Origin of the sequence: Desulfosporosinus fructosivorans, from assembly GCF_004766045.1 — a bacterium.
Lineage (GTDB): Bacteria > Bacillota > Desulfitobacteriia > Desulfitobacteriales > Desulfitobacteriaceae > Desulfosporosinus > Desulfosporosinus fructosivorans.
In genome coordinates this window covers 1-115343 of the sequence record NZ_SPQQ01000003.1, presented here as the reverse complement: position 1 = coordinate 115343, position 115343 = coordinate 1, and the positions used below count along the sequence as shown (strand labels likewise).

At 43.3% G+C, this 115343-nt stretch carries 108 protein-coding genes, 2 rRNA genes, 1 pseudogene and 3 riboswitches (1 of these 114 running past the window's edge); of the genes and pseudogenes, 24 read left to right on the top strand and 87 right to left on the bottom strand.

Going from position 1 to position 115343, the window contains the following annotated elements; all coding sequences use genetic code 11:
• Positions 1-342, top strand: partial view of an MFS transporter gene (locus tag E4K67_RS08645; RefSeq protein WP_135546866.1) — the end only. 975 nt of this gene lie to the left of the window's left edge; only the last 342 of its 1317 coding nucleotides appear in the window; its start codon lies beyond the left edge, outside the window; it ends in the stop codon at positions 340-342.
• Positions 343-433: 91 nt separating this feature from the next.
• A complete protein-coding gene (locus E4K67_RS08640) occupies positions 434-940 on the top strand; it encodes a hypothetical protein (RefSeq protein WP_135546029.1) in 507 nt (168 codons plus the stop codon).
• Positions 941-1063: 123 nt separating this feature from the next.
• On the opposite strand, the gene E4K67_RS08635 is transcribed toward E4K67_RS08640, so the two are convergent.
• From E4K67_RS08635 to E4K67_RS08625, 3 genes are all read right to left on the bottom strand, one after another.
• A complete protein-coding gene (locus E4K67_RS08635) occupies positions 1064-1492 on the bottom strand; it encodes a universal stress protein (RefSeq protein ID WP_135546028.1) in 429 nt (142 codons plus the stop codon).
• Between the two features lie 117 nt (positions 1493-1609).
• A complete protein-coding gene (locus E4K67_RS08630) occupies positions 1610-2038 on the bottom strand; it encodes a universal stress protein (RefSeq protein WP_135546027.1) in 429 nt (142 codons plus the stop codon).
• A 213-nt stretch (positions 2039-2251) separates the two neighbouring features.
• On the bottom strand, positions 2252-2680 hold the full coding sequence (locus E4K67_RS08625; protein ID WP_135546026.1) for a universal stress protein: 429 nt from the start codon (positions 2678-2680) through the stop codon (positions 2252-2254).
• Between the two features lie 234 nt (positions 2681-2914).
• Here E4K67_RS08625 and E4K67_RS08620 point away from each other — a divergent pair, with 234 nt between their 5' ends.
• Complete coding sequence (locus E4K67_RS08620) at positions 2915-3427, top strand: ferritin (RefSeq protein WP_135546025.1); 513 nt, start codon at positions 2915-2917, stop codon at positions 3425-3427.
• Positions 3428-3566: 139 nt separating this feature from the next.
• Here E4K67_RS08620 and E4K67_RS08615 read toward each other — a convergent pair whose 3' ends face one another.
• Entirely contained in the window at positions 3567-4085 is a 519-nt protein-coding gene (locus tag E4K67_RS08615) for a DUF2179 domain-containing protein (RefSeq protein WP_135546024.1), read from the bottom strand.
• 118 nt (positions 4086-4203) lie between these two features.
• Complete coding sequence (locus tag E4K67_RS08610; protein WP_135546023.1) at positions 4204-5277, bottom strand: radical SAM/SPASM domain-containing protein; 1074 nt, start codon at positions 5275-5277, stop codon at positions 4204-4206.
• A 495-nt stretch (positions 5278-5772) separates the two neighbouring features.
• Here E4K67_RS08610 and E4K67_RS08605 point away from each other — a divergent pair, with 495 nt between their 5' ends.
• Genes E4K67_RS08605 through E4K67_RS08595 form a run of 3 tightly spaced genes read left to right on the top strand, consistent with a single transcriptional unit; the run spans position 5773 to position 7150 of the window.
• Entirely contained in the window at positions 5773-6402 is a 630-nt protein-coding gene (locus tag E4K67_RS08605) for a YeeE/YedE thiosulfate transporter family protein (RefSeq protein WP_135546022.1), read from the top strand.
• Between the two features lie 11 nt (positions 6403-6413).
• Positions 6414-6644: a sulfurtransferase TusA family protein gene (locus E4K67_RS08600; protein WP_135546864.1), complete on the top strand. Its 231-nt coding sequence runs from the start codon at positions 6414-6416 to the stop codon at positions 6642-6644.
• A 14-nt stretch (positions 6645-6658) separates the two neighbouring features.
• Positions 6659-7150, top strand: coding sequence for a YeeE/YedE thiosulfate transporter family protein (locus tag E4K67_RS08595; RefSeq protein ID WP_135546021.1), 492 nt, complete (start codon positions 6659-6661; stop codon positions 7148-7150).
• Between the two features lie 122 nt (positions 7151-7272).
• Here the strand turns inward: E4K67_RS08595 and E4K67_RS08590 are convergent, their stop codons facing one another.
• The 10 genes from E4K67_RS08590 to E4K67_RS08545 form a co-directional block, all read right to left on the bottom strand.
• A complete protein-coding gene (locus E4K67_RS08590) occupies positions 7273-8172 on the bottom strand; it encodes a selenium metabolism-associated LysR family transcriptional regulator (RefSeq protein WP_135546020.1) in 900 nt (299 codons plus the stop codon).
• Between the two features lie 145 nt (positions 8173-8317).
• The gene (locus E4K67_RS08585) at positions 8318-9781 is read right to left on the bottom strand and encodes a hypothetical protein (protein ID WP_135546019.1); all 1464 of its coding nucleotides are present in this window, start codon (positions 9779-9781) and stop codon (positions 8318-8320) included.
• Between the two features lie 14 nt (positions 9782-9795).
• On the bottom strand, positions 9796-10191 hold the full coding sequence (locus tag E4K67_RS08580) for a hypothetical protein (protein WP_135546018.1): 396 nt from the start codon (positions 10189-10191) through the stop codon (positions 9796-9798).
• Between the two features lie 73 nt (positions 10192-10264).
• Positions 10265-10888 (bottom strand): cytochrome b N-terminal domain-containing protein, encoded by a 624-nt coding sequence (locus tag E4K67_RS08575; RefSeq protein WP_135546017.1) that lies wholly within the window; start codon positions 10886-10888, stop codon positions 10265-10267.
• A 119-nt stretch (positions 10889-11007) separates the two neighbouring features.
• Positions 11008-11436: a Rieske (2Fe-2S) protein gene (locus E4K67_RS08570; RefSeq protein WP_135546016.1), complete on the bottom strand. Its 429-nt coding sequence runs from the start codon at positions 11434-11436 to the stop codon at positions 11008-11010.
• Positions 11437-11761: 325 nt separating this feature from the next.
• The gene (nrfD, locus tag E4K67_RS08565; protein ID WP_135546015.1) at positions 11762-12679 is read right to left on the bottom strand and encodes an NrfD/PsrC family molybdoenzyme membrane anchor subunit; all 918 of its coding nucleotides are present in this window, start codon (positions 12677-12679) and stop codon (positions 11762-11764) included.
• Position 12680: 1 nt separating this feature from the next.
• A complete protein-coding gene (locus E4K67_RS08560; RefSeq protein ID WP_135546014.1) occupies positions 12681-13244 on the bottom strand; it encodes a 4Fe-4S dicluster domain-containing protein in 564 nt (187 codons plus the stop codon).
• Positions 13237-13806, bottom strand: coding sequence for a TorD/DmsD family molecular chaperone (locus E4K67_RS08555; protein WP_243454394.1), 570 nt, complete (start codon positions 13804-13806; stop codon positions 13237-13239). The genes E4K67_RS08560 and E4K67_RS08555 overlap by 8 nt, the downstream gene beginning before the upstream one ends.
• A gap of 11 nt (positions 13807-13817) precedes the next feature.
• Positions 13818-16064, bottom strand: a complete 2247-nt coding sequence (gene phsA / locus E4K67_RS08550) for a thiosulfate reductase PhsA (protein WP_135546013.1) — start codon at positions 16062-16064, stop codon at positions 13818-13820.
• 60 nt (positions 16065-16124) lie between these two features.
• Positions 16125-16727 (bottom strand): rhodanese-like domain-containing protein, encoded by a 603-nt coding sequence (locus tag E4K67_RS08545; RefSeq protein ID WP_135546012.1) that lies wholly within the window; start codon positions 16725-16727, stop codon positions 16125-16127.
• 383 nt (positions 16728-17110) lie between these two features.
• On the opposite strand from E4K67_RS08545, the gene E4K67_RS08540 reads away from it, so the two are divergent.
• Positions 17111-18103, top strand: a complete 993-nt coding sequence (locus E4K67_RS08540) for a rhodanese-like domain-containing protein (RefSeq protein ID WP_135546011.1) — start codon at positions 17111-17113, stop codon at positions 18101-18103.
• 445 nt (positions 18104-18548) lie between these two features.
• Positions 18549-19706: a TDT family transporter gene (locus E4K67_RS08535; RefSeq protein ID WP_135546010.1), complete on the top strand. Its 1158-nt coding sequence runs from the start codon at positions 18549-18551 to the stop codon at positions 19704-19706.
• Positions 19707-19786: 80 nt separating this feature from the next.
• Here the strand turns inward: E4K67_RS08535 and E4K67_RS08530 are convergent, their stop codons facing one another.
• From E4K67_RS08530 to E4K67_RS08505, 5 genes are all read right to left on the bottom strand, one after another.
• Positions 19787-20689, bottom strand: coding sequence for a LysR family transcriptional regulator (locus tag E4K67_RS08530; protein WP_135546009.1), 903 nt, complete (start codon positions 20687-20689; stop codon positions 19787-19789).
• Between the two features lie 399 nt (positions 20690-21088).
• Positions 21089-21463 carry a fluoride efflux transporter CrcB gene (gene crcB, locus E4K67_RS08520; RefSeq protein WP_135546008.1) on the bottom strand — a complete coding sequence of 125 codons (375 nt, stop codon included), beginning with the start codon at positions 21461-21463 and terminating at the stop codon, positions 21089-21091.
• Between the two features lie 285 nt (positions 21464-21748).
• Positions 21749-22171 (bottom strand): ArsR/SmtB family transcription factor, encoded by a 423-nt coding sequence (locus E4K67_RS08515; protein WP_135546007.1) that lies wholly within the window; start codon positions 22169-22171, stop codon positions 21749-21751.
• A 122-nt stretch (positions 22172-22293) separates the two neighbouring features.
• Complete coding sequence (locus E4K67_RS08510; protein WP_135546006.1) at positions 22294-24507, bottom strand: heavy metal translocating P-type ATPase; 2214 nt, start codon at positions 24505-24507, stop codon at positions 22294-22296.
• 256 nt (positions 24508-24763) lie between these two features.
• On the bottom strand, positions 24764-25675 hold the full coding sequence (locus tag E4K67_RS08505) for a LysR family transcriptional regulator (protein ID WP_135546005.1): 912 nt from the start codon (positions 25673-25675) through the stop codon (positions 24764-24766).
• 301 nt (positions 25676-25976) lie between these two features.
• A riboswitch (SAM riboswitch) is annotated at positions 25977-26083 on the top strand.
• An 87-nt stretch (positions 26084-26170) separates the two neighbouring features.
• Between E4K67_RS08505 and E4K67_RS08500 the strand changes: the two genes are divergently transcribed.
• Complete coding sequence (locus E4K67_RS08500) at positions 26171-27460, top strand: homocysteine synthase (RefSeq protein WP_135546004.1); 1290 nt, start codon at positions 26171-26173, stop codon at positions 27458-27460.
• Between the two features lie 139 nt (positions 27461-27599).
• Positions 27600-28523 (top strand): homoserine O-acetyltransferase MetA, encoded by a 924-nt coding sequence (gene metA, locus E4K67_RS08495; RefSeq protein ID WP_135546003.1) that lies wholly within the window; start codon positions 27600-27602, stop codon positions 28521-28523.
• 197 nt (positions 28524-28720) lie between these two features.
• On the opposite strand, the gene E4K67_RS08490 is transcribed toward metA, so the two are convergent.
• The 3 genes from E4K67_RS08490 to dhaS form a co-directional block, all read right to left on the bottom strand.
• Positions 28721-30391, bottom strand: coding sequence for a formate--tetrahydrofolate ligase (locus tag E4K67_RS08490; protein ID WP_135546002.1), 1671 nt, complete (start codon positions 30389-30391; stop codon positions 28721-28723).
• Between the two features lie 404 nt (positions 30392-30795).
• Positions 30796-32379 carry an oleate hydratase gene (locus E4K67_RS08480; RefSeq protein WP_199242496.1) on the bottom strand — a complete coding sequence of 528 codons (1584 nt, stop codon included), beginning with the start codon at positions 32377-32379 and terminating at the stop codon, positions 30796-30798.
• A gap of 250 nt (positions 32380-32629) precedes the next feature.
• Positions 32630-33196 carry a dihydroxyacetone kinase transcriptional activator DhaS gene (dhaS, locus tag E4K67_RS08475; RefSeq protein ID WP_135546001.1) on the bottom strand — a complete coding sequence of 189 codons (567 nt, stop codon included), beginning with the start codon at positions 33194-33196 and terminating at the stop codon, positions 32630-32632.
• 353 nt (positions 33197-33549) lie between these two features.
• On the opposite strand from dhaS, the gene E4K67_RS08470 reads away from it, so the two are divergent.
• The 4 genes from E4K67_RS08470 (at position 33550) to mglC (ending at position 38432) form a co-directional block, all read left to right on the top strand.
• Positions 33550-34542, top strand: a complete 993-nt coding sequence (locus E4K67_RS08470) for an ROK family glucokinase (protein ID WP_135546000.1) — start codon at positions 33550-33552, stop codon at positions 34540-34542.
• Between the two features lie 122 nt (positions 34543-34664).
• On the top strand, positions 34665-35705 hold the full coding sequence (locus E4K67_RS08465; protein ID WP_135545999.1) for a galactose ABC transporter substrate-binding protein: 1041 nt from the start codon (positions 34665-34667) through the stop codon (positions 35703-35705).
• Positions 35706-35870: 165 nt separating this feature from the next.
• The gene (locus E4K67_RS08460; protein ID WP_135545998.1) at positions 35871-37388 is read left to right on the top strand and encodes a sugar ABC transporter ATP-binding protein; all 1518 of its coding nucleotides are present in this window, start codon (positions 35871-35873) and stop codon (positions 37386-37388) included.
• Positions 37389-37403: 15 nt separating this feature from the next.
• Positions 37404-38432, top strand: a complete 1029-nt coding sequence (gene mglC, locus E4K67_RS08455) for a galactose/methyl galactoside ABC transporter permease MglC (RefSeq protein WP_135545997.1) — start codon at positions 37404-37406, stop codon at positions 38430-38432.
• A 187-nt stretch (positions 38433-38619) separates the two neighbouring features.
• On the opposite strand, the gene E4K67_RS08450 is transcribed toward mglC, so the two are convergent.
• The 5 genes from E4K67_RS08450 to cooS all read right to left on the bottom strand — a co-directional run bounded on the left by E4K67_RS08450 (position 38620) and on the right by cooS (position 45492).
• Positions 38620-39852 (bottom strand): ROK family transcriptional regulator, encoded by a 1233-nt coding sequence (locus E4K67_RS08450; protein WP_243454424.1) that lies wholly within the window; start codon positions 39850-39852, stop codon positions 38620-38622.
• Positions 39853-39901: 49 nt separating this feature from the next.
• A complete protein-coding gene (locus E4K67_RS08445) occupies positions 39902-41005 on the bottom strand; it encodes a M24 family metallopeptidase (RefSeq protein ID WP_135545995.1) in 1104 nt (367 codons plus the stop codon).
• Positions 41006-41049: 44 nt separating this feature from the next.
• Positions 41050-42231, bottom strand: a complete 1182-nt coding sequence (locus tag E4K67_RS08440; protein ID WP_135545994.1) for a galactokinase — start codon at positions 42229-42231, stop codon at positions 41050-41052.
• The gene (galT, locus tag E4K67_RS08435; RefSeq protein WP_135545993.1) at positions 42219-43214 is read right to left on the bottom strand and encodes a galactose-1-phosphate uridylyltransferase; all 996 of its coding nucleotides are present in this window, start codon (positions 43212-43214) and stop codon (positions 42219-42221) included. The genes E4K67_RS08440 and galT overlap by 13 nt, the downstream gene beginning before the upstream one ends.
• Positions 43215-43578: 364 nt before the next feature.
• The gene (gene cooS, locus E4K67_RS08430; RefSeq protein WP_135545992.1) at positions 43579-45492 is read right to left on the bottom strand and encodes an anaerobic carbon-monoxide dehydrogenase catalytic subunit; all 1914 of its coding nucleotides are present in this window, start codon (positions 45490-45492) and stop codon (positions 43579-43581) included.
• A gap of 168 nt (positions 45493-45660) precedes the next feature.
• Here cooS and E4K67_RS08425 point away from each other — a divergent pair, with 168 nt between their 5' ends.
• The 3 genes from E4K67_RS08425 (at position 45661) to E4K67_RS08415 (ending at position 48219) form a co-directional block, all read left to right on the top strand.
• On the top strand, positions 45661-46029 hold the full coding sequence (locus E4K67_RS08425) for a YggT family protein (RefSeq protein WP_135546858.1): 369 nt from the start codon (positions 45661-45663) through the stop codon (positions 46027-46029).
• Between the two features lie 294 nt (positions 46030-46323).
• Entirely contained in the window at positions 46324-46800 is a 477-nt protein-coding gene (locus tag E4K67_RS08420; RefSeq protein WP_243454392.1) for a MarR family winged helix-turn-helix transcriptional regulator, read from the top strand.
• A gap of 12 nt (positions 46801-46812) precedes the next feature.
• Positions 46813-48219, top strand: a complete 1407-nt coding sequence (locus E4K67_RS08415) for an MFS transporter (protein ID WP_135545990.1) — start codon at positions 46813-46815, stop codon at positions 48217-48219.
• Between the two features lie 88 nt (positions 48220-48307).
• Here the strand turns inward: E4K67_RS08415 and pdxR are convergent, their stop codons facing one another.
• A complete protein-coding gene (gene pdxR, locus E4K67_RS08410; RefSeq protein ID WP_135545989.1) occupies positions 48308-49699 on the bottom strand; it encodes a MocR-like pyridoxine biosynthesis transcription factor PdxR in 1392 nt (463 codons plus the stop codon).
• Positions 49700-49945: 246 nt separating this feature from the next.
• Here pdxR and E4K67_RS08405 point away from each other — a divergent pair, with 246 nt between their 5' ends.
• The 3 genes from E4K67_RS08405 to E4K67_RS08395 all read left to right on the top strand — a co-directional run bounded on the left by E4K67_RS08405 (position 49946) and on the right by E4K67_RS08395 (position 52988).
• The gene (locus tag E4K67_RS08405; RefSeq protein ID WP_135545988.1) at positions 49946-50899 is read left to right on the top strand and encodes a DMT family transporter; all 954 of its coding nucleotides are present in this window, start codon (positions 49946-49948) and stop codon (positions 50897-50899) included.
• 143 nt (positions 50900-51042) lie between these two features.
• Positions 51043-52317, top strand: a complete 1275-nt coding sequence (locus E4K67_RS08400) for a PocR ligand-binding domain-containing protein (RefSeq protein ID WP_135545987.1) — start codon at positions 51043-51045, stop codon at positions 52315-52317.
• Positions 52318-52328: 11 nt separating this feature from the next.
• Positions 52329-52988 (top strand): corrinoid protein, encoded by a 660-nt coding sequence (locus E4K67_RS08395; protein WP_135545986.1) that lies wholly within the window; start codon positions 52329-52331, stop codon positions 52986-52988.
• Between the two features lie 298 nt (positions 52989-53286).
• Here E4K67_RS08395 and E4K67_RS08390 read toward each other — a convergent pair whose 3' ends face one another.
• From E4K67_RS08390 to E4K67_RS08275, 24 genes are all read right to left on the bottom strand, one after another.
• Positions 53287-53988, bottom strand: a complete 702-nt coding sequence (locus E4K67_RS08390; protein ID WP_338031851.1) for a DUF1638 domain-containing protein — start codon at positions 53986-53988, stop codon at positions 53287-53289.
• A gap of 43 nt (positions 53989-54031) precedes the next feature.
• Positions 54032-54730, bottom strand: a complete 699-nt coding sequence (locus E4K67_RS08385) for a DUF1638 domain-containing protein (protein ID WP_158408440.1) — start codon at positions 54728-54730, stop codon at positions 54032-54034.
• A gap of 121 nt (positions 54731-54851) precedes the next feature.
• Positions 54852-56357: a glycine betaine uptake BCCT transporter gene (locus E4K67_RS08380; protein ID WP_135545983.1), complete on the bottom strand. Its 1506-nt coding sequence runs from the start codon at positions 56355-56357 to the stop codon at positions 54852-54854.
• A 203-nt stretch (positions 56358-56560) separates the two neighbouring features.
• A complete protein-coding gene (gene mtgC, locus E4K67_RS08375; RefSeq protein ID WP_135545982.1) occupies positions 56561-57208 on the bottom strand; it encodes a glycine betaine-specific corrinoid protein MtgC in 648 nt (215 codons plus the stop codon).
• 51 nt (positions 57209-57259) lie between these two features.
• Positions 57260-58678 carry a glycine betaine--corrinoid protein methyltransferase gene (gene mtgB, locus E4K67_RS08370; protein ID WP_135545981.1) on the bottom strand — a complete coding sequence of 473 codons (1419 nt, stop codon included), beginning with the start codon at positions 58676-58678 and terminating at the stop codon, positions 57260-57262.
• A 176-nt stretch (positions 58679-58854) separates the two neighbouring features.
• Complete coding sequence (gene mtgA, locus E4K67_RS08365; protein WP_135545980.1) at positions 58855-59775, bottom strand: [methyl-Co(III) glycine betaine-specific corrinoid protein]--tetrahydrofolate methyltransferase MtgA; 921 nt, start codon at positions 59773-59775, stop codon at positions 58855-58857.
• 315 nt (positions 59776-60090) lie between these two features.
• A complete protein-coding gene (locus tag E4K67_RS08360) occupies positions 60091-60747 on the bottom strand; it encodes a vitamin B12 dependent-methionine synthase activation domain-containing protein (protein ID WP_135545979.1) in 657 nt (218 codons plus the stop codon).
• Positions 60748-60920: 173 nt separating this feature from the next.
• A complete protein-coding gene (locus E4K67_RS08355; protein WP_135545978.1) occupies positions 60921-62387 on the bottom strand; it encodes a trimethylamine methyltransferase family protein in 1467 nt (488 codons plus the stop codon).
• Positions 62388-62417: 30 nt separating this feature from the next.
• The gene (locus tag E4K67_RS08350) at positions 62418-63050 is read right to left on the bottom strand and encodes a cobalamin B12-binding domain-containing protein (RefSeq protein ID WP_135545977.1); all 633 of its coding nucleotides are present in this window, start codon (positions 63048-63050) and stop codon (positions 62418-62420) included.
• Positions 63051-63094: 44 nt separating this feature from the next.
• Complete coding sequence (locus E4K67_RS08345) at positions 63095-64561, bottom strand: trimethylamine methyltransferase family protein (protein WP_243454391.1); 1467 nt, start codon at positions 64559-64561, stop codon at positions 63095-63097.
• A 31-nt stretch (positions 64562-64592) separates the two neighbouring features.
• On the bottom strand, positions 64593-65225 hold the full coding sequence (locus tag E4K67_RS08340; protein WP_135545976.1) for a cobalamin B12-binding domain-containing protein: 633 nt from the start codon (positions 65223-65225) through the stop codon (positions 64593-64595).
• Between the two features lie 63 nt (positions 65226-65288).
• Entirely contained in the window at positions 65289-66083 is a 795-nt protein-coding gene (locus E4K67_RS08335; RefSeq protein WP_135545975.1) for a methyltetrahydrofolate cobalamin methyltransferase, read from the bottom strand.
• 89 nt (positions 66084-66172) lie between these two features.
• Complete coding sequence (locus E4K67_RS08330; protein ID WP_135545974.1) at positions 66173-67483, bottom strand: glycine/betaine/sarcosine/D-proline family reductase selenoprotein B; 1311 nt, start codon at positions 67481-67483, stop codon at positions 66173-66175.
• Between the two features lie 25 nt (positions 67484-67508).
• Positions 67509-68795, bottom strand: coding sequence for a glycine/sarcosine/betaine reductase component B subunit (locus E4K67_RS08325; protein WP_135545973.1), 1287 nt, complete (start codon positions 68793-68795; stop codon positions 67509-67511).
• Positions 68796-68824: 29 nt separating this feature from the next.
• Positions 68825-69193, bottom strand: coding sequence for a GrdX family protein (locus tag E4K67_RS08320; protein WP_135545972.1), 369 nt, complete (start codon positions 69191-69193; stop codon positions 68825-68827).
• A complete protein-coding gene (gene grdD / locus E4K67_RS08315; protein ID WP_135545971.1) occupies positions 69193-70359 on the bottom strand; it encodes a glycine/sarcosine/betaine reductase complex component C subunit alpha in 1167 nt (388 codons plus the stop codon). Before grdD ends, E4K67_RS08320 begins: the two co-directional genes overlap by 1 nt.
• 37 nt (positions 70360-70396) lie before the next feature.
• Positions 70397-71938, bottom strand: coding sequence for a glycine/sarcosine/betaine reductase complex component C subunit beta (gene grdC / locus E4K67_RS08310; protein WP_135545970.1), 1542 nt, complete (start codon positions 71936-71938; stop codon positions 70397-70399).
• Between the two features lie 82 nt (positions 71939-72020).
• A complete protein-coding gene (grdA, locus tag E4K67_RS08305) occupies positions 72021-72464 on the bottom strand; it encodes a glycine/sarcosine/betaine reductase complex selenoprotein A (protein WP_135545969.1) in 444 nt (147 codons plus the stop codon).
• A 44-nt stretch (positions 72465-72508) separates the two neighbouring features.
• Entirely contained in the window at positions 72509-72823 is a 315-nt protein-coding gene (locus E4K67_RS08300; RefSeq protein ID WP_135545968.1) for a thioredoxin family protein, read from the bottom strand.
• A 76-nt stretch (positions 72824-72899) separates the two neighbouring features.
• The gene (gene trxB, locus E4K67_RS08295; RefSeq protein WP_135545967.1) at positions 72900-73850 is read right to left on the bottom strand and encodes a thioredoxin-disulfide reductase; all 951 of its coding nucleotides are present in this window, start codon (positions 73848-73850) and stop codon (positions 72900-72902) included.
• Between the two features lie 700 nt (positions 73851-74550).
• Entirely contained in the window at positions 74551-76122 is a 1572-nt protein-coding gene (locus E4K67_RS08290; RefSeq protein WP_135545966.1) for a glycine betaine uptake BCCT transporter, read from the bottom strand.
• Between the two features lie 281 nt (positions 76123-76403).
• A complete protein-coding gene (locus E4K67_RS08285; RefSeq protein ID WP_135545965.1) occupies positions 76404-78410 on the bottom strand; it encodes a hydantoinase/oxoprolinase family protein in 2007 nt (668 codons plus the stop codon).
• A gap of 429 nt (positions 78411-78839) precedes the next feature.
• Complete coding sequence (locus tag E4K67_RS08280; protein WP_135545964.1) at positions 78840-80651, bottom strand: sigma-54 interaction domain-containing protein; 1812 nt, start codon at positions 80649-80651, stop codon at positions 78840-78842.
• A gap of 496 nt (positions 80652-81147) precedes the next feature.
• Positions 81148-81708 carry a cache domain-containing protein gene (locus E4K67_RS08275; RefSeq protein WP_135545963.1) on the bottom strand — a complete coding sequence of 187 codons (561 nt, stop codon included), beginning with the start codon at positions 81706-81708 and terminating at the stop codon, positions 81148-81150.
• Between the two features lie 249 nt (positions 81709-81957).
• Between E4K67_RS08275 and E4K67_RS08270 the strand changes: the two genes are divergently transcribed.
• On the top strand, positions 81958-82794 hold the full coding sequence (locus tag E4K67_RS08270; protein ID WP_135546854.1) for a CsxC family protein: 837 nt from the start codon (positions 81958-81960) through the stop codon (positions 82792-82794).
• A 189-nt stretch (positions 82795-82983) separates the two neighbouring features.
• Here E4K67_RS08270 and E4K67_RS08265 read toward each other — a convergent pair.
• The 13 genes and pseudogenes from E4K67_RS08265 to E4K67_RS08215 all read right to left on the bottom strand — a co-directional run.
• Positions 82984-83124, bottom strand: a pseudogene (locus E4K67_RS08265) (TOBE domain-containing protein); the annotation flags it as partial.
• A gap of 24 nt (positions 83125-83148) precedes the next feature.
• Positions 83149-83682, bottom strand: a complete 534-nt coding sequence (locus E4K67_RS08260) for a pyridoxamine 5'-phosphate oxidase family protein (RefSeq protein WP_135545961.1) — start codon at positions 83680-83682, stop codon at positions 83149-83151.
• Positions 83682-84395, bottom strand: a complete 714-nt coding sequence (locus E4K67_RS08255) for a type 1 glutamine amidotransferase (RefSeq protein ID WP_135546852.1) — start codon at positions 84393-84395, stop codon at positions 83682-83684. The genes E4K67_RS08260 and E4K67_RS08255 overlap by 1 nt, the downstream gene beginning before the upstream one ends.
• A 150-nt stretch (positions 84396-84545) precedes the next feature.
• Positions 84546-85091: a gamma-glutamylcyclotransferase family protein gene (locus E4K67_RS08250; protein WP_135545960.1), complete on the bottom strand. Its 546-nt coding sequence runs from the start codon at positions 85089-85091 to the stop codon at positions 84546-84548.
• A 127-nt stretch (positions 85092-85218) separates the two neighbouring features.
• Positions 85219-86613: a Fe-only nitrogenase subunit beta gene (gene anfK / locus E4K67_RS08245; protein ID WP_135545959.1), complete on the bottom strand. Its 1395-nt coding sequence runs from the start codon at positions 86611-86613 to the stop codon at positions 85219-85221.
• A gap of 62 nt (positions 86614-86675) precedes the next feature.
• Positions 86676-87026: a Fe-only nitrogenase subunit delta gene (anfG, locus tag E4K67_RS08240; protein WP_135546850.1), complete on the bottom strand. Its 351-nt coding sequence runs from the start codon at positions 87024-87026 to the stop codon at positions 86676-86678.
• Positions 87027-87065: 39 nt separating this feature from the next.
• The gene (gene anfD, locus E4K67_RS08235; RefSeq protein WP_135545958.1) at positions 87066-88652 is read right to left on the bottom strand and encodes a nitrogenase iron-iron protein, alpha chain; all 1587 of its coding nucleotides are present in this window, start codon (positions 88650-88652) and stop codon (positions 87066-87068) included.
• Between the two features lie 41 nt (positions 88653-88693).
• Entirely contained in the window at positions 88694-89101 is a 408-nt protein-coding gene (locus tag E4K67_RS08230; protein ID WP_135545957.1) for a P-II family nitrogen regulator, read from the bottom strand.
• A gap of 13 nt (positions 89102-89114) precedes the next feature.
• Positions 89115-89441, bottom strand: coding sequence for a P-II family nitrogen regulator (locus E4K67_RS08225; protein WP_135545956.1), 327 nt, complete (start codon positions 89439-89441; stop codon positions 89115-89117).
• A gap of 114 nt (positions 89442-89555) precedes the next feature.
• Complete coding sequence (nifH, locus tag E4K67_RS08220) at positions 89556-90383, bottom strand: nitrogenase iron protein (protein WP_135545955.1); 828 nt, start codon at positions 90381-90383, stop codon at positions 89556-89558.
• A 92-nt stretch (positions 90384-90475) separates the two neighbouring features.
• The gene (locus E4K67_RS31060; RefSeq protein ID WP_274594839.1) at positions 90476-90607 is read right to left on the bottom strand and encodes a hypothetical protein; all 132 of its coding nucleotides are present in this window, start codon (positions 90605-90607) and stop codon (positions 90476-90478) included.
• A 171-nt stretch (positions 90608-90778) separates the two neighbouring features.
• Positions 90779-90916 carry a hypothetical protein gene (locus E4K67_RS29690; protein ID WP_158408439.1) on the bottom strand — a complete coding sequence of 46 codons (138 nt, stop codon included), beginning with the start codon at positions 90914-90916 and terminating at the stop codon, positions 90779-90781.
• Positions 90917-91081: 165 nt separating this feature from the next.
• Positions 91082-91555 carry a HutP family protein gene (locus tag E4K67_RS08215; protein WP_135545954.1) on the bottom strand — a complete coding sequence of 158 codons (474 nt, stop codon included), beginning with the start codon at positions 91553-91555 and terminating at the stop codon, positions 91082-91084.
• Between the two features lie 254 nt (positions 91556-91809).
• On the opposite strand from E4K67_RS08215, the gene E4K67_RS08210 reads away from it, so the two are divergent.
• The gene (locus tag E4K67_RS08210; protein ID WP_135545953.1) at positions 91810-92766 is read left to right on the top strand and encodes a helix-turn-helix transcriptional regulator; all 957 of its coding nucleotides are present in this window, start codon (positions 91810-91812) and stop codon (positions 92764-92766) included.
• Between the two features lie 500 nt (positions 92767-93266).
• On the opposite strand, the gene E4K67_RS08205 is transcribed toward E4K67_RS08210, so the two are convergent.
• The 18 genes from E4K67_RS08205 to modA (E4K67_RS08120) form a co-directional block, all read right to left on the bottom strand.
• Positions 93267-95051 carry a radical SAM protein gene (locus tag E4K67_RS08205; RefSeq protein WP_135546848.1) on the bottom strand — a complete coding sequence of 595 codons (1785 nt, stop codon included), beginning with the start codon at positions 95049-95051 and terminating at the stop codon, positions 93267-93269.
• Between the two features lie 98 nt (positions 95052-95149).
• A complete protein-coding gene (gene nifH, locus E4K67_RS08200) occupies positions 95150-96013 on the bottom strand; it encodes a nitrogenase iron protein (protein ID WP_135545952.1) in 864 nt (287 codons plus the stop codon).
• Positions 96014-96046: 33 nt separating this feature from the next.
• Positions 96047-97405 (bottom strand): nitrogenase component 1, encoded by a 1359-nt coding sequence (locus E4K67_RS08195; protein ID WP_135545951.1) that lies wholly within the window; start codon positions 97403-97405, stop codon positions 96047-96049.
• The gene (locus tag E4K67_RS08190) at positions 97399-98859 is read right to left on the bottom strand and encodes a nitrogenase component 1 (RefSeq protein WP_135545950.1); all 1461 of its coding nucleotides are present in this window, start codon (positions 98857-98859) and stop codon (positions 97399-97401) included. The genes E4K67_RS08195 and E4K67_RS08190 overlap by 7 nt, the downstream gene beginning before the upstream one ends.
• 29 nt (positions 98860-98888) lie before the next feature.
• The gene (locus E4K67_RS08185; protein WP_206752184.1) at positions 98889-99512 is read right to left on the bottom strand and encodes a class I SAM-dependent methyltransferase; all 624 of its coding nucleotides are present in this window, start codon (positions 99510-99512) and stop codon (positions 98889-98891) included.
• Positions 99513-99646: 134 nt separating this feature from the next.
• Entirely contained in the window at positions 99647-100426 is a 780-nt protein-coding gene (locus E4K67_RS08180) for an ABC transporter ATP-binding protein (protein ID WP_135546847.1), read from the bottom strand.
• Complete coding sequence (locus tag E4K67_RS08175; protein ID WP_135545948.1) at positions 100423-101520, bottom strand: FecCD family ABC transporter permease; 1098 nt, start codon at positions 101518-101520, stop codon at positions 100423-100425. Before E4K67_RS08175 ends, E4K67_RS08180 begins: the two co-directional genes overlap by 4 nt.
• Positions 101521-101658: 138 nt before the next feature.
• Positions 101659-102813 carry an ABC transporter substrate-binding protein gene (locus E4K67_RS08170; protein WP_135545947.1) on the bottom strand — a complete coding sequence of 385 codons (1155 nt, stop codon included), beginning with the start codon at positions 102811-102813 and terminating at the stop codon, positions 101659-101661.
• 25 nt (positions 102814-102838) lie between these two features.
• A complete protein-coding gene (locus tag E4K67_RS08165) occupies positions 102839-103441 on the bottom strand; it encodes a tetratricopeptide repeat protein (RefSeq protein WP_158408438.1) in 603 nt (200 codons plus the stop codon).
• 121 nt (positions 103442-103562) lie between these two features.
• A complete protein-coding gene (locus E4K67_RS08160) occupies positions 103563-104657 on the bottom strand; it encodes an XdhC family protein (protein WP_135545945.1) in 1095 nt (364 codons plus the stop codon).
• A 176-nt stretch (positions 104658-104833) separates the two neighbouring features.
• A complete protein-coding gene (locus tag E4K67_RS08155) occupies positions 104834-105109 on the bottom strand; it encodes a DUF7662 domain-containing protein (RefSeq protein WP_135545944.1) in 276 nt (91 codons plus the stop codon).
• Positions 105110-105271: 162 nt separating this feature from the next.
• Positions 105272-105404: riboswitch (molybdenum cofactor riboswitch) on the bottom strand.
• A 49-nt stretch (positions 105405-105453) separates the two neighbouring features.
• On the bottom strand, positions 105454-106299 hold the full coding sequence (modD, locus tag E4K67_RS08150) for a ModD protein (RefSeq protein WP_135546845.1): 846 nt from the start codon (positions 106297-106299) through the stop codon (positions 105454-105456).
• A 60-nt stretch (positions 106300-106359) separates the two neighbouring features.
• Positions 106360-107220 carry a molybdate ABC transporter substrate-binding protein gene (gene modA, locus E4K67_RS08145; RefSeq protein ID WP_135545943.1) on the bottom strand — a complete coding sequence of 287 codons (861 nt, stop codon included), beginning with the start codon at positions 107218-107220 and terminating at the stop codon, positions 106360-106362.
• A gap of 40 nt (positions 107221-107260) precedes the next feature.
• Complete coding sequence (locus E4K67_RS08140) at positions 107261-108322, bottom strand: sulfate/molybdate ABC transporter ATP-binding protein (protein WP_135545942.1); 1062 nt, start codon at positions 108320-108322, stop codon at positions 107261-107263.
• Position 108323: 1 nt separating this feature from the next.
• Positions 108324-108989: a molybdate ABC transporter permease subunit gene (modB, locus tag E4K67_RS08135; protein WP_243454390.1), complete on the bottom strand. Its 666-nt coding sequence runs from the start codon at positions 108987-108989 to the stop codon at positions 108324-108326.
• Positions 108990-109105: 116 nt separating this feature from the next.
• A riboswitch (molybdenum cofactor riboswitch) is annotated at positions 109106-109236 on the bottom strand.
• Positions 109237-109350: 114 nt separating this feature from the next.
• Positions 109351-110034 (bottom strand): ATP-binding cassette domain-containing protein, encoded by a 684-nt coding sequence (locus E4K67_RS08130; RefSeq protein ID WP_135545940.1) that lies wholly within the window; start codon positions 110032-110034, stop codon positions 109351-109353.
• Positions 110034-110726, bottom strand: a complete 693-nt coding sequence (modB, locus tag E4K67_RS08125) for a molybdate ABC transporter permease subunit (protein ID WP_135545939.1) — start codon at positions 110724-110726, stop codon at positions 110034-110036. Before modB (E4K67_RS08125) ends, E4K67_RS08130 begins: the two co-directional genes overlap by 1 nt.
• 104 nt (positions 110727-110830) lie before the next feature.
• Entirely contained in the window at positions 110831-111637 is an 807-nt protein-coding gene (modA, locus tag E4K67_RS08120; RefSeq protein WP_243454389.1) for a molybdate ABC transporter substrate-binding protein, read from the bottom strand.
• 253 nt (positions 111638-111890) lie between these two features.
• Between modA (E4K67_RS08120) and E4K67_RS08115 the strand changes: the two genes are divergently transcribed.
• Positions 111891-112850, top strand: coding sequence for a helix-turn-helix transcriptional regulator (locus tag E4K67_RS08115; protein WP_135545938.1), 960 nt, complete (start codon positions 111891-111893; stop codon positions 112848-112850).
• An 82-nt stretch (positions 112851-112932) separates the two neighbouring features.
• On the opposite strand, the gene rlmN is transcribed toward E4K67_RS08115, so the two are convergent.
• Positions 112933-113985 (bottom strand): dual-specificity RNA methyltransferase RlmN, encoded by a 1053-nt coding sequence (rlmN, locus tag E4K67_RS08110; RefSeq protein WP_135545937.1) that lies wholly within the window; start codon positions 113983-113985, stop codon positions 112933-112935.
• 558 nt (positions 113986-114543) lie between these two features.
• On the opposite strand from rlmN, the gene E4K67_RS08105 reads away from it, so the two are divergent.
• Positions 114544-114870, top strand: a complete 327-nt coding sequence (locus E4K67_RS08105; RefSeq protein WP_243454388.1) for a DUF3102 domain-containing protein — start codon at positions 114544-114546, stop codon at positions 114868-114870.
• A gap of 179 nt (positions 114871-115049) precedes the next feature.
• On the opposite strand, the gene rrf (E4K67_RS31725) is transcribed toward E4K67_RS08105, so the two are convergent.
• Together rrf (E4K67_RS31725) and rrf (E4K67_RS31720) are read right to left on the bottom strand one after the other, a co-directional pair.
• Positions 115050-115158 (bottom strand): 5S ribosomal RNA (gene rrf / locus E4K67_RS31725).
• Between the two features lie 118 nt (positions 115159-115276).
• Positions 115277-115343: ribosomal RNA gene (gene rrf / locus E4K67_RS31720) — 5S ribosomal RNA — on the bottom strand; the annotation flags it as partial.

The following is a 115343-nucleotide window of genomic DNA, read 5'->3' as shown; positions in this document are numbered from 1 at the left end:
GGTACGGCAATTTCCGCGTATTTCTTTGGTCAAAGCTCGAATGTGCAAACCATTCTGCTGACAGGATCTTTGATGTCCTTCTTTAACCTTGGCGCATGGGGTATTGTCTATACCTATACCCCAGAGCTTTACCCAACACATGCTCGGGCAACCGGGTCTGGTTGGGCTGCTGGATTTGGCAGAATCGGGGGAATAATTGCCCCAGTGGTCGTTGGCTTAATGATAGGCTCCTACCATTTATCTTCTCAATCAGTTTTCCTCATGTTTGCTTCAGTACTTATTCTAACTGCTTTAAACGTTATCATCCTTGGTGAAGAAACAAAAGGCAGGCCAATGGATTAATTTTACCTATTATGGAACATTAATCCATTTAAGGCATACCGTGTATTATCAACCAAATAATTCTCACATTTAAGATAAAGGGGGCTTGCCCATGTCATCGTTGATGGGGCAACGAGGCTTATATCCAAATCACTACAACAAGTTCTCTCCGATTCAGCGACAGGGGAGTAATCCTGTTCCAAGTCCAGCAGCAACATCACCATTACCTGTTCAACAACCAATTGCTACACCGACTTCTCAAACAACTCAGCCCATAGTCCAACCAGCGATCCAACCGGTGAACCAACCGGCTTCAGTTCTAAAGCAACTTGCCTTACCGGAAACCTCTTCCACTACGGCCAGATCTTCTAACCTCTGGCAGCAACAAGCTGGAATCCTTGTAAAACAATATGGTCCTTCTCTGATGAGACAGTTCGGACCTCCTCTGGCCCGCAAAGTAGGCATCCCTCTTGCTCAACACCTTGGACCTCCCCTGGCACGCAAAGTGGGTATTCCCCTCGTCCAACGCGTTGGCCTTCCGCTGGCCCGCAAAGTATTTCTTCCCCTCGCCAAACGAGCAGGATTTGCACTCATTCGCCGATTGGGACTTCCGTTTTAGCATAGTCTAGCACGATGGCGAAAAAGTTCCGCCACACCCTTGTACTTTACTAACTCTTCTACAGGAAAAGGCTGTTAACGGATTTAATCGTTAACAGCCTTATTAATATTCGGAAGCTTTCACTTACTTCACGATCAGAACAGGACACGTTGATTTTCGGAGGACGCGCTGGCTCACACTGCCTAACACAACCCGAGCAATCGGCCCGTACCCATGGCTCCCCATCACAACAAGGTCTATGTTCTCATTGCTAATTTCCTCTAAAATCACGGTCGACGGGTGTCCCTGTATTTTCTTCCTTTTCAAAGGGACGTCACCTATATCGATTCCTTCAAGTGTAGCGTTTAACGTGTTTTCCCCTGTTTCTTCAATTAGCTCTTGCGAAACATCGATAGAATAAGCTGGATTATACTCCCAATAAGCTTCTGGGGTGTACGTGACGAATAGAAGGACCACTTCTGCTTGAAATTTCCTTGCAAGGTCCAAAGCAGATATTAACGCCCGACGCGAATATTCCGAGGCATCTGTTGGGACCAATATTCTTTTGTACATTAACCATTCCCCCTTCTTCATTTCCAGATCATGGTCGTCTAATACAACTTATTCCATGCTTTACCTGTTAAATCCTTTTTTTTGATCCGCTTAAGAAAAAGATATTACCGAGTCCATTTATTTAACAATAAGAACAGGGCACTCTGCTTGCTGGAGGACGCGCTGACTCACGCTGCCTAACACAGAACCGGCAATCGGACCGTAACCATGGCTCCCCATGACTACTAAATCTATGTCCTCTTTCCCAACTTCTTCTAAGATCATAGCCGCTGGATATCCCTGAACTACTTTCTTCTTCAGAGAGACATTTCCCACTTCGATTCCTTTAAGTGTTGCCTCTATGGCAAGTTCTCCTGCGTCTTGAATTTGTTCTGGCGGAACTAAAACGCTATAAACTACATTGTAACCCCAGTAGGCTTCCCGAAGGTACATAACATTCAAAACCTCGACTTCCCCACCAAAGGTTTTAGCAATTTCCAATGCAGTTTTTAACGCTCGAACTGAATACTCTGAGGCATCGGTTGCTACTAATATTCTTTTAAACATCACTCAGTCTCCTATATCATCTTTTTTAGATCCCGAACTACTGATAATATTCTGCATTCTATTATTTGAATCCTTCTTTACTTTATAAAATAAATCTTTCAACATTTGTCCAAGAAAATGGTAAAAGTACCAGCGAACTCGTTCAACTAGATAAATAAAAAGGCTACTAACGATTACAATCGTCAATAGCCTTTCAACCTCTGGTAGCTTTATTTACTTCACGATTAGAACAGGACACGTTGACTTCCGGAGGACTCGCTGACTCACACTGCCCAACACTGCTCCAGCAATTGGTCCGTATCCATGACTTCCCATAACTACTAAGTCTATGTTCTCATTGTGGATTTCCTCTAAGATCACGGTCGATGGGTGACCTTGTATTTTTTTCTTCTTCAAGGGAACGTCACCCATATCGATACCTACAACGGTTGCCCTTAACGTCTGGTCCCCTGTTTCTTCGATTTGTTCTTTCGAAATCTCAATAGTATACGCTGGATTATAGCCCCAATACGCTTCTGGGGTGTACGTAACGAATAGAAGAACAACTTCCGCTTGAAATTTCCTTGCAATTTCCAAAGCAGCTATTAGCGCCCGACGCGAATATTCTGAGGCATCTGTTGGAACCATTATTCTTTTATACATTTCAGTTAGCACCTCCTCATTCATTACCCATCACGGCATCTTCCTGTTAGACTATATTCAACGCTCAACATATTAATCCTTCTTGATTTGGTAATAATTTCAACAAATATTTCAGTAATTTAGATTTATTATTTTTTAAAAGTCCCTACAAAACGCAGGAACTTTGTAGAATGATGTAGAATGTATATCTAGACGTATAAACGTTAATTCTAACAAAAAGGTAGGTGGCCAACATTGCAAAACGAAAAAATGATTCAAGCTCTCAACGAACAGGTAAATAAAGAACTTTACTCAGCCTATTTTTATCTTGCTATGCAAGCATATTTTTCCTCCATAAACCTTGATGGATTTGCCAACTTTTTCCGAGTTCAGGTTCAGGAAGAACGGGATCATGCCTTGGGCTTTTTTAATTATCTGAACAAAATTGGTGGCAAAGTAACTTTCCCCGAGATCCAAAAACCCCAAAGTGAATTTTCCAGTCCCCAAGAAGTATTTGAACTAACGTTAAAGCATGAGCAATTTGTAACACAATCCATCTATTCCCTTATGGACATTGCACGAGAAGTCAAAGATCATACAACGGATATTTTTCTTCAGTGGTTCATTACCGAACAGGCGGAAGAAGAGGAAAATATGTCTCGTGTTCTTAACAGACTTAAACTCATTAAAGGAGACGGAGCAGGACTCTTTATGATCGATAGCGAACTTGCCCAGCGCTTATATGTTCCCGCAGTAATTCCTGGTTAAACTTGTCGATATCTCCACTGATCATGATGATCTAGAAGTGGGAGTCTCACGATTGGATGAAGAAGAGTTCTGTTGGCATTTATGCTAACAGAACTCTTCTTCATCTTGCCCTTAGCGGGAGAATTTTTTGCTGCACTAGTTAGAAAGGCTTTGGTATTCGTTTGACCCAAAATCCGCCTCTAAAATTTTTAGGTTCAAAAGAGATGACAAAAGCCTTGGGACAGAGCTTATTGAGGATACTCAATAACTTACGTTCGTTAGACCGCTTCGCCAAAACCTGCATCATGAGCCTACTTCCATCCTTACCATCGGCTAACCAGGAAGTCACACCGTATCCATATTCCCGTAACTTTGACGGGATTTCGACTTCAACACAATCTACGGTAACTTGAACTGTCACATATCCTAAAGCTAAATACTCCTCAATGCGACTGCCTATATACACACCTAAACCATAACCGAGGCAATAAGCTCCTAGATTCCAGTGGTTGTCCAAGTTATTCAGGACAATTCCTAACCCAGTCATATAAACAAAAATCTCGACCATGGAAAGCATAGTCGCCAAAATTCTCTGCCCCTTAATGACAAAAATCATACGCAGGGTATAAATCGAAACATAGACAATGTTAATCCCTATAATTATAAAGATAAGTTCCATTAGTTCCCTCCATCATTAGCCCTTTTGATTATTCTAGACCAACCTCTATTCTATCTCGTTTTACTGCACTTTGTCACCGAAATAGTGAGTGACTTGTTAAACTAAAGATCAAAAGAATTCATGGACAAACTGTTATTCCCCGTCCCCAAAGACAATCTCCACAAGATGGAGCATGACCCAAGCAATCCATGTCTGCCCGAAGAACCATATCGCACCCATCGACCCACTTACAATCAGGACACGATGCGTATTCTCCGTGTAGAACATTGTAACGATAACTCATAAATTGAGGAGTAGTCCATATTTCAAACAACGATTGCTCTCTGAGTGAACCAAAACCATGGGCCTCAATCTGCTTGTGCCTCCCAAAAACATATTCTGGATAAGAATGCAAAAACCTATAACAGCCAGAAACCTGACCGTCCCAGCGTACAACTGCACTTTGAGTTTCCATAAATTTGCAGTATCGATCTGTTTTTAATTCACTTTTAGGTAGGACTACCTCCACACCTTTAGCCAGTCCCACAAACAAAGCCTCTTGAAAGGTTGACTCGGTCTCAGGAAGCAGGGGGGCATAAAGAGTTTCAACAATGGATTCTTCTCTCATCGGTAGAATATGCGAAACAAAGACCCGATTGACACCCAGTTGTGCAGCCTGGCGCACAGTCTCGACCAAATATGGAAGAGTGCTCTTCATAGCCAAGAATTCCCATATAATTTCCGGTCTCCCCATAGTTCTCTTCTCACCTAAACGGCGCGTGCTCTCCAGTATCCCTTGTACATTTTGATGCCGGATAGCAGCGAACGTCTGTACATCTGTCGAATCAACGGACAAGGCTATCCGGGCAACACCACTAGAAAGCAAAAAATTGATCATAGGGTCGTCCAAGGTAGTCCCGTTGGTGGTCACGGTAACTTCATACCGAGAAGCGAATAGTTCCACCGCTTGTCGAAAATTATCGGCAATCGTTGGTTCACCAATTCCTCCCAGAATCACTTCCTTGAGATCAGGGAAAGCAACTACCTCAGCCGCAATAGAGTTCAGCATCTCCCTCGACATATCTCCCATAAGTTCCCGCCAATTTTGGCGGTAACACATTTCACAAGACAAGTTACAACGGCTGGTTAATTCCAAATAAAGACGTTCGATCGAAGGTGTGGGATGATAAACTATGTCGACAATATCCTTCATACCTAAGTCATACTCCTCTCGATTCTCAACTCATTAATATAATTATAGCTCAATTCCACCTCTTAAGTACGATTTCTCTTACAACAACTACGCATTAAAAAATTCCGCCACACTGAAAAGTATGACGGAATTTTTTTAAGCATTCAGTTCTGAGGTTCCCCCTCTTGAACTTCTCGACGTGTAAACTCTTTGTTTTAGACACTTCACTACCTCCGAGGCCAATGGGCCAGCCTAATTTTCTTTCCTATATACTACTATACTACCTTTTTTATTTCACCTTGTCACCGAATAGCTCTAACTTCCCAATCCGTTCTTCCCTCTAATTGGGACTCCCTTTTTGTTAAAATACTTCTTCCCTAGGAACAAGCTAGCCTAGACTTACGATCAACTTGCAATGAAACATACCATATAGTGTCCTTACGATTTCCATTGACAGGCAAAAGTAAAAAGATTAATCTTAAACTAATTGTTTAAATACAAGAAAAGGAGAACAAGATGGAGCATAGTTCTTTTCGTTCCCAATGGAAATGGAACATCGGATTTATTCTATTTGTTACATTGTTACTCACTCTCCTTTCTCAAATAAGCATTCGTCTTACGCTAATCACGGCACTTGGAATAAGTTTGGGTTTTGTCTTACAAAAGTCCCGTTTTTGTCTTGTGTCTGCTTTGCGTGATCCCATATTAATCGGTATGACTCAACTCACCCGAGCCTTTCTTTTACTTTTGGGGATTAGTATCCTTGGATTTGCACTGGTTTCCTGGGGAGCTTCACAGAGAAATATCCCGTTGGTCCTCAATGTTTTTCCGTTGGGCGTACATACCGTTGTCGGCGGACTATTGTTTGGGATCGGAATGGTGTTGGCCGGTGGCTGTACGTCCGGAATTCTTATGCGTATTGGGGAAGGATTTGCCATGCAATGGGTGGCGTTTTTTGGTTTGGTTTTGGGCGTTGTTCTGGGAGAGCGGTCGGTAATCAACTGGAGAAATGCCTTTGGTGAGTGGCCCGGGATTTTCTTACCAGATATTTTAGGTTGGATTCCAACCCTCATTTTAGAAATTTCCGCATTGTTGGTCTTATGGCAATTGGCTAGATGGTGGCAGCAAAAACAATTGGGGGAGTAGGTGTACGACTGTTGACTCGTTTTGCAATTGAGATATGGGGAGAAATGTGTCCGATTCCCCTAATTAAAGCCAAAAAAAAGTTGTTGTCTATGCAATGCGGTGATATTTTAGTCCTCGAGACTGAACACAGTTGTACCTCAAGGGGTATTGTAGTTTGGGCAAAAGCCAATCGGTATCTTATTGAAGAAGAAGAAGTAGCGAATGGAATATGGCATCTTGAACTGACAAAAACGCATGATTAGGAGAGCGTGATGCAATGAAAAAGTCTTTGCAAGCAATCCTCCATGGCCCTTGGGCTTATTGGATAGGAGCAATTTTTTTGGGTGTGCTCAACATACTCGTTCTGATCGCGAGGGGTAAACCTTGGGGAATTACTTTAAATATCGAAAACTGGGCGGAATGGATCGGTACTAGCCTTGGAGTGCTAGATGACCGGGGATTTACGTTTAAGGAATTAATGGCTGCCTCTGGGACTTATCTGAATCTCGGATTGATCCTTGGTGCTTTTTGGGCAACGTTAGTCGCTTCGCAGGTTCGATTCCGGCCAATCCGAGATAAGAAGTTCTTATTTTCTGCTTTGATTGGTGGACTACTCATGGGTTACGGAGCACGAATTGCTTATGGTTGTAATATCGGCGCCCTGTTGAATGGAATTGCCTCTAGTTCACTTACTGGATGGATTTTTGCAATCGCGGTCTTTTTGGGAACTTGGCTAGGCTCAAAACTCCTCCTTAGATATTTAATGTGAGACAAGTATGGGGTCAGAAGGTGGAGACAAAGGGACGGTTCTTCCGTGAAGAACCGTCCCTTTGTCTAGCTTGTCTCACCTGAACCCTTATCTCTCCCTGTCACACGATAGTTCCCGTGTTTTTAACAAAGGCAGTTTTCTTCAGGATCCGTAAGGAAATTAATAAATAGCTTTGTCTTAGTCGTAAGCGGGCGATTATTAGGATAAACAATATTAAAGATTAGAGGCATATCCATGTCGATAATCCTTAGGACTTTAAGGGTCCCTGTGTATGCTTCTTTGCGAACTGCGAGCAGTGGCATAACGGATCCGCCTAATCCAGCCTCAACGGCAGATTTAATAGCATAGGTATTCTTCATCTCGGTAATCACGTTCAGCTGATTTACGGAATAGCCATGACGGGCCAAAGCCGTTGCCAAAATTTTTCGTGTTCCTGATCCAGCTTCTCTCATAATAAGCGGATGTTTGAGGAAGTCTTGAACGGTAATAACTCCTTCAGCTGGATGCTGGGGTGGGACAATAAGCACTAATTCATCCGAAGTTACATGCAACGATTTAAGGGAGGAAGACTCTGTATCGCCTTCCACTACACCGATATCAACTTCCTCAGCCATAACCATATTAAGAACCTCTTCGGCATTAGCAATATTTAAGCAAAGCTCGACCTCTGGGTATTGTTCTTTGAACAAATAGATCGAGCAGGGAAGAGAGACATTCCCAATAGTTGTACTTGCTCCAATTACAATTTGATTGTTTTCATGCTTGAATACGGTTTCAAGTTGTTGTTCCATTTCGTCTTGAACTTCAAGAAGCCTTAAAGCGTAGGTATGAAATACCTCCCCAGCCTTGGTAAGCGTCACGCCCTGTGGTGTTCGATCAAACAATTGCCCTTGGTAGTATTCCTCTAAGTTTTTAACATGTGTGCTAACGGCCGGTTGGCTCATGTGCAACTTTTTCGCTGCTTTTGAGAAACTTTGCAGGCGCGTTACCATACAAAAGATCTTGAGTTGGTTACTATCCAATACAATTTCACCATCCTCTAAGTTTCTAACGATATTGAACATCTATTAACATTGTATCGCCAAGCACTTTAGAATTCAATGCAATATGACGAAGTGAACTCGATCGACTAAAGATCAATAACCTATTTACCTCTTTACTAGCCATCTATTCTCCTCCCGAAGAAGGTTTATCCTTCGACACATCATGGCATTTATGGCAGTCGTCGGAAGATTGTTTATCCGGATCCTGGCGACATTGACTATCAATAACCTGCGGAATCAAATATTTCTCTCCATTTGTTTTACGGTAATTATACCACTTATCGTCTTCCAGACGGACGTAAGGTAACTCTTCTCCCTTTGCCGTCTTCAGAATGACATCCCCCATGCTGAGAGGTGGAAACACTGGATTGATGCGGGTTTGAGACCAGGCCATGTCGGATTTATCCGTTATTTTCCATTCAATAGGCTGCCCAACCGGACTTCCATGGCAGTCCCGACATTGGATTTGCAATGCGTCCCATTCCGAAACATGCATTTTCCCGTCCCCCATGACCTCCTTGCGGGTATGGCAGTCTATACAGTCCAAGTTGACTTCGCATTTGGTGAAGACCAATCCTGGGGAATAGACCTTCTTCCAGCGCGTTTCCAGAGTCTCCTTGTCTGGGGATGGAGATGCTTTAACACGGTCCAAATCAGGCCGTGGAGTAAAATCCATCGTGTCGACATGATAGTCTCCCTGATTATGACATTGATTGCACTGGGTGTAGGGTATTTGCACGGTCAAATTGTGGGATATCCCATAACCCGGTTTTGACTGAGGGATCGTAACATCCTTTCCTTCATAGGTGTGTTCTGTATTGCTTAGCACATGACAGCTCTCACACCCGTTCGCTTGGACTTGTTGCCCTGGTAGTTCTCCCCCGCTCAGGTGACAAACCGCCAAACAGTTCTGCTGGAATTTCTGTTCCTCTGCGCGATGGTTAAACGGCGATTCTAGATCCGCAGCGGTCTCCCCAGGTTTAAGCAGCACCCGAGGCGGTATGTCCAGCCCGTACATGTACCTACTCATGGAGAGTTCACCCCCTTTGCTGGCCATTAAGGAAGTGGTCAGCAAATCCACCTGATTGTCGGCTTCTTGTCTATTTCCACTATGGCACTGCCCAACTTCCGCGCTCCCTCCGCAACTCAGGCGAGACACCGCCAACTGACCCGGGTGCCCTCCGCCATACATTCCCTCATGGGCAGTCAATTCATCCAAAGACAAGGCATTCCCACCGTGGCAAGCCGTACACCCAATACTTGCACTAGGGTGAGAAGCTGAAATTTCCTCAATCCCCATATGACAGGTGATGCAACGCTCAACACGACCGTTCGAGAGGCGAATCTCCTGTACAGTAGGCTTCTTTTCCTGCCAATCTTTGATCTCCTGGTCTAATTTCTTTACTTGTTCTTCTCCATGAACCATAGGCATCGTTCCCTGAAGTTCTGTGATCTGGGCCTGGAAATACTTTCGTTGCCAATCTTGCCAAGGGGAAGAGCTAAACGACCTCACTGACAAGAAAACCATCGTTAGACAAAAGATTATTGCCAATCCCAAAAGTATCATTAGACGCGACCGCTTGGTCATATTAGAACCCCCTCTCAACCCATAAACATATATAAGAAAGTTAATCCTACCCATACTAAACTCAGGGTCAGAAAAATTATCCAGACCCACATCTTGCCCACTTTTTGCTCCCAACAAGGCAAGGTTAAGAGCACTGCCGTAGACAGAAGAGGTAGAACCCACCCGCTCAGCCACGCCGGCCACCGTTGTAACATCCACTGGATTGCCCCAAAGACCCAGGGGGCTTTAGAAACGCTCACCACCGCAGCCTCCGGCGAGCTATCCAGAGACACCTTCAAACTAGCGGTCAACGCAAATAAAAGGCCCAACCAAAGAAAGGCGCTAATGTATTCCCTCACCTGCAATTCAATCAGCTGTACTTTTTCCTGATGACCGCTGGGCTTAAATTTTTCCGTCTCTATTGGGTCCATCTATTCTCACCTCACGTCGAGTGCACTCTTTTTTACTCCGCAATCATGTCCGCCTCTGCATACAGCGTCTTCCCTACAAAGGGCGAACCCCACCGCCTCGTCGGACTCTCCAAAAATGGAACATTTGCAGAAAACCTGCTGCACCAGCCAAAATAAAAACGTGCCAGACAAACATACTTAAGGTACTGCCATTGAGGGGTGTAGGTTGTCCAAAAAAAACGGTTGCCAAAGCTTTTCCTCCCGGTAACGAGGTTATCAGAGCTTGCCCAACGGTTGCCGCAGCCCCGCTTTCTTGTCCCCCGCGAAGTAGGTAACCGGAATAATCTAACATCACGGTTAAGCCAAAAAGGACTACTCCCGTAATCCAATTAAGTTCACGAATAGGGCGGTAAGCCCTCGACCATACCACCCGTACCATATGTAGAAAAACAGTGATCACCATCAGTTGCCCGGCCCAGAAATGCAAGGAACGGATGAGTCCCCCGTAAGGAAGCGCAGAGTCTAGTTCGCTCAGAGAAGCAAAAGCACTGTCTCCGGGCTGGTAATAGAACAAGAGTAACATACCCGTTATCGTCAATACTATGAAGGCCAAAAACGAAAATCCACCCAAACAGAATGTAGCTCTTAACCGCAGAGCTCCCGCCCTTATTTGACGAGGACGAATATGTCCCGCAAAGGAATCTTCATGTTTTCCCATATCGTTCTCCCTATCTCAGCTTAATCAGAATTAGCCTTCCCGCCGTCTGAATTTGCGTGCCTCTGAACAGCTGTATTGGCCGTCAATAGGCAATAATACTTTACAGCCATCTCTCGTATTTATCCTGGCGGCTGGTGCAGAAGATAAAAACCGTCTTTCTCCTTCACTTCTGCCCGCACCAGGGGACTCACTGCCGGACCCTGTACAGGTTTTCCATCCCTGTTGTAAAGGCTACCGTGGCAGGGACAAAGCCACTGATCCTGTTCAATATCATAGCTCACCTCACACCCCAAATGAGTGCAACTGGCCCAAATCGCTTCCACTCCATCATTTCCTTGGCGCAGCCAAAAACGGGTTTGCCCCAGACGCTGCCAATTAATGCGCAAAGGCATCTCACTACTGGCAATACGGCCCACAGCAAGTTGGGCTTCTTTACTTCGTAAATAGCGACTGACAGGGTAAATACTACCCATGCCTAAGACTAACAGAGCCTTTCTCCCCAAACTTAAGACTTGCCGCCTGCTATAAAGTGACCGATCACTTGTCAACAAGTCCACCCCTTTATTAAATCGATGTTCATCTTGCAATCTATTATACGTTATTTTCCATCTTTAAACTTGAATGTATCTTTAACAGCAGAAACCCATGTTTAATAGTTGCTTGATATTTCTTGCAGAGGGATCATGAATTTGATTCTAAAAGAAAACGAGCATTAAGCCCGTATAAGTAAAAATGGAATATTAAATTCTAGCGATCGTGTAATCACAATATCTTTATCAACGTTCGAGACACCACCTCTATAAGTGGGTGTGCCTTTTTCTGCGAGTCTCGATGTTTAACTTCAGCTGACGAGTTCACTACTAGACTTCAAGATTACCTAAACAACTGCCCTGTATACACAACGAAATATCGCAAACTCAATCCCCCAATGACGATCATCCCGCACACTGGCAAAATAACATTTTTGTGCTTTACGATACCATAAATTGATAAAAGTAAGGGAACTATTAATCCTACAACAACAACTCCTAACCAGAACAGGGTAGCCATACTTCCACTAAAGAATATTGGTTTGACAGATAGATAAAGAATGAAGATTAAAACTATCTCAGCGATAATTAGAACCATATCAATTTTTTTATAGGTTGATAGATCCCCACCTCTAAACGCTCCAATCAAGGTTGCCGCTAAACCAGTCGAAGTAGCAGACACTAAAAATAAAATCGGCAAGAAGGGAATCGCCTCAATTCCAAGAAAAGGTGTGTGCCAGAAGTTATTGGTTGTAACTGCGGATAATAAGAAACCAGTGTATGTCGCAGTAGCCACTGAAAATAAAACTCCTATGGCCGCCACTGGTTTACGCATTGCTTGAATACCCTGGCCAACAGAAGTAGCAGCTACTTCTGTGTTCGCAGAAGTAACAAGAATCTGTTTTTGCGCTGTAGCAGATGACCATACGAGATATGCATAAACAAAGGCTAGTCCAGTGAAACCCGAGACAATAAAGACACCAATTGACATTACCGATCCCATGTTCACATTAAAAAGAAGTTTCCAAAAACTAAGCGGACGACCTAAGTCAAGGACCAATAACCCTAACCCGAGCATAATAGACACTAGAGCAAGGTAGGCCCCCGCTCGAATTACCTTTGGGTACTGCTTTTTGCTGAAAAGATCCGTCAAAGAAGCAGTTAGGAAAGCTCCGCCAGCAATCCCGGCCAGGAACAAATAGATAGCAATCAGTTGGCCCCAGGCGACTTCATTTTGACTAACACCCCAAATGACATCCACTTTACCTCACCACCCCTTCATAAATGTATTGAACCGCTGGGTGTGTGCCAAACTCAGGTTTTCGAACTTCCCCTTTGTGCTTTGCCATATACTGGGAGGCCTCACTAAGGGGATCATTAAGGTCACCAAAGATTAAAGCACCGCCGACACATGTTGAAACACAAGCTGGTTTTTCCCCTTTAGAAACCTTTAATTCGTAACAGAAGGTGCATTTGTCTGCTGCACCCGTTTCCTTGTTAATAAAACGAGCATCATAGGGGCAGGCAGTCAGACAATACATACAACCAACACACTTATCAACATCGACCAAGACCACTCCATCTTCATTATAGTGAGATGCATTTGTCGGGCAAACACTAACACAGGGTGCATTTTGACACATTTGACAGGCTTCTTTAATAAAAAATAGTGAAACATTAGGATAGGCCCCCTTTAGCCCATCTGCAGGAGTCTTTGTTCTAAACTGTCCAACTGGTACATTATTTTGAAACTTGCATGCGACTGTACACGCTTGACACCCGATACACTTCCCAAGATTTATGATCATGGTATACTTCTTAGCCAACAAAATCACCCTCTTTCTGTAAATTAAGTTGTCTGACTTCCAGAATAGTGGCAACCTCAGAGTAAACCGGACGATGTGTTTTCTTAATCCGTGGTAAAATATTATTTAAAAAAGGGTTTAAATGCTTAATTTGAAACTCTATTAATGGTTCATCCTGTCCGTTTCGGGCTAGCATCGCACAGAACTCTAATTCAACCGCTAAATGGTCAGGAAGTTCTCCGCTTTCTGTTCCCATAACATACCCGCAATTTGCATAGAATTGTTGAACATTAAACGCTTCTTTACCTAGAACTAAACCTTCTTTCCCGAAATACACAGAGGCATAGGGGGAGGCCTCAACTGTACCCGTTTCAAAAAGGGGAATATAATGTTCCCACAAAGCATTTAGCCGCTGTTCTCCTGGTGGAAATTGATGACAAAAGGTCCTCAATTTTTGAACCAGTTCCTCCATGTCTGGAATTACTTCAGACCAGAGATCAATCAACTCTTCTAAATGATCGGAGACCTCTTGGTTCGGTCGATGAAATACTGCTGCAAACGACAAATATAGTTCTGCACTCATGCTTTTATCCATCAAGCTTTCCGAATCGTTACAAACGTCGTAGAGGTAACGGTATTGCCAATTTCCCCAACTTCATTCGGGATTAAGTAATTGTCATTAATACCCTTACCAAAAGCCCGTTTCAGCTCTGGTGAGATTCGTCCAAAACCATGGTAACAGAAAACTGTATCCGGCCGAATTCCTTCGGTCATTTTCAATTTACCCTTTTGCTCATATTTACCTGAAGAAATAACAATGTCATCTCCATCGTTCAAGCCGAGTTTGGTACAACTCACGGTATTCATCCACAACGAATTTGTCGACATTAACTCGTTCAGTATCGGGATATTTGCCGTTCCGGCGTTCGTGTGCACAGCTACTTTACCCTGGACAAAACGAAACTTTCCCTCTTCTGGTTGAGGATGACTCACATATTTAGGCACACCTTGTTTGGCTGCTTCTTCAACTTCTTGAGAAAATATCTCAATCTTTTTACTCTTATTACCCAACACATTATCCAAGGATGCTTGGGCATCGTTAGCTCGAACATAGAACGCTTTCATCCCCGGAGGAGTCCAAACTCCAATTTCCTTCATGTTTGCCAAAGTTAAACCAGTAGAGGTGAGTTGTTGAGTTATAAAGTCTTCCATATCCTTGAATTGAAAATAATCCCCGAGACCCATCTTTTCCCCTAACTCTTTATAAATCTGCCAGTATGGCTTTGTATCCGGATAAACGAGCGGTACCGCAGGTTGTCTTATCACATATTTAGGAGTTAACCCTGACATATCAAAAACCGGTTCATAACGTTCTAAGTAGGTGCATTCCGGTAATACCACATCAGAATAATAGGCAGTGTCAGTCATATAGACATCACAGGTTACCAAAAGGTCGAGTTTTTCGAACGCCTCTAAAACCCTCGGACTTCCCGTGATCGATATATAGGGATTAAAACGATGAACCAGCCAAGCTTTGATAGGGTACGGTTTTTCAGTTATGATGCTCTCTACAATTTGCCCGACGGCCCCATCATATGCGGGAATGATCTGACCTAGTGTACCTTTTACCCCTGTACCATCAATGCGACCCTTGGTGGGCGTGGGGAAACTCGGTTGTTTAACATTCCCTAACCCTTTAGCGTAAGCGGCTTGATCCGGAAAATCTTTCAAGAAACTGGCTGGTTTCGTTCTATAATATCCCCCTGGAACTTCCAGGTTTCCAATCATCATATTAACAATCATGATCGCACGACGCAGTTGATAGTCATTTGTTGCATAACCCGTTCGCCAGCCAAAGTCTAAGATTGCTTTAGGTTTGGCAGCAGCAAACTCCCTGCTAATCCTGATGATTTTTTCTTTGGGAATTCCGGTCTCCTTCTCTGCCCAATCTGGGGTTTTATCTTTAACCTCTTCGGCCCATTTATCAAAACCCTCCGTATACTGGGAGATAAAGCTTTCATCATAGAGCTTTTCCTGAATCATAACATTGGCCATAGCCATGACAAAGGCCATATCAGTGGTGGCTTTTATAGGCAACCATTCTCCTTTAGAAGCAGTGACACTAAAACGTGGGTCGAGAACTACAAGCTTAGCCCCATTGCTAAGCGCTTTGGAAACTGCCCTGGCCTGAGCAACGTGAATTCCCTCAAACCAGTTACGTCCGATGGAGATAATATACTTGGCGTTGCCATAATCGGCGGCAAACGCTTCATTACCAAAGGTAGTATCTAAGGCAACGGTACGAGCCATCGGACAGGTTGCTTCATGTGAAAACACATTTGGGGAACCCAGTGCTTTGCCAATCGACCGGAAAAACCAATCATGGGGTCCTTTACGGCTAGCCAAGGCGATCGCTTCCCCGCCGTATTCATCCTTTACCTTATATAAATTATCCGCAATATAGGTGTATGCTTCATCCCAACTTACTTCTTTAAATTTGCCTTCACCACGTTCGCCAGTACGAATCATCGGTTTCTTAATTCGTTGGGGGTCATAAAGAAGGGACGGACCTGCATTTCCTCTAGCACAGATTACGCCACCGAAAGCCTCATCATTTGGATGACCGTCAATTTTGAAGACTTTCCCGTCTCTGACTTTAACGGAAATTGGGCACTGGTTTCTACACATTTCACATGAAGAAAAAACAGTCGTTTCAACATCCTCACTTATGGCCTCGGCTTTGAGAGGGTCCCGTCTATTAAAGGTACCAAATCCACCCATGACCGCCATGGTACCACCTGTTCCATAAAGTACGCCCTTTAAGAAATTTCTTCGTTTCATATTCCTACCTCCATATATAACAACATCATGACAGCTTGATAATTTCCCAATGACAGTATTTTAGCAGCCGCCTACCATTTCCTGTGCCTCAGGTTTCGGTGTATCAGCACTGTCACCGCCATTAGCCTTACCGCTGCTACCACTACCTGCTGAGCTAACAATCCCTCTCCACTGCAGCATGCCCCCAGTTAAGACTTTGACTTTGTTTTGATCATAGCCTTTCTCGACTAGAACATGCCACGCGGTCTGTGCACGGGTACCGTTCAGATCGATTAAGACAATGTTTTTGTCCTTACTGATCTGGGCAAGGTTGTTCTCCAGATCACCCATTGGTCTGTTAAGTGCCATCTTGATATGTCCAGTGGCAAATTCTCTGGCTTCTCGAATGTCAATTAACTGCCATCCTTTATTAGCCGTTATGGCGGCGTCTAGATCACCGACCGATATGGTGGCAGTAGTCGGTATCGCTTCGGCAGGGTCACCTTGGACCGAAGTAGCATTTTGACTACTATTAACTTTAGGCGGATCCTGTACTTTGTCGACGGTCACCACCGTTGACGGGCTAGTACCGCAACCAACTAGAAAAGTCATGCCAAAGCCTAATAACAATAGATAGATAACTGTCAAACTCAAGGACCGCATTGACATAGACTCAGCTCTCAAATCTCTCGCCCTCCTCTTAATAATTAATTCACATGAATTCACATGTTTAATTAAAGATGATTTTTAATAATCGCCCCCAATAAAACTACATATACATTATTCTTCAAGTGGCATGTTCCCTCCTGCCTTATTGTTTAATGCTCTTATTGTATAATTTTATAAGTATATAACGAATCTTTATAGGCTTAATTTATTAAAATGAAGAATTTGTTTCATTCTGCAGAAATTGTTTATCTTATTCTTAATTATTATAGACTTATAACAAATATTTATAGGCTTAACTAGATTGCGATAGAGGAATATTTCACATACCCGGAGAATATTTAATTTAAATTACATATTCTAATAAACTTAGAATAGTAAATTTGAAAGGATGATATAATATGCTCAAAAGTAAATTTGCTCCCTTCTTGGCCCCCCTCCTGATTGTCGGCTTTCTAGTTACAGGTTGTGGTCAAGCACAGCCGACCGTCGCTCCAACTCCTCCGTCAAGTACTACAACTGCTCCTGCGGATGACCCAGCAAAGGTCATTAAATCTGCTGTTGAAACCTATTTCAATGACATCGGCTCTAAGGTTACAAATTCGTATAAAATCTCTGAGAAAGACCTAAAGGCTGAGCTCGATAAAACCCCTGACAAATATGTAGTATTGGATCTTCGTCGCGCAGATGCTTATGCTCTAGGGCATATCAAGGGAGCCATTAACGTACCCTATGGCCCAGATATCGCCAAAAACCTTGATGCCATTCGAGCAATTGCCAAAGATAAAACGTTGATCGTTGCTTGCTATACCGGACAGACCGCTGGGCAAACAGATTCACTTCTCAACGTTGCCGGAATTAAGACCCTCTCCTTAAACTCAGGTATGGGTGGCAGTGGTACTCCAGGCTTTGAAACCAGAGGCTGGTTAGGACAGAAGTACCCAACTGTAACAGAACCGACTGCTATGCCGACTGTTCCCGCAGTTGCCAGTAAGAACAAAGCCATTGATGTGGCCGTTCAGAAGTATTTTGATCAAGTCCCAGCAGACTCTTATAAAATTGATCTCCCAATTATGAAAGAAGCCCTCGCTAAAGAAGCTGACAAATATTACGTAGTTGATGTTCGCAATGCAGCTGATTTTGCTAAAGGCCACATTAAAGGCGCAGTAAACGTTCCCTACGGTCCTGAAATCGCTAAAAATCTCGATTCTATTAAGGACAAAAGCGCAGGCAAAACTGTCGTTGTCTATTGTTATACCGGACAAACGGGTGGACAGGTAGACTCCTTGCTTAATCTCCTTGGCATCCCCACAAAGAGTCTGAATTACGGCTTTGGTATGGATGGCTTTACCAAAGGGTGGAGTTCAGACAAATCTTACGAAGTTGTTCAATAATTGCTGTTAGCATCTGAAACAAAACAAACTTAAATAAGAACAAAAGAGGCAGCCTCCTTATAGAAATTCAATTTCTATAAGGAGGCTGCCTCAAATTACTCCAATCATCTATAGCATCACATCCTTAGACCATGGTTGATACTAATTTCCATTTTTTTTTGCTACCCTGATTCTTGCTCTACCCACTTCCTTTCAAATCTCCCCAACCTATTTAAATTTTTTCACTTTATACTAAAGATCCTCCTGCGCTAGAAGAACAATCTATCACAGGGGGATTCTTTTTGATTAAAACTCTGTTTGATAAGCTATAGAACCTCGTTTTCTTAATACCTTGTATTGGAAATTTGAATTGCCCTGTCTGACCCAACTCCGTATAGTTAATACATTATCGCAATTAAATTCTTTTTTCGACATCACTACATCAAGAACTTGGAGGAATCATCTTATGATCAGTCAACTCTCTTCTGTTGCACGCCAGTTTGGCACCAATTGGTTCACGGTCGTTATGGGAATTGGCATTGTTTCTGCTTTAACCTATACTTCGCCCATCCCCATACCGGGTCTACAATCAATAGGCATAGTTTTTTTTCTCTTAGCCAATGTCGTTTTTATCATTGCCCTTGGCTTATGGTCGTGGCGATGGATCCGCCACACGGACGAGGCTTTAAAGGATTTTTCCGACCCCGGGAAGATTCTCTTCTATGGTGCCTTGGCCATGAGTATTAGTATAATTGGAAATGACTACCTTGTCGTTGGCAGACATCTGATCACACCGACAACTGCCATCTTGATCAGTAAAACCTTGTGGCTTTGCGGAGTTGCAGTCGCTCTATTTTGCGTTGTTACCATACCCTATTTGCTCTTTGTTTCCCACCAAGTTACACCTGAGGATACCCATGCTAGTTGGTTAATTCCAGTCGTCCCACCAATCGTGGCGGCTGCCACGGGTGCTAAGCTCATCCCTTATTGGAGCACCTTATCTGAGCAGTTTTTCTTCACTGTTCTCATCTTGGCCATGTTTGGTATGACTTTTTTCTTATTTATTATGATCAGCAGTCTGTATTATTCACGGCTTGTTTATTGCGGTAAAATCGCTGGTGGCTTCGTGCCGAGCGTTTGGATTGTACTTGGTCCTATAGGAATGTCTATGACCGTTTTTAGCACCCTTCCGTTGGTCACTCAACCCTTCTTAGAGCCTTGGAATTCAGGATTTCAGGCCCTTGGTATCATCTTCGCGATTTCCATGTGGGGTGTAGGAGTCTGGTGGATTGTAATCGCTAGCCTCTATTCTCTGCTGCATATTACTAAAAAGGAGAGTAAAATCCCCTTTAGCCTAGGTTGGTGGGGCTATGTCTTCCCACTTGGAAGCTTTACCACAGGAACTTACGCCTTGAGCGACCTTTTAGGGCATTCTTTTTTTACCGGCGCAGGGTTCATACAGTTCATGGCTTTAATAGGCTTGTTTTGTCTTGTCTTGACCAAAACCTTGATCGGTGTCTTTAATGGTTCTTTGCTAATCACTAAATCCCCCAAACTTGAATTAGTTCAACAAAAATCCAAAACCCCACGCTTGGGTTACGTTATTCCTGTCAAAACGCCTTAACCTATATAAAGTCTAGTTGACTACCTAAAAAGGTAATCCACTAGACCTCTTGACTCACATTAGCTTTAATTCCCTTGTCGCTATTTATCCGCCGAAGTTAGTAACTCATGAGTTAAAAGTTGTTCTGTGAAAACTTCCATCGCTTTCGACTGTTCATGGTTCTTGGATTTTATTAGGGAAAAAAACCGCGTCAACCGCTTCCCTTTTATCCGGATCGCCGTCAGTTCTCTAGCATTCAATTCTTTACGGACGATCCAACTGGAGACAAGTGCAATTCCTAACCCAGCTATGACTGCCTGCTTGACGGCTTGACCACTACCAATAACATAGGATTTTTGGACGTGAATTCCTCGATCTTTGATCAACTTATCGCTGAAGGCACGGGTTCCTGAGCCGCTTTCTCTCAAGATCCAAACTTGATCCTGCAGATGATCTGCGGTAACAATTGGAACTCGAGCCAAGGGGTGTTGATTAGGCACCACTAAAATAATCTCGTCCTCGATTAAAGGATGGATAACAAAGTCTGCAGGGTTGACGTCACCTTCCACAAGGGCAAGATCCAAATAGTTAGCTCGAATTGCTTGACTAATTTCCTCCGTATTAGAGATGGACGTTTCAATCCCTACATTCGGAAATTGAGCCGCAAATTCAGTTAATACAAAAGGTAAAATATACTCTCCAATTGTATTGCTTGCTCCAACTTTCAGTCCCCCTGTGACCACATTCGATAGCTGGTCAATTTCCTCTTTGGCTTTATCATATAAAAGCAAGATGTTCTTAGCATATCCATAGAAAATCTCGCCGGATTGGGTAAGTTCCAAATGTTTTGGCGAACGATTAATGAGTTTTGTGCCAAGTTCATTTTCCAAATTCCGAATTTGCAAACTGACACTAGGTTGGGATAAGTAAAGTTCTTCAGCAGCACGCGAGAAATTTTTATGTTCGACCACGGTTACAAATATTTTCAAGGGATCGGCGATCATAGATTGCACCTCTAATTTCTAGCTCTCTAACCTAATAGTTCGTATTAATATTACTTCTTTTCCTACAATTCCACAACGTCTACGCCTTCTCAATGCCAGGAACGTCTAAAAGGGCCACTAACAACCTTGAAAACAAGATTTGTTAGCGGCCCTCTCCATTTATTTTTTTCCCAACACCCACCCAAGCCCTTGGAGATTGCACTACAGGCTCTTGCATTTTCACGCTATCACTTAAAGACTTTACTCCTAGTCTTTTCCGTGTTTGTGGACCTGGATATCCGCGGAGAAAACCAAGCCTTTCGGTACCATCGCACAAATCTCCGGAATGAGGGGATAAACTTTTAGTAACTTTGCATTACCTAACATTTAGGCGTTCCTTTCGATCATGCTTAAAACGATCTACAATATACGGGCCAGTCCGACTCCCAGAGCAACTCCAACAAAACCAATGATGACACTAAGTAAAGTATATAAGCCTGCTGTTAGTAAGCTGCCTCTTTCTAGTAGCATTATTACCTCATAACCAAACGTTGAGAATGTGGTATAGGAGCCTAAAAAACCTATCCCGATCCCTAATCGCCATAATGGACTAACCGACAATTTTTCTATAAATATTATATTCAAAAACCCTAATAAAAAAGTTCCCGTAATATTTATAATAAAAGTACCTAACGGAAATCCTTGGTTCCACCTACTAGAAATCCAAAAACCGAGACCATAGCGAGATAGTGCTCCTAATGCACCGCCTAGAGCAATAACCAAGACACTTTGCATTTTTTACTCCTTTCCTTTCTTATACTAGTTAGAAATTAACTTTCAGTTATATACTTTCTAACTAGTATAAGGGTATCTAAGGCCATCGCCGGCGCCTGAAGGCTTGGCTCTAACGTGAGTTTCCTTTAAAAATAAAAAACTCCTACTGATTATAGTTTCAGTAGGAGCCATCAGCATTACGCAAAGCGAGCCCCATCGCAAGTTGGGATTAATGTTATAAAGATTCCCAACTCACTCATTATAATAACGAAAAGAATACCCAAAAGCAAGATACCTGTTACAGAATTAGCCCTCGTCGATATGCTCTAATCCCTGACGATAGAGTTCTGAGACATGAGAGTCATGCACAGAGTAGTAGACCATCTTCCCATCCCTCCGGTATTTGACAAGATCACTATTTCTAAGCACGCGTAGTTGGTGAGATGTTGCAGATTGGCTTAACTCTAATAATTCAGCAAGATCACAAACACAAAACTCAGATTTCGCCAAGGCATCCATAATTCTGATTCTAGTCGGGTCACCCAGCGTCTTAAATAACTCCGCCAAACCGTTTGCCCTGTCAAGGGTGATCAGTTGGTCTGCATACTTATCGATCACTTCATGATGGATGCATAAGGTCTCACATACTGCTTCTTCTGCTTCTTCTGCTTCTTCTGCTTTTTCATGTTTATCAATAGCAACATCAGCCTCTAGTTTTTTTACAATCATGCTAATTTCACTCCGAACTTAAAAATGAATAAACCTCTACTTCATTCTAACATAAAAATCAGATTTTTAGATGATTTATGGAACCTATTTTATCCCCAGAGTCACCTGATCGCCATTGAAAACTAGTGTATCGCTGCTTTCAACCCTTGCGACAATGTTGTTGCTTCTGGAAGGGATCTTTGGGGGCTGTGATACCATCTAACACGCATAGCGTTCAAAATAGCCAAAAGGGCGACTCCTTCGTCGGCGAAAATGGCCATCCACATATTTGCTAGTCCGAAGACGGCCAACAGGATGAACACCAGCTTAACACCTAAGGCAACCCCAATATTTTGCCAAATGAGCTTCTTTGTGTACCGAGCAATATGAATGGCATCTAAAATCTTACTTGGTTGATCTTCCATAATCACGACATCCGCTGCTTCAATTGCAGCATCCGAACCTAAACCACCCATAGCGATTCCCACATCTGCACGTGTCAAGACAGGAGCATCATTGAGTCCATCGCCCACAAAGGCCACTTTACCTTGCAGCTTTGTTTGACTAAGCTTTTCAAGCCAAGAAACCTTATCCTCTGGCATTAAATCAGAGTGATATTCACTCAAGGCTAGTTCTTCTGCGACTGCTTTAGCGACGGCTTGGTTATCTCCAGTGAGCATAACCGTTCTAATGCCCATCTGGTTCAAGCGATCAATAGCTACTCTGGAATCGGACTTAACGCGGTCAGAGATTGTCAATTGTCCCGCATAATCTCCATCTACGGAGATGTATACGACTGTACCCAGCCCTCTGTCAAGCGCAAGTCTTGGCAAAAATATCCCGGACTGTTCCAATAATCCTGCTTTACCCACTAACACAGTCTTGCCGTTTAAGTGCGCTCGAATTCCTTGACCACTTACTTCTTCATAACTCAATAAGCCTGTTAAATCACTGACTTTCACGTCTTTCCCATACTTCTCACGAATTGATTTAGCAATGGGGTGAGGGGAATGAGCTTCAGCACGGGCTGCGATTTCTAACAGTTCCCTTTCCGTATACCCTTTAGCTGGAGTGATTTCTACGACTTGAAAAACTCCTTCCGTCAGAGTTCCAGTCTTATCGAATACTACAGTGCTAATTTCTGTCAACGCTTCTAAATAGTTGGCTCCTTTAATCAAGATCCCGTGGCGTGAGGCCCCCCCGATCCCACCAAAATAACCTAGTGGGACAGAAATCACCAGAGCACACGGGCAAGAAATTACCAATATTGTCAGTGCCCTATACAGCCAATCCTGAAAATTTCCGACGCCTAAAAGCGGAGGAATTAAGGCAATTCCTAAGGCTGCCACAACAACAGCAGGCGTATAGTAACGCGCAAAGGTAGTAATGAACTTTTCCGTAGTTGCTTTGTGGGTACTGGCGTTCTCGACCAAGTCTAAAATTTTCTGCATGGATGACTCCGCCAACACCTTCGTGACACGCATTGTCAAGACCCCCGTTGTGTTGATCATGCCTGCTAAAATAGTATTCCCTACTTGGACTTTTCTCGGAACCGATTCCCCAGTCAGAGCAGCTGTATCGACAAACGAACTCCCGTTCACAATTTCGCCGTCTAAAGGTACTTTTTCTCCCGGTCGAACCAAAATCTGTTGACCGACCTGCACTTCTTCGGGATCAACTTTGATCACCTCCAGCTCATGAATTAGATTGGCAAACTCTGGACGAAAATTGAGCAAAGCCTGGATAGAATTCCTAGAACGGTTTACCGCTCGTTCCTCTAAGTATTCACCCACGGAGTAGAATAACATAACCGCAACCGCTTCAGGCAACGCATTAATGGCGATAGCCCCGATGGTAGCCAAAGACATCAGAAAGTTTTCATCAAAGAATTGGCCTCTAAAAATGTTGCGGCCAGCCTTGACTAGGACTTTGTACCCTACAATAAAATAAGCCGTTAAATAGACCAAATACTCAAAAACGACCCAAGAGCTGTTTTTCCACCGCGATTCAAAAAGCAAACCCACTGCAAATAGCGTACACGCAAGAATAATCTTTGTAAGTCTCCACTTATTTTCCTTATTTACATCAACAGTAATGTCGGAAGTAGCCACTTTTTGCTTCATTGAAATCGGAACGAGTTTAACTCCTGCCTCAATGCTTTCTATAATGTCCTGGGCCTGCGCTACCCGTGAAGGGGGCAAGAAAATGATCTTAGTCGCATAGTTGATCGTTGTCTTTCCCATTCCCTCTGTCGAACTCAACTTTCTCTCCATTTTCGCAGAACAATTGGCGCAGAACTCCCCTTCAATACGATACTTCACTCGCTCTTCTTCAACCACAGGTATTAGTTCGGACATTTGTACTCCTCCTAACATAACTTTCAATAAGTGTTTCGCTTACAAATTATAAAAACGTATGTTCATATGTTTACTTGTTCATATATAAAATAACATACCTTCTTTGATATTGCAATCACAAATATTCCCTAAACTTTTTAAAATAAGCTTAACCTTATAAATGCACTAGGATAACGAAAAGCTGACTACCCTCAAAAGGTAATCAGCTAGACTCTCTTCACTCATTTTTGACTTAGTTCCCTTACGGCCTAATTAATCATCCATTCCTTTTTTGTCCAATTTTAGTTGACTCAAGGGCGAAGAGTTGCTCTGTAAAAGCTTCCATCGCCTCGGATGATTCGTGATTCTTCGGTCCTATTAAGTTAAAAGAACGAGTAAGTCGCTTTCCTTTTATTCTGACCGATTTTAATTCTTTCGCATTTAACTCTTTTCGCACGATCAAACGTGGGACAAGTGCAATTCCTAAACCCGCTATAACAGCCTGCTTTACAGCTTGCCCACTTCCAAAGATATAAGTTTTTCTAACATTTATACCCCATTCTTTGATAAGCTCATTTAAGAACGAGCGAGTTCCTGAGCCGCTTTCTCTGAGAATCCATACTTGGTCTTGGAGATGCTCTGCTGTAACTATGGGAAGTCTTGACAAGGGATGTTGGTTAGGGACTACCAAAATCAGTTCATCCTCCATTATTGGGTGGATTTCTATATCTGAATGATTAACTTCACCTTCTACAAATGCAATGTCCAAGCGATCAGCTCGAACCGCTTGAATGATCTCTTCCGTATTGGCAATAGACGTTTCAATCTCCACCTTCGGATATTGAGCCGCAAATTCAGCCACTACAAAGGGCATAATATATTCCCCGATTGTATAACTTGCCCCGACCTTCAAAGTCCCTGTGACCACATTTGATAACTGCTTAATTTCCTGTTGGGCTTTATCTTGCAAAAGCAACATTTGTTTAGCATAGCCGTAGTATATCTCGCCTGATTGCGTAAGTTCTAGATGTTTTGGCGAATAATTAACGAGTTTTGTGCCGAGTTCTTCTTCCAAACTCTGAATCTGTAAACTGACATTAGGATTAGATAGATAAAGTTCCTCCGCTGCACGCGATAAATCCTTGTGTTCGACCACGGTAACGAAGGTTCTTAAGGGATCGTTGATCACTGCGTACACCTCTAGTTCTTAGTCTAAATAGATTAGATTCGTATAATAATACTCCTTTTCCTAGAATTCTACAACATCCTACCACCCTTATCACCCTTTTTCTTAGCATCCTTAATAGGGTTATCATGTGGGTCTTAAGGTTAGATTTGAACGATAGCTCTAGTAGACTCGTTTAACTAGAGATGAATTTTATGCTTCATAATTATAGAACACAGAATTAGCAATTACTGTATATTGACACAGACCGCAATTTGTTTTATAGTAACAATAACCTATATCATTACAATTGCATATTGAATTTCTCTTATCAAGAGTGGCGGAGGGACTGGCCCAATGATGCCCGGCAACCGGTAGTGGAAACTATGCGGTGCTAATTCCAACAGAACCTTAGGTTCTGACAGATGAGAGTAGCGTGTTAAATAATATAACAGCCGCTTCTCTTGAAGTGGTTGTTTTTTATTTTACAAATTATTAAATTTTGAGGAGGATCATATTATGTCTGAAGAACGCCAACTAGGTTTCGAAACCATTTCCTTGCATGGAGGGCAAAGTCCAGATTCCGCAACTAATTCTCGTGCTGTACCAATCTACCAGACGTCTTCCTTTGTCTTTAACGACACTGACCATGCCGCTAATCTATTTGCCCTGAAAGAGTCCGGCAATATTTACACCCGGATCATGAATCCCACTCAAGACGTCTTTGAACAGCGCATTGCACTCCTAGAAGGGGGCATAGGAGCACTCGCCACTGCGTCAGGCCAGGCAGCAATTACCTATTCCATTTTAAACATCGCTCAAGCTGGAGATGAAATTGTCGCTTCAAGTTCTCTTTACGGTGGTACCTACACCTTGTTTGCCTATACGTTCGCTAAGCTCGGGATCAAAGTTCACTTTGTGGACGTTGACCACCCAGAAGAATTCCGTTCCAAAATTACGGATAAAACAAAAGCCTTATATACAGAAACCATCGGGAATCCACAAATTAATGTTGCTGATCTCGAGGCTATTGCCCAAATTGCTCACGAAAACGGCCTCCCTCTCATTGTGGACAATACTTTCGCCTCTCCCTATTTATGTCGACCTATTGAGCACGGAGCTGACATCGTTGTTCATTCTGCCACCAAATTCATTGGCGGACACGGTACTTCGATTGGTGGCGTGATTGTCGATTCTGGGAAATTCGACTGGAACAACGGCAAATTCCTAGGGCTCAGCCAAGCAGATCCGAGCTACCACGGCATTGTTTATACAGAAGCCTGCGGTAATGCTGCCTATATCACCAAAGCAAGAGTATCCCTTCTTCGCGACACCGGGGCGTGCCTTTCCCCGTTTAACTCGTTCTTGTTCTTACAAGGCTTAGAAACTCTCCCCTTGCGCATGGAACGCCATGTTGAAAACGCCCAAAAAGTGGCTGAATTTCTTGACCAACATCAATTAGTCACTTGGGTTAACTATCCGAGCCTAGAAAAAAGCCCTTATCGGGCACTCTCCGAGAAATACTTGCCCAAAGGGGCTGGATCGATCTTTACCTTCGGCGTCAAAGGTGGCCTTAATGAAGGGGCGAAGTTCATAAACAGCCTTAAACTATTTTCACATTTAGCAAATATTGGAGATGCCAAATCTCTCGTAATCCATCCATCGAGCACAACACATCAGCAGCTCAATGAGGAATCCCAGCGCGTTGCCGGGATATCGCCCGATATGATTCGCCTCTCCATTGGCATAGAATCAATCGATGATCTTCTCTATGATTTAGATCAAGCCCTTCAGGCAAGTCAAAAGTGAAACTCGTTCAACTAAGTTGAAGCAAGGAAACTGTTCCTCTGCTTCCTTGGGAAACACAGCGAAGCGAGAGGACGATTCCAGTGCTCATTATTGAAGCACGAGAACCGCCCCTCCGCTTCTGAAAGGATAGGATAAGAAGATGCCGATTAAAATACCAGAACATTTACCCGCTATGGAAATACTCAGTCAAGAAAACATCTTTGTAATGGGAGAAGAGCGCGCCTTTCATCAAGATATCCGCCCGTTGAAAATCGTGATCCTCAATCTAATGCCTCGCAAAGAAACCACTGAGACGCAGCTTTTACGGTTACTTGGGAATTCTCCCTTGCAAGTCGACATTGTACTTTTGCAGATTGAAAGCCATCTTTCTAAAAATACGGCTCAGAAACATTTGGATTCTTTTTATAAGACCTTTAATGATATTAAGACCCAAAAGTTTGATGGTATGATCATCACAGGAGCACCCGTAGAACTCTTAGAATTTGAGGAAATCACCTACTGGAGTGAACTTCAAACCATCATGGACTGGACAAAAACACATGTCACTTCCACCTTTCACATTTGCTGGGGGGCCCAAGCGGGACTGTATCACCATTACGGCATCCCTAAGTATCCCCTCTCAGAAAAAATGTTCGGTATCTTTAAACACGATGTCAATAAAAGTGGCTTAAACGGCATGCAACTTCTCCGTGGTTTTGATGACGAGTTCTACGTCCCCCACTCGCGCCATACGGAAATCAAACGCAGTGATATTGCTAAACACCCTGAATTAGAGATTCTATCAGAATCTGACGAGGCAGGTATTTACATTGTACTCTCTAAGGACGGCCGTCAAGTGTTCGTAACAGGACATTCCGAGTATGATACCCTCACCTTGAAAGAAGAATATGATCGGGACATCGCCAAAGGGCTTTCCGTCGCGCTTCCCAGAGACTATTTCCCGAACAATGACCCCTCTCAAACACCGATCCACAAATGGCGTTCTCACACCAACTTACTCTTCCAAAACTGGCTCAATTACTATGTCTATCAAGAGACGCCTTATGACCTAGACGCCCGCTAACTTAATCAAGTGAACTTGCTCAACTAAAGTTGAACATCGAGACTTTGGTGGGGTCTACCTCCACCGAAGTGAAGTACGGGGTTCCACTCTCACTTGTAGAAATAGGAGTCTCACGATTGGACCAAACCCCTAAAAAAGCTACCGATACAGAACTATCGGTAGCTTTCTAGTATTTACATTGTTGACTTTACTTGTGATTAGAACAATCCTGTAATTATTCCGTCAGCATCAATGTCCATTCTCATCGCCGCCGGTCGTTTCGGCAATCCTGGCATGGTCATAATAGCACCCGTTATTGCCACCAGAAACCCAGCTCCAGCAGAAAGACGGACTTCCCGAACAGTGATCGTGAAACCCACCGGACGACCTAATCGAGTCTGATCATCTGTGAGAGAGTATTGTGTTTTGGCCATGCAGATAGGCATATTGCCATAACCCATCTCAGTATATTTCTTCATGGAGAGTTGAGCTGCTTTATCGAAGTTAACGCCATCCGCGCCATAAATTTCCTTGGCTATTTTCTCAATTTTAGCCTCAATGGATAAATCCAATTCATAGAGAACCTTGAAGTTGGATTTTTTGCTATCAAGCAAGTCAAGTACCTTTTCAGCGAGTTCACCCCCGCCTTCTCCACCTTTGGTAAACACTTCGCAAAGCGCTACTTCTGCACCTAACTCCTGACATCTCTTGCGTATGAATTCTAGCTCTGCATCTGTGTCAGTTGGGAAGCGGTTAATGGCAACAACAGCAGGAACACCGAATTTACCCATGTTTTCGATATGTTTCTCAAGGTTGACCACACCGCGTTCTAAGGCTGCCAAGTCTTCTGCGCCTAATTGATCTTTAGCAAGTCCACCATTCATCTTCAAGGCCCGGACAGTTGCTACAACGACGACAGCCCCAGGTTTAAATCCAGCGAAGCGACATTTGAGATCAAAGAATTTTTCTGCTCCAAGGTCAGCTCCAAAACCAGCCTCTGTAACGACATAATCCGCCAGTTTGAGGGCCAGTTTCGTTGCCATAATACTGTTACACCCATGAGCAATATTCGCAAAAGGTCCACCATGGACAAACACAGGGGTGTTTTCTAGCGTTTGAACGAGATTTGGTTTAATCGCATCTTTCATTAGAAGTGCCATTGCGCCTTCAGCTTCTAAGTCATGGGCAGTTACAGGTTTACCGTCATAAGTATAGGCCACGACAATCTTACCAAAACGTGCTTTGAGATCCATAAGATCACTTGCCAAGCAGAGGATCGCCATGACTTCAGAAGCTACAGTAATGTCATAACCATTTTCGCGGGGAATTCCTTCCTTCGTGCCACCCAATCCTATAATGATTTTGCGTAGAGCGCGGTCATTCATATCCACGACACGACGGAACACGACTTGACGAGGATCAATATTTAATAGGTTTCCCTGTTGGATACTGTTGTCTAACATTGCGGCCAAGAGACTATGGGCAGAAGTGATAGCATGGAAGTCTCCGGTGAAGTGCAAATTGATATCTTCCATAGGCACACATTGAGCATAACCGCCACCCGCGGCTCCGCCCTTAACTCCAAAACAAGGCCCTAATGATGGTTCGCGTACAGCGATCATTGCCTTCTTGCCCATTTTAGAAAGTGCTTGTCCTAATCCCACTGTGACGGTTGTTTTTCCTTCTCCTGCAGGGGTAGGATTAATTGCCGTCACTAAGATAAGATTACCATTGGGTTTGTCCTTTAAACGATTCCAAACACTTAGATTAATTTTAGCTTTATATTTACCATAAGACTCAAGCTCATCCTCTTGTAAACCGATTTGTTTGGCAACTTCTACAATTGGTTTCATTACTGCTGCTTGTGCAATCTCGATGTCACTTTTCATATTACTTGCTCCAATTCTAGTTTATTTAGGCTACTTTTCAAGCCTATATTATGTCTATTTAGATCTACATGTATGTATCTTTCGCATCCATGTTTGTATACTATCAATATCCAATTATCTTGTCAATAAATTATTTTTATGTCATCATCAGTAATTTTTATTCCTCCTCCGTGTTTCTTGTATGTTCCTTAAAGACTCTAAACGCTTCCACAAGTGGCGTACAAACCTACTCTTTCAAAACTGGCTCAATTACTACGTCTACCAAGAGACTCCTTCCGATATTAGGTGCGCGCGCTAACTTGATAACTCAAATCAACCCAAAAGAAAAGCTACCGATACATAACTTTCGGTAGCTTTCTAGTATTCGTCGAGGAGACGGTCTCTCCCGGCGACACCTCATTTCTTTATCGGTATGATGTGATAAATGAACTAAATAAGGTTCTAATATCATATTGATACTGATTGATAGGGCAAATTTCTTGATTGATACCAAAAAGTTTATAGACTGCAATTCGTGCTGCCCGCACAGAGTATTCTTCAGTAAAGACGACATCATCTGGAATTTCACAGAACTGACCGACGAAGGCCAAATTAGTCGACCCTTCTGGAACAACTTGTGGTCTGTCTCCAAGGGATCTTGGCATAAATTGGGAGGTAATAAACGGCATCATACAAGGTATGCAGTTAGCTGATTTAACAATCTCCTCTCTGTCAGCCTCAAATTGAAGATGATATAAGAGCTCAATCAATATCTCCTCACCTGTGCAATCACTCATCCTTTTTTTCACACAATCTCCTACGTTGTCGGGATACAATCCATACCCCCAGAATACCTTGACATTTTCAGGTTGGTCTAAGAAGTGTGGTTGGTGGGCCAACACAATTGACATTAACCAACTTGAATCTTTAAAGGTAACAAGAGCTCCTGAACCCGCTTTATTGCGTGAAAACTTTTCCATTAAATCGAAGAATCTTGAATCATGACAAGTGACCGTGAAGGATTCCCACTTTGAGCCGTCAATATGGTCATCAAAAGACGATGGATTTCCCAAACCTGGCTTCTTCTTAGCAAGCGTATCCCACAATTTCCAAGAGTTTCCCTTCCCCTTCAGAACGGGAGCAATGCTCATTGAACCGAGACTATAACCATCCGTCATGGAACCATTCGTGACAATGACTCGATCCCCTTCATTAATCTCGATCACTCCTTGAACACCCTCTCGGGTATACCTAATCGCTGTGACTGTGATACCTTCTGAATCCTTGAAATCCAAATCGTTCACAGTACACTTCATCTCAAAATCGACAGCGAATTGATCTAAATATTTCTTCAAGGGGAGAATGATTGAATCATACTGATTATACGGGGTTCTGGTAACCCCCTCAAGTGTTTGTATTCTGGGGAATTCATGCATGAAACGAATCATATAGCGTTTGAACTCAACTGCACTGTGCCAAGGTTGAAAAGCAAAAGTGGTCGCCCACATATACCAAAAATTAGTCTCAAAGAAGTGTGACCCAAACCAATCCTTGATTCTCGCTTTACCCATCTTTTCCTCAGAGGTAATAATGAGTTTAGCCATCGCTAGACGATCACTGAGATCGAATCCCATAGACAAGACATCTACTATCTCCGCCTCCTTATTCACCAGTCTCGCCTTAGCATGGGTCGGATGTGCCGTATCGAATTCCAAGATTTCTGCTCTTACAGATTTGTCTGGGTCGTTTAGAGAGGGGATCGAACTTAATAATTCCCAAGTATTCTCATAGGCCTCATCATTAAGCATTCTTCCGCCGCGGACAACATATCCCTGCTCGGAATTTCCAGCCCCATCATTACTTCCCCCGACAATCTTCATTTCTTCGATAATATGAATATTCTCGCCAGGGAAAGCACAGTCTCTAATCAGATAAACAGCACCAGCAAGTGATGCCAACCCGCCGCCAACAAAATAAACCTGCTTATTTTCATAGTCTTTCTTCATCATGTCTAACCTCCATCATTTTCAGTTTGTGTTCCTCGTTGGAATCACACCCTATTTATAACGCTTTATGACTTAGAAAAATATGAACAATAAACATGTTGTGTTTAACTTCTTTACATAATCAAGAATTTGTATGGTTTTTTACCCTCCCATTACTTTGTCTGACTTGTAGCAAATACTTGGCACAAGGCGATACCCTAATAAAGGCTTTATGGAGAAAATGGAAAAGAGCTATTGATCACCAGCTCGGTAATTATAGCTCTTTTCCATATCTTCGCAGTGCACTGGCAAAATTCCCTTCCACCAACTCACTTAGCTTTTTTATGATGACTTCAGGTTTCTCCGTCATTTTTGTTTTCATCCATTGAATCACTAGACCTATAAAGGCCAGTGTATAGAAATTGGCGATGAATTCCTTATCCTCGACCTTAACGCACATATCTTGCGAAACTTCATTAACCACTCCAATAAGCAATTCATACGAAATCGCTTGAAGGAAGGAGTCTAGATGATCTCGCCCTAAAGAGTTCAGCGTATTTAGACAAAACGCCTTGTTCCTCTCAATATAGAGGAAGATTTTTAAGAAGCCATCCTCCCAGGTCGTATAAGTCTTGTAGTCAGCTATACTCTCAACCGCTTCTGTTTTATAAATCCAACCCAATAAATCGAAGATATCTTGAAAATGATAATAGAACGTTTGCCGATTAAGTTCACAATCATTAACAATTTCTTGAACCGTAATTTTATTCAAAGGAATCTTTTCCATTAAGCGCTTTAGGGAGGTTGCTAACGCTTTTTTAGTCAGAGATGACCTTGGCATTCATGCTCCCACCTTTTATAAAAACTAAGTACATCAACACCTTAGAACTTCCAAATGACATAGTGATTTGTACACTCCCATATTATAACACAACTAAGGGGGTATGTTTCTCATGGATCATAGCGATCATTCTCACATGTGCTTATTCCACAAGCGAAAGATTCACCTCCTTTCCAACCGAATTTTAAAAACCTTGCAAACTTATGTACTATTGTGTCAATATTAGCTCAGATCTTCTTATTTCCCTTAGGCTTTCAACCTTATTCCGTGTGTCATATGTAAACTCAGTAAAAAAGTTCAATTTTCGCGGTTCGGTCATATTTGTATGTATTGAGGAATAGGGGGCAAGCACTATGAATCCGTCAGTTTATATAGGCATTGACCTAGGGGGAACTTCCATCAAGATGGGCCTTGTCGATCAGTTGGGTAATATTCTCCATACTCAGGAAAGCCCAACTCCAGTCAAAGCAGGATACCATCAGGTATTAAAAGTCTTCTCACAAATGACTCAACAACTTTTTAAAGATAGTCAATACGAATGGAAAGATATTGTGGGGGTAGGGGTTGGCGTTCCTGCCTTTCTCGATCAACGACAAGGTATTGTGATTGAGGCAGTAAACCTTGGCTGGGATCATGTTCCTTTGAAAGAAGATCTAGAGAGAATGTGGACGGTGCCGATTATCATTGATAACGATGCAAATGCCGCTGCCCTGGGAGAAATGTGGAATGGGGCTGGAAAAGGAGCTTCACATTTAATTTGCCTCACACTAGGTACAGGCATCGGTGGTGGCGTAATTATCAACGGTAATATTTATCACGGCGCTAATGGAAGTGCTGGAGAAGTAGGGCACATCACCACTAATCATCAAAATGGACGTAGTTGTAATTGTGGCAGGAAGGGTTGCCTCGAAACCGAAGCGTCTGGAACAGCCATTGTGTTGGATGCCCTAGAGCAGGTGAAGGGGATGTCAACCGGACCTTTGAAAGAAGAATATGACAGAACTGGAACGATTACAGCGAAATCGGTGGTACAATTGGCCCGCCGAGGGGATCCTATATGCAAAAAGATTATCACAAAAATTGGTCGCATTCTAGGATGTACTTTGGCTCAAATGTGCTATTTATTAAATCCTGAGATTATTGTGATTGGGGGAGGAGTTGCACGTGCAGGCAAGATTCTTTTTGACCCCCTGATTCAAGCTTTTCATGATGCCGTTCTGCCAAGAGTAGCAGAAAACACCTCCATTGTTCCTGCAATGCTGGGGAACCAAGCTGGATTGACGGGTGCAGCCTGGTTAATTCATAGAAAATACACATTGGATATACTGGAAGGTCAAAGACAGTAGCTACTGCTGTTCATGATATGGACCCTTTTGCACCAAAATAAAGTCCTTGACTATTCAGAATACTGAACCCTATAATGTACTTAGAAAATTAATTTTATTAACTAAAAAAGGGAGGATTAAGCATGAAAAAACTTTTCCCAGTTTTGATCGCTGGAGCAATGCTATTCTTAGCAGGATGCGGTGCTAGCCCGAGTTCAACCCCTAGTACCAGTTCAGGAGGCACAGTAGAAAAACAGCCGACCATTGGTGTTGCTATCTACAAATTTGAGGACACATTTATGACAGGTGTTCGCAACGCCATCTCTACCGCAGCACAGGGCAAAGCAACCGTTGATATTGTGGATAGTCAAAACTCTCAGCCTACCCAAAACGATAAGGTCGACCTATTCATCAATAAAAAGGTCAACGCTCTGGCGATCAATCCCGTGGACCTTACTGCTGCTGGGGTAATCATCGACAAAGCCAAGGCTGCTAATACCGCCGTTGTCTTTTTTAACCGCGAACCTCTAGCCAACGATATGAAGAAATGGGACAAAGTCTATTATGTAGGTGCTAAAGCAGAAGAATCTGGCATCATGCAAGGGCAAATCCTCGTAGATTATTGGAAATCTCATCCAGAAATGGATAAAAATAAAGATGGCACGATGGATGTTGTTATTTTAACGGGCGAACCTGGACACCAAGATGCCATTGCCCGCACGAAATATTCCGTTCAGGCTATTCAAGATGCTGGTATTAAAGTAAACATTCTCGCTCAAGATACTGCTATGTGGGATCGTTCCAAAGCTCAAGATAAAATGGCTGCTTTCTTAGGAGCCCAAGGTGAGAAAATCGAAGCCGTTCTTGGTAATAACGATGACATGGCTTTAGGTGCTATTGAAGCTTTGAAAGCTAAAGGATACTTTGCCAATAACAAATTTATGCCTGTCGTCGGGGTCGATGCAACCGCGCCTGGTGTGCAAGCCTTGAAAGATGGCACTCTTCTAGGCACTGTGCTCAATGATGCTAAAAATCAAGGTACTGCCACTTTGAATCTAGCTGTTGCTTTAGCTAAAGGATTAACTCCAAGTAAAGACAACGCTGGTTATGACATTACAGATGGCAAATATGTTTGGGTGCCTTACAAGAAAATCCTCAAAGCTAATATGGCTGACGCTCAATAACGATCTCCTCAAGAATACCTTAGTGACTTTAAGTACTTACCAAGAATCAAGCAAGGGGGCAATGTTTTCGTTACGTTCCTCCTTGCTTTTTGAATTTCTTAGTTTTGATTATGACTAATAACAAGATTCTTTCTACAAAAGCACTGATCACAGGAGGGCGTCAAAATGCCTGAAAATGAATTCATACTGGAAATGAACAATGTTTGTAAGGATTTTCCTGGCGTAAAGGCGCTAGACAATGTCACCTTGCACGTACGTCCTGGTACCGTGCACTCACTTATGGGGGAGAACGGTGCAGGAAAATCGACTCTAATGAAATGTCTTTTCGGAATCTATAAGCCTGACGCTGGTGAGATTCTCTTAAACGGTCAAAAAATTGAAATTTCCAATTCAAGAGCTGCACTCGATCAGGGCATCTCCATGATTCATCAGGAACTCCATCCTGTACCACGCCGTAACGTTATGGAAAATCTCTGGCTTGGTCGTTTTCCCGTCAAAAGTATTGGACCTATCAAATTGATTGATGACAAACGCATGTATCGAGATTCGGTAGCTTTATTTGAAGACCTTGGCATGGACCTAGATCCCCATGTTCTTGTTGGATCCTTATCTGTGTCTAAAATACAGTCGATTGAGATAGCCAAAGCAGTATCTTACCAAGCAAAAGTGATCGTGATGGATGAACCCACTTCCTCCTTAACGGGGACCGAAGTGGAGCAACTCTTTACAATTATTCGTTCGTTAAAAAGCCGGGGAGTTTCGATTATCTACATCTCTCACAAAATTGAGGAAATCCTAGAAATTTCTGATGAAGTAACCATTATGCGCGATGGTAAACGCATCGGATCATGGCTTGCTTCCGAGTTGACGACCGATTTAATCATTTCTAAGATGGTGGGACGTGATCTCACCCAGCGATTTCCCGAGCGCCATACCACTCTTGGAGAAACTGTCCTGAAAGTAGAAGGGTTAACCTCCCCATTTCCAAAGGCGTTTAAAGACGTCTCTTTCGCTCTGTGCCAAGGGGAAATTTTGGGAATTGGGGGGCTAGTGGGCGCCCAACGAACAGAACTCATTGAAGCCCTCTTCGGTTTGAGAACCGTATCCTCTGGTAAGATCTTTATCAAGGGCAAACAAGTGAGAATTAAATCCCCCATGGATGCTATAAAACATAAAATCGCCTTACTAACGGAAGAACGACGGGCCACGGGAATTTTTCCCGTTCTCTCGATTGTAGAAAACACCGTCATGGCGAATATGAACCGTTATGTTAGTCCTTATTTTCTTCTAAAAGACCAGCCCATGCAGCAGGATGTACAGCAAAGAGTAGAACAACTGCATATTAAAACCCCTTCCTCGAAAACTCAGATCAGAAACCTCTCCGGTGGAAATCAGCAAAAAGTGTTGATAGCGCGGTGGCTCCTTACTGAACCAGAAATCTTAATGCTGGATGAACCAACTCGAGGAATCGACGTAGGCGCAAAATTTGAAATCTATTCCATCATCACCGACTTGGTTAAGCAAGGGAAAAGCATTATCATGATCTCCTCCGAAATGCCTGAACTTATCGGTATGTCAGACCGGATTATGGTCATGTGCGAAGGTCGTTTGTCTGGTATCCTGGAAGGGGAGAACAGAACTGAGGAAGAGATTATGCACCTCGCAACAAAGTTTATGGTTTGACAGGAGGTCTCTTAAATGAAAACAAGCAATGCTACTAATGTCAACAGAGTAGGTAGTTTCTTCTTTCAACACGCAATCTATTTTGTACTGCTTATTTTAGTCTTAGGAATCACAGCGATTGATTCGAGTTTCTGGTCTATTAATAGTTTGCATGATATTTTATTACAATCTTCGACTCGGGCCATCATTGCCTTAGGAGCAGCTTTTGTTTTGATCACGGGTGGTGTAGACCTTTCTGCAGGCCGCATGGTTGGACTTTCCGCTGTATTGTCGGCATCCATGCTTCAAATTCAGGAATACTCTCACCGCTTTTACCCGGGTCTACCGGATCTGCCTTTATGGATTCCTGTCTTGATTGCGATTTTTGCCGGACTGCTTGTGGGTCTGATCAATGGGGTGATTGTTTCTCGTTTTAGCGTTCCTCCCTTCATCGCAACCTTAGGCACGATGGTCGCTGTTTTAGGTCTTAACTCACTTTACTTCGATATGAAACCTAACCAGTCTCAGCCAATTGGTGGACTTCGGCCGGATTTTACGACAACTTTAGGCAGCGGTTATATCGGAACCGGCGCTTATTCCCTCCCCTACATCGTCATCATTGCGCTCATAGTCGCTGCGCTCGTCTGGGTTATCTTCAACAAGACCATTCTAGGAAAAAGCATGTACGCAATTGGAGGGAATATCCAGGCAGCGATTGTTTCTGGAATTAACGTCAAGCGCGTCCTACTTTACGTATATGCTGCTGCCGGAGCCCTATACGGTCTAGCAGGGGTCATGGAGGCCGCCAGAACGGGTGGAGCCACGAGTAGCTACGGCAATATGTACGAATTAGATGCCATCGCCGCCTGCGTAGTCGGTGGAGTATCCACTGCCGGAGGGATCGGTACCGTACCAGGTGTCCTCGTCGGAGTTCTGATCTTCGGAGTTATTAACTATGGACTCACGTATATCGGAGTAAGCCCCTACTGGCAACTAATTATTAAAGGGATAATCATTATCGCCGCCGTAGCTTTTGATATTAGAAAGTATCTCGCCAAGAAATAAGCCCTGCGGTACCCAGCTTGTTTACGCAAAATACAATGTTCATTAAAGTACTCTTAGTATAAAGTGGCGGTAACAAAACTCTCAATGAAGTTTGTTACCGCCCCTTTATATTCACAAATCTCTAACGAACCACCATCATGATATAATCTCAAAATTAAGTGCGCCCCCTCTATTGCACATCGATATTTTAAAATATCTGCACGACATCCCCCAGCCCTGCTGGAGTAAACAGCTTTATTAATAATAATGTAAACGCACCGATGGCGAAGGAATTCTCACCCAATTCTGAGATAGTTATCGTGACTGCACCGGCAGGCTTAGTTAACGTACGCTTTTCAAGCGTTTTAAGTAGCGGCTTCAGAATAAAATCTTCGGACCTCGAAACTCCGCCGCTCAAAATAATCAAAGCTGGATTTAATGTGTTAATGAGATTGGCTAGCCCAATCCCAAGATAACGCCCAGTGTCTGCTAAAACTTCAATAGCCACTTGGTCATCACGCTGAGCAGCTCGATAGAGCATTTCTCCATTAATCTTATCTAAATCTCCTGCCACCCATTCCTCAATAATGGACTCTTTACCACAACGAATCGCCTGCTCCGCTCTGCGTGCTAGTGCTGCCCCTCCGACCATAGTCTCAAGGCAACCGTAATTTCCACAGCTACACCTCGGTCCATTACTGTCGATTGTTGTATGGCCAATTTCCCCTGCAGTAAAAGAGGTTCCCCTATAAAGTTTATTATCAATAATAATACCTGCACCCACCCCTGTGCCGACATGGACGCAGATAAAATTTGGAATTCCAGCCCCTCTTCCGAACCAACTTTCAGCTAAGGCTTGAGCGCGAACATCATTCTCGACTTCAACGGGTAACTTAAACCTTTTCTCCAGAGCCGCTTTAATGGGAATATGGCGCAAATTGAGATGGGGAGCGAACAAAGATAGCCCTTGCTCGGGATCGACGAGACCATGCATCCCTACCCCTATTCCTAAAAATGACTCTTGGATAGGATGAGTGCTTTGCATAACCTTCTCCACAGCGGTTTCCAAGGTCAACAAAAATTGCTCACTCGTTTGGTTATTTGAATACTTCATTTCTACCTGCTTCAAAACATGACCATCGAGGTTCGCTGTCACGGCCTTTACCCTTTTTGCACCTGCATACACACCGATTACGTAGAAAGCCGACGAGTTAATGCGCAGTAAAATTGGTTTTCTACCGCCAGTCGATTCTCCTAACGTGCTCTCCACGACAAGATGTGACTCAATCAATTCGCCCACAAGATTGGTCACCGTGGGTGGGGTTAACCTTGTCAACTTAGCAATCTTCGACCGAGAAATCGGGGCATATTGCCTTATTACATTGAGAATCGCTGATTTATTTAGAGATTTCATACCCTGAAAGCTTCCTACTGGAATCATTTCACTCACGTTTCACTCCCCCTATCCCCAATCAGGAATTTCCTACTATTTATCGAATAAGTATATCAGGTCGAAAGTACGTGAAGCCATTTTTTTCGATCTGAATATACTCCCATTCCCCAGAATGAGTGAGAAACTCTGGACCATGTTCTGTGACCAAGAGCGTGTCCTCCGATTTTAAGCCTTTGAGGGATGGATTCCAGGCAAAGGCCTGATGAAGCTGCACGATACCTACGCTGTCCAAGTTCGCTAAAAACTCCCGTGATGCATATCCAGTCGGTCCACCTTGATGCAGATATCGCCAATCCTCCGCATGCCCCCATTGGCGATAAGCCTCTATCCCCTGTCGAAAGACCTCCTTAATAGGAACGCCAGGGCGAGTCGCCAGATTGAAGACCAAATCAATCTCTGCCAATTTACGCTTGTTCTCCTGAATTTCTTCGGGAAGAGCCCCAAAATGCACAAAACGAGTCGCACTAGCCACTAAACCCCATTTTTCTCCACAGAGAACTAACATCGCGTAGCGGCCCAGCTTTTTCTCTGTGGGAATGGGGTGACGATACTGATGAATTCGGTGATCCGTAGCCACTAGTAACACTTGGGTTTGAATACCTAAACTCGCTACGTTCACAGCGAGAAACGCTTGAATCTCAAATTCGGTCATGCCTGGTTCAATTCTACGACATGTCGACTCCAAAGCCTGAGCAACTCTCCTGGATAACCAACGGTAACGATCAATCTCATCTACATTCAGCACGTAGGTTAGTTCCGCTAATTCTGTGCTCAAATCGATGCCTACCGTGTGCGGAATAGTCTCTGTAGAGACATCCATCCCTATCATTTTCCCTTGACATAACGCGCTAATCGCTCTATTTTGGCCCTCATACCACTCCGGTGTTATCCATTCACACTCCAGGCCCGTCAACTCTTCCTCTTGTATGCGAGCAAACTCCATCTTGGTCGTGACACAATATACTTTGTCCTCGAAGATTAGCAAATCAGCGACTCCGAGTTCTGTATTAGTCATGATATAGTTCGACCTTCCATCCGTCAACCAAGAAAAACTGCGGCGTTTTCGAAGGAGTACCCCGTCCAAATTTCTCTCTACCATCAGATTCCTGATCTTTGTGATCTTATCTTTAATTTTAGTCATTTGAAGCCCACTGCTCCACTAGTCTCTAATTTCGCCATCTTGTTTTACCTCCCGATTAGTTCACGTGCTCCATCCCCACTATCACAATGATAAAATGTCGGGATCAGCCCGGTCTTACTCCTATATCCTAGGGTCACTTGAGTTTCAAAATCGGTGACAGCCTCTGTATGAACTAAACTCACAGTACACCCGCCAAACCCAGCGCCGGTCATTCTCGTACCTAGGCATCCGCCAACCTGACGTGCCTCTTCGAAAAGTGCGTCTAATTCCGGACCCGTCACTTCAAAGAGATCGCGCAGAGACTCGTGAGACTGAATCATATACTGACCAAAATCCTGAATATTCCCTGCTTCTAAAGCTGATGTCGAAGCTAGTGTCCGTTCGTTTTCATGAATTACATGGTCTAAACGCTTATAGACCTCTGGCGCCCTGACATAATTCTGTACCTCTTGCCATTGAGCAAGCGAGACATTACCCAAACTAACAATTCCAGGCAGGTGTTTCCTTAGAATATTAAACCCTTCCTCACACTCTTGCCTTCTCTGATTATACTTTGATTCTGTCAAACTTCGTTGTTTATTAGAGTTGGTGATCACAAGTCGATAATCTCCCCATGCCAACGGAACATAGCGATATTCCAAGGTATCACATTTCAAGAGCACAGCGTTCCCCGCCTTCCCCATCCCCGAAGCGAACTGATCCATAATCCCGCAGTTCATCCCAACAAATTGATTTTCGGCACGCTGGGCAAGTTGTGTCAAATCAATTAAAGAATAGTCGAGGGCTTCGACCTGATTAAGAGCAGTTGCGGTCACCATTTCTATCGAAGCAGAAGAGGATAACCCCGCCCCTTTAGGAATATTCCCATCGTACAGAATATCGTAACCTTTTAAGCGTGAACCCAGGCGAATAAATTCACTGAAGACACCTTTTGGATAATTTGCCCACCCATCAGCCTGCCGGTATACAACCTCATCTGCGTCAATCTCTACCTGCCCAGCAAAACTCGTCGAAGCAAGACGAAACCTTCGATCCTTGCGAGGATGAACAACCGCCCAAGTTCCATACGTCAACGCCGCAGGTAACACATACCCTCCCGTGAAATCAGTATGTTCTCCAATTAAATTGACTCGACCTGGGGCAAAGAACACTCGCAGTTCCTCTCCGCACTCCCCATAGCCGAAGACTTTGGCAAAAGTCTGTCTCAGTCTGTTCAGTCCAGGCATTCAGTGATCCGCCCCTCTTTACTGAGATACTCTCGAAACGCCTTGCGCAAATATTCGGAGGTCTCTTCCACCGCTTGCGGGTTGGCTGGCGCCCAAGCACCCATTTCAGAAGAAGCATAGTATTTTAATTTTCCTCCATCTCTCAGGGGTGTATAAAACTCAATATGAAAATGATAATAATTCTTCACATCCTGCCCATGAACCGGGCGTTGATGAATGACCATCATATAGGGGAACACCCTATGGAATAAAGTATCCATAGCACCTGTCATACATTTCAACATGAGAGCCAAACTTCGTTTTTCCTCCTGAGTGAAGTCACTCAAGGCCGTCTTATGGTTTTTACTAACAATAAATAACCCATATGGGTAGTCCGTGAAGAACGGTATATATGCTAAAAAATGCTCATTTTCATGAATAACACGCTTCTGGAAATCCAATTCTGCTTGATTCATATCACAAATTAAACACGATCCCTGTGAGGTGTAATAGGAACGGCAATTCTCGAGTTCTGTGCGGATTTTCAAGGGAATCCAAGAATAAGCATATATCTGACCATGCGGATGAGGCATCGTCACACCGCACTCTTCCCCTCGATTCTCGAAGATCATAATATATTCATGCCTCGGTTCCTGACTCAGCGCCACAAACCGTTCTGTCCACAAATTAATTAATTTTTCTAAATGCTCGATAGAAAGCTCTGGAAGAGTCGTGGTATGATTGGATGAATAGAGTATTACTTCACATTTTCCATAGGCTTTTGCAGTTTTATACAAGGAAGACCCTACAGGATCAGCCTCGGGTGGATCAGGCATTAGTGCCGGAAAATCGTTATCGTATTTAAGAACATCATAATGCTCGGGAACCTTACCCGAACCAGGACAAAAAGGACATCCTTCCTTCGGCATATTCGGTCGATTTTGCCTGTGGGTAGCGACCATCGTCCAATCCCCTAATAACGGGTTATAACGCAATTCAGTCATGGCCATCCCCTTCTCTTCTCTTTGCAGTCTCTCAATGAGTTTGATCTATATTCTTTTCCATCTACTATTATAATATATTAAATTAAATTAATTAAGTATCTTTGATAAATATTCTTACATATCACCCGGATATTTTAGGCCACCGATACCATTGGGTATCGGTGGCCTAAAAATCACCTAACTTACGGTTAGGCGTTTTGTTAATCCATTCTCTCTTCGGTCTGGAGAACCGTCCCCCAACACGCAACTTTAGTTGAACCAGTTCGCTTGAATCTCTTAGTCTTTTACTATGGAAGAAAAAAATGAGCTGTCTTTTTATGAATGCCCGTAGACACTATTATAAAGACAGCCTCTTCTAGATTTTCTAGCTCAACCCCAAACCTTTTCTCTTGGCCATAATATGAGCTTCAATGTTATTAGCTACTTGGACAGGATCATCTCCAACGGCAACTTTTCCTCCGGTCAACCCTTCCACATCTTCGGTTAGTAATTTGACAAGTTGAGGAGCGCCGGTAATAAAAGGTGTGGGAGATAAGTGTGTATACGCTCCATAAGCCACTGCAAATACTCCATCAATTGTCGCTTTTTGCTCCATCCATTCAGGGGCAGTTACGGCGATCGGTAATTGCGGAATATCCACATCTAGGTGATCGGCCAACGCTGTAACGAGCATTGAGATTCTGCCAGTATCCGTGCATGTTCCGAAACTCAAGACGGGGGGGATCTTCAAGGCCCCGCATATTTCTCCTAAGCCTTTGCCGGCCATATTAACTGCATCCATATTACAGAGTCCCGCAACTTCTAAAGCGTGATTTCCACAGCCAGCGGACACCACCAAGATATCTTTCTTGATCAGTTCTTTGGCAAGATTGATGGTGTTCCAGTCTTGAGGGCCATTTCTAATCGTCGAACAGCTCACTAAGGCAACAACACCCTTAATCTTTCCGGCAGCGATTACATCGACCAAGGGGTCTAGTTTGCCACCGAGGGCAGCGAGTACTGCTTCTGTGGAAAAGCCTGCAATGGCTTTTTGCGTTATTTTAGGAACCTGAGCGGTGATCTTACCTTTACGCTTCTTGAAGTTTTCGATACTCAAGTTAATCAGTTGATCCGCCATGGCATCCAATTCACACGGTTGATAGGGAATCTTATGTTGGAGACCGGGGACCCCAATTATCGTGCTGACACTTACCAAGGTTATTTGATATTTCTCTGCATACATATCAATGGCTGGTGGAGAACAGTTCTCATCCATGGCTAAGACATCCACTGTCCCCGTTGCCAGTAGAGGTTCTATAGTCAGCCAATTCCCCATTAAGCCCACAAAGACTTCATCCATTTCAAATCGTTGGATCAATTCCTGGCCGGTTTCAATCGAACCGACAATTCTAAGCCCTTTAGCCCCGGCCGCTTTCGCCCGATCTTGAACTTCAGCCATTTTGGCTTTTTGAATAGTTGCTACACCAGGCCATGGTTGGTGACCATTAAACACGATGTTAACATACTCAGGGTCCATAATTCCCAAATCCACGTTAACTTCGTGAGGTGTGGGCGTACCAAACAAGATATCTTGTGTCATTTCCAGCCCGATTTGGGCATTATAGATGGTTGATAGCCCCAATCGTAACGCTTTGAGGGCCAAAGACACATAGTCTCCATCGACATTGGTTAAGCAACTAGCGACACAATTTTGCTCTTCATGAACTGCACCGGCAGGGTAAATGTTTAAATCCTGCCAGACTTTTTTCCGTTTCTTGGGAGCAAAGGCTTCAACCATTAGGTTAGGCTCGTCAGATCCAATATTCATCTGTGTATTAAGAAGGTCGGCTAATTGTACGGCCATCTGGTTAGTATCCTGATTCGTGTTGAGTCCAAGCTTTTCACACATCCATTTTAGTTTATTCACATCAGTAATTTTGAACGGAGTTTTTCCTTCTCCAGTTGCCTTTAAGGTCCTGAAAGCCTCATATGCATGATGGCTATATGTACCTGCTCCCATAATATTTTGCAAAAGCAACTTTCTCATCGCCATAGCATCAGGTCCGATTCCACAGACACCTTTATCCTGCCCACCCTTTTCACTAATTCGACAGGGCCCTTGGGCACATTGTTGACAGGTTAAGCCTTGCAGACAAAATTTGCAGCGAATCTTCTCCTGTTGAGTCCAGCGATCAAAGGAATTTGACATACCATCTTCTCGAATTCTTACTAACATCTCTTCTACAGAGTCGTGATAACTTACCCGACCTTCTGTCTTCTCTAGTATGGTTTCAGTCATTACCGATCCCCCTTTTATTTCTTACTATAGAAAGTTTGCTCATCAGCAATGGCAAATATGTATAGTTACTAATTTTCAGATCAAACTTAGATGTGTTATAGTTGATGATAAACTGTGGAAAGATAGTAAATAGTAACTTTATAGGGAGGTTCAATAACAATGGATAATATGGAACCAGGGAAACGACCGATACAGGAAGATACCCTTAGAGTAACTGGCAAAGGAAATCTCAAAGCTAAGAAAATAGTTTATTATATCTTAGGCGTTCTAGAAGTATTATTTGCCTTTCGTCTTGTCTTCAAAGTTCTAGGGGCCAACCCTCAAAGCCCCTTTGTATCGTTCATATATACAGTATCACAAGCGTTCTTATCTCCCTTTTCTGGTATTTTCAGAACGGCTACAACGAAGGGGATTGAGGCACAGTCAGTCTTAGAACCAGCCACCATCATTGCGATGATTGTTTATGCTATCATTGCTTGGGGTATTGTTAAGTTAATTGAAATTAGCAGACCTGTTCAAAATACCGAAATCCGCTAGCAAGGCCGCTGCATGAATTAGCCCTACAAATCGAAATACCCCATAGGAACAATTCATATTAACTTCCTAAAATAAATGCAAGTTCAAGAACCGTCCCCAACTTGCACACAAGAACCGTTCTCAACTTGCACAATCCAATAATAAACCCCTTAACGGTAAATCTATACTGTTAAGGGGTTTTAGGCCTAACTAATCAAGAATATCTAAGCACTAGCACCTGATTACATAACGCTTGATTATTGTACATGTTAGTGATATGCTCTCCATATATTAATTGCCATGACAATCATTACTATGACAATTAATGTATGTATGTATTTATTTGTTTATTTGATTGAGGAGGTAATCCTAATTAACTACGAATATAATTTAGGGTCTATTATTGGCAAAACCAATGCAAAAATGAAGAATAACCTTGCTAGGGCACTAAAACCTTACAATGTAACTCATGAACAATGGCCACTACTCAAATGGCTGTGGGTTCAAGACGGCATTTCCCAAAAACAGTTGTCTGAAATAACTTTTAAGGATCAACCTACTATTACTCGCATTCTGGACAAACTGGAACGGCGGGGATTGATTCGCCGCCAAGCTGATCCAGTAGACAGACGGATATCTCTGATCTACCTTACTCGTGAGGGTCAAGAAATAAGAGCTGCGCTCACCCCTTTAGCTCTTCAAGCTTTGGATCATGCGTTACAAGGCTTATCTGAACAAGAACAGGACGAACTCAAGAATCTACTAAATAGAATTAGCGACAATTTGGATTAGAGGAGGAGAACCATGTTTGAGAATATCAAGAATTCACCGAAGTATCGATGGTATGTCCTAGCAACGGTTGCCGTAGGCACCTTCATGGCGACATTGGATAGCAGTATTGTCAATGTAGCACTACCCACCATTTCTGGCCAACTTAATTCGAATCTTTCCACCTTACAATGGGTGGTAACTGCCTATCTTTTAACCATAACTAGTTTATTGCCAGTCTTTGGTCGTCTTGCTGACTTAGTTGGGCGAAAAAAAGTCTTTGCAATTGGTTTTTTGGTCTTTATTCTTGGCTCTGCGCTCTGCGGCTTAGCTCAAAACATCTGGTTTTTAGTGGGGACCCGAGTGTTTCAAGCAGTTGGTGCCGCTATGTTAATGTCCAACAGCGCTGCTATTATCACCTCAATTTTTCCACCTAAAGAGCGGGGTAAGGCATTAGGCCTAACGGGGACCGTCGTTGCCCTAGGTTCTCTAACTGGACCAGCACTGGGTGGCATTCTGATTGGTTTAGCTGGCTGGCGCTCCATCTTTTACATCAATATTCCCATAGGACTTATTGGTTTTGCAGCAGTTCTTCTGATTCTGCCCATGGATGTTCCCAGTAAGGAGAAAGAAAGTTTTGACTTTCTTGGAGCCTTAACTTTTACGTTTGGGATGATCTTCGTGCTCTTGGGCATTACAAATGGTGAAGACTGGGGATGGTCAAGCCTGCCTGTACTCTTGAGCCTGGTGTTAGGAACGGCATTGCTGGTCTTATTCCTTCTTACTGAACGAAAAGTCGAACATCCTATGATTGATTTATCCCTATTTCGTAATCGACCTTTCCTAATTGGTAATCTTTCAGGAGGGTTGTCCTTTGTCGCGATGTTTGCCAACACTATGATCTTACCTTTTTATTTGCAAGGAGTTCTTAATTACCAACCCAAACAGGTTGGTATGATCCTAATGATTTTCCCTATCGTGATGGCCTTAGTGGCTCCGATTAGTGGTCATGCCTCTGACAAATTTGGTCCCATGGTTCTCACTACAAGTGGTTTAGTTATTACAGGACTCGGCTTGTTCTATTTCTCTACTCTTTCAGCCACGGCAAGTTTCTACCACATACTTCCAGGTTCAATGCTCATGGGTTTGGGATCCGGTATGTTTCAATCCCCCAACAATAGCAGTGTCATGAGTTCAGTTCCTCCCCAAAAGTTGGGTATTGCCGGAGGCATCAATAGCTTGGTTAGGAACTTAGGTATGGTCACTGGTATTGCGTGGTCCGTCGCCTTATTTGAAGCCATGGGTGGTGTCACCATGCCTAAGTCCGGTCAAGTAAATGCGTTCATGTCCGCATACCATGCGGTTATGTTAGTGGGAATGGTTATCGCCTTTGTAGCAGCTTTTATCTCCTTTAACCGTAAAAGTTATGCCAAAGCGAAGTAAATCTTCAACTAAAGTTAAACAGGTCGCAATGCTATTATCATAAAAGGGCGCTCAGAATAGAAATTACTTTCTACTCTGAGGCGCCCTTTTAACTATTTTCTTTCATAAAGTCATGCAACAATAGGATTCCTTTTCGGATCTCATCCGGTTCCAAATGCCCATATCCTATCAGCAACTTATCTAAATGCTTGCCTTTACAGATACTATGATATTCCACTGGAGTAACACGAATCCCATAATTTTGAGCACGCTGTGCAAATTCACTATCAAAACGCAGACCCGGAAATTCTAGTGCCAAATGTAACCCTGCGGCATCTCCCCATGGGTGCCATACTTTTACGAAGGTTTCTTCCAACGTTTGTAGAAGGACCTGTCGCCTCTGCCCATATAACCTGCGCATCTGCTGTACATGCCTATCCAGTTTTCGAGTATGTAAGTATTCAGCCAACGCCGCCTGTTCGAATGGGGGATTCTGAACATCTGCATGAATGCGCAAATACCGCCATTGTGAATGTAGTTTGAGCGGCAACACCACATAGCCAATCCGTAACGCTGGAAATAGAATTTTGCTGAATGTACCAACATAAATTACCCGTTGAGGATCCATCGCATAGAGAGGAGATACTGATGCCCCGCAATATCGGAATTCACTGTCGTAATCATCCTCAACAATATACAAGTTATTATCCCTCGCAAATCGTATCAGCTCAGCTCGGCGGGTAGCTGGAAGAATACCTCCCAGAGGAAACTGATGCGACGGTGTTACATAGATTGCACCTGCTCCCTTGCCCTCAAGATAATCGGTCTGAAGTCCTAGGGCATCCACCGGCACAGGACGCATTGAATATCCTTTTCCTTGTAGGGCTCTCAGCATACCAATATGACAAGGGTCCTCTATCAGCATCTCTCGTCCATCTGTAGATAATAAATCGGCAAGCAAGTGTAACGCTTGTGTGGCGCCTGCAGTAATGAAAATATCCTGTGAACTAACTGCAAGCCCTTTGCTTCGAAATAGCCATGCAGCAATTTCTTCACGTAACGGCAGAAGTCCTTCCGGTCCGGAATAACCTAATTGATTCAACGGCATTTTTTCAAACGTTTTGACAAATAGTTGTTGCCATAGATAGCGCGGAAAATATCGCAGATCTGGCTGACCAGTCTTAAAATCCACTCTGAATGATTGAGGATGAGGCAGTGTTTCTTTTGTTCGTTCTACGAAAGGTGTTTTTTCAAGGCTCAGGCCCTCAGCTACTCGTGTTGGAGAACCCTGGCGGCTAATGACAAACCCCTCGGCTATTAACATTTCGTAGGCTTCACTGACAGTATTACGTGATACTGTCAGTTGTTTTGCTAATTCACGTGTAGAAGGTAATGCTTCACCTTGTTTTATCTGCCCATCTATTATGTAATCTCTCAGTGTTTGGTAAATCTGACGTGATAAAGAAATCTCGCCTTGACGCTGTAATTCTATTCCCCACATATTCCCTCCAACTGGACTATCGATAATCTGCTCAACTGGTTCTTTTTCCAGACCAGTTTATTTTGTATGATTATAACATACCTGTTTATCCCACTACAAGCAAAGTGAACTCGTTCAACTTAAGTTAAACATCGAGAATTTGGTGGGTGAGCTTACCCCCACCGAAGTAGAGAACGGTATCCTACTCCCACTTGTCGAAGAGGGAGTTTAATGATTGGATGCACTATTATTTTGGAGGAGAATGAAATGGAACAGTTAAAAGGCAAACTATATTTAATGAGTGCTTTTGCGCTGGCTGGAACTTCAGTTATTGCAGCACGTTTTGTTACTGGTCATCTAGGAACATTTACTATTACTGCAACCAGCTTGTTGCTTGCAAGCCTTGCTCTACTGCCGCTTTGCAGAAGGAATCTCAGGAAAGCTATTCCACTGATGTCGGTCCGCGACTGGGTTACACTACTATTACAGGCGCTATGTGGTATTTTCCTATTTCGTATGTTTCTATTACAAGGTTTATTGCACACAAGTTCAGGCGAAGCTGGAGTCTTGACTGGCGCGACACCAGCTGCCACCACACTTTTTGCATGGTTGCTGTTAAAGGAACCCTTATCCACGAAGAGCCTTTTCGGTATTTTAAGTACTATTGCAGGTATTTTGTTGTTACAGGGAATACTGGTACCAGGAAATGCCTTGACCATGAATCATTTAATTGGGAATATATTAGTACTCTGTGCAGCAGTATCCGAATCCTTATTCAATATTCTTTCTCGTATTAGTAGCCTTAGGATCATTACAGATCGATCTAATCCCTTAAATCCCATTGTCCAAACAATGCTTGTATCTGCAATTGCTTTGCTTCTTTGCCTAATACCATCCTTGTTCGAGCACCCAGTTTGGTCGCTCATGTCACTTGGTATTATAGAATGGTTGGCATTGGTTTGGTATGGTATATTCGTAACTGCTCTTGCCTTCATGTTCTGGTACGCTGGGATAAAACGTTGCACCGCATATACAGCTGCTGCCTTTTCCGGTATGATGCCACTCACTTCGTTGGTTCTGTCTGTTTTATTATTAGGGGAGCACATTGGATGGCACCAATGGTCTGGGGGACTATTGGTTATGCTGGGTATGCTTCTGATAGGAGGGTGCCAAACCAACATGCAACCAACAAAATTACTCGATTTATCAGCCTCTAAATGACGGATAAATCATTTCGGTTTAACTACATATTTTAGAGGTATTGTGCATTCTACAGCGAAATATTACATATAGTTGTTCGGATCATCCGCTTGAATTTCAAGTCCATTTCTTAGAGAAATAAACAAACAATGGAGCGGGAATATATGTCTAAGAAAAATATTGAAAGTTTTCTTGATCCTAAATACTTAGAAGAAATCCTCGGTAGCTTCTCAAAGGCTACGGGTTTACACATTGAAGCCGTTAATAGAAGAGGTGAAACACTTGCTATCTTGGGAAACAAAAGAAGAAGTGATTTTTGTCAATTTATCCGCAGTCATAATAAAGGTGAAAAGAAATGTTTAGATTCATATAAAGAAGCAACTTTAGAAGCGGCAAAATGGAATGAGCCATATTTTTTTCGTTGCCATGCTGGACTTGTAATCTGGGCTGTTCCCATCATATTAGATAATGTATTTTTGGGTAGTATTATCTGTGGACAAGTATTATTGTGGAAACCCGATGAGTTTTTTCTTCGAGAGTTAAAAAAAAGCAATTCTAAAGAGATCGATTTCGATGTATTAAAACAAAAAATTAAAACCCTTTCCATAACCTCTCCTGAACAGTCTCAAGCTGCAGCCGATATGCTTTTTGTTGTGGTAAATCATTTAGTTAAAAGAAATATTCATACTATGGAAGAGGAAAACGCCTATCATTTACAACGCCTCCAAATAAAAGCTGATCTAGAAAACAGAAAGAAAAAGGCAACTGCCGAGTTTTCAGACTACCGATCATATTTGAAGAAAGAAAGGCGTTTTCTAAGTTATATACGGCTTGGAGATAAGACCAGGGCCGAAAGTACTCTGAAAGATTTATTAACTGACCTCTTAACTAAGACGGCTGGTGATAAAGCTACGATTAAAATAAGGGTACTTGAATTGGCCTCCCTGTCCTCCAGAGCGGCAGTTGAAGGGGGAGCTGACGCAGACCAAGTCATGGTCAAACTTCAGGGTTTTAATAATGAAATTAACAGCATCGAACGCATAGAAGAATTCTTTTTCAAAATCCATAAAGTCATTGAAGCATTCCTGGATGGAATTTTCAAACTTGCCGACAAGAAGCATCTTAGCTTAGTTAACAACGCCCGAAATTTTGTTATGGAAAATTACCATAAACCCCTTACAATTAAAGCAACTGCCGATTATCTGTTTATCAGCCCCTCCCACCTATCACGTTTATTCCGATTAGAATTAGATTGCACCTTTAACGATTACCTAACTAGGGTCCGTGTTGAGAAAGCAGTAGAACTGATGAAAAAACCGGAGTTCAGCGTTGAACAAGTGGCAAAGGCAATAGGCTTTAAAAGTCAAAGTTATTTTGCTGAAGTATTCCGAAAATATATTGGTGTAACTCCTTTGATCTACAAAAACAGCTTATTTTAGGGGCGATTTAATTGATATTTGATGATATTATCCACTCCATTGCAGAAGGTGAATCTGAGGAAACTCTAGAATTAACGAAGCAAGCTTTAGCGCAAGGATATTCTGCTACTTCCATTCTAGAAAAAGGACTTATTACCGGTATAAATATTATCGCTGAAAAATACCGAACAGAAAAAGTTAATGTTCCAGAGGTCCTAATGGCTACCCATTCAATGCATGCCGGGCTATCCGTCATTGAACCGCTCTTGACCGCACCCACCAAAAAGGGGCTCGGAAAGATCATCTTGGGTACCGTTGCTGGCGATTTACACGATATTGGCCTAAGCATTGTCAAAGCCATGGCCATGACGACAGGTGCCAAATTGATCGATCTTGGCGTTAATGTTTCTCCAAAGAAATTCGCCCGCGCAGTACGAAAAGAGAAACCTGACATTCTAATGATCTCTGCCTTGCTAACCACAACCATGTCGGTTATGAAAGATGTGATCGTTGAGCTGGAAGCGCAAGGATTACGTAACGGGGTTAAAATTATTGTAGGTGGAGCACCAATCACTGATGCCTTTGCCAAGGAAATAGGAGCAGATTACACTTTTGAAGATGCTTTCCAATTTCGAGATTTTTTAAAGGAAAATCTCAACAAATTATTGGCCTCCAAACGGATCAGCTCATAAGAACACTAATTTGCATTCCCAAATTTTCAGGAGTATTCTTTGCTTCCTTTGAAGGAATAGCCATGCATCTAAAAAGTTTAATTTGAAACCAAAAGAACTACTCTTGTTAGTGCAGAGTAGTTCTTTAATACTTTCTTCAAGCCATGATCAAGGTCCACTTTAAGCATAAGTAAAACTGCTTCCTTTGATTAAAAGCCTCCGCCAAAACTGCCTTTATCTCCATACCATCTTTTACTTTCACACCACAAGCCAAGCAAAACCCTGCTTCGATTTCCTAGTTTGTCAAATGGTAAACCCTTCAACAAGTCGGTTTGGGGTGATCGTTATTTTCATGCTGTCCTCCTGTTAACGTTTCTAACGTAATGACTTGCCCCGCTTCGACATAAATGGATTCTGGCACCTTGTTTCCTTTAACAATCGAGGTGAGCAGATTGATATCCCCCTCGATCTCTCCAACTTCCCAGCTAAAGAAGTCCGCAATTTCCTGCACCTTCTGTTGGTATTTTGCTAAATCATCAATTCCTGGTGTAATAATAAAGATAGCCCTTTGATAACTTCCATATAAACTTTGAATTAATTTAAGCGCTTTCTTTTCTCCATATTTCGCTTCATACTCGTAGTACTCTGCTAAGGGAGTGCGCCCATAGTCCAACCATCCTTGACTAAAATAGTAAGTGCGGGAATCCTTCTTGAATAATTCCATATGCCTTGCCGTCGACCCTAACATTAGACCAATACAATCGTGGGTTGCCGGAAATAGCAGCGGCACTCGTGGTGATAGCAGTCCAAGCATAGAATTCGAACATCGGCCATAAGTCAGGATAATCAAATCATAGTCCTGGCTCTCATTGATGAGCTCCTGAATTTTAGCGTGTAACTTGTCCGGTCGGGCATGAAAGTGGAAATCTAGGAATTCACAATCCATGCCCTGTTGGTGTCCTTGTGCTTGAACTTCATTCATCGTCGAATGACAACCAATCAGCTTAATTTTCAACTGCATTACCTCCCACTTAACACTGGAAAAATTACGCTAGGTATACTGTTCAAGTTTCAGGAAAAAAGGCCTTCTTACTTTGGTATATCTGCTTAGATTCATCGTTTTGGGTGTTTGGAAGTATGGTCACCATTTCGCACTGTCGATTGAGAATTGCCTCTATGAATTTAAGGTCACCCTTTTCTTCAGAATATATTTTTTCGAACCTTTCACATGCCTCATGAACATGGATCCGATACTTTGCCAGGCTATAGCAACCATTATCAATTAACATAAAATGAGTATAATTCTTATACATAAGCTTAGAAACCTTCCAGCCCTTTTTCTCTCCATATTTCTCAATATATTTTCTACTGGAACTCAGAGGATCTTCTCCTGCATCAATCCAGTTCTTATTTAAATAAAAAGTTCCTAATCTTTCCGCCTGAATAGCCTTAAACCTTTCCATCGATCCCAAAATCACCGGAATACAGTCGTCAACATTTGGGTAAATAAGAGTTAGTGTTCGGGAAGAAACTCCCTTCAGAGAACCTCCACAGTTACCTAGGAATAACAGGACTATATCCCCAGGATTTAAAGACTGTTCCGCTTCTTGAATCTTTTCCAGAACTTTTAGATGTAGTTTATCTGGAACGTTATGTAAAGCTTGCTCAATCCATAGAATGTTAACCGAAATCGTTTCTTTGAAGACTTCCAACTCTCCTTTAAACGCCTCACAAGCAATAATGAGTTTAATCGCATTATCCACTGAATTTTCCTCCTTTGTTGGAATTCAGATTGTGTGAAAGAACACCTAGGCCTCCACAACCCAGGTGTTCTTCTAATTTCTCGTTAGGACGTCCTAACTTCATAGGAAAGCAATTGATAGCCTATTTCCCACCTGAAAGCTTTTCCTGTCCAAGTGCTTTGAAAATACTATAACACATTGCTATCATGATTAGCATGAAAGGGAATGCCGCAACGATTGACACTGTCTGTAGGACCGCCAAGGCAGCAGTACCACCGCCGACGAGGATCAGGATGATGGTAAAAGCACCCTGCATGATACCCCAGAAGCTACGCAATTTCTTGTCAGGGTCCATGTCACCATTAGACGTCAGCATCGCTAGGACGTAGGTCGCCGAATTTGCAGCTCCTACAAACGAGGCAACGATGAGAATAATGGCTAATGGAGCAGTGATTGAATACAACGGTAACTGTTGAAGTGTCGCAAAGAAAGCAGTAGTGTAGTCCGCTTTAACAGCAGCCTGAATAGCTCCATTAGAAAGCTTATCTAGGTTGAAAGCAGCACCGCCGTAAATCGAGAGCCAAATCATCGAAAATCCAGAAGGCAGCAAGGTTACTGCTAATACGAATTGGCGTATTGTACGTCCCTTAGAGACACGGGCAACGAATTGTCCGACGAACGGAGCCCAAGCAATCCACCATGCCCAGTAGAACACGGTCCAACCCTTTAGCCAGTCCATGTTTCCCATCCACAGGGTTTGTCCGATAAAGTTTTGAAAATAAGCTCCCAAAGTATCTGTGAAGTTGTTCAGGATTAGAACCGTACCTCCAAATAAGAAGATGAAGACCATGAAACCGATTGAAAGCCAGACCTTAATATCAGCTGCAAACTGCATGGCTTTATGCAGACCGGAGATAGTGGCCATTGTGAAGATTAACGTCATTACTGCGATGACTATCGAGATGGTCACGGGTGTTGCCTGAACTCCCCAGATATAATTCAGTCCTGTGGCGATCTGGCTTGAGCCAAGACCCAAGCTGGTGGCTACGCCGAACACGGTGGCAAACACTGATAAGATGTCAATTGCTTTGCCTATAGGTCCGTAAATCCGGTCACCAATCAGCGGATAGAAAGCGGAACTAACTAGGAATGGCAGACCCTTGCGAAATTGGAAGTAGGCCAGAGCCAGACCACAAATGGCGAAAATCACCCAAGGATGAATACCCCAATGAAAGAAAACAATTCGCATAGCTGTACGCATAGCCTCAGGGGTAGCGCCTTCTCCCATTGGTGGGGCTAGGTAATGCATCATCGGCTCTGCGACAGACCAGAATACAAGGCCAATCCCCATGCCGCCTCCGAACAGCATCGAGAACCACTGGAAGTTACTAAACTCAGGCTGGTCATCGTCTTTTCCCAGCTTGATATTGCCAAAACGGCTAAACGCGATCCCGTAAATAAAGACTGTGAAAAAAGCAACAGATAACAGGTATAACCAGCCAAAATCAGTCGTTAAAAAGCCAAATGATTTATTTGCGACTACACCCATTTCTTTTGGTAAGAACATTCCAAAAATTACGAATAAAGAAATAATAGCTGAAGAGATGTATAGAACTGTTCGATTTTTAGAACTCCCACTATCTTTCATAAATAGAACTCCCCTCTTATAATTAACGCTATAAATCATATTCTAATCCTGGTACGTGGAGAGTTACCAATCTCTAGAATCACCGAGATCACCTAGTCACTGGTTCAACAAAAAGAACTCATAGGGATTTTAAAGGATCCAATATTATTCCCTATGAGTTTACTTCATTTAGCATCTGCTTATAATCGATTAAGATCGAATTGCTATTTAGCCAGCATACGGTCGGCAAGTGCGACCGCCTCGTCCGCGGATTCCGCCCAACCGTCTGCTCCGATTTCATCTGCATAAGCTTGGCTGGTAGGACCCCCACCAATGAATACTTTGAACTGGTCCCTCAGATTATGCTCAATTAAATAATCGACGATCTCCTTTTGTGCGCTCATAGTTGTCGTCAAGAGGGCACTCGCGCCAATAATATCCGCACCAACTTCTTGAGCCTTTAAGACAAAATCTTTCGCTTTAATGTCAGTGCCGATATCAAAAACTTTATAACCTGCAGCTGTAAACATTGCTCCCGTGATGTTCTTGCCGATGTCATGAATATCACCTTCCACGGTTCCCAAGACTAGCTTACCTTTAGCCTCGCCTTGACTCATTCCCAACTTAGCAATTTCTGGTTCAAGCAGACCTAATCCAACTTTCATTGCCTCGGCGGACATCATAACATCGGGCAAGAAGACTTCTCCAACTTTCCATAACTCTCCTACAACTTCAATTCCTTTGATCAGGCCAAGTTGCACAGCGTCAACTGGGTTAATTGATTCATCGATTACCTTTTGGGAAAGTTCGCCTACTATCTCCTCATCACCATCGATAATTGCTTGCTTTAATTCTAAAAATAGTTCATTCATTTGATTTATTCCTCCCCAGTTTTAAATTGGTGTGTATCGTCGTATCGACCACTATTTTCCAGACCGTTGAGCGATGAATTCTAATAATTTATTATCAATACTTTCATCAAGCGCTGGTGGTACGTAATTAGCTAACACCTGTTGCCATTGTTTATGAGCTCTTTGGTTTGTATCCAGGCTTTCCTTAGACCAAGCTTCATAGGCGGAACGATCACTCAATTGAGGAGTACGGAACTCTCTTTTATGGTTCTTTCGTGTATGTTTTTGAGTAAGGAAGTGTCCGCCCGGTCCTACTTTAGCAATCGCATCAAACGCCAAACCGTCCTCATCAAAGTTAAAACCCTTCATATAATGCAAGAGCATCCCGGCCATTTCATCGTCCATCATAAACTTTTCATAAGATATAGCCATGAAATATTGCAATATCCCTGCCGTATGAAGAACAAAGTTGATACCTGTGACACTAGCTGCCATCAAAGTCATCATAGATTCATAGCCAGCTTGGGCATCGACAATCTTGGAATCGTTCAAACCACCACCGGATCGGCTAGGAACACCGTAGAAACGGGCAATTTGGGCACTGGCTGAAATAAATAAAGCACACTCTGGGCTACCGATGGAGAGGCTCCCATTACGCATATCACTGAGGGCTGAGGTAGAACCGTATACAACGGGTGTTCCTGGATTGATACTTTGGGCCAAGGCTATTCCTGCTAGGACTTCAGCGTTTTGAAGTGCTAAAGTACCGACCAAGGCCGCGGGTCCGGTTGAGCCTGCCATAACCAACGAAGCGATAACAACCGCTTGTCCTGCTTCAGCATAGGCCATCATGGCCCCTAACATCCTCTCGTCATACTTCAAAGGAGTCAACGAGTTAATGAGGGAAATGAGCACCGGTTTTTCTTTAATGACATCTTTACCACCAAAAAGGAGTGCCACCATTTCAATGGAGTCTTCTGCACGTTCCCGACCTTCAGCACTACCCATAAAACACTTATCCGAGTTTTTGATGGAACTATAAATCATCTTCATATGTCGAATTTCATCCGGAATATCTTGAGGCTCAGCCACCGTCCCCCCTGTCATATGCAGGTTTTTACTGGCTCCGGCCAATTTTACAATATTATCAAAATCCTCCATCGTGCTCTTACGACGTGAGCCATCCGCTAATTGGATAAAAGGAGCCCCATACCCAGGCATATAGATGATGTTTTCACCACCGCAGACCAAATTGTGTTCCGGATTGCGGGCATGGAGAGTAAATTGTGAGGGAGCCAGCTTAACCTTGCCCTCAATAAATTCTCTGGTGAAATGGACCCTGTGTCCCTCTACCTTTTGTCCTTCTGCCTTAAAGATCTCCAATGCCGGTTCATAATCAAAGTCCATACCGACCTCTTCAAGAATCTTGATGGATTCATTATGGATTATCAGTACCTGTTCCTGAGTCAAAACATCATACTTTGGCAACATAGATATACACCCCTTTAACAGTTTTAATATTAACTTTTGAAGAATTTCGTAATAGCAGCCTTTTCTCAATAGGAACACTTTAGCTACGAAGAGGTAGACTCTGCCTTCGGCGAAACCATCCGCAGGATGCTTTCGTCATCGAAATCTCGATGTTCAGCATTAGCTGAACCAGTTCACTAAAAAAGCTTTAATAATGGATGTTCAGGTGTTCCTAACTTGACACCAGTCAGCTTGTTATTATAAGCCATCATGGCATCCGTGGTAGCAATTGCCCTATATACCCAAGGAGCATTTACCATCGGACCGTACAAAATAAAACTAGCCCCTTGCGTTACTGGATACGTGAAGACCGCAGCCCCTGCCACTTCGAAAAATGGAGTTCCTTTGGAACGCATTTTCTTCCACAAATAAACCGCGTTAGAAGGAGCACATCCTCCCGGATAACCAAATTCTTCATTGACTACATTGATAGCTTCACTTGTCCAACTGGCACTGGGTACATCCAACACACCGGGATCAACAAGGAACTGCTCGATTCCCGCTCTTTTAGCAGCATCGATTAATCCCTCTTTTTCCCCATCCCCTGACAGGAGCTTAATTCTAGCTTTGGGCTTTAAAGCTTTGTTACTAAACGCTAAAATGACGGCTGTTTTAACCCCACTTTCTTTAATAGCGGCCAACTCATCCTCAGAATAATGCTCATCAATCGAGTTATAGATTAGTCGCTTGCGTACTTCTGGATCTTTACCAAGTTCCTTTAATGCACCCATCCGCACGGCAGGACTAATGCTGTCCAACAAGAAAGGAGCCTTCGAGTTTTTCAGAACGAATTCTACATAACGAGTTAAAGCCTCTACCGATTCGCCTAAAACGTCAAGAATAAATGGATTACCCGTTTCTGCGCTCAACTCAGCTTCCTGATCTAGAAGAGCTTTAGCTGCCGCTTCATCGAAGAGTCCCTTCACGGGATCATTAACAATCTTATGTCCTCGATAAAAGATACTACCAATCAGCACAGTAGGATATTGTCCAGGTTGGCCACCTACTTTGACTCCGTTGATGTCATAGACATGTTGTTCAGAAGTATACTTTAACACTATAAATTCCCCCAAATTATATATTGTTCGGAACCCTTTATCACCTGCATTTATCATAACACCAATTCTTCGGAACATTTCACTACACTTATGCTCGTTTTGCCACATATAAGGCCATAAGTGATAATTCGGATTATTCGTCATATTTCTTATTTTCTCTATACCATCCCAGAATATCAAAAAAAATCAAGAACCTTACACCATTTTGAACTAAACCCAGTTCATTTTATAGTGATTAGGCTCTTGTTTTGGGATAGCAGGCTCCATATTTTTGGGAGTCAGTATTATCTCGATGAAAACTTACTCCAGAAACTTTTATGAGCCATAGAGTGCTTTTCTGCTAGGACACTTCTCTCTCGGACACAATTGGCAGCTTTCGAAGGTTCCTTCCTTTGGAAAACGAATACCAGAAACGGTCTTAATCGGAAGCATAAGGAAACTATCTGTCAGCCGAACCCCGATTAACTCTTCTACGTCACCTAATAATTCGAAAATCTGTATTTGCTCATTAATTGGCCAATCATTCAATGAGCCCGGATTCATATTAACAGCATGCCCCAATCCAACCACTTTATCTAGATGCGCTTCAAATGTATCAATAGCTAAACGCAGAACCATTTCTTTAATCGTATCGGCACAAAAACTTGAAAAATAATCTTCAAATTGTTTAGACCAGAGCTCTAACTCAGACCCGCAGGTAACTACAAATGGGAAAGCCTTTAAAGCCTCTTCCATGTTAACTCGCAGTACTTGACTAGTAAGCTTAATTCCGTCAATAACCACAAAGTTATCACCTTTCACTTCAATAGTCGTCTCTTTATAGACTATTTTAGGTCTTGCGAGTAACTGCGCTTCAGTAACCATCATCTCTATTTCGGAGAAATAGCTACTTTCTTTCTTGATGTGTAACTTTATCAGAAGTGCTTCAAAATCTATCACACATGGGAAATTGTTTAGAATAACCGTATCCATCAGGCATCTCCTTCCATAAGGAAGGGCATAGACGAAATACTCGATTTCCAGATTCCCAAGTCTAGTGGCATTGCTCCCCCTCCTGACATAGATTAGTGGCTACCTGCAAAGCAGGTAGCCCAATGTTTTACCCATTTTTACCCACTTCTATAGTTGGGTGGTTCTTCATTTCCCTACTCGTCTTCACCTGGCATATGACCGACAGCGTTTTCTACAATATCTCTAATCTTTGCGGCTATATCCTTCGGCAGTGGAGCAGGTTCATGGTAATTAATGATATCTCGGACTTTTTCATTGGCAACCTGGGTCAGGGTTTTTCCTCCTGATTTTTCCCAGATATTTCGTGCAGCACGGTTGACTAGACGAGGTGCATAATTCTCCTCGGCATGCTCATCTGTGTGATCATCATTCGCATAACTGCCTCCAGGACCTACCCTTTCGATGACCTCCAACGCTAACGTTTCCTGATCAACACGGATACCACTGGTTAATCTTCTGGCCATGCCTAGAACTTCATCGGCGATCACCACAAGATCTAGGTTTGAAGTCGTTCCGTATTCTGAGTACCCTGTATCATGATTAAGATTGGCGCCCGACATATTGGTCATAGCAATGGATAGGGCCGCCTCTATTCCAGCCTGTTCATCGATAATGCAGGAATCTGTACATCCTGCCGTACCAAACATCGGTATATTAAGATAATGGGCTACATCCGCTAAGCCTGCTAGGAGTAAGTGAAGTTCCGGAGCTCCATAGGAAAAGATGGTCGTACCCATATCCAAAATGGTGTACACGCCACCCATAATAAAGGGGGCTCCTTCACGGGTACACTGACTCAGCACCAGACCGCTTAAACTCTCGCACAGTCCCTGAACCATAACCCCTGCCATGGTTGCCGGAGCCGTTCCTCCAGCCATAATACAGGGAGTATAAATTGTTGGCAGACCCTTTTTAGCTCCCATCACCAATTTTTGGGCAGCTTCCAGGCAATGCATACCTGGCGAAATCGGTTCCGCATAGAGACAGATAAAAGGATTCTTCCTGAGTTCTTCCTCACCGCCAGCAACAATCTCGGCCATCTTAATGACATCTGCTTGGCCCCAAGCATCTACACAAACCGTAATAATAGGTTTCTCTGTGTGTAAAATCTGTTGCTCAAACTCATGTCGATCTGAGACCAAAAGGGGTACATCTTGGACAATCCCTAAAGACATCGCATAATCAATATTTGGTAAGGCATCGAGAACCTTGGTTGCCCAGCCTACAGACTGCCTAGTTGCTCGGTGTCTTTCGTTCGTGAACGGGTTTCGGGTAAACGGGGTGCAAGGCCCAGAACCAAAGTAGGCATTATTCCCTTCCACAAACAGTTCTCTCGCGCCTGTCCGGCTATTACAGAGCACAACGTGTTTCTGACAACTCCTCAAAGCCCGTTCCGTGATGTGCGCCGGAATCCGAACTCTTTTTCCGTCAACCCAACAACCGGCCTTTTTCAGAATCTCGAGTGATTCTTTGTCATAAAAATCTGTTCCTGTGCGCCACATCGCTTCTTCCGCGGCCAAGACCAATTCTTGACACTGGGCATCTGTGAATATCTTCATCATCGTACTGGCATATGCTTTAAAATTAGTTCTAGTTGTCAACTTCAAACTCTCCTTTCAAACCCCCTAAGTTTAGGCCAAAAGCCGATTACAAAGATCTACTGCGGAAGCTGCATCAGGAGCAAATCCATCCGCACCCACTTCATCTGCGAAATCTTGGGAAATAGGTGCCCCACCTATGATAATTTTAACTTGATCCTTGATGCCCTCTTCTTTCAGGAGTTCGATCGTGTCTTTCATATGCAACATCGTGGTGGTCAGCAAGGCCGACATTGCCAAAACATCCGGTTGATGCTCTTTAATCGCTTGCACGAATTTTTCCGGGGAGACATCGATTCCTGCATTAATGACCGTGTAGCCTCTACTTTCGAGCATCATCCCCACTAAGTTCTTGCCGATATCGTGAAGATCACCCTTCACCGTGCCCAACAGGACCTTGCCCGCTGATGGCATGTCTTCAGATGCAATCAAAGGTTTTACTAATTCTATCCCCGCAGTCATCGATCTCGCGGCCACTAAAACTTCCGGAACATACATTTCCCCGTTCTTGAAACGGGCACCCACGACACTCATTCCCGCGATTAAACCCTGATTGATGATATCTAAGGGGGAAACTCTTTCGTCAATCAGAGCTTGGGTTATCTTTTTGACTTTGGCGAGATTGCCACTAATTACACTTTGTGACAGTTCTTCAAAATTTGCCATTGTTCTCTGCTCCCTTCAACCTTCAACCTTCAAACCTATTAAATCTATCTGGCATCCGCTTTGTCTAAAATCCCTTTTATTTGACTAAGGATCTCCTCGGGAAGTTTTTCTGGCTGGTGGGTCTTGATGATACTTTGGGCCTTTTCTTTAACTCGTTGCCCTAGGGTTTTGGCTCCATTTGCCGTCCAGTCGTCAATCCGAGTTCTGTTCATAACAGTTGGCCACCAAAATTCATTGCGGAAATATTTTAAAGTATGTTCTTCACCTAGGTAATGTCCTCCCGGTTGTACCGAATCAATAACTCCCCGCGCTAATCTCTCTTCATTAACTTCTATACCTTTAATTATTCTTCGCGTCATTCCCATAACTTCATCCCCCATGACCAGTAAGGCTAAAGAACCTGACAAGCCATATTCCAATTGACCGCAGCCATGTATCAAACTTGTACCACTCATCCCAGCATGCAGAATTGAAAAGGCTGCTTCTAAGCCCATCTGAGCATCACTTTCTTTGGCGTCTGTAGCACCCGCAAAGCCAAAGCTCGGAATCTTCAGAAAACGAAGGGCATTCACCATTCCGGTGCCCATCAAGCTTACCTCTGGAGCACCGCAAGGCAAGATATCGTTTTCCTTATCGTTAATCGTGAAGAACCCTCCGGCAATCACAGGGGTCCCTTGTCTTACCAATTGGCCCAGCAGTACCCCGACTAAAACATCCGCCAAAGCTACGACGATCGCTCCGGCCGGAGTTGATGGCGAAGTTTCACCGGCAACCAGCTTGGTCGCATAAATATAGGGAACACCGTTTTGGGCTGCAAACATGACCTTAGCCATCGTTTCATCAGAGTGAACTAGAGTACCTTCCGTTTCGATTAAGAAAATGACAAAGGGATTTTTCTGAAATTCTTTTAAACTTCCGGCCACGACAGTAGCAATATCAAGGATTGCCTGCGCTTGTTCTATACCTTGAATTGATTGAACAATTGGCTTCGTCGTATGGGTAACTAACGCTTCAAAGGCATGAACCTCCGCCATGCTTTCCTTGACGTCTGTCGGTAGACCGTTACTCATGGCGAAATCGACGTTCTTTAATCCATCACAGACAACGCCTGTATTCACAACATCGGCTTTGAGCGGTTTTCTCCGTTCATCTGTCAGGGGGTCAATTACATACGCATTACCTTGACCCGGGCCATAAAACGCGTTTGTCGTTTCTAATCTTAAAGCCCTTTTACCCTTTCGGTCACATACTGTGACCCGAGACGGAGCGGTTCTGACGGCCCACTCCGATAGCGCTGAAGGAATTCGCACTCGATTCCCATCGATCCAACAACCCGCTTTTTCAAAGGTAGCCCGTGCTTCTTGGTTTAATACTTCTGCACCGGTTCGTTCTAAAACCTCCATCGTCGTCATGAAGAGTTCTTCACATTGATCCTCACTAAGCATTTTCCAAAGGGTTGTCTGATTCACCTCATAATTAGCTCGGGTATAATGACTTTTTGTTGTATGCACTTACTTCTCTCTCCTTTCAAACCCACTAAGTTTAAGCTAAGAGCCGATTACAGAGATCTACTGCGGAAGCTGCATCAGGCGCAAATCCATCCGCACCCACTTCATCTGCAAAATCTTGGGAAATAGGTGCCCCACCTATGATAACTTTAACTTGATCCTTGATGCCTTCTTCTTTCAGGAGTTCGATCGTGTCTTTCATATGCAACATCGTGGTGGTAAGCAAGGCCGACATCGCCAAAACATCAGGTTGATGCTCTTTAATCCCTTGCACGAATTTTTCCGGGGAAACATCGATTCCTGCATTAATGACCGTATAACCTCTACTTTCGAGCATCATCCCCACTAAGTTCTTGCCGATATCGTGAAGGTCACCCTTCACCGTGCCCAACAAGACTTTGCCCGCTGATGGCATGTCTTTAGCGGCAATTAAAGGTTTTACCAATTCGATCCCCGCGCTCATGGATCGCGCGGCAACAAGAACTTCCGGAACATACATTTCCCCGTTCTTGAAACGGGCACCCACGACACTCATCCCTGCTATTAACCCCTGATTGATGATATCCAACGGTGAGACTCCTTCGTCAATCAGCGCTTGGGTTAACTTTTTGACTTTGGTGAGATTGCCACTAATTACACTTTGTGACAGTTCTTCGAAGTTAGCCACTGGTTTTAACCCCCTTTCAAATCAATTCTAGTTCTAGTTCTAGTTCTAGTTCTAGCAATATTTTCACTCCAATTTACCGCTCCGGAAGGCACCTAAATAATTAGCGCAATAGCTATCGCGCCCCGCGATGGTCTCAGCGGCTATGATATTAGCCATCATCTGCCGATCTAAAGGATTAATGATTAAGCCGTCTAAACCGCGAGCAATCGCCATCACTGCAAAAGACTGGTTCAATAGTTTTCGGATGGGTAACCCATAAGAAATGTTCGACAACCCACACATCGTGTGAACCCCTTGATAGGTCGTCATAATCTTTTCCACGGCTTCTAAGAATTCAACACCAAAAGCATCTTTTGTGGCTACTGGCTGTACTAGCGGGTCGACGAAAATGTTATCCAGCGGAATACTATTTTGTACTAAACCATTGATAAGTTTATCCGCTATGGTGAGTCTAGCATCCGTGGTTTCAGGCATCCCTTCGTCACTCATGCACAAGGCTACGACCTTGTGTTCTGTGCCAGCGATCAATGGTAAGAGGGCATTGTAGCGTTCTTTCTCTAACGAGATGGAATTAATCATGGCGACACCTTTGTGTACCGATAGCGCTTTTTCAATTGCTTTTGGGTCTGGACTATCGATACAACAGGGAGCACCCGTCGCTTCCTGAACAATTTCTACAAGCCACTTTAGATACTCCGGTTCTTTACCTACAAAAATCCCGGCGTTTACATCGATGTAATTGGCTCCCCCCTTTAATTGATCTAGGGCAATTTTTTGAATTGCTGCTACGTCTTGTGCCTCGATCGCAGCTCGAACAGCTTTACGACTCGCATTGATTAATTCTCCCACTATAATCACGCTCTATCACCCCTTATAATACTTTTAATCAGCTTCCCTTCGATCGCGGACCGGACATTTCGTGCCGGTCCTCAGTCTAAAAATATTTCTTACTCAAACTGAGTCGGCTCACTAACTTCAGTTGTTAAAGCGTCCAACGCTTTTTTAACCAATGATTTTCTCAAGGCATGCTCATTTTCCTTGTTTAGTTTGGGATTCCCTACTGGGAAAGGAATCGCCACAGTTGGAACAATTCTGTTTGCGCCGACTGACACGGAAATCGTGGTAATAGTTGCCATGTGAACAATTGGAATGCCATATCTTTCAATTTCTTTTACTATCGTTGCGCCGCAACGAGTGCAAGTCCCTCAGGTGGAGGTTAGGATTACACCATCTACCCCCGCAGCTTTTAATTCTGCTCCTATCTCGATACCAAACTCTATCGATTTACTGACTGCAGTTCCAGTTCCAGTGGTCGTATAGAACCAGTTATAAACCTTTCCGATATACCCTTCACCCTCGAATTCTTTTAAGACATCCAAAGGCGCGACACGGTCGGGGATCTCATTGGCATAGACCGGGTCATAGCCACCGTGAGTTGTATAATAGCAAGGAGCCTCAAGGGCATGAACTTCGCTAACGTCGTACTTACCCCATTTTTGGGCACTAGCCGACTGAATTTTGTCTGGATTTCCTGCTGGTACAATACCACCAGAGGTGCACAAGGCTATGGTCGCTTTCCTCAAATCTTTAATTGGCTCTGCCGGAGTTACTATATCAAACACAGGCATCGGCATTTCTGTTTCAAAGGGCTGACCTTTTAGGCGGGCAAGTAGCATTTCCACAGCCCTTTGGGAACCCCTTTTTTCCACAATCAGAGTCTTCCTCATACCGCGGGCAATGTACCCTTCAGCTTCAGGAGACCCAATTTCAATCCCTTTGGCCAACTTACAAGCGAGTGCAGCCATTGAAGGCAATGCATTCCGCATTCCGCCGGCAGTATCACTCGTACTGACTACGTAGGCAAACGCTTTGCAACTATCCAAGCCGGGATTTTCCACGTACATACCAGTTACTACTGGAATATTCAACTGCTGGGCAACAGTCTTGGAAATCTCCGAGCAAGCTACCCCATAACGTCCGGCATTAAAAGCGGGCCCAGCGACAAATACATCAGGTGCAGCTTCTTTTACCATTTTCAAGATAATCTCTAAAACGTCACTTTTGTTCTCATTGAAGTAGTTATCACCACAGATAATTGTGCCAACAACCGTTCCTTCTCCCTTAAGTAACCCTTCAAAACCCATGGCAGGGCCTATTTTATTTGCTCTAAACTCAGGGGGCATACCTGCCTTATCTTCTCCCCCTACTTGACCAAAAAACTGGTTTACATAGTAAAGCACTTTAAACTTCTCTGACATAAGATATCCGCCTTTCGCTGTTAGTTTAATATAGCCTGCAGGTCACATTGTGAAATCCGATTTCTGACGTGGCACCAATCACAGCATTTAATTCACACATCAAACTACCGTCTTCAAGCAATGAACCTTCCCAACCACCAGCCAAAACTGCAATAGCTGCGGCATTTCCAATAACCTTGTCTGCAGGAAGCAACGTAACCACGTGACTTACGTTTCCACCTGACACTACTGCGACTGCTTCTACTGCTGTGTCAACTAACGGTTGGGACATGCCGTCTCTTCCCGCACACTCATCGGTAATTAATACTGTTTTGATACCGGCCTTCTCGCATTTTTTACAAATCATTAATAGGTCAGAATCAGGGTTACCATAGCCCTCTTCGGATACAATCATCGCATCGGCACCTAGCATTTTTGCTAGTTTCACAGTGTAATCAGAAGCGCGGAGTTTCCCAGCTAATGTAGTATGTTCAGGAACCATGATGACCCCCAAAAAGTTAATTTCCTTACCGTGCTGAGCATATAGATCATAGATCACAGAGTTGTTTTGGTGCTGGTAAGTAGTAATCTTATCGCAGGCAGCAACACAGTTCCCACTTATTACTGCACTATCTAATTCTTCATTGGCATGAAGAAGCGTTGGTAGAATTGCCGATTGGTTTACTCCGTAAATATAGGTATCATGAAGTAATCCCTGGGTAATATTCATTTCGGCGTATACAACTTTCGGAAATTTGGGGTATTTGGCTGTTTCTTCAAAAAGGCTACCAATTTCAAAGGTAAGTATCTCATCCGGGGTTAGATTTTTCCCTGCTAGCCCTATAAACTCTGCTGCCCGCAATCCAGCAATTCTAACAGTTTCTTCATGGGAATGAGGCGCTAGACCCTCTACCACTTGTATATCCACCGTTAAATTATAGGTTTGGGAGAACGGGGTCCACTTTGCCCCTTCACCCCACATATCAACTACCCCTTCTTGAAACCCTACAATGTCACCAACCGTTACAACAGCGGCCCCATATAAAACATGGGTTCTGCCTTCTCCACACTGAGCCTGTTTAGACGTAACCCCTGGAAAACCATTATTGCCCCCGTGAACTTTCACCCTAGGCTCAATCACGTCTTTCACCGGGATAATTCTTACTTTTTCACCAGGCTTGGCAACATCAATGAATACTTCTCTGATTCTTTCGTCTTCTTTCAGGTTGGCAATTAATCCGTCCTTATCAACAGTTAACACTCCATCTATTACAGAAGTCTCCTTGCCTAGCTGAATGTCCTTAATATAAATCCGTCCCATTTCCAGTTTCAATACGTTCACCCCCTATTGAATTTTAAACCTCACCAAGTTAAGGGTTGCTCCTCTAAAGCCGCTTCCAAGAGTATTAAATCTATCATTTTATAATCATCACCATGGGCAGTGTCTCTTCTACGAAAATCCATGTGCCGCTTGTATTTAATGATACTATCCTCGATAATTTCAGCGGAGAAAGCATCGATTTGTTCCGACTTCTTTCCTAAGATTACGGAGCGAAACGGGGAAAACATCATCCTTAGACTGGCGGCTAAAGGGTGACTGATTAGTTCATAGCCAACATGAACGAAATCTCGAACCTTAATCAGAGTCTCTTCAGCTGAACCGTCCACAAATAGTACATTATCTTTCATTTCTGCTACTGTCGGGTTATTAGTGATGATTAGATTTCTCATTATAGGTATTCCTTCTCTTTCAGTAATTCTAAGGCCCTTTCCTTATCTTCTGGAGCAATCATCACGATCGGTCCGGTACAGCCCATGCCACATTCGGCATAAATATTTGCTTTCCATAACACCTGCACCGCATCTTCCAACTGCATCACTTCTACTCCAGGAATGGAATCAGTAACAGTTTTTTTGAGGGGAGGACTTGCCGTGCTCTCTTCATCTTGATCGGCGGGAGAGAAAGTACAACTCAATGATTTAAGTAGATCCTCCCAACCAGCCTTCTTGGCTGCATAAAATTCAGTTTTGACCTTTTCCATCAAATTCCCTTTAGCACAATCCGCAGCAAATTTGATAGCTCCAGAAATCACGGGGGCCCCAGACGCTCTGGAAACGATGCAAATAATCCGGTCATAATCTTCCCCCACCCCTGGACCATAACCATTTCCCACTGCTTCATAAGAACCTCCGGTACTGTATGCGGAAAAGACCTTCATGAGGATATTTCCAGTTAGACTATCATTGACCATAATATCTGGGATGCCCATTAACAAGTCGTTACCCCGCATGACAATACCGCCGTCCGCCCGTGCAGATTCCGCAAAATTGATTGGGTAACCACCTGTCTTAAGCTTTTTCAGGGCTCTCTCCAGCTGCCGAGCACCCTCAATATTCAAGATGCCTACTGTTGGGTTGGCCTTTTCGCAAGCTTTGGCAACTGCAATCCCAAAGACAGTATTCTTAAGCATAGCGATAATTCGTTCTGTGGCTGATATACCCGTCGTAGTAGCCAAAAACATTTCTTTCCCCTTGACCGGGGTAATTACTCTTCCCACAGTGGATACCCCAATCGGGAAATTGTAATGCATAGTTACTGCTGCATCCAACGTATGGTTTAACAACATTTCATCCATCATTGCATGAGCTTCATTTTCATCCAAGACTGCCACTGTTTCCAAGTTGGTTTGTACTCCACTGCCAATAATAACTACTTGAATATTTGGATTCTGTTTCTGGGCCAATTCCGCTCCCCACACAAGTTCCTCAGGTCCGTGTTCACTGCCCAAAATTGTCAGTCCTACCCTGATTCTTTGACCAAAAGTACCTGTTTCGATAGCCTGAGCCATTTCCTCAAAAACTTCCGCGATTGCGGTTCTAATAGGGTTTTTACCCATTAGTTCACCTCCCGATGGGATAAGTATGATCCCGAAATTACTTATCTTCCCCAAACACTTTAGAGAAATCCCGCAAAGCTTTCGCAATCATCCCTCGTACTTCTTGCTTGTTAAATCCAGCATCAACCGTTCCACTGTTCTTTTCAATAATTAAAGAGACACCATCAAAAAGATTGGTCATCCTTCCTAAGAAAAGACTTCCTTTTCCAATAATCATGGTCCGTAAAATTTGTCCCGACAGAATCATATCTAGAGCATGCCCTATGAAAGGAACTCCCGAAGGAATGTGTCCCTGAGTGGGAGCAAACCCCGGCATTCCGAAACCGTCTACAGCTTTCTGCAGATCAGTTCTGTCTAATTCCCCTCTTTTTACCCCCAACGCACCAATCATTTTGTAGTTGGCCAGGGGCACGTCACCCGCTCCGGCAGGTTCAGTGATCTCAGGGTTTTGCAATTCTGCTGCATAACGGTCCACGTCCAGAATCTTATACCCGATCCGGTCTAACGGTTCAGCTACTATAGCGGTCATGACAGCCTGAGGGGAGGAACCAGATCCAATCCTATGCCGACCAACTCCATCGGTACGGATCATTGGGCTGAACCCATCGTTCTCCCCAATATGAATGGCAAAAGCCCCTAACATGTCTTCAAAAGCTGGCATTCCCTTTTCCACATGATTCTTAGAATTCATTCCTAGTTTCGCGGAAGACCCTCCGGCCAACACTACAATGTTCTTAAAAATCCCAGACTGGGCAAGAGCCGCAGCTTCTACCATGGCATGGGCGGGGGCTGCACAGAAACTACGGGTATCGGAGCCAGTAGCATTAAGACAGCCACACATCTCTCCGATGGATTTAGCGAAATTCCCGCCTCCCCTTTGGTTCATGTCTCCGCATGCTTCTTCAGAACATTCGATGATATATTCGACTTGTTCAGCTTTCAATTTAGTTTTATGGAAAAGAAGTTGCAAGACAAAAACAGCCGACGCCTTGGACACAAGATTTTCATACATTACATGGTCGGATAAAGCCTCATCAAACTCATGGGCTCTTTTCACACATCCAACTAACTGATTCTCAAAGTAGATGGGTTGTGCAATATGATTATCAACTAATTTCCGAATCTCTTCTGGCTTACCAGGATTTTTATCAAGTTTATCGATATCTTTAATGACGCCCAGTACTGGATGGGCAACTATTTTTCCTCTGACACCTAATTGAAACTGTTCTTCTAGAATTACCAATTCAAAGGTATCCACTATTTTCATGAGGCCTATGAACTCATCTTCCGGAATAATCTCTCCGTATTTGCCGTCTCGACTCTTGCCAGTAACTGATTGTTTATACCAAGGTCGAGGAACGTCTCTTAACTGGTCAGGAGTCATATTGCCAATGTACGCCTGGTTCGGAGGATAACCCACCGCCTGTTCAAAACTTCGTAGATGCCCTGGAAGCTTCTCAAGGTGTCCTGACTTAGGGTCTTTAGTTCGCTCCATGGTTTGGGTAGTTCCATGATGGACAAGCATGTCATTAGCCTGGATCAAACCATAGGCGGCACCCTTGATAACTGGAAAGTTCAATAAAATCACCTCCACCTTATGACCATTGCTCTTTGAATGTAAGATTACTTCTTAAACAAATTCTTTGAAGAGCCACTTCAACCTATTTACGATAGGTCTGTACTTCTTTAACAATCGCATCTACATCAAGTACCATTTCCATCATGCTGATCTGCTCATCATAGACAGCAGCATCCACCAAATCCTTCAATTCAAAAATGTGGTACGCTTTGAGTCCCAACGGGACTCCGGCTAATGGACCTGCAAACGTAGGATCTCCGGTAGATACGGTTTCCGCGGCCAGACCGGAAGCTTCTGCTTCCCCGCCCCCAATGACCACGATTAGATTTTCATTACCGTACTTTTCCGTAAAATCTATGATACGCGCTTGATTTTCCAGGTCCATTGCTCCAGCCGCAGTTCAAACAAAGCATTCCGTGGTCGAGAAGATTACTTCTGCGCCGCCTGATTTCACGCATTCTTCAATGGCCGGGCCAGGAATCCCGTCACGATCACCAAGAATAGCTACTTTTTTACCCTTCAACATTTCACATTTCCCCTTTCCGTAAAATTCGGCATGTTTAGATTTATCTATAAAAGTTCTATAAGTTTAGCTTCTACGTCTTCGATGGAGATTGTTACGCACAATTCAGCAACAATTGCACCATTTTGATAGAAGAGTATCGTAGGTAAACCTAAAACCTTTTGCGCCATCGCCAATCTCTTATTACCGTTGGTGTCTAGACTGCAGAATTTAGCCTTCCCTTCATACTTTTTCGCTAATTCATGAACACGGGGCATCAAAGCCTTACAAGGTTCACATTTTTCACCCCAAAAATCAACCAATATCAGACCTTCTGCTTTTAGAACCTCATCTTCAAAGTTCTCTTTCGTAAGCACTAACATTTTTATCCCCTCCTTAAATGACTCACACAAGGGATTCCCCTTATCCCAGATCGCTATACGACTCTTTGGTTAAGGTTCAGGACCCCTTTTGATGTCCTTCCTTTTCAGCTAGGTATTTCTCAGCGGCAACAGCAGCAATAGCTCCATCACTTACCGCGGTTACTACCTGTCTGAGGTATTTCACCCTAACATCCCCTACGGCATATACTCCAGACACAGATGTCTCCATCAGATCATTGGTGATAATATATCCTTGTTCGTTTAGCGTTACTTTGTCTTTTAACATATTGGTCTTAGGAACTGTTCCGACAAAGAAAAACACCCCGTTGGTTTCCATTACAGAAAGTTCCCCGGTTTTTATGTTTTTAATGACCACACTATCTACCAGGCCGTCTCCTTTGATCTCATCAAGGACAGAATTCCAAACCCATTTAATTTTAGGGTTGGCGAAAGCACTTTCCGCACTGGTCTTGTTGCATCTTAAATCCCCATCAGCACGTCTCACAATAATGGTTACTGTCTCTGCAAATTTGGCCAAGTACATAGCTTCTTCGACTGCTGCATCCCCATTACCAACCACCACTACATCCAATTCTTCAAAGAAATCAGCATCACAGGTGGCACAGTAGGATACTCCCTTACCCCTATGAGAATCTTCTCCTTTAATGTTTAAGGATCGTGGTTCAGACCCAGTGGCCAGAACTAGAGTTTTTGTTTGATATTCACGTCCGCTTTTAGTCTTGACTCGTTTTATATCTCCTTCCAATTCCAGCCCAACGACTTCTTCACGAATAATTTCTGTTCCGAAACTGATCGCATGCTCTGCCATACTTTCCATTAAAGCTGGGCCTGTCTGACCTCGGGAAAAGCCAGGATAGTTCTCCAATTCTTCCGTTGTAGCCGCTTGACCACCTAGCTTCCCTTTTTCTAAAATTCCTGTTTTTAAACGCGATCTTGATCCATAAATCGCTGCAGCCATTCCGCCCGGACCGCCGCCAACAATGAGAATATCGTAGACCTCAGACATTCCAGCTCCTCCTTTAAGAAATTTGACACTTTCAAGCTTTTTCAAATAGTGAATTGCACTCTGCTGAAATCAAATTTTATATAATTGGATTAATGCAATTATTATGCCAACTCTAAATGCTACAAAAGAGACAATATTTGAGGTTTTTAGTCCAAATTATCAAGTTACACGTCTCATTTCCGGACGGACTTCTTCAACATCATGATATTGGGGGATTCTAACCCGTTGATATCAATAAGAATACGTCCTATTTTGGGACGTATTCTTTGGCGTATAATCAGAGTCAAAAATGAGCAATTCTAACTTTGATGTGAGGCCACGTATGTCGTTTAATCCAATAGCAGTGTACGTGGATAAATATACAAGGTATTCCAATTATTATAAGCAGACCTTATATATCCCACTTTGGGATATTTATATTTGGATAACTCCGCAAAAGCCTAAGCTAAGCCGATTTTCCATCATCTCATTTTAGGATGTGCTAGTCTCTTTCTGGGATTTTCATCTAATTGTCATCACAGTCTTCACTAGTCTTGTAGCTGATCTTAAAGAATAATCGCCATCAAATAACAAAAGGGAAAATGCACGTTAAATAAAACGAAGACCCCACATACAATTTAGATGTGGGATCTTCATTTAAGGAGATATTTTACACAATCAATTTTTAAGACCATCATTTCAATCAGTTAGCCTATAAGTCCTAAACATGCTTACTGTTTTGGGCTGTGGTTGCATTATAGTTATTAACTTGGGGTTCAACACTTTCCTTCTTGTCTTCTTTCTGAAAGGCCTTAATAAGTGATGCACACATTGCAAACATGACGATCATAAACGGAAAGGCTGCTGCAATGGAGGCAGTCTGTAGCGCACCCAGTCCTCCAGCTACCATCAAGGCAATCGCCACTGCACCCACAATCAAACCCCAGGTAATTTTCAACCCTGCACTAGGGTTTAATTCTCCGCCCGAAGTGAGCATGGCCATAACAAAGGTTGCCGAGTCAGCAGAGGTAATAAAGAAGATCGCAATGATTAAAGTAGACAAGATTGTTAGTAGACCAGAAAGTGGATAGTGCTGGAACATTGCAAAAATGGCTGTGCTCGCGTCTTTTGCCACTTGAGCAGCAATCCCACCATGTTGAACAACATCAATATTCAGCGCGCTGTAGCCCATGACTGACAGCCACACAAAACTCATCAATGTAGGAGCAATGACTACGCCTAATATAAACTCTTTTACAGATCTGCCCTTCGAAATGCGGGCGATGAACGCTCCAACGAATGGACCCCAAGCAACCCACCATGCCCAGTAGAAAATGGTCCAACCGCCTACCCAACCAGGATTAGTACCAAATGTATCTGCCCAAAAACTCGTTTGAACAATATTAAATAGGTAAGAACCGATAGTTTCAGTAAAGCCATTAAGAATAAACCGAGTTGGTCCAACGATTATCAAGAGACCCACAATGAGTGCAATAAGCACCATATTTGTGTTACTAAGGAACTTAATCCCTTTTTCAATTCCGGTTACTGCAGATGTTATAAATAATGCAGTAATCACGATGATAATAATTATGGTAGTCGTCATGCCCGTGGGAAGACCATAGGCATAATTTAACCCGGTAGCGATTTGCATTGCCCCTAATCCCAGAGATGTAGCAACTCCAAAGATGGTTGCGAATACAGCCAGAATGTCGACTAACTTACCAATCCAACCATTGACTCCTTTTTCCCCAATTAACGGGTATAGTGTTGAACTGACTAGCGCTGGTAAGCCTTTGCGGAACTGAAAATACGCCATTGATAAGCCTACGACTGCAAAAACACTCCAAGGGTGTAATCCCCAATGGAAAAAAGTATAGCGCATTGCGATTTGAGCTGATTGGATACTATTGGGTTCCCCGTAAGGAGGACCAGCATAGAATGACATGGGTTCAGCGACTCCCCAAAAGACAAGACCAATTCCCATACCGGCAGCAAAGAGCATGGCAAACCAGCTCCAAGTACTGTATTCAGGCTTCTCTCCATCTTTGCCTAGGGTAATATTACCGTATTTGCTGAGCGCTAAGAAAATGGCAAACCCTAGGAAAAAAGTCACTCCGAGCAAGTAACTCCAACCGAAATTCACCGTGATGAATTTCTGTACCGCGCTGAAGGTTGCACCCGCCACTTTAGGCTGAAGTAGTGTCCAGACGACAAACAGAACCATAATGATTGCTGAAACTGAAAAGATAGTGCGATCAATTTTACCAAGAAAACTCTTTTTTTCGCTCATACTTCGTTCCTCCTTTAATCATCTACTTTGGTTTCGACCGTCTGGATTTTACTTGTTCATCGACATTCCTCCCGTCAAAATTGAATAATGAGTTAAAGTTTTCTGAATATTAAATTTTATATGCAATAAACATGCCATTTTAAGTTAGTTTGACCAGATTATTTCGATATATTTTGTAGGCCCGTCTCTAATAAAAAGAGGTCCCCCATACGCTAGTCTAACTCAATCCTCTGCCACCTCACTACACATATCCATTTCCTAGTCTGCAAAGTTGCAATTTGTTAATTTTCTCCCATGTCTACAAAGAATTTATCTTTGATTTCTTCTCTTTCCCACTCCGGACGTTCCACGGCAGTTACTTCGATTAGAGATTCCATATAAATATCGTTTTTGACCATACCCACTTGAGCATATCTATCTTGATGATTTACCACTAACTCAAACTCTTTTGCCCCTGCTTTAATTGCTGCACGTTCTGCCCGATTTTTTGCTTCGTTCAGCGCATAGGACACTGCATCGTCTAGATTCTCAAACATCTTGAGCTCCCAAGGGGCATGCAACAAATATGTTCCATCTTTTTCTCCAGGCTTTATCAATACTTTTACAGTTTCCATGATCTTACCTGTTGCAGCCCCAACAGCGTTTGCTACTTCAGCATGTTCTGGAATGACCAAACAGGTATCCAGCTTCTTAGCCACATCTGGCAACCAAACCCGAACTGGAGCTCCAATACCAATAATCGGCATTTTCATTTTAAATAAACAGTCAAATCCTTGGCCTTGATCGGGTGATAAGGCTTTTTGTATAAAATACATGACCTCGGGTGCGTCTTTTATCTTAATGCTTTGCTCATCATAACCTACTAGACTCTGAAGACAGGTAATGCAAAGGTCATTGATAATTTTTTCTGATGCACGTCGAATAAACTCCTCTGGGCTTATTCTCATCCGACTTGCTAAGATCTCTACTCCCACTTCCGCCGCTTCCCGGTTCCATTGATTATAAGTCCCTTGGGCATGAAGGATATCAGTGGGAGTAAGAGATATTCTGGCTAATACGCCTATATTAACGAGATGTTTTAAATTCAGAAGGTTAGCATCAATGTTCAACCTTTGAGTAAGGCAATATAAACTTCTGGGACCAGCTTGAAGAATTTCCACGACTCTTTTTTCTAGGTCGTTTAATACTTCACAGGTAGCCTGCCTGAGGAACATGAAACAATCAGTTGCTTGCGCAAACATTAGATCGTAGGTCTTTTCAAAGTTAACCTTCAATTCACCGACCAAATATGGATATAGGTGCGCAACCACGGACAACGGCCATACCCTTTGGGGACCTACCTGAATTTCGCCATCTTTGTGGATTTGGATATAGCTGTCGCCACCTAAACCATACGTATAGATTTGTGCGGCCTGGACACGTGTTAGCCAACCACCTACAGTAGCTCCTTCTTTGTTGATTCGAGGAACTCCGTTTTTCAGAATTGCAATATCAGTAGTGGTCCCACCCATATCGAGTACGAGAGCTTCACGAGTCTTAGTAAGAAAAGTTGCCCCTATGATACTGGAAGCGGGTCCCGAGAGAATTGTCTCGATGGGCTTTTCGCGCGCTAATGCTTCGCCCATCATACACCCGTCTCCTTTTACTATCATAATGGGAGCTTCTATTCCTTTTTCGGCGAGTACTTTTTTTACGGATTCAATCAAGTCGGTAATGATTGGAATTAAGCGAGCGTTGAGAACTGTCGTAACGGTTCTTTCATGAAACCCTAATGAAGTCGTAAGCTGGTGAGCACATACCACAGGGAGATCCAAAATTTCATTCACCATACCCATGACAGCAATTTCGTGTTCTGGATTCCTAATACTTAGATATCCCGAAATAGCTACCGCATCTACTTTGCCTTTCAGTTCGCAAATTGCCTGGCTGGTCATTTCCAGATCCAGTTCTGCGTTGGGACGCCCTTTAAGATCGTGTCCACCCGGCAGAACATAGTAATGCTTCACTGGTAATGAGTCTATAGGGTTATGACCCAGCATCAATAAACCAACTTCACACCCGCGACCTTCTACAATGGCATTGGTCGCCAATGTGGTCGATAAGGAAACCGCACTTATATTTTTGAAATCTGCAAAATCTAGATTAGCGATACAATTTCGAATGCCAACTGATAGTTCCTCACGAGTAGTCAAGGCTTTGGCCTTCTTCAATATCTGTTTGGTCCTGAGGTCCACAACCACCCCATCAGTATATGTCCCTCCAGTATCGATTCCCAAGACTAGTGACATTTCTATCCCTCCTGACCTAAACCTAGTGCAAGACCCCTACTTCTATAAGTAGGGGTGGTTCTTCGTAACTTTCATATGTGGTAGAGTCCCCAACCCCTTTCAAATCAACTCTAGCCTTTGATGACTCTCTACTTGCAAATGTTATGCCAATCCAAATCTCGCTTTCTACTGCACAAAACGGAGGTTACCTCTACTTTTATTACACAATCCATCTCACTTCCGGACGCCAATCGCTTTTGACTTTATTAATAATGATTCCAACCCCTTTTAAAAAGGGTGAACGGCGTCTTGTTTTAGGACTCCGTTTGTGTCATTCTAGGATATCTATCTTGTTATCTTGAGACAGTGGCAAAAAAATAACCTACCCCTTTAGGTAAGTTCTAAAGGAGTAATGCTGAAATTTGTGCTATTTAAGCAGGATTTACTTAATTAAGCATTAATCCGATTCTCTAAACCCATCTCTTTAATTTTCCTATAAAGAGTTGAACGACTCATTCCCAGAGATCTCGCAGCACTTTCTTTGGCAAGACTACCAGTGCCAAACCTATTCAATGCCTCAATTAGGGCATTTTTTTCCAAATCAGCGATTGACTGAATATGCTTTTGATGCTGGGTCGGCGGTATAGTCGTAATATGTTCAATAATTCGTTCCGGTAGATAATTTCCATCAACGAACACGTCAGGGCAGACGTTAGCAGAGTACTCAATGGCATTTTCCAATTCCCGTACATTACCCGGCCATGGGTATTCATACATTGTCGCTAGAGCATCCTTTGTATAGCCTTGAATATATTTTTCCAGAATCAAATTGTACTTTTCGATGAAAAAGTGAATAAGCAACTCCAGGTCTTCCTTTCTTTCCCTCAAAGGCGGAATATGGAAAGGTATGACACTCAAACGATAAAACAGATCACTTCGGAATTGGTTAGTCTGAATCATTTCTTCCAAGTTCCTATTGGTGGAAGCGATAATTCGAACGTCCACAACTAACGACTTAGTCCCACCTACTCGCTCAATAGTAAAGTCTTGGAGTACGCGCAATAGTTTAACTTGTAAATGCAATGGCATGTCACCGATCTCGTCAAGCAATATGGTTCCACCATTGGCCAATTCAAATTTTCCTGGTTTGCCATTACGTCGCGCTCCTGTGAATGCTCCTTCTTCATAACCGAACAACTCACTCTCAAGAAGATTTTCGGGGATAGACCCGCAATTTAAGGCAATAAAAGGAGCATTCTTCCTTAGGCTTTCTTGATGAATCGCACGCGCAAAAAGTTCCTTACCCGTGCCGCTTTCACCCGTGATAAGAACTGTTGAATCCGTTGTTGCTACTCGACGCATTTTCTTTTTAATATCTGTGATTGTCGTGTTTTGGCTAAGAATACCATCAAAGGTATACTTACGCTCTTCCCGGATAACGCGCCCAGCTAACTTACGCATTTCTCCGATTGAGCGAATTGAGATTACGAATCCACAAACCTCTTTTCCATACTTAACTTCCGTAACAGTACTCATAAAATGCAATGTGTGATGACTGTTTTTGTAATATATATCTTGCTCAATATAAGGTTTAGTCATTGTCAGGAGCATTGACATGGTGATTCCGGAAAAGACTTTTTCTACCAAACTTCCGTATAGTAGATTAGCTTGTACCTTAAGTAGCTCTTCAGCAGAGCGATTAAGATGAGTTATTTTACCGTGACAGTCTACGGCCACAATACCTTCACGTACAGAATTAATCAAAGTATCAAATTGTTCGGCCATCCTCTCGGTTTGTTTATATAGCGCCATTTCGTTAATTTTTCCTAATATTAATTCAACTAAGTGCTGTAAAAAAGTTTCGAATTTCTCGACGTCATTTAATAAATTTTCCTTTTGAGTTTCATTGAAGGCGTATAATGAGATCGAACCAATTATTTTATCTCTAAATTTAATAGGGTATAACAGGCCCGCCAATACTTTACAGGTTTCCTTGAGATTACAGTTCTGACATAGCTGGCATTGCATTGGATTGGATAATATAAAACTCTTCTTCGTGAATTTCAACTGATAACTTATTGATCCTGAACCATAAATAATTCCAATTTGATCTTTATACTTTCCAGTCCCCGCTATGACCTCTAGGTACTCATCCACAATGGCAACCTCGAAATCAAGTACAGCTGCAAATGCATCCGCAACACGTTGGATATAAGTTTGAACTGACTTAAGATTAAATAAGCGTGCGCCATCTTTTTTCAAGTTATTACCTCCCTCTTTCTTCCGGCGACGTAGATAAAAAGCTTACCTTATGTCCAGATCAGGATGGAATTTCTCGATTTTATGGATTCCGTTATCTAATTCTAGTCAATTATTGTTCCGATTAATAATCATAAAACTGCTTAGATTAATATCACACCTACCATAATCATAGCACCATTCTTCTCGAACAAATCACTACATTCATGCTCGTTTTGCTACATCTATATCCATAAACGAAAATTCCGACTATTCTTTTTATTGATATTTATCTATAAAATTATTTAAGAGGCTTTCACTACCTTATATGTGTGAAAGCCTCCTATTTTAGGATTTACGAACCGCTATATTATTGAGGATCAATACTTCCCGATTAAAATTCTGCCCTCGGAAAGTTCTTATCAGAGCTATGTCCCTTACGTACATCGCTCAAGAACGGCAATGCTACAACGATAGAGGCAGTCTGGAGCGCACTTAATTCTCCAGCTATCAATTTCCCTTAGGCCTGTGGTACGGATACTGTTATAACTGCAACCGTCTTACCGCTGCTATCCTTGAAAGGTACATAGACTTTTAGATACCCGCTGATAAGGGAACTAGTGGTCGTCCCACTTTTCATAACTTCACCAACTGTAGTTGGGGTGGCATACCCTTTTAAAACTCTTTCAGCACCTTGTTTAACACTGGAAGATATTCTCTCTTCCCCAACAAAAATGGATACCCCCATGGTCCCTGGAAACAGCTTTTCAACATCATCCACCATTTTGTAATTACCATTTTCGGTATAGGTACCCTTACTCAAAGTGGTTCCCGAAACTTTCCAATCTCCAGGGTAATTCTTATTGAGCAAGTCGTTTATTTTTGTTTCTGCAGCAATCTGAACTGCTTTGTCAACTGTTGAAGCTGGAGTTTCCGTGGGATGACCTTCGGGCAGTTGAGATACGCCAGCTTGTGGTTGAGTTACTTTTGGAACTTCAACTTTAGATTCCTTTGTGCAGCCAGTAAGCGAGACCATCAGGATCATGATGGTTACTCCAATCAATACTTTCTTCCTAAACATAGTTCCTCCTTATGTCCGCGAAATTTACCAAGTGCCAGAAGATGTCTCCACTTCTATGAGTGGAATCTACATTCAGCACAATTCATGATTATATCTTCGTTTCATAATATACTATTGCCTATAAATAGGCAAAAAACATACCTGAGTTAAAAAGTACTTAGGGCTTGCACAAAGACTAAAGCTTGAGCGTAGATTATATCACGACAAATGTTATCTCATCAACAAATTAGGAAGAAGGGACGAAAAACGGTGACTGACCTCAAGCATTGTCCTCATCAGTGGACCCAAAAAGATTCATTTATTCCAGTTTGGGTTTCATCTATGCCACCAACTACGGTGTGCCCTCAACAGAATCACGCAGTTACTCCGAATCCAGTTTTCCCTAATCATGCGACTCTACCAACGTGTACCCCTCTTGAAGTAAAAAAAACGGCTCCAGGTACAGTATTAGTCACAGTATCGATCCCTACAGAATCCATTTTCACCTTGCCAACAAAAGCACTAGAAATCAAAATGATTAGAAAGAACCTTAGAATAACTCAATGTCGTTTTTTTAACCACTTACCACCAGTATGTGGTATTCCAAACGATACTCCAAAGTTGTTTCTTGGAGGGTTTGTACGCAAAGATATTCAATATTCTGAACCGATCCGACAAACTGCAACCACAGTGGAAGGTACCATTAAAGATTTTGTCATTGATCTGCCCTTTACGTGTGTTGTTGACCTCGGGGGTACCCATTCCATATCACCAACCCTTTTTAACCAGCAGCAAGAGTACGAATTTTCAAGTACGACGTCGCTACCTTTGGGGTTCTCGCCTAAAGACAAACTCATATCGGGTGACCTCAACGAATTTAACGTTATAAGCCAACAATATTTTAACACCTCACCAAATTGTGAGCTTATCTACAGTCAGATCAATGAGATGGATGACCCACTCGACCGTGTACGGTTGCCAGGTGGACCATTTGAAGAGGGTTTTTTCAGAACTGTGCAAGAAAAGATGATTATTTTGATCCAACTTCGTCTGACCTTCCCAACCGAGTTTAATCCCCCACACCCATTGCCATCTTCCAGAGCTTAAATGTGATGGTCAAACCCGAATGTGTGCGGTCATCCTAATCCGTTTCTCACAGTGACAACAAAACTATTGCGATGTATTCTTAGAGGAATGACTCAATAGCCACCTCTATTGCCTATATAAATGGAATCAATTAACGACTCGTCCCAAACCTATTAGGTCTAGTGCGAGCCGTTAACTTAGTATTTTCAACTATTTCATAATCATAACTGAACTTGCTTTAATAAGGGCGCTGACATCGTCGCCAACTTTAAGATCCATTGAATCTGCCGACCCAGTAGTTATAGAAGCGACTACCATCGATTGACCACCGATGTCGATGGTAACTTCAGTAGATACTGGACCTGCACCAGCTGGTTACCGCGTTTCCACTGGCATCAGTTTCTCAGATTCCACCGAGTTTTCTTTAGCTGTCATTTCCTGCGGCGTTACCCGATAAACCGAAACCGCATTTCCATCCATTGAAGAGCGATAGTTCTCAATCAACGTGCTGGTTAAAGGGTGACTGTAATAGCTTGGCATAAACTTGTCAAGCACCTTCTGGAGAGCCTCAGTGGCCTCTTCAGGATCAGTCACCTTTTCAGCCTTTCCAAAAATCATGACGCTTATGTAGGCTGTATCAGCGTGGCAGGGAACTGGATCAGTCACGGTACTCTGTTCCTTATAGATCGTGAAACAAACGAAGGGATTTTGGGAAAGAATCTCTTCCTTTTTACCCGAACCCATGCCATGAAAGTAAACTGCACCGTTATGCCATACATAGTTCACCGGAACGGCGTACGGAAAAATACCACTGACCATGCCGAGCACGCCGTTTCTTTCCTGCACAAGGAAGGTTTCGATTTTCTGCTGATCTGTGCAGTTTCTCTTTGTATAACTAACCTGATTCATTAAAGTTCACCCTTTCTATCCATTGCTTCTAGTTGCGTAAGAAACATATCCATCCATCGATTGTTTTGTTCGATATATTCAGGGTGAGCAAGCACTTCCTCCGGCGTCTGCACATATACGTTAGGAACCATTTCTTCCCCGCAATTTTCAACAAGGCCCTTGATGATCGCTGGAGTATTTTCCAGATGAAACTGAAATCCGAAGACCCTTTTTCTATAAATGAAGGCCTGATGCTGGCAGGCATCGTTTTCTGCTATGTTTTGCGCGTCTTCGGGCAGAACACTGAAGGTGTCCCCGTGCCACTGGAATACGACTGGCTGTTGAGGAAAAAAAGAAAATAAAGGGGATGACCTAACTTCCTCACTCAAACAGATTGGAAACCAGCCAATTTCCTGATAAAGATTCCGAGTCACCTTGCCGCCTATCGCATCGGCAAGCAATTGAGCTCCAAGACATAGGCCGATAATTACTTTACCAGAGGCAATGGCCTCCCGGATGAACACTTTTTCAGCGGCAAGCCACGGATAGTCTTCTTCAGCATAGATGTTCATCGGACCACCCATGACCACCAGCCAATCGAAATCCTGCTGTTTTGGGAGAGGGTCATTTTTGTATAATTGCGTATTTGTTATAACACCACCATTTTCCTTTGCCCATATTAATATACTGCCCGGATCTTCGAACGGGACATGTTGCAAATAGTGAAGCCTCATCTTTCTTTCATCCTTTCCTAATAATTTTAACGATCGATTCCAGCGGCAAGCTGCACATTTCAATAAATGAGCGATCCCCTCGTTCTCCACTTCAGGTGGGGTAAACTCTCCTGAAGCCTCAATGTTCAGCTTTAGCTGAACGAGTTACTTTCACTGATCACAAGCATCACAAGTTACATTCATATAACTTAATTTCGACTTTTGCACGATGGGCACAGTATAAGAAGCAGGCGTTGTTTTCTCAGTTTGCAAAAGCTTTATATACGCTTCGGGTAACCCTTGCTCTTTTGCACCTTGCACAATGAAATTTAAGTATTCCATGCTTGGAGGTTTCGCTGCTTGCAAGATATTTTTTTTATAAATCATAGCCTCAATCGTGCCCTGCTCCCTATTGATTACCTCCACCGGATAGTGAAAATACGGCCCCGTCCCATCAATACGAACATCATGATACTCATCGAGTGACTCACAATCAAAAAACTGCAATTCGTATAATACTCCCCATACTTCTGATTGCCGATCCGGAATGACCGTTTCCTGGGCTCCATCCCAAATGCCAGAATATCCGTAAAATTCAACCTTGTAACCCGGTAGGCAAGCAATACCGAGTACCTTGGGACTCAAACACCTTTGCTTGATTTGAGCCAAGTTCATATTCGAACCATAGGCAAAATAATAGTGAGTAATTTCCTTCATTATTGTCTCCTCTTTTCAACGATCATGCCAGAACCTGATAACCATCAGGAACTGGCATGATCCAACAGATTTCCAGCTCAAGCCTATAATCATTGCTTGCTCAGAGCCTTCAGGCCTATAGTACACCTTACCATACATTTAGTATCCATTCCTTATTCTTTTTGTACTCCATATCGATGAACAGCGTGTTCGCCATCTCTTCGGCGAGCCAGATCGCGCCCGCATAACCGACGACAGGATGACGGTACAATCCCGCCCGGTCGTAGGTAGGGAAACCCACGCGAACCATCGGGATATTATTGTCAATAGAAATGAACCTCCCTTTGGAATGACCCAAGATGAGATCGAGTTCTAAGCCCTGGTTTTTGATTCGGTCTTCCAGTTCCCACAGATCCGAATTGCAGATAATCTGCATATCAAAATCGACTTTTTCCTGAAATGCCTTGATGCGTGGGTCGTCGTGATAGGTTACATTGTCGTCGCCGAGCAGAAGCAGCACAGGCTTCATCTCGAGATCGAGACAAAATTCCGCCAAACCTATGACAAGATCGGGGTGCCCGTAGATAGCGACTCGCTTATCGGCGAAAAACATGTGCACCAGATCGGTCAGCGCATCAATAGCAATTCCGCGTTCGCGAACGAGAGACTCCGGAATTGGCTTGCCAGTCATTTTTTTCAGATTCTGCAGAAAGGTATCCGTGTTGCGGATGCCAATCGGGGTCGGCCCTATTATGGTCGGTATGTCAAATTCGTTGGCCAGATATTGGGCGGCTTTTCCGCCTTCGTACTTGTTCAGCGCAATCGTTCCCAGCGCATTCGCCGTTCCGATCAATTCCTCGACCGTCGTACTGCCGTGGGAAACTGCGCTTTTATCTGAATCTGGCATTATGGGGGAATCGAAGCTTTCAATTTCGAAAAGAACGGTTGCCTCCACCTTCATTTCTGCCAGAAGGTGCTTGAGTGCTGTTACGTCTCCCGGATTGACCCAGCCAGTAATCAGGTTGACTTTTCCGTTGGGTTGGTCTTTTTTGGCCAGCGTCTGGACAAAAGCCTCTAGCGCGACATCGTATCCGGTCACCTGACTTCCCTTAAAACTGGGGGTATGAATCGAAATAAGATGGACCTCTCGATTGGCATATTTTTCTTTCAATAGCCCTTGATTAAGTTTTCGAACCACCCCATCGACGTCGTCACCTATGACTTCCGTCGAGCAGGTTGTGATGATCGGTATGACTTTCACATGGGGATACCGCATTAAAACCACATCGACCGCTTCCTCGACACGATGGACGGCACCAAACACCGCAGCATCCTCGTGTAGAGATGAAGACGCGATATCAAAGTTTTCCTTGAAATGCTGAGCGAATAACAAGCGGACGAACATAACACAGCCCTGTCCTCCATGAACGATCCCCAGACAATCCTTGATTCCTATGCTAGCATACTGTGCGCCTGCGGGCTGGCAGGTAAATATCGGGTTGATAATACCGACACGTTCTTTTTCTTTTAACTCACAAGCCATAGTATGACTCCCTTTCCTATTAACTTTGTTTTACATCCACTGTGACTGAACTGCTCTGCTCTTTAATACTTAGGATCCGTAAGTTCTTGATTAAGCGACCCCGTAATCGTTAAATAGTCCAGCCGGTCTTTAAGTCCCTGCATGAGCACCTGAATATCTTTTTTGTCCAAGGTAGCTAACCACGGATAGGTTGCTTGGAAGTCCCTAGCCAAGAGTACGGCATCCACCCAATAGCAACGGTCTGCCGGAGTTTCGAGCTCGACGGGTTCCTCACACAATAACTGCCTAGTTTTGGTTAGGATTCCCTCGTTTTGTTTCTCTCTGTCCCAAGCACGGGAGTGAAATTGCCACAAACACCATTTCATAATATAATCCACCAGTTGCTCAACTCTGTCTTTCAGAGTATCCTCCATAGTTTCTGCCATAATTTTCTCCATAGATATCCTGCCTCCTTATACCGCATCGGAGAACGGCCCTGATTCCGCGCCGGAAAGCGGTCCTGATAAACCCGGATAGATCTTCCCACGCAATTTTGAAACGCAGTCATAATCACCTGTATACGGTCTTTCCTCGCTGGGAGTTATCTCATCCTTACTGATCTTGACGTTAGAAATCATTTGCCGTGTCATAAACCCTGCATCTGACGACATCTCATCCTTGCTGATATCCAGGCCGGAAAGTTGATGAATTGGCGAATAGACTGCGTTGTAGATATCCCGCGCAAACCTGACCCATCCTTCAAACCCCTTATAAGGACCGTTGTGATAGGCATGTGCATTGAGGTATTGAACTCGCAGCTTTTTGGCCACCTCGCCAGGCCGAACGCCCGTGAAAATGACGTCGGGCTTTAACATCTTCATGGCCTCGATTCCTTCCAGCTCGTTGGGATCGTCGATGGCCAGCGCGCCTTCTTGACAGCGGGCAATGCCTTTTTCCATGTCACCCTGATGCCCGAATTTCGTATAGACCGAGACAACCTCGACTCCCATCTCTTCATGAATGACATTGGCCCAATGCCAGAGTTTGGAACCGCCCGGCCAGAGGCAGACTTTAATCCCTTGCAGACGTTTCGCATACCAGTCAAATTCTGGTCTCCAGCGGGCCGTTTCTTCATCGATAAGTTTCTGAGCTTCCTTTTCCAGCCCAAAGAACATGGCGACCTTCATCAGGGACTCCGAAAGTGGTTTAAATCCAAATCCCTCGATATCTAGACGCGGAATCCCGTATCTTACTCGAAGTTCGTTACAGATGTACTCCGACGAACGCGCACATTCCAGGACATTGAGGTGTGCCCGATGCATCCCTCTGAGCGAGTCATAGGACCCGTTACCCGTGAAGCAGGAAAGAACTTGAATGCCCATTCTCTGAAAATAGTCCACCATGACTTCCGTATCCCCCTGAATGTTATAGTCGCCGACGTAATTGATGACGTGTTGACTGGTAATTTCCGGTTCGAACGTTCCAACCTTCTGATCGAGCCAGGCGAGATTGATTTTGTGATGTCCTCCCGACTGGCTTGGTCCCGCGAACCCTGGAGAATTGCAGACGAAGATATCAACCTCGGGCTTTTCTTCCATCACTTCTTGAGCAATCGCCCCAATATCATCTCCGATCAACGCTGTCGCGCAGGTTTGGTAGATGCTCATCCGTTTGATATCCGGAAAGGCCTCAAACGCCTCCATAATATTCTGCTTGAGCATTTTCTCAGCTCCGAAGATGATGTGTTTTTCCTTGACATCCGTCGCATAGGTATATTTGAGCTGGAAGTTGTCGTTATCGCTGATATAGCGTTTCGTTTGCCAGGTATCATAGGTGCAGCCAACCGGTCCATGACTCATATGGATGACATCCTTCATGGGGGCACCGATCACATGCTTTGCGCCGCAGTACGCACACCCGCGTTCCGAAATCGTGCCTGGAATGGTGTTGAGGTATCCCAGAGGAAGGCACGATGTCAAATCTTCTCCTGGACCTTTTATTACAGCATGCTTTTCCCGTTCAGGAATACACTCGCTACATTTAAATTTGTGATAGGGCATAATTTTTTCCTCCTTTATTGAATATCCTGATCACTATTCCGCTAGATTGCCGCATCTCCGGATTCCTGAGTTCTAACTCGGACTGCATCAAGCGTCGGCAGCACGAAGATTTTTCCGTCACCAACCTTGTACTCTGTTTGATTGGCCTTAATTATAGCAGCGATAATCTTGGGTACGTCTTCGTCATGGGCCAGAACGTTAAACAACCTGCGGGGGAATAAACGAGTGCCATCTAAAAATTCGGTGATCATCTTTTCTGTAACCTGATCATCTTTCTGGGCCAAGGCTAATAATGTCTTTCTACGTTCCGCAATGACGGATTTATCTTCGACCAGCTTGCCGCGCCCCATAACCTTCGAGGCAGTAAAACCAGCGGCCCCAACTTCGATCAGTGCTTTTTTAGTAGTACTGACCTTATTCATTCTGACTACGGCTATAATTTCTTTCATAACGCCACCTCCTTTACAGCCCAGCAACGCCGCTGGAAACGGTGTACACTTCATCGATAGGGCTGACAATTATTTTCCCATCGCCAAAAGCTCCTGTTTCCCCGGTCTTAGCATGACGGAAAATAACCTCCAGCACCTTATCTTTATCTCCATCATTAACAGCTAACATAATCAGACTTTTAGGAATTTCATCATAAATAACGTCACCAAACGTAATGCCCTTTTGTTTACCACGGCCTACAACGTCAACTACAGTCGCAGCATGAAACCCAGCTTTGGAAAGTTCATCAAGAATTACTTCTTTTTTATCGGGTCTAATAATCGCTCGAATCAAAATCATAATATCTGTCGCCTCCCTTGTTTTCGTATTTATCGATAATTCCAGTGCTCGACAAGTCTAATCTATTCGTTTTACAATCTGAATTGAATAGGGATTACACACTGAAATCATCGCTTAATCTGCTAAGCCGTATTTAACAACCATAGCCTCTAATTCATCCATAGTCATTGGTTTAGGAATAACAAAATTCTTATTCTCAATAATCTTGCGTGCTAGTTCTCCATATTCGTGGGCTTGATTCTCTTCAGGGTCAAATTCAACCACTGTCTTTTTGTTGAATTCAGCCTTTTGAACGACATTATCGCGAGGTACGAAGTAAAGCAGCTGTGTGCCGATCGCTGCTGCGAACTCTTCCAGAAATTCTTTTTCCTTATCCACTTTACGGCTATTGCAAATGATCCCACCAAGGCGAACACCACTTTGCTTGGCATATTTTAGTAGACCTTTGCAAATATTATTGGCTGCATAGACCGCCATCATCTCTCCTGAAGCAACGATATAAACTTCCTGAGCCTTACCCTCGCGAATCGGCATCGCAAATCCACCGCAGACAACATCACCCAGGACATCGAAGAACACAAAGTCTAAATCCGGAGTATATGCTCCATTTTTTTCCATTAAATCAATGGCAGTAATGACCCCACGACCGGCACATCCTACTCCTGGTTCAGGACCACCTGACTCAACACATCGAATTCCACCGAAACCTGTTTTTACAACTCTATCAATGGTCACCTTGGCTTCACCTTCATCACGAAGTACGTCCATCAAGGTTTGTTGATTCATCCCGCCAAGAATCAGACGCGTTGAGTCTGCTTTTGGGTCACAGCCATGGATGAATACCTTTTGATTGTAGAAATGCACCATTGCAGCGGCTGTGTTTTGTTGTGTGGTTGATTTTCCAATTCCACCTTTACCATAAATAGCAATTTTTCTGGTCATTTTCAAGAACTCCTTTCATATACCCATTAACCACTTCCGAGACACCTACTTCTAGAAGTGGGTGTTCCGCTTTCACTTCGTTGACGATAGTCTCATACTCTTCCAGTGGAGAGTATCGCCGGAGCCGTGATTCGTAAAGGAATAGCCACTGGCGGAGAATAGTGTATCGCCGAGCCGCCTTTTCCTTTACGAAAGCCCCCCCATATGATCGATATAAGCGCCATCGCATCACCTCCCATAATCAATTTGGGAAAAATACAAAGTGAGCCCCTAATTCTAAAAATTAAAGGCTCACTAAATCACTTTTCCACTCCGAATCATCGCTCGATTCGGTGCCTAGTTATGAAATTGTACTGATCGCTAAGGGGTAACTGTAACTTCCCCATATCACTCTATCACTCTATCACTCTGTTGCTCTGTTGCTCTACCACTCTGTCTGATCTGTTTAATTTGCATTCACCTGCTTGAGCCGTTAGAATCTGAAATCGTTCTTTACCCATCGTAATGGTCCCATTATCTGAATCAGCTGCCATCGCATCACCTCCTTTAATTTAATTATAAAATAACAAAGTGAGCCCTTAATTCGTAGAATTAAAGGCTCACTTTATCACTTTTCCACTCCAAATCCTTTGTCGATTTGGTGCCCGTTTATAAAATTGTACTAATTTTCTCTAATACTCTAATACTTATCACTTTAATCAAAGATGCATAACGCCCAATCCCACCCGCGCGTGTTCCGATAGTGGATGAAGGGAGGATTGTCCATAAATTGCTACAGCAAGCCATTCGAAGTTTGTTGCTAACCCAATTTTCAGTGCCAGACTTGCATTGCTGTTGGTATGAGTAAAAACGCTGTTGCTGGCTTCCGAGGTTGCATGGATAAGTGCGTGAATCATTCGGGCTTCCTTGGGAAGGGTGCCCGTATTAATCGCTGTTGACATAACCGAGTTCAATAATCTGCCCGAATTTCCGAGATTCGTTACTGTTCCTCCAAGTCCGGTCACAGCACAACGTATGTCGAACAATTCACTAAGAGATTTCTTAAGTTCTTCTTCATCTTCTCTTGTTTCGGTCAGGGCTAGCAGGATTGCTGCCCTCTCTATGGAAGGGTTTCTATCTTTATCCAAAGTTAATTGAACTATAACCCCTCCTCTCAATAATATTTTTTCCATTTTGTATCATTTAATTATTAATTATTTTCCATATAGTATTGGTTCGTGTTACTTTGTATCATTATACGTATTATATTTTGGTGTGTCAATACTCTTTTAAAACTTTCTATCCAGCTTTTATTTAGATACCTCATGCCTTTTCTCCTGGATTTTATACAAACCTGTGGTTTTTCATTTAATTGTTGCAGTGTCAATTTATACTTTAAATTATGATATAATCTCTATATATTGAAAAGAAAGGTAAGTTGTACACTATGGTTGAGAATAAAGCCTTAACACCGCAAGAGGTTGCCGATGTCTTAAAAATTTCTAAAAGTACCGTTTATGATCTAATGAAACGTAGAGAATTGAATGCCTATAGAGTTGGGAAGAAATTACGTGTCGATTTAGAAGATGTGGAGAACTATAAGAATAAAACCAAAGATGTCAAACACATCAACACATTAGCACTTGAACCAAGTAGGCCTATTTCTTCGCCTATTTATGAAGAAACGCATGATAAAAGCAGCTCTTTTATCATATCAGGCCAAGATGTTATTTTAGATATTTTATGCCGTTACTTAGACCGCCAACCAAACGGAGTACGCGCCTTACGTTCCTATGCAGGAAGTTATAATGCCGTATATGCACTTTATCAAGGAGAGGTTCAAATGGCCACTGCTCATATGTGGGATGGTAAAACCGGGGAATATAATGTGCCTTATATTGAAAGAATGCTTCCGGGCACTCCAGCCGTAGTTATACGACTTGCCAGCCGTATGCAAGGTTTCTATGTCGCAAAAGGGAATCCGAAAAACATTAAAGATTGGAACGATTTGCGCCGCTCTGATATTACAATTATTAATCGGGAAAAAGGCAGTGGCACAAGAATATTACTGGATGAGCACTTGCGCAAACTGGGCATTTCAGGTAGATCGATTAATGGCTATTCGAGAGAATCTCAGTCTCATCTTGCCATCGCTAGTACTGTTGCCCGCGGGGATGCAGACCTTGGCATCGGCAATGAAAAGGCATGTTTACAGGTCCAGGGAATTGATTTCATACCCATCCAAAAAGAGCAATATGACATGATCATAAAAAAAGAAGACTTAAACTGCCCAGCCTTTGAGGCGATTTTTGAAATAATCCGTTCTGACGAGTTTAAATTTGAATTACAAGGGCTAGGCGGCTATGGCCTTACTGAACTAGGAAAAGTGATTGCTGAAACTTGACCTTTATCTTGGCAAAATTTTAACTATATTACCAAACAGTATGAGTTTGTAGCAAATGTTCCTTCAACTAAGAAGCACCCGCATGGATGCTTCTTAGTTTTATTATGTACCTAAGTTTGATCCTTTCCACTGGATAGAGCAATTTCGCCTTCAATCGCTGAGGCTCTACCCTAGTACAAAATATGTGAACTTTAGACCAATAGAATATAGGAGAAATCGAACATCCAAGTTTGGGTGTAGGAATGATATCCGTATAACTCTCCCCAATGCACTTTTTCTGCTTCTAACCATTATTTATTAGGCTGAGCTTGAGCAAGTAAAGTTTTAGCTTCTTCGTCCGATAGTTGAACTTATGCACTTGCCAAGGATTGCCGAGTGTGTCCCTGAAGCCATGGATTGCGTGAAGGGGCCTTCCATTGTTACTTTTCTATTCTTCATAAATCACCCCCCCTTACCTTCCAGATGCATAGAGAATTTCTAAAGGCCTCGTAGCTGAAGAATCAATTCTTATTCCATTTCCACATACTACTTGGCTTACTGAACGATCTATTAAGATCGGATAGAGAAAAATCAATCTCATAAAATTCCTTATATAATTTTTTTGCGTCCTCAATCACATCAAAATGATATATCTCGGGCTGAAGAACATTAGCTATATGCAGCAGCCCCAAGATCCATCTAGGACTACCGAAATCCCAACCCGAGGCAATATGAGTATAAATTCTCATATTCTTTACAGCGTCAACCTTTATACCAGCCTTACAACACTCCTCATAGAAATCTTCAACGGAAGACGATAGGAACGCTGAAATAAATATGACTTCTGGATTAAGAGCATTTAACTGTTCCACGGAGATTTGCATGCCTGGCCTTCCAGTACACTCTATTTCTTTATTGACACTTATCCCCCCGGCTGCTTCAACCAACTGATTTTCGAGACGTTCTCCTTTAAGGCAAAAGAGTGGTTTTCCCATGACATAATAGACACGAGGCTTACGTTTGATAGCTGACCGCCCGTCCTTAACTCTCGATATTTTTTCTTGCATAAAAACAACCAGCTCTTCAGCCTTATTTTCCGTCTTAGTCAATTCTCCAAAATGTTTGATTGTCCCAAGGTAAGACTCGAGGTTCTGGATGTCATGGTGTAGTTTATTTAGCCCCTCATGACAAAGAACCTCTTCCCAAACCTGAACCACCTTCTTTTTATCCGTGACACCAATCGCTATTAAAATTGCTTCCATCATTTCCAGAGCCCTTGTAAAGGGATATCCTCCCTCAAAAGCACCTTCCTGGTACTTTATTTCCGCCGGAGCGGCTTTCATGTCGATTGTCCGACCACACTTTGGGCAAATATTTTTTTGCCCCGAAACCGTCTCCGGAAACGTTAATTTTGCTCCCATTGGACCGTAGAAATCTCTTTTATAGTTCACTTCACCACAGCGAGGGCAGAATGTATTCAGATAGTTAGTTCCAGGCGAATTAAACAGATAAATATAGTTAAGATATTTTCTTAACCTCCAATATAGATCTTCTGCCTCTCGTATGGAGGGCTCCAGCGAAGGATCAGCACCTTCCAAAGGGATGAACCGCATTAGCTGTAAAGGAATATCTGGAGATATTTGTGCCATTATTTCGGCCAGACCCACCACTTCTTCCATATTATCCGTTTTAAGCATGCAGGAAACTTCCACATGGACACCCTTTTCATGGAGCGTTTTAATGTTTCTCAGAACTGGCTCGACCGTACTGCCGCCGCAGTTTTGATAAGCCTGGTCGGACAATCCTTTAACGCCTACATTGATGAAATCCAAATAACCACTGATTTTAGCCAGCGAAGATTCGGTAAAGTATGCATTGGAGGAACAGCCTACTAATAAGCCTTGCTTTTTGGCAAGTTCAGCCACTTTAAGAAAGGTTGGAAAAGATGCTAGGGGATCGTTTAGTAAAAATGCAACCCCGATACAGTCATTATTTATTGCTCGATCCACCACCTGTTGCGGAAGTAATTCTCGCAGTGCTTTACTTCCTGGTGCCATTTCTTCAACAATTAGCGCTGAAATGCAGCCATCACAGGTAAAATTGCAGCCCGTGGTACTGATCTGGAGGAATTTCCCCCTCGGATAGAAATGTAAAACAGGCATTGTTTCAATGGAAATAGGACAAACCGTCAAGTATTTATTCGGAAAAAGCTCTATTATTTGTTCTCCTTTGTTTTTATAGTGTCCGCAGGCCCCTGTATTCCCTTCCGGAATTGCACAACCATTTTCACAAATATAGCACTTCATCTCCAGTTCTCCTTCCCTATCTCCTAATGATCCATAATCCTGCTTCATTTCTGTCTATTTCAAACCTTGGTATTTTGCCTTTTGTTTTTTCCCCGGCACTACGTCCTTCCCGCGTCTCCATAGGCCAATAGCTGGTCAGCCCAGGTAGCGGCCCATTCACGCAGCCCCTTGACCTCCATAGGAGCTGGCACCTTGGACACCGTATGCTCGGCAATTGTGTTGGTTAATTTCAGATAAATTTTCGCTTGTTCAGAATCCGGTGCTGCTTCAATAGTCGTTTTGCCTTGCAGTTCACTCGTGGTAACAGTTACTGAACGTGGCACATACCCAACGACCTGGGTCCCTGTTCGCCCAGCAAAGTCATCGATAATTGCTTTACTGTAATCTTCATTGATAGAGTTAGCGATCACGCCACCCAGCAAGGCGCCTCCTGAAGTTGAAAATTTCTGGATGCCTTTAAATAAGTTGTTTGAAGCGTAGATCGACATGAAGTCTGCCGAAGATACGGTAAATACGTGCTCAGCAATCCCATCCCGGATCGGCATAGCAAAACCACCGCAAACCACATCCCCCAAAACATCGTAGAGGACGATATCGAGGTCTAGTTCTTCAAAGACCTTAAGCTGCTTCAAGATCTGAACCGCAGTGATAATTCCCCGACCGGCACAACCTACCCCTGGGGCCGGTCCTCCGGCTTCTACGCAATAAACCCCTTTAAACCCTTGAAAGATTACTTCTTCCTTTGTGACTGTATTTTTTTCCCGCAGAGTATCCAATACAGTTGGTATATATCTTCCATCACGTAGCGTGTTCGTTGAATCACTTTTCGGATCGCAACCAAACTGCATTACCTTATACCCAGTCATAGCCAGTGCTGCACTAATGTTAGAAGTGGTCGTCGACTTCCCAATACCGCCTTTACCATAAATAGCAATTTGTTTGATTTTTTTCTTTGTCGCCATTATTCTCCTCTGATTTCGTAATTTGTTTAGTATTCAGAGCATGAAGCTAAGCTCCTCTGCGGCGCGCTCCCGATCTGCCCTGTCCAAGATTGCATTAAGCAGCATTTCCAGAATGCGCAGCGCTCCTCTGTAGCCGATGGTCGGGAAATATGGGTGAATGAACCTGTCGGTAACAGGGAAACCCATGCGCACTAACGGTATGTCAAGTCTGCGCACTAAATGCTTACCATGAACTTCTCCGATCAGCACATCGACCGGTTCGTTTTTAAGATATTGCTCAAGTTCAAAGAGATCCGTATTGCTTTGTACTACTCCCTCCATCTCATAACGCGCAAATATTTCCTGAAGCCGCTCATCAAGTTCTCCGGAAGCGGGACCTGTAAAGACAAACGCTGGCACCATTCCAAGACCTGCTAAGAACTCACAGAGCGGAACAGCGATATCAGGATCGCAAAAGATGGCCGCCTTCTTCTTATAAAGAAAAGGGTGGACATTCATGACGGTTTCTACGAGTTGCGCCCGCTGGCGTTTTAGCTCTGCCAAAGGTGCGCTGCCATAAAAGAGCTGAAGCTGACGGATAAACCGGTCTGTCGCATCAATCCCGATAGGCAGGTCGAGCGTGGCAAACGGCATACTGCATTTTTCCGAAAGTGCAGCGGCTGGCGCTCCGGCAGCCTCTGCCCCCAGCGCAAGGACCAGTTCACATGACCCTGCCGAAATAATTTCACTGAGTGGAGTTCCTCCTGGGGAATACTCGTCCTGCTTTTCAGGAGTCGCAGCATCAAACACATCGCTGATATCTGGACAAACGGTGAAATCTCCGTTAAATGAAGCGGCGATTTCTTTAATCTCCCGGATATCGCCAGGGTTGACCAGTCCCGGTATGATGAAACACTTTTTCTTTTTAAGCTCCGATCTAACAGCAAGCTGACCTAGCAGCGCTTCAACCATGCTGGAGTAACCGGTAAGATGCGAGCCGATATAACTGGGAGTCTGGGCACTAACCAGATATTTTCCTTCAGGCAACTCTATCTCGCTCAAAATTGCCGACACATGATCTCCGATCGTTTCACTTAGACAAGTCGAATGAACAGCAATGATCTGCGGCTTGTAGATGTCAAAAATATTTTTAATGGCGGCTTTAAGATTTTCCTCGCCCCCAAAAATCGCAGCGTTTTCTTTGAGCATGCTAGAGGTGACGCGAATAGTCTTTTGAAAGTGTTTGCTGATCAGAATCTTATGATAACGGCAACAACCGGATGATCCATGACTATGCGGCATACAGGCCTGCACGCCCAAAGCAGCATAGATGGCTCCGATCGGCTGGCACATTCTTAGAGGATCGATATGTAAGGCCTGTCTTTCACTCCCTACTTTATCCGTTTTTAGCATAGCAGCTCACCTGCCGTTGTATCTCTTTCCCACTCAGGAACATCGGTTTCCCAATGAGAAATAAAAATACTCATCTCCAGATCTTGGGCAAACTGGAGAAATCCTTGTACCCCGGCATACTGTACGCCGCGCTCTTCAGAGTTGAATGTTCTTGACTTGATGCATTTATTATCATATTCAAACTGCTGGGTAATTCCAGAAAAACAAAGATCAGGCCCAAGCAGTTCTAAAAACGCTCTGACCTGACTGCGCGAAAGGAGAAAAGTAAGTGACTGACGATTTTCCTGTTGAGGACTCAGCTCATTAAACAGAACGTATTCCTCCCAACGTTTAGATAGTTGGCGCGGGAACGTACATAAAAACCCCTCATCGGTCACTTCGTTCTTGGCATAATCCTGGCTTATTAAGATGACCTCCACTCCCAGGTCGACCAGCATGGCCTGAAAGTGGTCGCTTTTAAAGCAGTCTTCAAACAAGGCTGCCGTCAGACCGACAAAACGCTCTTGATAAGCTAAAATCTGCGGCGCCAACCCCTTGACGGTATCCTTGATTGCGGCTTCTGTTCTCTCTTTCAGAGCCTGGTCCCCAAAATAATCCGCCATACCACGCAGAGAGCTGATAATATTTGAAAGCCCTGTAAAATCGACCTTTATCCAGCCAATACCGTACTTTTCTTCAATTGACTGCACGACGTCGTCAATCGCTTTATCACTTCCAAGTATCGTCAGCGCCGCGGTATGGCCTGAGCGGAGTTCTTCGATAGTAGTAACCCCCATCAAGGCGGATACAACATGATAGCCGATCTGTTCAAAGAGTGCATCGATCTCCTGTTTATTTTTCCCGGCATAGAATTCCCCCACAATATTGATAGAGAATTCCTCGGCAGCTCTGCTTTTTGAACCAAAAATTTCATCAACGATTTTCTGATCGGCGACCTTATACCCTGGGATGTTTTTAAATCCTTCACACGCTAAAGGGATCACTGTTATTCCAAATTTCTTTTCCGCCAACTGGGCGATTTTATCAATATCGTCTCCGATCAGTCCGACCGGACAAGTAGCGCAGATAGCAATTGTTTGCGGCTGAAAGAGAGCTACCGCTTCTTCAATTGCCAGGGCGAGCTTTTGCTCGCCGCCAAAAATCACATCATTTTCTGTCATATCGGTAGAAAAACTGCGGCTCGCAAACAGACTACCCTGCCTACCTACCTCTTGAGCACAGCTGTTATCCCAAGAAAAATACGCGCAGCCGACCGGGCCGTGCGTGATGACAAGCACATCCGAGATTGGTGACATAGTGAGCCCTCGGCAGGCCATATAACAACAGCCGCCGCCATAAAAAACCCCCGGTATGGGCAGAAGCCTTTTGTTGTCATTCTTGGGGATCGAATTTAGACTCAGGCCCTCGATCAACGTTTGCTGGTCCTGGTCCTGTTCTTGTCTACCGTTGTTCAAAGCAAACCGCCTCCTTTCCAGAAACAGAACTAGGCTGTTTTTCTCATCATGATCCAGACACCCCGGTCATCATTGATAATTTCCGCTGGGATCCCAAGCTCCTTTAAAAAGTCCGCATAATTTTCAGCCCCAAATCCATTGGTGGCCTCGATCACGCACTGCGGCCACTCCGGATGTGCAACCTTCATCTCAGCGGTAATTTTTGCTCTCAGCTCGGCGCTACCGAAACCCTTGCCGACATACGTCATTCCGTTCGGAGCAAGCACTCTGTAAATTTCCGCAAAGGCCTGTTTCATCTCGTCTTTGCCTCCCCAGAAGCCTATCGAACCTCGACTTATGATCAGATCAAAGCCGCTATCCGGCAGGTTTATTTCTCGCACATCGCCAACTATTGTGGAAGTTCTACCCTCAAGCGCCCAATCCTTAATTCGGTTGTTGGCGATATTTATGGCATCCTCCTTAACATCCATGAGGGTAATGCGCATGTCACTTGCTTTGGCAACGCTAAGTCCAAGGTGTCCTCCGCCGCAACCCACGTCAAGGCAGGCGCCACTTTTTCGTCCCAACATTTTTAGTGCCTCTTGGGCGATAACCTCATAAATCGGGAAAAATATTTCATTGGCAATTTTGTCAAAGTCTTCTCTAGAGTTCATTACAATCACCCCGTAATATTCTTGATCAATAAGACCTGTCATAAATCCTAATATTTAATTGCATCAGCATTTCACACTTGTCCAATTCATACCATTTACAGTGCCGGAATATCTTCCAACAATTGAACCGCTATTTAATTGGCCAGCGCGACACACCTTTTAATGTCTGCGCCGTGATTGTCGGCCAGTCTTGTTATTCTCACATTTATCCCATAGGTGTCTTTCATGTTTTTTTCGGTGATGATTTCGTCTGCCGTGCCGATCTCAAACCCTTTTTTGTTTAATAAAGCTACTTTGGAAGTACAAAGAAAGGCGTGATCGGGATAATGGGAGGTCATTACGACTGTCATACCCTCATCCGACAGCTTTTTGATTTGCAGTAGAACCCTCACCTGATTGCCGTAATCCAAATTAGAAGTGGGTTCATCCAGGATCAGAATCTGGGGCCTTTGCGTCAGCGCCCGGGCAATAAGCACCATTTGTCTTTCGCCACCGCTTATTTCAGTATAGGTCATATCTTTTAGGAAGTAGGCACCCAGCTTATCTAATGATTCTTCGGCAATCTTAACGTCCTCCCTGGAAGGGGATGAGAAGGAGCCAAGATGGGCAATGCGCCCCATTAATACAACATCCAAAACCGTATATGGAAAGGGAGGTGTATGGGCCTGCGGGACATAGCCCACGACTTTGGCCAGACGCGGCTTGGACCATTGATTAATGCCTTGCCCGTTAAGCATTATCTCACCGCTTTTAACTGCAAGAAAGCCCAAAATAGATTTGAACAAGGTTGTTTTACCAACCCCGTTGGGACCAAGCAGACAAAGGAACTCACCGAACCCAACCTGAAAAGAAATATTCCTGAGTACAGTCTTTTTGCCATAGCCAAAAGATGCATCTTTTATTTCCAGTATCATGTCCACGAATTCCTCCCCTTAAATAATAGATAGATAAAAAATGGTGCTCCAATAATTGCCGTCAAAATACTCAGCGGTACTTCCACTGCAAAAATGGTGCGCGAGAGATCATCAATCAGCAGCAAGTAGGCTCCCCCAAGTAAAATTGCGGCCGGCAGCATATACTTGTAATTCGGACCAACCAGTATTCTGGCCAAATGAGGGATAACAAGACCGACCCAGCCAATCATGCCTCCGGTCGCCACGGCTGAGGCAGTAAGCAGCGTTGCACAGAAGATGTAGATAAGACGAATTCTTTTTGTGTTAATTCCCAGGGACTGCGCTTCCTCCTCGCCAAAAGATAAAGCATTAAGCTTATATCTTAAGAGCAGCATAGGAATGATGCCGACGATAAACGGAATAAGAACGAGCTTGATGTTTTTTGCAGTTATTGAAGCAAGTCCTCCCATAAGCCAAAACGTTATTTCCGGCAATTTATTGTTGGGATCAGCCGTATATTTTGCCAGTGAAATGAATGCCGTAAACAGACTGGTCACAACGATACCTGTCAAGACTATAATAAGGACGGAATTATTTCCTCGGGAAATGAGACGGCTAATGAAATATGTCAATAACACAGCGATAATTCCAAACACAAATGCCACGATCTGAATCGTCAGTGTGCCGGCAGAGTAAAGAATGGCCAAGGCAGCGCCAAAACCGGCACCTGCCGAAGCACCCAGGATATCCGGCGAAACCATGGGATTGCGGAAAAGCCCCTGAAAGGCGGCCCCCGATGCCGCAAGCGCAGCTCCAATAACAAGTGCTACAATAATTCTCGGTATCCGTATATTGAACAATACGGTTTCCAGTGTATCCGACCAAGTAGCCGGAAGCCCGAAGATCTTTCTGAAAAATACCGTGAGCAGTTCAGATAAAGGGACTGCGTAGCGGCCGACAGTAAATGACCAGAGAAATATAACGATCAGAACAACGAATAATATTACAATTACCAGCCCCCGCTTTCTTACCATTACCATGTCCTTAGGGCGGGCATTGGCTACTTCGGCATCATTCTCTAAAGATTTATTGTTCGTATCTTTAAGAGGCCACATTAACTACCCTTCTTCCACTTATCTTTATGGCCCCTCAAGGCAATCCGGCCAATCTATTACCACGTTTACAGCAATGGGTAGGAGCTGCGGCGTCTTATGACTCAACGCCAAACGGCACTTGATCCCCCCTTCATAAATCTATTTCGCTACCGCGTTTATGAGCAGTTCGTTCACCTGCTGATCGCTTAAATCCATATTAAAGAATAGCTTGAAGAAATCTTTTGTTTCTTTGTTTAGATCAATTTTCACATATTCGGGATATAACAAATTTGAGAGCCATTCGGTGCCGAGAGCGCGCATAATATTGGGTGGACGATCAAACCATCCAAAAGGAAGCAAAGGTGTAATATATACTTTTTTGTCCTTAACCGCCTTGATCTTGCTCCAAGCAGGATCATTCAAGATAGTTTGATAGTTTTTGTCCCCGCCGGTTGAAGAACTGACTAGAATCAGATCAGGATTCCAGGCAAGTACTTGCTCCATAGAAACGGGCGACATGCCCTGCCCACTCTTTGCTTGTACATTGGCAACATTTTTTCCTCCGGCAAATTTTAAGACTTCAGCATGATGGGAAGCTTCCGGATCGGTGGCAAGCCCAGTATTTCCTTCGGCATAGTACACGCTGACCAGTTTGTCTTTCGGAATTTTGGCAACCATATCGCTGACTGCCGCCATTTTTTGTTCGGTATAAGCCGCCAGTTTTTCAGCCCGGTCCTGAACCCCTAGGATATCACCCATAATCCTATAGACTTTAGGCGTGGAAGTAATGATTGAGTCTAAAACAATTACAGGTCTCTTGGTCTGATCCGTAATGCTATTGGCAGTTTGTACCGCACTCACTTTATTGTTTTCATCAAGATCCGTCATAAAAACAATGAGCTCCGGAGCCAGTTTGGCTATTTCCTCCAGGTTAGCAGTGCTTTTTTCACCCATCCAGCCACCGAGGATCGGAAGATTTTTGGCGCGATCACTTAAGTACTTTTTCAGATCAGTGGAAGGTGCATTGACCCATGCAACCAACTTTTCTGGAGCCAAGGAATAGAGCATCGCCTCGGCGGTTGGCACGGCGCAATAAACAGTATTGATTTTCTTCGGGATATTAACCTGTCTACCCGCCATGTCTGTGATTACCCGAGTGGTTTCCTGAGAGGAATTTCCGGCCGAAGCTGAATTAGCCGGAGTATTGCTGGTGGCCTGACTGCCGCAGCCGGTTAGCAGGAAAGTCATCAGCCACAGGCAAAGTAAAATTGCCACTCCTTTGGAGACTGCCCTCTTGGTAAAGATTTTTGGCATTGACGATTCCCCCTCATTTTTTGTCTTAATTTGCTTCTATATTAAATTCATTGCCAATATACCCTTGTATAATTGCTTCCTTAAACCATCTTGCCCGATCGTTTTCCTGGTTTACTAGCTCAGAAAGGGAACACCTCCCTTCATTCATACCTGTATCGCCAGCTAAACCAAACCACTTATCCGCTTCTTCATCCGCCTGCCGAACACCCCAACCTAATTTATACATCACTGCCAATTTAAATTGCGCTAGCGCATGACCTTGAGCAGCTGCCGGAAGAAAAAACCCCGCTGCCTGGATGGCATCTTTATTAACACCTTTCCCAATTGAATGCCGGACCCCAAGATTATGGAGGGCTTTAGGATATCCATTCTTGGCCGAGCAAAAAAACCATTGCAGGGCAGTCTCACTATTTTGCTTGATGCCACGACCTGCACAATAGGAAACTCCAAGTTCATATTGCGCACCCATATGTCCTTGGAGCGCAGCCCCACGGAACAAAGTTACTGCTTCAGGTAAATCTTTATCTGCTTCGATTCCGGAAATAATGTTCATTCCCATTTGATAATCTGCTTCAGGATCACTCAAAAATCCCCCGTTTCCTATGAGTTCATCAAGCTCACTCTTCATATTTAACCCTCCCATTGGTTTTTTAAGGTCTGAATCTTAACCCGATTAGAATAGAGACTTTTTTTCTGGAAAAACATAGAACCCATTTGCTCCACCTAAGATGCCATATCCTTTAACCTGTCTAAGCCAACCGCTTCTGAACTTTAATTAATTGGCTGAGAATGCTTACGGCTATTTCCTCCGGAGTTTCTGCTCCGATTTTCAGACCGATTGGAGAATACAGCTTTTTTAACGATTCACGGCCGACTCCTTCCTCCTCTAATTCAGCTTTCAAGGCTTTAACCTTTCTGTAACTACCCATCATGCCAATATATCTGGCTGGTTGATTAATCACTTTCCATAAACACACTTTATCTGAATAGGACCCCTTGGTAACAATCACAACAAACGTTTGTGCATTAATATTAATATCATCTAAGGCTCGTTCGAAGTCATTGCAGATAAACCTATCCGCCGAATTAAATCGGGAAGAATTAGCCAAAGATAGACGATCATCAACAACAGTAACCTCATATCCGAGGATTTTAGCCATGGCCACGAGGGGTTGTGCAATATATCCTGCCCCTAATATAAGCAATTGTACAACAGTCGTTGGGGGCTCTATCAGTAACCGAAAAGCGGCTTTTGTTATTGAGGATTCGCATAACTTGAACTCAGAATCCAAACTAATTAACAGCGGATAGAATTTTTTTCCACCCGCTTTAGCACTCTCTAGGGCAACTCTATTCAATTCTTCTATACCTAGGTCACCTAAGACGTCCCCATTATTCTTGAGAAACAGCTTTTTTCCTATTAACCGTTCCTCAACCGCTTCAAACACAGTGACTAGTACGGGGTTATCGTTGCTTTCTAAACTTGACAGATACTCTTTATGAGGTTTGGTCCGTGCTACGGAGCTTTGGGAACCCCAATAATCAATGAATAATCCCATAATCCCCCCGCATACCATTCCCTCATCCTGATCAACGCCCGCAGTCATATTCAAATAATATATTTTCGGGGTGAGTGTCGCCATAACCTTGACGGCCTCCCGTTTGGCCTCAGCCTCGCCACATCCTCCTCCGATAGTGCCTACAGTGGTACCGTCAGCAAACACTAACATCTTCGCTCCAGGCTTACGGGGAGTTGACCCAAGCGCACTGGTTACAGTAATCAGTGCCGCCTCTAGGCTGTGTTCAAATACTTTTCTAAGTCCTTGGCAAATTTCTTTATCCATTAGCTTTACCTCCTAGATCAGCCTTGCAAAGGACATGTAAAGGCATCTTTAGCTTGTCTTGATCTATCAAAATTACTGGGCATTCACCGGTGCAAAAGGACCTCTCGCTGTTTTTTCCATCGTGGCCGCTGATTCTTTCTTATCAACTTCTTTTGTCATATTCCCCTCCTGTAAGGTTATATTTTTCTTGGTGTGTATATTGCAAGTCGATTCCCAAACGTAATTAGACTTTTGTTAAGGTCTTTTTCTTTAGTCTGATAGCCAGCATCCATCCACCCAAAGGCCACGGAATGGGTTCGGGAGTTTGCCCAGTAAGCCCGATGCTTATGAGCGGACGGTGGTAAATCATAACCAATGATTTCTTCTATTTCTTTAAAACTAAGGGTCAAGAGGTCCTGTCCGCACTGTCTAAAAAATCGGGTTAGAGGGAGATATTTGCCTCCCTTTGGCATAATTTCCATCTCCTTTCGAATCAATTAAATCATCTTAAACTATTAATGAGTCAGTCTCATTGATTGAGCTTTATTTCTGATAACCTTCAAGAGATTCAGCTTCTTAAATTGACACAAAAATAGCTCCACCCATAGAAAGTGGAGCCATGCCAAACAAGAGCCTAGCCAGCTTAGCCACCTCCTTTTCAATAGTGAAGGCCTATCCGTTTCCAGATACACCCTGAGGACTTAAAGCCCTGACCGGTTACCATAGATTTCTCATTAGGTATTATCTGGCTCGGAGATAGGATCTATAATATTTTTCGAGCTAAACAGTGATCATATCTTTTCAAGGAATTCTTAGTTTATATTTTCTCCATCGTCACTCCAATGTCAGATGGTTTCCCAAAATACATTGCCGTGGTCACAGCTGCATCAATGCCAGTATGGGCATATTCTTCGATATTGTCTCCATTTATACCACCCGCTCCAAGCAACGTAATCTTGGGGTCAATCCCTCTGATTTGAGCAACGATGAGTTTCAAGTCGTTAGCTGGGATCTTGTCAAATTGTAACCCACTTACTCCCGCTTTGATTAAGAGGCGTGCCTCTTCAATCGTTTCCACTTCAACAATAATCTTCTTTTCACAGGCATGGGCTTTATTTTCTTGAATGACTTGGGCTAGATTGTTGATATCGCCCAGAAAAACCATATGTTGTTTAAAAATCAAGATGGTTTCTGATAAGCCCAATCGGTGAGGAAAAGCACCGCCAGCAATGATAGCCTTGATAGACAGATCTTTAGTTCCGGGAAAAGATTTTCTAGTGGCTAATACCGTCATTTCTGGGTTCACCGATTGAACCTTATCCACCATCCTTTTTGTTCTGGTCGCAATTCCAGATGAATATTCAAGAATATTCATCGACAATTTCCAAGCCATATGAAGACTCGCTGCCAACCCCTCAGCTTCAATGAATACATCCCCTTTGTTGACTGCAGAACCCGACGGTAATGATCGAATCGGCATAACTCCCAGCTTAGTAAATATCCTCAATACTTCCTCAACCCCAGATAACACAGTATACTCTCTGGCCGTAAAACGGATCTTCCCCTTAAGTCCTCCGATACCTAGTGTAAGCGTTGTCAAATCGATATACGGAACATCCTCTTTAATCCATTGGTCAATGGTTTCATCACTGATATAGAGCATATTTTCCATCTCCATTTTTTTACATTTAGTTGAACAACTGAGAACCTCTCTCAGTTTTTTCTAGTTCCCCTTGATAAAACCGTTCTTTTCAAAAATCGTCATAGCCTCATCACTCTGTAAATAGGCCAAAAATTTCCCAGCCGCCTCGCCGTTTTTGGAGGCTGTTACAACTGCAGCTGGTAGGACCACTGGTTTATGAGAATTTGCTGGCGCCATTGCCACGATTTTGACTTTATTTGAAGTAATCGCAATCGTATCCCAGACAAAACCAGCTTCAGCGTTACCTGTCTCAACATAGGCCATGACTTGCATTAGATCTTTACCTATAACCATTTTAGGTTGTAAGGTGTCCCATAATTTAAGGGTGTCTAAGGTTTCTTTCGTGGTTTTAGCTGCTGGAACCGATTCGGCTTCGCCAATTCCGATTTTATTAACCTCAGATTTGGTTAAATCTGCGAAGTTCTTAATAGTCACATTGTCCTTATTAACGATTAAGACAAGTTCATCTCCGAGTAGATTTACCCTCGAGTCTTTCTTGATAAGTCCTTTTTGCTCCAATGCATCCATTTGCGACTTTCCTTGTGAAATAAAGATATCCGTGGCAGCACCTTGTTCAATTTGATTCTGCAGTGAACCAGACGGTCCATAATTAAAAACTAGATTGACTTGAGCTTCTTTGACCGAGTACAGTTTCTTAATTTCTTCGAAAGAACCTTTCAAACTGGGAGCAGTCGAAATCAAAAGCTCAACAGGTTTATTCTGGGCAACTTTGTTGTCTTCCGTTTTTGGCGTTTCAATGACAGCACTGGAACATCCTGATGCAAATAAAATAAGTAAGAACATCGAGCAAGCAATAAGTCTTAATTCAACTTTAATTTTATTAGTTGTATTAATCCTTTGAATTTTATTAAAAAGTTTCATTTAAATTTCCCCTCTTTCTTAGTACCTTTAATAAGCTTGATTACACTATTATTAGCTCATCAGCATTAAATCGGATCTTCCAAGGCTGTGGTTTATCCTTCAATTCATGCCACATTTGTTTAGTGATCTCCCATTCTATATGATAGTTGCCTCGTCCCAAGACCTCGTGTTGCATGGACAGATAGGCTGTCATACGAGATGGAGTCTCACTGGTGAAATTAAGCCAACAGCTAAACACGTTGTCTTGAGCTTCGTCTAAGGCCAGTTCGATCGCATACGCACGAATACCCACATTGTTAATTTGTTTAGAAATTTCCTGCCTAGTTTTTAAGTTTATTCCCCAATCCTCAGCCTCTACCTCAAACGGTGATATGTATTTTGCCCGAGAGAAATTCTTGCACCCAGTTAATTGTGCAGCAACAAGGGAAGGTGGCTTCCTGAATACTTCCTCTTTCCTCCCTCTTACTTCAATTTTCCCGAGTGATAGCACTACCAATTGATTGCAAATCCTATAGACTTCATCCATGTTATGGGTTACGAACAGAGTAACTCCTGAATAATTCGATAAAGTCTCAGTCAGTTGTTTAACCATGTGGCTTCTTAGATAGTCATCAAGTGCGGAAAATGGTTCATCTAAGAGCAAAGCCTCTGGCTCAATAGCCAATGCTCTAGCCAAAGCAACTCGTTGCTGTTGTCCCCCAGAAAGCTGGCTGGGATACCTTTTTTCCAAGCCCTCCAGTTTGATCATTTTCACCATTTCCTTGATGATTGCCCTTCTATTTCCATGCTTCAGCTTTCCAATTCCGAAACCGATGTTCTCTTCGACGGTCATATTGGGAAACAGTGCGTAATTTTGAAATAAAAAGCCGAGCTTTCTCTTGCGGCAGGGAAGATTAATCCCCTTCTTAGAGTCGAACAACGTTCGCCCGTTGAGAATAATTCTGCCCTTGTCAGGGGTATCAATTCCGGCGATACAGCGTAGGGTCATACTTTTACCTGAACCAGAAGCACCTAACAGTCCAAGGATGTCCATACCTGTCTCAAAATTAACATCAAGCGTAAAACCTGGGAGCTCTTTCTGGATATCTACCCACAATTCCATACTATTTCCTACCCATCGCAGCGACCATCTTGCGCTGGTAATCAGTCCAGTAATTCATTAACGTCATCACGATCAACGAAATAATAAAGATAAGTATCACCCATATCAAAGCTTTTCCCATGTCTCCGCTTTCGGCAGCAAAGAAGATCGCAGCAGGAATTGTCAACGTTTTTCCCGGTATATTACCGCCAATCATGAGCGTGGCACCAAAATCTCCTAGGGCCCTAGCAAAGGCTAATACCGTCCCTGCGGCTACTCCTGGCCAAGAAAGTGGAATCGTTATTTTCCAAAATATTTTCCACTCTGAGACACCCAGCGTACGAGCAGCAAAAATAATAGTTTGATCAATTTGTTCAAAGGCACTTCTAACCGTTCGATACATTAAGGGAAAAGCGACCACGGAAGCTGCAATCACGGTTGCTGGCCAAGAAAAGATAACAGTCGCTCCGATTGCCATCAGGAGTTTCCCAAGGGGTCCATTCTTGCCAAACAGTATCAGAAGCAAGAACCCTATTACTGTTGGTGGCAAAACCAAAGGCAACGTAAGTAAACCGTCGATTAATCCTTTAAATTTTCCCCTGTACCCCGAAACAAAGCAAGCAGCTGCAATTCCTAAGAAAAAGGTCACAATCGTTGCTATGATTGCTGCTCTTAATGAAATTAACAACGGAGAAAAGTCCAGTCCCTCTAAATCACTATAAACACAATGACCCCCTTCCTTAACTTCGTCATGGGAAAAAATAGGACTCCCAAAAAAGGGAGCCCTAAATAAACTGGTGTCCCAGTCTACTACGTGCTACTCCTTTTCAAAATGAAGGCCTACCCGTTTCCGGAAAAACCCTGAGAGCTTAGAGCCCTGTCCAGCGACCATGGATTTGATCTTTAGGTCTACTGGATCGGAGGTTAATTATTCAATTATCCTAAATTTCAGGTTCATCCAATCGTGAGACTCTCTCTTTTACAAGGGGGGTACCCGTACTTTGCTTCGGGTGGGTTAGATTCCCCTATCGAAGTCTCGATATTCAACTTCAGCTGAACGAGTTCACACACTGGACTTTATTAAACTGTCTAATCTCTTCTTGTTTACCATGATCCAACTTAATAATCTGATCTCCCAGCATTTCTGCTTCCTGAACGTCGTGCGTTACTAAGATGAACGGAATCTGCCACTGAGCTTGAAGCTTAAGTAACTCTTGTTGGAGTGCACTTCTCGTGTCCTGGTCGAGCGCGGAAAGGGGTTCATCGAGCAGCAAAAGTTCGGGCTCGGTCATTAACGCACGCGCAAGCGCAACTCTTTGTTTTTCCCCACCCGAAATCTGATCAGGATAGCGACTTCGAAGATGTTCGATCTTTAACATCTCTAATACATTGGAAACGGTAAGAACTTTGTTAGGGATGCTTCCTTTTTGGGGCTTACCATACATCACGTTCTTCTCAACTGTCATGTGGGGAAAGAGAGCATAATCCTGGAATACATACCCTATACGTCGATTTCTGATTGGAATATCTACGCCACACTCAGAAGCAAAGACCGTCTTGTCATGGATATTAATCTCCCCCCACGTAGGAGTTTGTAGGCCTGCCACACATTGCAGGATCGTTGTCTTGCCAGCACCGGAGGGACCCACAAGGGCAAGGATTCCATGACTTAAGGAGATATCGACTTCAAGCTCAAAGGTCGGTAGCTTTTTTTTGAAATGAGCCTTTAGCATTATGCGTTACCTCCTCTCGAATCGCGATCATGTTGAGATCGTTTCCCCCACCGATTCAGTCCATAAATGACTAGAAAACTAAAGACTGTCATGATAACAACCAAGATGCTTGCTTGAGTTGTGTCGCCCGCTTCATTAGCAAAGTAGATGGCAATCGGCATTGTTTGCGTCTTGCCGGGAATATTTCCAGCAATCATTAATGTCGCTCCAAATTCCCCTAAAGAACGAGCAAAGGCCAAAACTAAGCCCGCAACAATACCATTCAAAGCCAATGGAAGGGTAATCGTGAAGAATACCCTTAGTTCTCTAGCCCCCAATGTACGTGCTGCCTTCTCCAGATTTTGGTCAACCCCCTCAATGGCAACCTTCACTGCTTGATACATTAGAGGAAAGGCTACGACAGCTGCAGCTATTACGGCTCCAGCTAAGGTAAAGACAATTCTAGTATGAAACCATTGTTCGAATAATTTACCTAAAGGGCCGTTCTTCCCAAAGAAATAAAGCAACATAAAGCCGATAACCGAGGGGGGGAGCACTAGGGGCAAAGTAATAATCGACTCGACAACATCTTTGCCCATGAACTCACGCTTGGCCATAAGAGCCGCTATTGGTATAGAAAAACAAGTAACAATAATAACGGCAGCAAAGGCAACTTTCAGAGATAAAATAATAGGAATAAAGCTAAATTCCATAAGGCTCCCCCAAAAGACTAATTTATCAATCGTAAAGATTTCCACTTCTACAAGTGGGAGTGGTACCCCGTATTCTACCCAATTTCAACTTTGGTTGAATTAGTTCACTTTGCTAAGGTCTTGAACCCATATTTTACAAAGATTTGTTGGGCATCTGAACTTTGTAAGTACTTTAGAAAATCCTCTGTAACTTGTTTATTTTTACTAGCCGAAATAACCGCTGCAGGGTATGAAATGGGCTTGTGACTGCTTGCTGGGACTACTGTTACGACTTTAACCTTTGTCGAACCTTGAGCATCCGATTGATATACAAGTCCCGCTTCCACATTTCCTGTTTCAACATAATTTAGAACCTGGGTCACATCCTTAGCCAACACGAACTTTGGCTGTAATGAATCCCACAGTTTGAGATTCGTCAAGGATTCTTGAGCATATTTTCCAGCAGGTACGGACTCAGGCGTACCAATACTAATCTTCTCAACGTCCGCTTTTGCTAGATCTTCGAGGGACGTAACTTTGGTGTTATCCTTCCCTGTAACTAAGACTAACTCATTTCCCACCAAGTCGACTTTACTCTCTTTTACTAACAAATTCTTTTGCTCAAGGGCATCCATCTGTGTCTTTCCTGCAGAGATAAATAGGTCTGCTGGGGCACCCTGTTCAATTTGTTGTTGGAGCGTACCTGAAGCCCCGAAAACAAAGGTGATTTTTACTCCAGGAACTTTCACAGTATATTCTTTTTGGAGTTCCGTCAATGAATCTTTCATACTGGCTGCAGCAGACACCATAATTTCTGTGGGTTCAACCTTTGGGACGTTTGTTGCTGGTTGGTCAGTACCTCCTGCACCGCAGCCAGTCAAAGATAGGATTAACAGAAAAGTTAACATTAATAACCATGAAACTCTTTTCACTTGAAATCCCCCTCATATATTACTTTATGTTTAAAATTTAGTTTAACTAGTTCTCGTTAGCTTATATGCTTTTGTGTTATCTTACGTTAGCTACTATTCGCATTTATCAGAGAGTAACTCAACACAACCTAACTAGAACTAACAAAACTAAATTACATTGTCATTATACGATATGTTATAATAATTTTGCAATATAATTTTAGTATGTTTATTATATTCATGAAAATATTCAGAAGGGACAGGTGCGTTTGCTATGTCCAATGATGTTTCTTATACACCTGAAGAAGTCGCAAACATCCTTAGAATCTCCAAGTTTACAGTTTATGAACTCATAAAGCGGGGAGAGCTAACGGCTTACCACATTGGTCGCAAAGTCCGAGTTGAGGGTGCTGATATTGAGAGTTACAAGCGAAAATCCAAAGGACTTAGTCCCCTAGAATCTCTCATAGCATCTCCATTAGATATCCTCGCACCGAACGAACGCTCAAAGCATTGTTTTGAATCTGACGAAAGCTTAGTCATCTGTGGACAAGATATTGTTTTGGATATCTTAACCCGCCATTTAGAAAAACAATTTCCACAGGTTCACTTCTTACGTCGTTATATTGGAAGTATAGACGGTCTTATGGCCCTCTACCGCGGCATGGCGAATGTTGTTACTGCGCACTTATGGGATAGCGATACCAACGAATATAACACACCCTTCGTACGTAGACTGTTACCAGGGCATCCAACATGTATCATAAACTTGGTTTATCGCATGGAAGGTTTTTATGTTGCCAAGGGAAATCTCAAGAATATAACCACCTGGAGTGACCTAACCAAACCAGATGTTCGCTTCGTTAATCGTGAAAGAGGATCTGGTGCAAGAGTGTTGTTAGATGAACAACTAAGAATTTCAGAAATTAATCACAAAGACATTCTTGGCTATAGAGAAGAAGAAATGACCCACCTCGCCATTGCAAGCAAAGTTGCGCGCGGAGAAGCGGATGTCGGTTTAGGAATTGAAAAGGTTGCCATGCAATTTATCAATCTTGATTTTATCCCGTTGCATAAAGAACGCTATGATTTAGTAATACGTCAGGAAGATCTGGAACGACCACATTTTCAGGCCTTAATGAGTATCTTACAATCCCCTTCTTTTCGAAACGAAGTACTGGGAATTGGAGGGTACGATATATCTCAGATGGGACAAATCATTGCTAAAACGTAATATTTTCGCTCGCTAAACGCGAAAGAGAGCCGGAGTATTTAAAACTACTCCGACTCTCTTTCGCGTAATTAAATTATGAAGGTTATTTGATCTGTTTGCTTCTTAACTGTCCACAAGCAGCATCAATATCGGTTCCATGTTCAAGACGAATACTGCAATTTATTCCTTGTTTTTTCAATGTATCATAAAATGCAAGCATCGTTGACTTCTCGCTTCTTTGATATTGAGTATGTTCATCCACTGGATTATAAGGAATCAAGTTGACATTTGTAAGATGTCGCTTATCCCCAATCAATTCAGAAAGTTGAAGGGCATGTTCCCTACGGTCATTCACATCTTTGAGGAGAATATATTCCAACGTTATTCTACGATTCGTTTTGTCCAAATAGTAAGCAACGGCCTTCATTATTTCCTCTATTGGATAAGCCTGGTTAATCTTCATGATCCGCGTTCGAAGTTCGTTTGTCGGTGCATGTAAGGAGATTGCGAGGTTCACCTGCAAATTGGTATCGGTGAATTCATAAATTTTATCAGCAAGGCCACTGGTCGATACCGTGATGTGTTTTGCTCCAATGGCTAATCCTTTATGATCTTTAATAATTCGTAAAGAATCTATTACGTTTTCAAGGTTATCAAAGGGCTCCCCAATCCCCATCACCACAACATGACTCACGCTCTCATCTTGTTTCTCTTGATCCAGATAATGTTGGACTCTTATTATTTGTTCCACAATTTCGCCACTCGTTAAATCACGGATTTTTGTTAATAGCCCACTCGCACAAAAACTACACCCAATGTTACACCCAACTTGGGTTGTGACACAAGCCGACAAGCCAAATTTAGGCCTCATTAAGACAGACTCTATTAGATTGCCATCGCTTAACCTAAACAAAAACTTAATCGTTCCATCCGCTGATTCTTGCTTAAAGTGTTCGTTTAATGATTGGAAGATAAAATGCTCTGCTAATAATTTAAGACACTCTTGCTTGACATCCGTCATTTCCGAGAAGCTCGTCACCCGTTTTCTATAAAGCCAATCCCAGACTTGTAATGCCCAAAACTTTTTATGCCCATATGTCATAAGCCAAGCTTCCAATTGATCAAATGTCAGTCCATAGATGGATTCTTTATTCATTCGCTGTCCTCTTTTCGGATCATCAGTAAACTCGAGGGGCATTTCGCATAGACATTGCCCCCTAGCCTGATTATATCATGCCGAATACGCATAAAAAAGAAATAGTATTATCCCCTTAGTATAATCAGTACTCACACGAATACTCTTTATAACGAGATTCTAGCTTGGACTACAGAACTCACAAATTTGATGCAGTATTGGGAAATCTCCACTTAGAAACGAAAGGCGGACGGTGGCAAGGGGACGTTTTGTTATGACACCTTCCTTTACTGATAAAACGAAGTATAAGAACCACCTCTAACATAAATGAGATGCTCCTTACGGCTTATCAACGATAGCCATCTCTTTTTCCCTCCCCCCTTGATCCAGAGGCCGATGGATTCGGCAGGGTCGTATATAGTCTAGATTTGCTTGTACTATGGTTACTGTTGGGAAGCATCTTTCTCCAAACCGCATTTTTTTTGGCTGAATAACCCTCACACTTGTCTGGGGCTCGGCATATCCTATAACGGTATCTGAAAAGACATTCCGAATAAAGGATGGGCAGCCGGTATGAAGATGGCAATTTCCAACAAGACGCCTGAGCAAATTGCGTCCGAGATTAACTTTATCAAGGAAGAAAGCGGCAAAATGCTGCTTACCAATGCTGTGGAGATCGGAAGGCGTCTGACGGAAGCCAAAGAGCTACTACCCCATGGGGAGTGGCTCAAATGGCTGACTGAATCCGTGAGTTACTCCCGGAGCACGGCCTGCAGACTGATGAAAACCTTCCGGGAGTACGGGTCTATACTCTCCTCCCCTGACGAGGAAGAGAGCCCAAATGTTGCATCGATGCAACATTTGAACTACACCCAAGGGCTCATCCTTTTTTGGGATCCCGGTTGAGGACCGGGATCAATTTCGCTTATTTACGGCGATACGAAAGGCGGACGAGCCTTTCGCCACACTGCGACTTATGACGCAAGCTCCAGCAGTGTGGATGAACGGGTGGAACCCCGGCCCCATATTACAGTATAACTCAACACAAAAAAGCTATCTCCTAAGAGATAGCTTTTTGCATGTTTACCTGGCGATGACCTACTTTCCCAGGGGCTTGCGCCCCAAGTATCATCGGCCCTGGAGGTCTTAACTTCCGTGTTCGAGATACGAAAGGCGGACGAGCCTTTCGCCACACTGCGACCCATGACGCAAGCTCCAGCAGTGTGGATGAACGGGTGGAACCCCGGCCCCATATTACAGTATAACTTAACACAAAAAAGCTATCTCCTAAGAGATAGCTTTTTGCATGTTTACCTGGCGATGACCTACTTTCCCAGGGGCTTGCGCCCCAAGTATCATCGGCCCTGGAGGTCTTAACT

What these genes read in the sequence shown, in the direction of transcription:
- E4K67_RS08640 (WP_135546029.1), top strand. Translation starts at nt 434, where the DNA reads ATGTCATCGTTGATGGGGCAACGAGGCTTATATCCAAATCACTACAAC.
- E4K67_RS08635 (WP_135546028.1), bottom strand. Translation starts at nt 1,492, where the DNA reads ATGTACAAAAGAATATTGGTCCCAACAGATGCCTCGGAATATTCGCGT.
- E4K67_RS08630 (WP_135546027.1), bottom strand. Translation starts at nt 2,038, where the DNA reads ATGTTTAAAAGAATATTAGTAGCAACCGATGCCTCAGAGTATTCAGTT.
- E4K67_RS08625 (WP_135546026.1), bottom strand. Translation starts at nt 2,680, where the DNA reads ATGTATAAAAGAATAATGGTTCCAACAGATGCCTCAGAATATTCGCGT.
- E4K67_RS08615 (WP_135546024.1), bottom strand. Translation starts at nt 4,085, where the DNA reads ATGGAACTTATCTTTATAATTATAGGGATTAACATTGTCTATGTTTCG.
- E4K67_RS08610 (WP_135546023.1), bottom strand. Translation starts at nt 5,277, where the DNA reads ATGAAGGATATTGTCGACATAGTTTATCATCCCACACCTTCGATCGAA.
- E4K67_RS08605 (WP_135546022.1), top strand. Translation starts at nt 5,773, where the DNA reads ATGGAGCATAGTTCTTTTCGTTCCCAATGGAAATGGAACATCGGATTT.
- E4K67_RS08595 (WP_135546021.1), top strand. Translation starts at nt 6,659, where the DNA reads ATGAAAAAGTCTTTGCAAGCAATCCTCCATGGCCCTTGGGCTTATTGG.
- E4K67_RS08585 (WP_135546019.1), bottom strand. Translation starts at nt 9,781, where the DNA reads ATGACCAAGCGGTCGCGTCTAATGATACTTTTGGGATTGGCAATAATC.
- E4K67_RS08580 (WP_135546018.1), bottom strand. Translation starts at nt 10,191, where the DNA reads ATGGACCCAATAGAGACGGAAAAATTTAAGCCCAGCGGTCATCAGGAA.
- E4K67_RS08575 (WP_135546017.1), bottom strand. Translation starts at nt 10,888, where the DNA reads ATGGGAAAACATGAAGATTCCTTTGCGGGACATATTCGTCCTCGTCAA.
- E4K67_RS08555 (WP_243454394.1), bottom strand. Translation starts at nt 13,806, where the DNA reads ATGAGTGCAGAACTATATTTGTCGTTTGCAGCAGTATTTCATCGACCG.
- phsA (WP_135546013.1), bottom strand. Translation starts at nt 16,064, where the DNA reads ATGAAACGAAGAAATTTCTTAAAGGGCGTACTTTATGGAACAGGTGGT.
- E4K67_RS08540 (WP_135546011.1), top strand. Translation starts at nt 17,111, where the DNA reads ATGCTCAAAAGTAAATTTGCTCCCTTCTTGGCCCCCCTCCTGATTGTC.
- E4K67_RS08535 (WP_135546010.1), top strand. Translation starts at nt 18,549, where the DNA reads ATGATCAGTCAACTCTCTTCTGTTGCACGCCAGTTTGGCACCAATTGG.
- E4K67_RS08530 (WP_135546009.1), bottom strand. Translation starts at nt 20,689, where the DNA reads ATGATCGCCGATCCCTTGAAAATATTTGTAACCGTGGTCGAACATAAA.
- crcB (WP_135546008.1), bottom strand. Translation starts at nt 21,463, where the DNA reads ATGCAAAGTGTCTTGGTTATTGCTCTAGGCGGTGCATTAGGAGCACTA.
- E4K67_RS08515 (WP_135546007.1), bottom strand. Translation starts at nt 22,171, where the DNA reads ATGATTGTAAAAAAACTAGAGGCTGATGTTGCTATTGATAAACATGAA.
- E4K67_RS08510 (WP_135546006.1), bottom strand. Translation starts at nt 24,507, where the DNA reads ATGTCCGAACTAATACCTGTGGTTGAAGAAGAGCGAGTGAAGTATCGT.
- E4K67_RS08500 (WP_135546004.1), top strand. Translation starts at nt 26,171, where the DNA reads ATGTCTGAAGAACGCCAACTAGGTTTCGAAACCATTTCCTTGCATGGA.
- metA (WP_135546003.1), top strand. Translation starts at nt 27,600, where the DNA reads ATGCCGATTAAAATACCAGAACATTTACCCGCTATGGAAATACTCAGT.
- E4K67_RS08490 (WP_135546002.1), bottom strand. Translation starts at nt 30,391, where the DNA reads ATGAAAAGTGACATCGAGATTGCACAAGCAGCAGTAATGAAACCAATT.
- E4K67_RS08480 (WP_199242496.1), bottom strand. Translation starts at nt 32,379, where the DNA reads ATGATGAAGAAAGACTATGAAAATAAGCAGGTTTATTTTGTTGGCGGC.
- dhaS (WP_135546001.1), bottom strand. Translation starts at nt 33,196, where the DNA reads ATGCCAAGGTCATCTCTGACTAAAAAAGCGTTAGCAACCTCCCTAAAG.
- E4K67_RS08470 (WP_135546000.1), top strand. Translation starts at nt 33,550, where the DNA reads ATGAATCCGTCAGTTTATATAGGCATTGACCTAGGGGGAACTTCCATC.
- E4K67_RS08465 (WP_135545999.1), top strand. Translation starts at nt 34,665, where the DNA reads ATGAAAAAACTTTTCCCAGTTTTGATCGCTGGAGCAATGCTATTCTTA.
- E4K67_RS08460 (WP_135545998.1), top strand. Translation starts at nt 35,871, where the DNA reads ATGCCTGAAAATGAATTCATACTGGAAATGAACAATGTTTGTAAGGAT.
- mglC (WP_135545997.1), top strand. Translation starts at nt 37,404, where the DNA reads ATGAAAACAAGCAATGCTACTAATGTCAACAGAGTAGGTAGTTTCTTC.
- E4K67_RS08450 (WP_243454424.1), bottom strand. Translation starts at nt 39,852, where the DNA reads ATGATTCCAGTAGGAAGCTTTCAGGGTATGAAATCTCTAAATAAATCA.
- E4K67_RS08445 (WP_135545995.1), bottom strand. Translation starts at nt 41,005, where the DNA reads ATGACTAAAATTAAAGATAAGATCACAAAGATCAGGAATCTGATGGTA.
- E4K67_RS08440 (WP_135545994.1), bottom strand. Translation starts at nt 42,231, where the DNA reads ATGCCTGGACTGAACAGACTGAGACAGACTTTTGCCAAAGTCTTCGGC.
- galT (WP_135545993.1), bottom strand. Translation starts at nt 43,214, where the DNA reads ATGACTGAATTGCGTTATAACCCGTTATTAGGGGATTGGACGATGGTC.
- cooS (WP_135545992.1), bottom strand. Translation starts at nt 45,492, where the DNA reads ATGACTGAAACCATACTAGAGAAGACAGAAGGTCGGGTAAGTTATCAC.
- E4K67_RS08425 (WP_135546858.1), top strand. Translation starts at nt 45,661, where the DNA reads ATGGAACCAGGGAAACGACCGATACAGGAAGATACCCTTAGAGTAACT.
- E4K67_RS08420 (WP_243454392.1), top strand. Translation starts at nt 46,324, where the DNA reads ATGACAATTAATGTATGTATGTATTTATTTGTTTATTTGATTGAGGAG.
- E4K67_RS08415 (WP_135545990.1), top strand. Translation starts at nt 46,813, where the DNA reads ATGTTTGAGAATATCAAGAATTCACCGAAGTATCGATGGTATGTCCTA.
- pdxR (WP_135545989.1), bottom strand. Translation starts at nt 49,699, where the DNA reads ATGTGGGGAATAGAATTACAGCGTCAAGGCGAGATTTCTTTATCACGT.
- E4K67_RS08405 (WP_135545988.1), top strand. Translation starts at nt 49,946, where the DNA reads ATGGAACAGTTAAAAGGCAAACTATATTTAATGAGTGCTTTTGCGCTG.
- E4K67_RS08400 (WP_135545987.1), top strand. Translation starts at nt 51,043, where the DNA reads ATGTCTAAGAAAAATATTGAAAGTTTTCTTGATCCTAAATACTTAGAA.
- E4K67_RS08390 (WP_338031851.1), bottom strand. Translation starts at nt 53,988, where the DNA reads ATGCAGTTGAAAATTAAGCTGATTGGTTGTCATTCGACGATGAATGAA.
- E4K67_RS08380 (WP_135545983.1), bottom strand. Translation starts at nt 56,357, where the DNA reads ATGAAAGATAGTGGGAGTTCTAAAAATCGAACAGTTCTATACATCTCT.
- mtgC (WP_135545982.1), bottom strand. Translation starts at nt 57,208, where the DNA reads ATGAATGAACTATTTTTAGAATTAAAGCAAGCAATTATCGATGGTGAT.
- mtgB (WP_135545981.1), bottom strand. Translation starts at nt 58,678, where the DNA reads ATGTTGCCAAAGTATGATGTTTTGACTCAGGAACAGGTACTGATAATC.
- E4K67_RS08360 (WP_135545979.1), bottom strand. Translation starts at nt 60,747, where the DNA reads ATGGATACGGTTATTCTAAACAATTTCCCATGTGTGATAGATTTTGAA.
- E4K67_RS08350 (WP_135545977.1), bottom strand. Translation starts at nt 63,050, where the DNA reads ATGGCAAATTTTGAAGAACTGTCACAAAGTGTAATTAGTGGCAATCTC.
- E4K67_RS08320 (WP_135545972.1), bottom strand. Translation starts at nt 69,193, where the DNA reads ATGAGAAATCTAATCATCACTAATAACCCGACAGTAGCAGAAATGAAA.
- grdD (WP_135545971.1), bottom strand. Translation starts at nt 70,359, where the DNA reads ATGGGTAAAAACCCTATTAGAACCGCAATCGCGGAAGTTTTTGAGGAA.
- E4K67_RS08300 (WP_135545968.1), bottom strand. Translation starts at nt 72,823, where the DNA reads ATGTTAGTGCTTACGAAAGAGAACTTTGAAGATGAGGTTCTAAAAGCA.
- trxB (WP_135545967.1), bottom strand. Translation starts at nt 73,850, where the DNA reads ATGTCTGAGGTCTACGATATTCTCATTGTTGGCGGCGGTCCGGGCGGA.
- E4K67_RS08290 (WP_135545966.1), bottom strand. Translation starts at nt 76,122, where the DNA reads ATGAGCGAAAAAAAGAGTTTTCTTGGTAAAATTGATCGCACTATCTTT.
- E4K67_RS08285 (WP_135545965.1), bottom strand. Translation starts at nt 78,410, where the DNA reads ATGTCACTAGTCTTGGGAATCGATACTGGAGGGACATATACTGATGGG.
- E4K67_RS08275 (WP_135545963.1), bottom strand. Translation starts at nt 81,708, where the DNA reads ATGTTTAGGAAGAAAGTATTGATTGGAGTAACCATCATGATCCTGATG.
- E4K67_RS08260 (WP_135545961.1), bottom strand. Translation starts at nt 83,682, where the DNA reads ATGAATCAGGTTAGTTATACAAAGAGAAACTGCACAGATCAGCAGAAA.
- E4K67_RS08255 (WP_135546852.1), bottom strand. Translation starts at nt 84,395, where the DNA reads ATGAGGCTTCACTATTTGCAACATGTCCCGTTCGAAGATCCGGGCAGT.
- E4K67_RS08250 (WP_135545960.1), bottom strand. Translation starts at nt 85,091, where the DNA reads ATGAAGGAAATTACTCACTATTATTTTGCCTATGGTTCGAATATGAAC.
- anfK (WP_135545959.1), bottom strand. Translation starts at nt 86,613, where the DNA reads ATGGCTTGTGAGTTAAAAGAAAAAGAACGTGTCGGTATTATCAACCCG.
- anfG (WP_135546850.1), bottom strand. Translation starts at nt 87,026, where the DNA reads ATGGAGGATACTCTGAAAGACAGAGTTGAGCAACTGGTGGATTATATT.
- anfD (WP_135545958.1), bottom strand. Translation starts at nt 88,652, where the DNA reads ATGCCCTATCACAAATTTAAATGTAGCGAGTGTATTCCTGAACGGGAA.
- E4K67_RS08230 (WP_135545957.1), bottom strand. Translation starts at nt 89,101, where the DNA reads ATGAAAGAAATTATAGCCGTAGTCAGAATGAATAAGGTCAGTACTACT.
- E4K67_RS08225 (WP_135545956.1), bottom strand. Translation starts at nt 89,441, where the DNA reads ATGATTTTGATTCGAGCGATTATTAGACCCGATAAAAAAGAAGTAATT.
- nifH (WP_135545955.1), bottom strand. Translation starts at nt 90,383, where the DNA reads ATGACCAGAAAAATTGCTATTTATGGTAAAGGTGGAATTGGAAAATCA.
- E4K67_RS31060 (WP_274594839.1), bottom strand. Translation starts at nt 90,607, where the DNA reads ATGGCGCTTATATCGATCATATGGGGGGGCTTTCGTAAAGGAAAAGGC.
- E4K67_RS29690 (WP_158408439.1), bottom strand. Translation starts at nt 90,916, where the DNA reads ATGGCAGCTGATTCAGATAATGGGACCATTACGATGGGTAAAGAACGA.
- E4K67_RS08215 (WP_135545954.1), bottom strand. Translation starts at nt 91,555, where the DNA reads ATGGAAAAAATATTATTGAGAGGAGGGGTTATAGTTCAATTAACTTTG.
- E4K67_RS08210 (WP_135545953.1), top strand. Translation starts at nt 91,810, where the DNA reads ATGGTTGAGAATAAAGCCTTAACACCGCAAGAGGTTGCCGATGTCTTA.
- E4K67_RS08205 (WP_135546848.1), bottom strand. Translation starts at nt 95,051, where the DNA reads ATGAAGTGCTATATTTGTGAAAATGGTTGTGCAATTCCGGAAGGGAAT.
- nifH (WP_135545952.1), bottom strand. Translation starts at nt 96,013, where the DNA reads ATGGCGACAAAGAAAAAAATCAAACAAATTGCTATTTATGGTAAAGGC.
- E4K67_RS08195 (WP_135545951.1), bottom strand. Translation starts at nt 97,405, where the DNA reads ATGCTAAAAACGGATAAAGTAGGGAGTGAAAGACAGGCCTTACATATC.
- E4K67_RS08185 (WP_206752184.1), bottom strand. Translation starts at nt 99,512, where the DNA reads ATGAACTCTAGAGAAGACTTTGACAAAATTGCCAATGAAATATTTTTC.
- E4K67_RS08180 (WP_135546847.1), bottom strand. Translation starts at nt 100,426, where the DNA reads ATGATACTGGAAATAAAAGATGCATCTTTTGGCTATGGCAAAAAGACT.
- E4K67_RS08175 (WP_135545948.1), bottom strand. Translation starts at nt 101,520, where the DNA reads ATGTGGCCTCTTAAAGATACGAACAATAAATCTTTAGAGAATGATGCC.
- E4K67_RS08170 (WP_135545947.1), bottom strand. Translation starts at nt 102,813, where the DNA reads ATGCCAAAAATCTTTACCAAGAGGGCAGTCTCCAAAGGAGTGGCAATT.
- E4K67_RS08165 (WP_158408438.1), bottom strand. Translation starts at nt 103,441, where the DNA reads ATGAAGAGTGAGCTTGATGAACTCATAGGAAACGGGGGATTTTTGAGT.
- E4K67_RS08160 (WP_135545945.1), bottom strand. Translation starts at nt 104,657, where the DNA reads ATGGATAAAGAAATTTGCCAAGGACTTAGAAAAGTATTTGAACACAGC.
- E4K67_RS08155 (WP_135545944.1), bottom strand. Translation starts at nt 105,109, where the DNA reads ATGCCAAAGGGAGGCAAATATCTCCCTCTAACCCGATTTTTTAGACAG.
- modD (WP_135546845.1), bottom strand. Translation starts at nt 106,299, where the DNA reads ATGCTCTATATCAGTGATGAAACCATTGACCAATGGATTAAAGAGGAT.
- modA (WP_135545943.1), bottom strand. Translation starts at nt 107,220, where the DNA reads ATGAAACTTTTTAATAAAATTCAAAGGATTAATACAACTAATAAAATT.
- E4K67_RS08140 (WP_135545942.1), bottom strand. Translation starts at nt 108,322, where the DNA reads ATGGAATTGTGGGTAGATATCCAGAAAGAGCTCCCAGGTTTTACGCTT.
- E4K67_RS08130 (WP_135545940.1), bottom strand. Translation starts at nt 110,034, where the DNA reads ATGCTAAAGGCTCATTTCAAAAAAAAGCTACCGACCTTTGAGCTTGAA.
- modB (WP_135545939.1), bottom strand. Translation starts at nt 110,726, where the DNA reads ATGGAATTTAGCTTTATTCCTATTATTTTATCTCTGAAAGTTGCCTTT.
- E4K67_RS08115 (WP_135545938.1), top strand. Translation starts at nt 111,891, where the DNA reads ATGTCCAATGATGTTTCTTATACACCTGAAGAAGTCGCAAACATCCTT.
- rlmN (WP_135545937.1), bottom strand. Translation starts at nt 113,985, where the DNA reads ATGAATAAAGAATCCATCTATGGACTGACATTTGATCAATTGGAAGCT.
- E4K67_RS08105 (WP_243454388.1), top strand. Translation starts at nt 114,544, where the DNA reads ATGGCAATTTCCAACAAGACGCCTGAGCAAATTGCGTCCGAGATTAAC.